The sequence below is a fragment of the Pseudomonas pisciculturae genome, from assembly GCF_015461805.1.
In the GTDB taxonomy this organism is placed as follows: Bacteria; Pseudomonadota; Gammaproteobacteria; order Pseudomonadales; family Pseudomonadaceae; genus Aquipseudomonas; species Aquipseudomonas pisciculturae.
The window spans coordinates 1-112,555 of sequence record NZ_JACVZE010000014.1; the positions used below are offsets into that span (position 1 = coordinate 1).

General features: G+C 59.5%; 90 protein-coding genes and 6 pseudogenes. 64 read left to right on the top strand and 32 right to left on the bottom strand.

The features are described from left to right. The 18 genes from ICY20_RS27190 to ICY20_RS27275 form a co-directional block, all read left to right on the top strand. A partial coding sequence (locus ICY20_RS27190; RefSeq protein ID WP_194939123.1) for a hypothetical protein occupies positions 1–1,867 on the top strand: 1,867 nt, incomplete at its 5' end. 130 nt (positions 1,868–1,997) lie between these two features. After that, entirely contained in the window at positions 1,998–3,011 is a 1,014-nt protein-coding gene (locus tag ICY20_RS27195) for an alpha/beta fold hydrolase (protein ID WP_194939124.1), read from the top strand. A gap of 25 nt (positions 3,012–3,036) precedes the next feature. Next, positions 3,037–3,990 carry a D-2-hydroxyacid dehydrogenase family protein gene (locus ICY20_RS27200; RefSeq protein ID WP_194939125.1) on the top strand — a complete coding sequence of 318 codons (954 nt, stop codon included), beginning with the start codon at positions 3,037–3,039 and terminating at the stop codon, positions 3,988–3,990. Between the two features lie 493 nt (positions 3,991–4,483). Then, positions 4,484–6,037, top strand: a complete 1,554-nt coding sequence (gene glgA, locus ICY20_RS27205; RefSeq protein WP_159961154.1) for a glycogen synthase GlgA — start codon at positions 4,484–4,486, stop codon at positions 6,035–6,037. Positions 6,038–6,056: 19 nt separating this feature from the next. After that, positions 6,057–7,802 carry a malto-oligosyltrehalose trehalohydrolase gene (treZ, locus tag ICY20_RS27210; RefSeq protein WP_194939126.1) on the top strand — a complete coding sequence of 582 codons (1,746 nt, stop codon included), beginning with the start codon at positions 6,057–6,059 and terminating at the stop codon, positions 7,800–7,802. After that, positions 7,799–9,883, top strand: coding sequence for a 4-alpha-glucanotransferase (malQ, locus tag ICY20_RS27215; protein ID WP_194939127.1), 2,085 nt, complete (start codon positions 7,799–7,801; stop codon positions 9,881–9,883). Before treZ ends, malQ begins: the two co-directional genes overlap by 4 nt. Further along, entirely contained in the window at positions 9,880–12,615 is a 2,736-nt protein-coding gene (locus tag ICY20_RS27220; protein ID WP_194939128.1) for a malto-oligosyltrehalose synthase, read from the top strand. Before malQ ends, ICY20_RS27220 begins: the two co-directional genes overlap by 4 nt. A gap of 24 nt (positions 12,616–12,639) precedes the next feature. After that, positions 12,640–12,912, top strand: coding sequence for a DUF2934 domain-containing protein (locus ICY20_RS27225; protein WP_159961146.1), 273 nt, complete (start codon positions 12,640–12,642; stop codon positions 12,910–12,912). 130 nt (positions 12,913–13,042) lie between these two features. Then, positions 13,043–15,202, top strand: a complete 2,160-nt coding sequence (gene glgX / locus ICY20_RS27230; RefSeq protein ID WP_159961144.1) for a glycogen debranching protein GlgX — start codon at positions 13,043–13,045, stop codon at positions 15,200–15,202. Position 15,203: 1 nt separating this feature from the next. Continuing rightward, positions 15,204–16,202: an acyl-CoA dehydrogenase family protein gene (locus ICY20_RS27235; RefSeq protein WP_194939129.1), complete on the top strand. Its 999-nt coding sequence runs from the start codon at positions 15,204–15,206 to the stop codon at positions 16,200–16,202. Further along, positions 16,199–16,957 carry a PIG-L deacetylase family protein gene (locus ICY20_RS27240; RefSeq protein WP_159961140.1) on the top strand — a complete coding sequence of 253 codons (759 nt, stop codon included), beginning with the start codon at positions 16,199–16,201 and terminating at the stop codon, positions 16,955–16,957. Before ICY20_RS27235 ends, ICY20_RS27240 begins: the two co-directional genes overlap by 4 nt. Next, positions 16,954–17,553 carry an SAM-dependent methyltransferase gene (locus tag ICY20_RS27245; protein WP_159961138.1) on the top strand — a complete coding sequence of 200 codons (600 nt, stop codon included), beginning with the start codon at positions 16,954–16,956 and terminating at the stop codon, positions 17,551–17,553. Before ICY20_RS27240 ends, ICY20_RS27245 begins: the two co-directional genes overlap by 4 nt. After that, positions 17,550–18,209: a glycosyltransferase gene (locus ICY20_RS27250; RefSeq protein ID WP_159961136.1), complete on the top strand. Its 660-nt coding sequence runs from the start codon at positions 17,550–17,552 to the stop codon at positions 18,207–18,209. Before ICY20_RS27245 ends, ICY20_RS27250 begins: the two co-directional genes overlap by 4 nt. A 180-nt stretch (positions 18,210–18,389) precedes the next feature. Beyond that, complete coding sequence (locus tag ICY20_RS27255; protein ID WP_159961134.1) at positions 18,390–19,151, top strand: PIG-L deacetylase family protein; 762 nt, start codon at positions 18,390–18,392, stop codon at positions 19,149–19,151. 247 nt (positions 19,152–19,398) lie between these two features. Beyond that, positions 19,399–21,957: an autotransporter family protein gene (locus ICY20_RS27260; protein ID WP_194939130.1), complete on the top strand. Its 2,559-nt coding sequence runs from the start codon at positions 19,399–19,401 to the stop codon at positions 21,955–21,957. A gap of 213 nt (positions 21,958–22,170) precedes the next feature. Next, positions 22,171–24,333 (top strand): TonB-dependent siderophore receptor, encoded by a 2,163-nt coding sequence (locus ICY20_RS27265; RefSeq protein ID WP_159961130.1) that lies wholly within the window; start codon positions 22,171–22,173, stop codon positions 24,331–24,333. 176 nt (positions 24,334–24,509) lie between these two features. Continuing rightward, the gene (locus ICY20_RS28325) at positions 24,510–26,003 is read left to right on the top strand and encodes a methyl-accepting chemotaxis protein (protein ID WP_159961128.1); all 1,494 of its coding nucleotides are present in this window, start codon (positions 24,510–24,512) and stop codon (positions 26,001–26,003) included. A 73-nt stretch (positions 26,004–26,076) separates the two neighbouring features. Continuing rightward, positions 26,077–26,667, top strand: a complete 591-nt coding sequence (locus ICY20_RS27275) for a hypothetical protein (RefSeq protein ID WP_159961126.1) — start codon at positions 26,077–26,079, stop codon at positions 26,665–26,667. A gap of 82 nt (positions 26,668–26,749) precedes the next feature. Here the strand turns inward: ICY20_RS27275 and arsH are convergent, their stop codons facing one another. From arsH to ICY20_RS27305, 6 genes are all read right to left on the bottom strand, one after another. Further along, positions 26,750–27,445, bottom strand: a complete 696-nt coding sequence (gene arsH / locus ICY20_RS27280; protein ID WP_159961124.1) for an arsenical resistance protein ArsH — start codon at positions 27,443–27,445, stop codon at positions 26,750–26,752. A 9-nt stretch (positions 27,446–27,454) separates the two neighbouring features. Beyond that, complete coding sequence (locus ICY20_RS27285) at positions 27,455–27,925, bottom strand: arsenate reductase ArsC (protein ID WP_194939131.1); 471 nt, start codon at positions 27,923–27,925, stop codon at positions 27,455–27,457. A 38-nt stretch (positions 27,926–27,963) separates the two neighbouring features. Further along, positions 27,964–28,311, bottom strand: a complete 348-nt coding sequence (locus ICY20_RS27290; RefSeq protein WP_159961114.1) for a metalloregulator ArsR/SmtB family transcription factor — start codon at positions 28,309–28,311, stop codon at positions 27,964–27,966. A 397-nt stretch (positions 28,312–28,708) separates the two neighbouring features. Further along, on the bottom strand, positions 28,709–31,114 hold the full coding sequence (locus ICY20_RS27295; RefSeq protein WP_194939132.1) for a TonB-dependent siderophore receptor: 2,406 nt from the start codon (positions 31,112–31,114) through the stop codon (positions 28,709–28,711). A gap of 76 nt (positions 31,115–31,190) precedes the next feature. Further along, positions 31,191–32,126, bottom strand: coding sequence for a FecR family protein (locus tag ICY20_RS27300; protein ID WP_194939133.1), 936 nt, complete (start codon positions 32,124–32,126; stop codon positions 31,191–31,193). 5 nt (positions 32,127–32,131) lie between these two features. Then, positions 32,132–32,638: an RNA polymerase sigma factor gene (locus ICY20_RS27305; protein ID WP_159961111.1), complete on the bottom strand. Its 507-nt coding sequence runs from the start codon at positions 32,636–32,638 to the stop codon at positions 32,132–32,134. Positions 32,639–32,805: 167 nt separating this feature from the next. Here ICY20_RS27305 and ICY20_RS27310 point away from each other — a divergent pair. From ICY20_RS27310 to ICY20_RS27320, 3 genes and pseudogenes are all read left to right on the top strand, one after another. After that, positions 32,806–33,174, top strand: a pseudogene (locus tag ICY20_RS27310) (LysE family translocator); the annotation flags it as partial. A 139-nt stretch (positions 33,175–33,313) separates the two neighbouring features. Beyond that, a complete protein-coding gene (locus ICY20_RS27315) occupies positions 33,314–33,769 on the top strand; it encodes a hypothetical protein (protein WP_194939134.1) in 456 nt (151 codons plus the stop codon). Positions 33,770–33,871: 102 nt separating this feature from the next. Continuing rightward, positions 33,872–34,183, top strand: a complete 312-nt coding sequence (locus ICY20_RS27320; protein WP_194939135.1) for a hypothetical protein — start codon at positions 33,872–33,874, stop codon at positions 34,181–34,183. Positions 34,184–34,368: 185 nt separating this feature from the next. Here ICY20_RS27320 and ICY20_RS27325 read toward each other — a convergent pair whose 3' ends face one another. Beyond that, complete coding sequence (locus ICY20_RS27325) at positions 34,369–34,611, bottom strand: hypothetical protein (RefSeq protein ID WP_194939136.1); 243 nt, start codon at positions 34,609–34,611, stop codon at positions 34,369–34,371. A gap of 739 nt (positions 34,612–35,350) precedes the next feature. On the opposite strand from ICY20_RS27325, the gene ICY20_RS27330 reads away from it, so the two are divergent. Beyond that, entirely contained in the window at positions 35,351–36,049 is a 699-nt protein-coding gene (locus tag ICY20_RS27330) for a hypothetical protein (RefSeq protein WP_194939137.1), read from the top strand. 695 nt (positions 36,050–36,744) lie between these two features. Then, positions 36,745–36,960, top strand: coding sequence for a hypothetical protein (locus ICY20_RS27340; protein ID WP_194939139.1), 216 nt, complete (start codon positions 36,745–36,747; stop codon positions 36,958–36,960). Between the two features lie 153 nt (positions 36,961–37,113). On the opposite strand, the gene ICY20_RS27345 is transcribed toward ICY20_RS27340, so the two are convergent. After that, the gene (locus ICY20_RS27345; protein ID WP_194939140.1) at positions 37,114–38,688 is read right to left on the bottom strand and encodes a YecA family protein; all 1,575 of its coding nucleotides are present in this window, start codon (positions 38,686–38,688) and stop codon (positions 37,114–37,116) included. Between the two features lie 473 nt (positions 38,689–39,161). Between ICY20_RS27345 and ICY20_RS27350 the strand changes: the two genes are divergently transcribed. Then, positions 39,162–39,956, top strand: a complete 795-nt coding sequence (locus tag ICY20_RS27350) for a DUF6602 domain-containing protein (RefSeq protein ID WP_194939141.1) — start codon at positions 39,162–39,164, stop codon at positions 39,954–39,956. Positions 39,957–40,015: 59 nt separating this feature from the next. Then, positions 40,016–40,816: a DUF6602 domain-containing protein gene (locus ICY20_RS27355; protein ID WP_194939142.1), complete on the top strand. Its 801-nt coding sequence runs from the start codon at positions 40,016–40,018 to the stop codon at positions 40,814–40,816. A gap of 19 nt (positions 40,817–40,835) precedes the next feature. Here the strand turns inward: ICY20_RS27355 and umuC are convergent, their stop codons facing one another. Further along, positions 40,836–42,113: a translesion error-prone DNA polymerase V subunit UmuC gene (gene umuC / locus ICY20_RS27360; protein ID WP_194939143.1), complete on the bottom strand. Its 1,278-nt coding sequence runs from the start codon at positions 42,111–42,113 to the stop codon at positions 40,836–40,838. After that, positions 42,106–42,531, bottom strand: coding sequence for a LexA family protein (locus ICY20_RS27365; RefSeq protein WP_044286813.1), 426 nt, complete (start codon positions 42,529–42,531; stop codon positions 42,106–42,108). Before ICY20_RS27365 ends, umuC begins: the two co-directional genes overlap by 8 nt. A gap of 101 nt (positions 42,532–42,632) precedes the next feature. Here ICY20_RS27365 and ICY20_RS27370 point away from each other — a divergent pair, with 101 nt between their 5' ends. Continuing rightward, complete coding sequence (locus ICY20_RS27370) at positions 42,633–43,328, top strand: SOS response-associated peptidase family protein (RefSeq protein WP_194939144.1); 696 nt, start codon at positions 42,633–42,635, stop codon at positions 43,326–43,328. 847 nt (positions 43,329–44,175) lie between these two features. Here ICY20_RS27370 and ICY20_RS27375 read toward each other — a convergent pair. From ICY20_RS27375 to ICY20_RS27380, 3 genes and pseudogenes are all read right to left on the bottom strand, one after another. Then, complete coding sequence (locus ICY20_RS27375) at positions 44,176–44,913, bottom strand: DNA adenine methylase (protein ID WP_194939182.1); 738 nt, start codon at positions 44,911–44,913, stop codon at positions 44,176–44,178. A gap of 2 nt (positions 44,914–44,915) precedes the next feature. Next, positions 44,916–45,092, bottom strand: a pseudogene (locus tag ICY20_RS28230) (phage tail sheath family protein); the annotation flags it as partial. Continuing rightward, positions 45,091–46,200, bottom strand: a pseudogene (locus ICY20_RS27380) (toprim domain-containing protein); the annotation flags it as partial. The pseudogenes ICY20_RS28230 and ICY20_RS27380, both read right to left, overlap by 2 nt. Between ICY20_RS27380 and ICY20_RS27385 the strand changes: the two are divergent. The 7 genes and pseudogenes from ICY20_RS27385 to ICY20_RS27415 form a co-directional block, all read left to right on the top strand. Next, a pseudogene (locus ICY20_RS27385) lies at positions 46,198–46,338 on the top strand (LysE family translocator); the annotation flags it as partial. The pseudogenes ICY20_RS27380 and ICY20_RS27385 sit on opposite strands and share 3 nt — an antisense overlap. A gap of 103 nt (positions 46,339–46,441) precedes the next feature. Further along, positions 46,442–46,957, top strand: coding sequence for a sigma-70 family RNA polymerase sigma factor (locus ICY20_RS27390; RefSeq protein WP_194939145.1), 516 nt, complete (start codon positions 46,442–46,444; stop codon positions 46,955–46,957). Continuing rightward, complete coding sequence (locus ICY20_RS27395; RefSeq protein WP_194939146.1) at positions 46,954–47,934, top strand: FecR family protein; 981 nt, start codon at positions 46,954–46,956, stop codon at positions 47,932–47,934. The genes ICY20_RS27390 and ICY20_RS27395 overlap by 4 nt, the downstream gene beginning before the upstream one ends. Before the next feature lie 97 nt (positions 47,935–48,031). Next, positions 48,032–50,494 carry a TonB-dependent siderophore receptor gene (locus tag ICY20_RS27400; protein ID WP_194939147.1) on the top strand — a complete coding sequence of 821 codons (2,463 nt, stop codon included), beginning with the start codon at positions 48,032–48,034 and terminating at the stop codon, positions 50,492–50,494. 365 nt (positions 50,495–50,859) lie between these two features. After that, positions 50,860–51,750 (top strand): 4-hydroxy-tetrahydrodipicolinate synthase, encoded by an 891-nt coding sequence (gene dapA / locus ICY20_RS27405; RefSeq protein WP_194939148.1) that lies wholly within the window; start codon positions 50,860–50,862, stop codon positions 51,748–51,750. Positions 51,751–51,953: 203 nt separating this feature from the next. Then, complete coding sequence (locus ICY20_RS27410; protein ID WP_159961102.1) at positions 51,954–53,330, top strand: pyridoxal-phosphate dependent enzyme; 1,377 nt, start codon at positions 51,954–51,956, stop codon at positions 53,328–53,330. Next, a complete protein-coding gene (locus ICY20_RS27415; RefSeq protein WP_194939149.1) occupies positions 53,327–54,493 on the top strand; it encodes a cystathionine gamma-synthase in 1,167 nt (388 codons plus the stop codon). Before ICY20_RS27410 ends, ICY20_RS27415 begins: the two co-directional genes overlap by 4 nt. 290 nt (positions 54,494–54,783) lie before the next feature. Here the strand turns inward: ICY20_RS27415 and ICY20_RS27420 are convergent, their stop codons facing one another. Then, a complete protein-coding gene (locus tag ICY20_RS27420; protein WP_159961100.1) occupies positions 54,784–56,985 on the bottom strand; it encodes an OsmC domain/YcaO domain-containing protein in 2,202 nt (733 codons plus the stop codon). Positions 56,986–57,147: 162 nt separating this feature from the next. On the opposite strand from ICY20_RS27420, the pseudogene ICY20_RS28570 reads away from it, so the two are divergent. The 3 genes and pseudogenes from ICY20_RS28570 to ICY20_RS27430 all read left to right on the top strand — a co-directional run. Continuing rightward, positions 57,148–57,420: pseudogene (locus ICY20_RS28570) on the top strand (PAS domain-containing protein); the annotation flags it as partial. Between the two features lie 270 nt (positions 57,421–57,690). After that, the gene (locus ICY20_RS27425; RefSeq protein ID WP_456107234.1) at positions 57,691–58,713 is read left to right on the top strand and encodes a methyl-accepting chemotaxis protein; all 1,023 of its coding nucleotides are present in this window, start codon (positions 57,691–57,693) and stop codon (positions 58,711–58,713) included. A 305-nt stretch (positions 58,714–59,018) separates the two neighbouring features. After that, positions 59,019–59,531 carry a hypothetical protein gene (locus tag ICY20_RS27430; protein WP_194939151.1) on the top strand — a complete coding sequence of 171 codons (513 nt, stop codon included), beginning with the start codon at positions 59,019–59,021 and terminating at the stop codon, positions 59,529–59,531. 77 nt (positions 59,532–59,608) lie between these two features. Here the strand turns inward: ICY20_RS27430 and ICY20_RS27435 are convergent, their stop codons facing one another. After that, positions 59,609–61,015, bottom strand: a complete 1,407-nt coding sequence (locus ICY20_RS27435) for an XAC2610-related protein (RefSeq protein WP_194939152.1) — start codon at positions 61,013–61,015, stop codon at positions 59,609–59,611. A 130-nt stretch (positions 61,016–61,145) separates the two neighbouring features. Here ICY20_RS27435 and ICY20_RS27440 point away from each other — a divergent pair, with 130 nt between their 5' ends. Both ICY20_RS27440 and ICY20_RS27445 read left to right on the top strand, forming a co-directional pair. Further along, a complete protein-coding gene (locus ICY20_RS27440; protein WP_194939153.1) occupies positions 61,146–62,708 on the top strand; it encodes a hypothetical protein in 1,563 nt (520 codons plus the stop codon). Between the two features lie 181 nt (positions 62,709–62,889). Beyond that, positions 62,890–63,459, top strand: a complete 570-nt coding sequence (locus ICY20_RS27445; RefSeq protein WP_194939154.1) for a cysteine hydrolase family protein — start codon at positions 62,890–62,892, stop codon at positions 63,457–63,459. Here the strand turns inward: ICY20_RS27445 and ICY20_RS27450 are convergent. Further along, complete coding sequence (locus ICY20_RS27450; protein ID WP_194939155.1) at positions 63,441–63,890, bottom strand: HIT family protein; 450 nt, start codon at positions 63,888–63,890, stop codon at positions 63,441–63,443. The genes ICY20_RS27445 and ICY20_RS27450 overlap by 19 nt on opposite strands. Positions 63,891–64,111: 221 nt before the next feature. Here ICY20_RS27450 and ICY20_RS27455 point away from each other — a divergent pair, with 221 nt between their 5' ends. Continuing rightward, on the top strand, positions 64,112–64,768 hold the full coding sequence (locus ICY20_RS27455; RefSeq protein ID WP_194939156.1) for an aspartate/glutamate racemase family protein: 657 nt from the start codon (positions 64,112–64,114) through the stop codon (positions 64,766–64,768). Here ICY20_RS27455 and ICY20_RS27460 read toward each other — a convergent pair. Then, positions 64,725–65,396 carry a glutathione S-transferase gene (locus ICY20_RS27460; protein ID WP_194939157.1) on the bottom strand — a complete coding sequence of 224 codons (672 nt, stop codon included), beginning with the start codon at positions 65,394–65,396 and terminating at the stop codon, positions 64,725–64,727. The two genes, ICY20_RS27455 and ICY20_RS27460, sit on opposite strands and share 44 nt — an antisense overlap. A gap of 140 nt (positions 65,397–65,536) precedes the next feature. Here ICY20_RS27460 and ICY20_RS27465 point away from each other — a divergent pair, with 140 nt between their 5' ends. Further along, positions 65,537–66,106, top strand: a complete 570-nt coding sequence (locus ICY20_RS27465; RefSeq protein ID WP_194939158.1) for a TetR/AcrR family transcriptional regulator — start codon at positions 65,537–65,539, stop codon at positions 66,104–66,106. On the opposite strand, the gene nirD is transcribed toward ICY20_RS27465, so the two are convergent. Together nirD and nirB are read right to left on the bottom strand one after the other, a co-directional pair. Further along, positions 66,092–66,433, bottom strand: coding sequence for a nitrite reductase small subunit NirD (gene nirD / locus ICY20_RS27470; RefSeq protein ID WP_159961085.1), 342 nt, complete (start codon positions 66,431–66,433; stop codon positions 66,092–66,094). The two genes, ICY20_RS27465 and nirD, sit on opposite strands and share 15 nt — an antisense overlap. Next, complete coding sequence (gene nirB, locus ICY20_RS27475; protein WP_194939159.1) at positions 66,433–68,973, bottom strand: nitrite reductase large subunit NirB; 2,541 nt, start codon at positions 68,971–68,973, stop codon at positions 66,433–66,435. Before nirB ends, nirD begins: the two co-directional genes overlap by 1 nt. Before the next feature lie 543 nt (positions 68,974–69,516). Here nirB and ICY20_RS27480 point away from each other — a divergent pair. From ICY20_RS27480 to ICY20_RS28535, 3 genes and pseudogenes are all read left to right on the top strand, one after another. Further along, complete coding sequence (locus ICY20_RS27480; RefSeq protein WP_194939160.1) at positions 69,517–73,254, top strand: bifunctional nitrate reductase/sulfite reductase flavoprotein subunit alpha; 3,738 nt, start codon at positions 69,517–69,519, stop codon at positions 73,252–73,254. Between the two features lie 218 nt (positions 73,255–73,472). After that, a pseudogene (locus ICY20_RS28530) lies at positions 73,473–74,429 on the top strand (cache domain-containing protein); the annotation flags it as partial. A gap of 198 nt (positions 74,430–74,627) precedes the next feature. Continuing rightward, positions 74,628–75,332, top strand: a complete 705-nt coding sequence (locus ICY20_RS28535; RefSeq protein WP_437182539.1) for a methyl-accepting chemotaxis protein — start codon at positions 74,628–74,630, stop codon at positions 75,330–75,332. A gap of 137 nt (positions 75,333–75,469) precedes the next feature. Here ICY20_RS28535 and ICY20_RS27490 read toward each other — a convergent pair whose 3' ends face one another. After that, the gene (locus tag ICY20_RS27490; RefSeq protein WP_159961077.1) at positions 75,470–76,498 is read right to left on the bottom strand and encodes an apurinic/apyrimidinic endonuclease family protein; all 1,029 of its coding nucleotides are present in this window, start codon (positions 76,496–76,498) and stop codon (positions 75,470–75,472) included. 174 nt (positions 76,499–76,672) lie between these two features. On the opposite strand from ICY20_RS27490, the gene ICY20_RS27495 reads away from it, so the two are divergent. Together ICY20_RS27495 and ICY20_RS27500 are read left to right on the top strand one after the other, a co-directional pair. Next, positions 76,673–77,086 (top strand): DUF2231 domain-containing protein, encoded by a 414-nt coding sequence (locus ICY20_RS27495; RefSeq protein WP_159961075.1) that lies wholly within the window; start codon positions 76,673–76,675, stop codon positions 77,084–77,086. Beyond that, entirely contained in the window at positions 77,083–78,375 is a 1,293-nt protein-coding gene (locus tag ICY20_RS27500) for a PQQ-dependent sugar dehydrogenase (protein WP_194939162.1), read from the top strand. The genes ICY20_RS27495 and ICY20_RS27500 overlap by 4 nt, the downstream gene beginning before the upstream one ends. Positions 78,376–78,556: 181 nt before the next feature. Here ICY20_RS27500 and ICY20_RS27505 read toward each other — a convergent pair whose 3' ends face one another. After that, positions 78,557–79,960, bottom strand: a complete 1,404-nt coding sequence (locus tag ICY20_RS27505; protein WP_159961071.1) for an MFS transporter — start codon at positions 79,958–79,960, stop codon at positions 78,557–78,559. Positions 79,961–80,251: 291 nt separating this feature from the next. On the opposite strand from ICY20_RS27505, the gene proP reads away from it, so the two are divergent. Then, positions 80,252–81,754: a glycine betaine/L-proline transporter ProP gene (gene proP, locus ICY20_RS27510; protein ID WP_159961069.1), complete on the top strand. Its 1,503-nt coding sequence runs from the start codon at positions 80,252–80,254 to the stop codon at positions 81,752–81,754. Between the two features lie 131 nt (positions 81,755–81,885). After that, entirely contained in the window at positions 81,886–84,468 is a 2,583-nt protein-coding gene (locus ICY20_RS27515; protein WP_194939163.1) for a bifunctional diguanylate cyclase/phosphodiesterase, read from the top strand. On the opposite strand, the gene ICY20_RS27520 is transcribed toward ICY20_RS27515, so the two are convergent. After that, complete coding sequence (locus ICY20_RS27520) at positions 84,461–85,282, bottom strand: AraC family transcriptional regulator (RefSeq protein ID WP_159961164.1); 822 nt, start codon at positions 85,280–85,282, stop codon at positions 84,461–84,463. The two genes, ICY20_RS27515 and ICY20_RS27520, sit on opposite strands and share 8 nt — an antisense overlap. A gap of 97 nt (positions 85,283–85,379) precedes the next feature. Here ICY20_RS27520 and ICY20_RS27525 point away from each other — a divergent pair, with 97 nt between their 5' ends. The 3 genes from ICY20_RS27525 to ICY20_RS27535 all read left to right on the top strand — a co-directional run bounded on the left by ICY20_RS27525 (position 85,380) and on the right by ICY20_RS27535 (position 89,132). Beyond that, positions 85,380–86,591, top strand: a complete 1,212-nt coding sequence (locus ICY20_RS27525; RefSeq protein WP_159961065.1) for an MFS transporter — start codon at positions 85,380–85,382, stop codon at positions 86,589–86,591. A gap of 156 nt (positions 86,592–86,747) precedes the next feature. Beyond that, positions 86,748–87,878 (top strand): sensor histidine kinase, encoded by a 1,131-nt coding sequence (locus ICY20_RS27530; protein ID WP_159961063.1) that lies wholly within the window; start codon positions 86,748–86,750, stop codon positions 87,876–87,878. 87 nt (positions 87,879–87,965) lie between these two features. Continuing rightward, positions 87,966–89,132, top strand: a complete 1,167-nt coding sequence (locus tag ICY20_RS27535; protein WP_159961061.1) for a GGDEF domain-containing protein — start codon at positions 87,966–87,968, stop codon at positions 89,130–89,132. On the opposite strand, the gene iolG is transcribed toward ICY20_RS27535, so the two are convergent. Both iolG and ICY20_RS27545 read right to left on the bottom strand, forming a co-directional pair. Next, positions 89,129–90,133 (bottom strand): inositol 2-dehydrogenase, encoded by a 1,005-nt coding sequence (gene iolG, locus ICY20_RS27540; RefSeq protein WP_194939164.1) that lies wholly within the window; start codon positions 90,131–90,133, stop codon positions 89,129–89,131. The genes ICY20_RS27535 and iolG overlap by 4 nt on opposite strands. A 36-nt stretch (positions 90,134–90,169) precedes the next feature. Continuing rightward, positions 90,170–91,195 (bottom strand): LacI family DNA-binding transcriptional regulator, encoded by a 1,026-nt coding sequence (locus ICY20_RS27545; protein ID WP_194939165.1) that lies wholly within the window; start codon positions 91,193–91,195, stop codon positions 90,170–90,172. A 123-nt stretch (positions 91,196–91,318) separates the two neighbouring features. Between ICY20_RS27545 and ICY20_RS27550 the strand changes: the two genes are divergently transcribed. The 3 genes from ICY20_RS27550 to ICY20_RS27560 are packed head-to-tail and all read left to right on the top strand — an operon-like array spanning position 91,319 to position 94,263. Continuing rightward, a complete protein-coding gene (locus ICY20_RS27550) occupies positions 91,319–92,164 on the top strand; it encodes an SDR family oxidoreductase (protein ID WP_194939166.1) in 846 nt (281 codons plus the stop codon). Beyond that, on the top strand, positions 92,164–93,297 hold the full coding sequence (locus tag ICY20_RS27555; RefSeq protein ID WP_194939167.1) for a phytanoyl-CoA dioxygenase family protein: 1,134 nt from the start codon (positions 92,164–92,166) through the stop codon (positions 93,295–93,297). Before ICY20_RS27550 ends, ICY20_RS27555 begins: the two co-directional genes overlap by 1 nt. Before the next feature lie 42 nt (positions 93,298–93,339). Continuing rightward, positions 93,340–94,263: a sugar ABC transporter substrate-binding protein gene (locus ICY20_RS27560; protein ID WP_194939168.1), complete on the top strand. Its 924-nt coding sequence runs from the start codon at positions 93,340–93,342 to the stop codon at positions 94,261–94,263. 34 nt (positions 94,264–94,297) lie between these two features. On the opposite strand, the gene ICY20_RS27565 is transcribed toward ICY20_RS27560, so the two are convergent. Both ICY20_RS27565 and ICY20_RS27570 read right to left on the bottom strand, forming a co-directional pair. Beyond that, positions 94,298–94,717 carry an MAPEG family protein gene (locus ICY20_RS27565; protein ID WP_194939169.1) on the bottom strand — a complete coding sequence of 140 codons (420 nt, stop codon included), beginning with the start codon at positions 94,715–94,717 and terminating at the stop codon, positions 94,298–94,300. Next, complete coding sequence (locus tag ICY20_RS27570; protein WP_194939170.1) at positions 94,710–95,015, bottom strand: DUF2834 domain-containing protein; 306 nt, start codon at positions 95,013–95,015, stop codon at positions 94,710–94,712. The genes ICY20_RS27565 and ICY20_RS27570 overlap by 8 nt, the downstream gene beginning before the upstream one ends. A gap of 82 nt (positions 95,016–95,097) precedes the next feature. Between ICY20_RS27570 and ICY20_RS27575 the strand changes: the two genes are divergently transcribed. Both ICY20_RS27575 and ICY20_RS27580 read left to right on the top strand, forming a co-directional pair. Then, entirely contained in the window at positions 95,098–95,886 is a 789-nt protein-coding gene (locus ICY20_RS27575; RefSeq protein WP_194939171.1) for a helix-turn-helix domain-containing protein, read from the top strand. Positions 95,887–95,940: 54 nt separating this feature from the next. Beyond that, a complete protein-coding gene (locus ICY20_RS27580; RefSeq protein ID WP_194939172.1) occupies positions 95,941–97,635 on the top strand; it encodes an amidase in 1,695 nt (564 codons plus the stop codon). A 186-nt stretch (positions 97,636–97,821) separates the two neighbouring features. Here ICY20_RS27580 and ICY20_RS27585 read toward each other — a convergent pair whose 3' ends face one another. Both ICY20_RS27585 and ICY20_RS28235 read right to left on the bottom strand, forming a co-directional pair. Continuing rightward, positions 97,822–98,559, bottom strand: coding sequence for a CPBP family intramembrane glutamic endopeptidase (locus ICY20_RS27585; RefSeq protein ID WP_159961162.1), 738 nt, complete (start codon positions 98,557–98,559; stop codon positions 97,822–97,824). A gap of 7 nt (positions 98,560–98,566) precedes the next feature. Beyond that, complete coding sequence (locus ICY20_RS28235) at positions 98,567–98,785, bottom strand: DUF6434 domain-containing protein (RefSeq protein WP_228758622.1); 219 nt, start codon at positions 98,783–98,785, stop codon at positions 98,567–98,569. Positions 98,786–99,020: 235 nt separating this feature from the next. On the opposite strand from ICY20_RS28235, the gene ICY20_RS27590 reads away from it, so the two are divergent. Further along, complete coding sequence (locus ICY20_RS27590; RefSeq protein WP_194939173.1) at positions 99,021–99,452, top strand: nuclear transport factor 2 family protein; 432 nt, start codon at positions 99,021–99,023, stop codon at positions 99,450–99,452. Positions 99,453–99,459: 7 nt separating this feature from the next. On the opposite strand, the gene ICY20_RS27595 is transcribed toward ICY20_RS27590, so the two are convergent. After that, the gene (locus ICY20_RS27595; protein WP_194939174.1) at positions 99,460–100,785 is read right to left on the bottom strand and encodes an aminotransferase-like domain-containing protein; all 1,326 of its coding nucleotides are present in this window, start codon (positions 100,783–100,785) and stop codon (positions 99,460–99,462) included. An 89-nt stretch (positions 100,786–100,874) separates the two neighbouring features. Between ICY20_RS27595 and ICY20_RS27600 the strand changes: the two genes are divergently transcribed. Then, entirely contained in the window at positions 100,875–101,765 is an 891-nt protein-coding gene (locus ICY20_RS27600; RefSeq protein WP_194939175.1) for a DMT family transporter, read from the top strand. Here ICY20_RS27600 and ICY20_RS27605 read toward each other — a convergent pair. Next, positions 101,762–102,328: a YceI family protein gene (locus ICY20_RS27605; protein WP_194939176.1), complete on the bottom strand. Its 567-nt coding sequence runs from the start codon at positions 102,326–102,328 to the stop codon at positions 101,762–101,764. The two genes, ICY20_RS27600 and ICY20_RS27605, sit on opposite strands and share 4 nt — an antisense overlap. Before the next feature lie 100 nt (positions 102,329–102,428). Between ICY20_RS27605 and ICY20_RS27610 the strand changes: the two genes are divergently transcribed. From ICY20_RS27610 to ICY20_RS27630, 5 genes are all read left to right on the top strand, one after another. Continuing rightward, complete coding sequence (locus ICY20_RS27610; protein WP_159961040.1) at positions 102,429–102,923, top strand: PaaI family thioesterase; 495 nt, start codon at positions 102,429–102,431, stop codon at positions 102,921–102,923. 44 nt (positions 102,924–102,967) lie between these two features. Next, entirely contained in the window at positions 102,968–103,855 is an 888-nt protein-coding gene (gene yghX / locus ICY20_RS27615) for a YghX family hydrolase (RefSeq protein ID WP_194939177.1), read from the top strand. A gap of 214 nt (positions 103,856–104,069) precedes the next feature. Beyond that, complete coding sequence (locus tag ICY20_RS27620; protein WP_194939178.1) at positions 104,070–104,402, top strand: hypothetical protein; 333 nt, start codon at positions 104,070–104,072, stop codon at positions 104,400–104,402. Next, positions 104,389–105,534 carry a class C beta-lactamase gene (gene ampC, locus ICY20_RS27625; RefSeq protein ID WP_194939179.1) on the top strand — a complete coding sequence of 382 codons (1,146 nt, stop codon included), beginning with the start codon at positions 104,389–104,391 and terminating at the stop codon, positions 105,532–105,534. The genes ICY20_RS27620 and ampC overlap by 14 nt, the downstream gene beginning before the upstream one ends. A 45-nt stretch (positions 105,535–105,579) precedes the next feature. Further along, positions 105,580–106,779, top strand: coding sequence for an MFS transporter (locus tag ICY20_RS27630; RefSeq protein ID WP_194939180.1), 1,200 nt, complete (start codon positions 105,580–105,582; stop codon positions 106,777–106,779). Here ICY20_RS27630 and miaE read toward each other — a convergent pair. Beyond that, positions 106,735–107,337 (bottom strand): tRNA-(ms[2]io[6]A)-hydroxylase, encoded by a 603-nt coding sequence (miaE, locus tag ICY20_RS27635; RefSeq protein WP_159961034.1) that lies wholly within the window; start codon positions 107,335–107,337, stop codon positions 106,735–106,737. The genes ICY20_RS27630 and miaE overlap by 45 nt on opposite strands. Positions 107,338–107,486: 149 nt before the next feature. Here miaE and ICY20_RS27640 point away from each other — a divergent pair, with 149 nt between their 5' ends. After that, the gene (locus ICY20_RS27640; protein ID WP_159961032.1) at positions 107,487–108,350 is read left to right on the top strand and encodes a universal stress protein; all 864 of its coding nucleotides are present in this window, start codon (positions 107,487–107,489) and stop codon (positions 108,348–108,350) included. A 134-nt stretch (positions 108,351–108,484) separates the two neighbouring features. Here ICY20_RS27640 and ICY20_RS27645 read toward each other — a convergent pair whose 3' ends face one another. Then, positions 108,485–108,955 carry a DUF1289 domain-containing protein gene (locus ICY20_RS27645; protein ID WP_194939181.1) on the bottom strand — a complete coding sequence of 157 codons (471 nt, stop codon included), beginning with the start codon at positions 108,953–108,955 and terminating at the stop codon, positions 108,485–108,487. Positions 108,956–109,352: 397 nt separating this feature from the next. On the opposite strand from ICY20_RS27645, the gene acnB reads away from it, so the two are divergent. Further along, positions 109,353–111,962 carry a bifunctional aconitate hydratase 2/2-methylisocitrate dehydratase gene (gene acnB, locus ICY20_RS27650; protein WP_159961160.1) on the top strand — a complete coding sequence of 870 codons (2,610 nt, stop codon included), beginning with the start codon at positions 109,353–109,355 and terminating at the stop codon, positions 111,960–111,962. Positions 111,963–112,555: the final 593 nt, after the last annotated feature.

Sequence of the window (112,555 nt, forward strand, 5' to 3'; positions counted from 1 at the left end):
GCATAATCTATTTTTGTCGGTCATTGGCGAGGTTATCCGCTGGCCAGCGCCTTGGGTGGTGGAGCAAGTGGGCGGCATTCTCGACCCGGACCTTACGGCGATTACCGTGCAGTTTCCTGCGCAGGCCATGTGGCGTCCTGAGGATCAGATCCAAGTCAACCTGTTGTACAGCGACGCCAGCAACACCATCGAATACAAAGCCAGTGCACGGTTTGACAGCCTCCCCAACAACAACGGTACGTTATCGTTTGTGCTGACGGACGCCAATATCAAGCGGTTTGACGGGCTGCGCCTGGAGGTGTTCTACGTGCTGCTGCGCAACGGGCAGGAATCACTGCGCGAAAGCTACCAAGTGGGCGAACCCAAACGTGACATGCCGGCGCCGCAGATCGAGAAGGAAAACGGCGGCCAACTGGACCCGGGCGATGTGCCGGGTGGCGCCGAGGTGCTTGCCCCGTTCACCGGCACCTTGGTTGGCGACCGGATGACGCTGTTTTGGAGTGGGCCGCTGGCCAGCACCCAGGTAGAAAAAGATGTGGTGCAAAGTGGCGCCCAGACCAAGTTTGTGGTGGCGCACGCCTTCATCGCGGCCAATCTGGGCCACGAGGTACTTGCCTGGTACATCCTTCAACGCGGCACAGAAAGGCCACGTTACTCTGAAATCACGCCCGTGCTGATCGCCGAGGGCTTGGCAGACCTGCCGCCACCGGACTTGATCCAAGCGGTCATTACCGGCCCAGGCACGGCGACGCTGGTCCCACTGGATGCCCTGAATGGCAGCAAATTACGGGTCAGTTATGCCGGGATGCGTAACGACGACGAGATCAAAGCCTACGTGAGCGGCACGCCGGGTGACGGCTCGCCTGACATCCCCAGCAAGTGGGGCGATGCGGCCACGCAGTGGGTAGAGTTTGATGTTTCCAGGGAGACGGTTGCGGCCAACATTGGCAATGCCAACCAGGCAGTGACGTTTAAGTACGTCGTCACGCGTGCTGGCAAACCGAAGGATTCGCAAGTGCTGACGGTGACGGTATTGCCGATACCGCAGGATGAGTTGAATAAAACGATTATCCGCATCAACGAGGCGGACCCGCATACCCAGATATTGGATCTGACGAAAGTCACCGAGGGGGCGACGTCATATGTGGGTACCTGGCCGTTTATTACCGCGCCATGGCCTGTTTGGCTTCGGCTCATGGGCAAGAAAAATGGGGTGGATTATGCGCATACGCTCTATGACGGCAGTGCAGGGGCTTACGTCAATGCGGGCTGGGTCGCCAATGGTTACTTTGAATACCCCGTGCCTTACGAATACTTGAAAGAGCTGGATCATGGCTCAGAGTTGAGCATGGAGTTCAAGGCGGCGTTTAGTGGGAGTACGGTTGAGGCGGATGCAATTCTATTTCCAGTAACGTTTTATTCGATTGCCAATCAACCCAAGGTATCAATCACTTGGGACTTTAATGACAACACATTCCAAGGATGGCTTCCTCAAGGCGGTTATGCAGTGGACAACGACCTGAACGTCGCTGGCGGAGTAGTTAGGGCATTTACCAATGGGGGGCGAGAGTTTTATGGCCCGGTGATGATTTGCCCTGTTCAGGTCGTAGCAGGCCGTACTTACGACTTTGGTTTTTCTGCGCGTGCTCGTGGCCCAGGCACCAACTCATCAATTCTTGCACTGATCATCAACGGAGTACCGATTGGCAACTATGTTGACACCAGAAATGAGTTTGCGTGGAAATACGGCTCCGGCGTATTCACCGCCACAGCCACACAAGGAGTAATACTGGGAATATATAGCTATGTAAGCAGCGGCGCGGGTAATGACTTCGACATTGATGACATTTGGATGAAAGAGCGCTGAACCAAACGCTCGCTTTATGGCTAAGAATGAAATATGCAGGGGATAGGTGTTTTTTATCTGCCCTACCCCGTTTAATCCCCTGTTAATCTACCCGACACAGCATCCTGGCACTGCCTTAGGAGCCTTGCCAATGCGACTAACCCGCTCATTCTGGGCCTCGAACCTGCTGCTCATCTGCGCCCTTCCTGTATTCGCCGCGACCGAAAGCCCTACCTACGGCCCGGAACTGCAGGGTTTTCAATATCCCTACCCCGTTGAACATTTTCAGTTCCAATCCCAGGGCAAATCCCTGCAAATGGGCTACATGGACGTCCCAGCCAAGGGCAAGGCCAACGGCCGCAGCGTCGTCTTGATGCACGGCAAAAACTTCTGCGGCGCCACTTGGGAAGGCTCGATCAAGGCCCTGAGTGAGGCGGGCTACCGTGTGATAGCCCCGGATCAGATTGGTTTCTGTTCATCCAGCAAGCCCGATCACTATCAATACAGCTTTCAGCAACTGGCACTGAACACCCACCAACTGCTGGAAAAACTCGGCGTTCAAAAGGCCACCCTCCTCGGCCACTCCACCGGCGGCATGCTCGCCACACGTTACGCACTGATGTACCCCGATCAAACCGAGCAGCTTGCCCTGGTCAACCCCATTGGCCTCGAAGACTGGAAGGCACTGGGCGTGCCGTCCCTCAGCGTCGACCAGTGGTATCAACGCGAGCTGAAGGTCAGCGCCGAGGGTATTCGCAAGTACCAACTCAACACCTATTACGTCGGGCGTTGGAAGCCCGAGTACGAGCGCTGGGTAGATATGTATGCAGGCCTGAGCAACGGCCCAGGGCATACGCTGGTGGCATGGAACTCGGCGTTGATTTACGACATGATCTTCACCCAGCCGGTGTACTACGAGTTCAAAGACTTGCAGATGCCCACGCTCCTGCTGATCGGCACGTCCGATAATACCGCCATCGGCAAGGATGTCGCACCGCCAGCGGTCAAGGCAAAGCTCGGTAACTATGCCGTGCTGGGCAAGCAAGTGGCCAAGCTGATCCCCCATGCCACCCTGGTGGAGTTCCCAGGTTTGGGGCACGCACCACAAATGGAAGAACCGGCCCAGTTCCATAAAGCGCTGTTGCAGGGTTTGAACGCCCTTTAATCCAACCTTTTCGAGGCACTCGTGCATGTCGGTACAGATCGCAATCATTGATGATTGGCAGAATGTCGCCAGTGGTGTGGTGGATTGGTCGGCCCTTGAGGCAGTGGGCAGCGTGCATTTTCTGCACGACTACCCGGCCGATACTGCCGTGATGATCGAGCGATTGCGGGGGTTCGAGGTGATCTGCGTGATGCGCGAACGCTCCACCTTCGACAAAGCCCTGCTGCAAGGCCTGCCCAAGCTTAAATTGCTGGTGACCGGCGGCATGCGCAACGCCGCTATCGATATTGCCGCCGCCAAGGCACTAGGCATCACTGTGTGCGGCACCGACAGCTATAAACACGCGGCGCCGGAGTTGACCTGGGCGCTGATCATGGCCTCAACCCGTAACCTGCTGGCCGAAGCCAATTCGCTGCGCGCCGGCGGGTGGCAGGTTGGTCTGGGAGGGGATCTGTACGGCAAGACGCTGGGAATCCTTGGCCTGGGCAGCATCGGCCAGAAGGTCGCGCAATTCGCTCAGGTGTTCGGCATGCGTGTAATTGCCTGGAGTGAAAACCTCACGCCGGAACGCGCAGCGCAATGCGGCGTGACTTGGGTCAGCAAACAGGCGCTGTTTGAACAGGCCGACATTCTGACCGTGCACCTGGTACTCAGCGAACGCAGCCGTGGCTTGGTGGATGCCCAGGCGCTGAGTTGGATGAAACCGAGCGCGCGCTTGGTCAATACCGCCCGTGGGCCGATTGTGGATGAGCAGGCGTTGGTGGCTGCACTGGAAAGTGGCGCCCTCGCAGGGGCTGCACTGGATGTGTTCGCCGAAGAGCCATTGCCGGTGGATCACCCCCTGCGCCGCTTGCCCAATGTGCTGGCCACGCCCCATGTGGGGTATGTGAGTGAGCAGAATTACCGGCAGTTTTATCAGCAGATGATCGAAGACATCCAAGACTGGGCCAAAGGCGTACCCATCAGAGTGCTTGGCTGACGCACCATGCGGGAGCACGCGCACCCTTGTGGCGAGGGAGCTTGCTCCCGTTGGGCTGCGCAGCAGACCCAATGTCAACCAAGAGCGGGGCCGCTGCGCGCCCCAACGGGAGCAAGCTCCCTCGCCACAAAAAGCCGACTTTCAAACGCTGTTTTGAAAGCTGCATAAGGTTACAAGTTTTTTGTCCTACAAAATCCTCTCACAAACCCTACAGGCTCTAGGATCTGTCCTAGACTCATGACCGATGGGTCCGATCGAAAACAAAAACCCCGCAAAAAATCGAAACTTTCCAACTCTGCCGTAGGTCCAGTTTTAAGGTAAGGCGATTCATTGGCGTTCACCGCTGATGCCGTCTATCCAATCTTTTTTTGACATTCGTGCAACTGGCATACGCCTTGCCAGTTTGTACAGTGCTTGTGCGCCTGGCCGCAGGATGCGGTCATCGGAGCTAGTGGCAGCGGGCCATTAGCCGACCAACATGTGGGAGAGAACTATGATCAGTGCCGCTGTAGATATTCAGGGAGAGCGTGTCAGTCAGGCGGTAGGGGGACCTTCATTGGTCGACCTGCCCAACACTGTGCGGCCGATCGTGAGTCAGAATCCCAATCGCAAGAAAGTCCTGTTTGTGACCTCCGAGTTTGCCGACCTGGTGAAAACCGGCGGCCTGGGGGATGTGTCTGCCGCCCTGCCCCGCGCCATGGCGCACCTGCATGATGTTCGCGTGTTGATCCCCGGCTATCCGCAAGTGATGGAAAGCGACAACCCGATCCATATTGTCGGCGAACTGGGTGGCCACGCTGCGCTGCCGCCGTGCAAGATCGGGCGTATGGACCTCAAGGACGGCCTGGTCATCTATGTGTTGATCTGCCCCGAGCTCTACGAGCGTGAAGGTACGCCCTACGGCGCCAACAATGGCCGCGACTGGCCAGACAACCATATTCGCTTCGCCCGCCTGGGCTTGGCCGCCGCCGACATGGCCGCCAACCTGGCGCAGATTCACTGGTGCCCAGACCTAGTGCACGCCCATGACTGGCCCGCTGGCTTGGCCCCGGCCTATATGCACTGGCGTGGGTCACGTACCCCAACCCTGTTCACCATCCATAACCTGGCCTATCAGGGCGTGGTCAGCCTGGCTTCGACGCCGGAGCTGGGCATCCCGCCCCATGCCCTGCAACAGGAAGGCATGGAGTTCTACGGGAAGATGTCGTTCCTCAAGGCCGGCATGGCGTATTCCAGCCACATCACGACGGTGAGCGCCACCTACGCCCAGGAAATCACCACCCCGGAATTTGGCTGCGGTCTCGATGGCTTCCTCGCCAGCAAGACCCAGCAAGGTTTGCTCAGCGGTATTCCCAACGGTATCGATGAAAGCTGGGAAACCTCTACCGACACCCACCTGACTCACAACTTCAATATTGGCGACTGGGAAGGCAAGGCCATCAACGCCGCCCATGTACGTGAGTTGTTTGGCCTGCATGACTCCACAGGCCCGCTGTTCGCCGTGGTCTCGCGCTTGGTCTATCAGAAAGGCCTGGACCTTACCGAAGCTGTTGCCAGCTTTATCGTCGAAAATGGCGGGCAAATTGCGATTATCGGCCGTGGCGAGCCGGAAGAAGAACAAGCCATGCGTGAGCTGGCCCTGCGCTTTCCCGGCCAGGTCGGTGTACGCATCGGCTTCAATGAAACCGACGCCCGCCGCATGTTTGCCGGTAGCGACTTTTTGCTGATGCCTTCGCGCTACGAGCCGTGCGGCCTGAGCCAGATGTACGCGCAGCGCTTTGGCTCCTTACCGGTGGCACGCAATACCGGCGGTTTGGCAGACACCATCGAAAACGGCGTCACCGGCTTTCTGTTCAATGAATCCACGGTGCAAAGCTATGAAGAAGCCGTCAGCCGCGCCTTCAAGGTCTTCGCCTACCCAGGCCTGCTCAACGCCATGCGTTGCCGCGCCATGACCCAGCCTTTCAACTGGTGCCAGGCGGTAGAACCCTACGCCGAGCTGTATGAACAGTTGGTAGTGAAAGCCCAGGGGAAATCCGCTAAATAATCAAGGGAGGTCTCTATAGATGCCGTTACGGACTCTGGAAACCTGGCCCCACGGCGCAATCATGCTGGACGCGCAACACACGCGTTTTGCCTTGTGGGCGCCAGACGCGTTTTATGTCAGCGTTGAATTGGAAACCGGCAAGTCCGTCGCCATGCTGCCCCAGGCAGAAGGCTGGTTTGAAACCGAAATAGCGTGCCCGGCGGGCACGCGCTACCGCTTCAACATCGACGGGGAAAAAGATGTGCCAGACCCCGCGTCCCGGGCCCAAGCCTCGGACGTACATGGCTGGAGCCAGGTAGTCGACCCGCTCGCCTATCAGTGGCGGCACAGCCAGTGGCAAGGCCGCCCTTGGCACGAGGCGGTGATTTACGAAGTGCACGTCGGCGCGCTGGGCGGCTATGCCGGGGTGGAAAAACACCTGCCGCGCCTGGCCGAACTGGGCGTAACCGCCATTGAATTGATGCCGCTGGCGCAGTTCCCCGGCGAACGAAACTGGGGCTACGACGGCGTGTTGCCCTACGCGCCCCAAGCCTCCTACGGCACCCCCGAACAACTCAAACACCTGATCGACAGTGCCCACGAACACGGCCTGGCGGTGATGCTCGACGTGGTCTACAACCACTTCGGCCCCGACGGCAACTACCTTGGCCAATACGCCCAAGGCTTTTTTCGCGAAGACGTGCACACGCCCTGGGGCGCGGGCATCGACTTCGACCGCCGCGAAGTGCGGGACTTCTTTCTCGATAACGCCCTGATGTGGTTGCTCGAATACCGCTTCGACGGCCTGCGCCTCGACGCCGTGCACGCCATCGACAACCCCGGGTTCCTGAAGGAATTGGCCCAACGCGTTCGCCAGCAAACAGACATCGGCCGTCACGTATGGCTGGTACTGGAGAACGAGTTCAACCAGGCCAACCTGCTGGAGCACGATTTTGATGCCCAGTGGAATGACGACGGCCACAACGCCCTGCACGTGCTGCTCACTGGCGAGACGGATGCCTATTACAGTGACTTCGCCACTGACACCACCGCCAAACTTGCCCGTTGCCTGAGCGAAGGCTTTATCTACCAGGGCGACACTACCCGCCATGGGCATACCCGCGGCGAGCCTAGCGCACACCTGCCGCCCAGCGCCTTTGTGTTGTTTTTGCAGAACCACGACCAAATCGGCAATCGCGCCCTGGGCGAACGCTTGCACCAACTGTGCTCACCCCAGGCACTCAAGGCCGCCACAGTATTGTTACTGATGTCGCCCATGATCCCGCTGATGTTCATGGGCGATGAAGTCAACGCCTGCGAGCCGTTTTTGTTCTTCACCGACCATCACGGCGAACTGGCGCAAGCGGTACGCGAAGGCCGGCGCAGTGAATTCGCTGACTTTGCCGCCTTCCACGATCCCGAGCGACGTGAACGCATCCCCGATCCGAATGCCCTGCCCACCTTCCAACAATCGGCGCCGTCGTTTGCCGACAACGAACACACTCAGCTATATCGCCAACTTTTGAGCCTGCGCCACCGCCACATCGTGCCGCATTTGCCTGCCAGCATGGCACTGGGCGCGCAGGTGCTGGCCGATGCAGCCGTGACGGCCCGATGGCGCTTGGGCGACGGCAGCCTATTGCAGATCGACCTCAACCTGAGCGGCGTTGCGCTGGACCATCCTGCGGCCGAGCATCTGTTATTCGAAACGCCTGCCAACCAGGGCACCCAGCTGCCGCCCTACAGCGCACGCGTTACCCTATCCCCTGTTGGAGAGCACCCTTGAGCGATGCGAACCTGGAAATCCTCGCCAGCCGAGCCGGGCTGGCCGTCGATTGGATCGACGCAAACGGCCGCCCGCAACGCGTAACACCTGACGCCCTGCGCGCCGTCCTCAAAGGCTTGGGCCACCCCGCTGACAGCGACGCCGAGATCGACGCCAGCCTGCGCGAGCTGGAACACGTGCAACTGGATAAACAACTGCCGCCCCTGCTCACCATCGACAGCGGCGAGGGCCTTGACCTGGCCCGCTATTTCGAACCCGACACCCAATGCCGGGTCAGCCTCGAAAGCGGCGAAACCCTGGAGCTGCGGTTGGACGGCGACGGCGTACTGCCCGGCGTGATTGCCTTGGGTTATCACCAGGTGCATATCAACGACCAGACCTTCACCCTGGCCGTGGCCCCCACCCACTGCTACAGCGTGGCCGAAGCGGTCGACAGCCAACCCGCCCGCGCCTGGGGCCTCAGCGCGCAACTCTATGCGCTGCGCCGCCTGGGCGATGGCGGCTTCGGCGATACCCTGGCCTTGGAGCATCTGGTGCGCGCGGCGGCCGAACGCGGTGCCGATGCCCTGGCGATCAGCCCCATGCACGCCATGTTCAGCGCCGACACTGGGCGCTACAGCCCGTACTCGCCGTCCAGCCGGCTGTTTCTCAATAGCCTGTATGCCTCCCCCGGTTGCATCCTCGGCGAACGCGAAGTGCGCAACGTCATCGAGGCCATCGGGCTGACCGATGAGTTGCGCGCCCTAGAGCAAAACACCCTGATTGACTGGCCCGCCGCTGCCGACGCCAAGCAACGCCTGCTGCGCGCCTTGTATGAAGATTTCCGCCACGGCCAGCACCCGTTGCATGCCGACTTCCTCAGCTTCCGCCAAGCCGGTGGTGAAGCGCTGGAAAACCACTGCCGCTTCGAAGCCGTGCAAACGCTGCGCGCCGGCGCTGGCGAGGATCTCGACTGGCGCCACTGGCCTGAAGAATGGCGCTCACCCCAGGGCCCGGCACTCACCCGGTTTGCCGAAGAACACGCCGACGAAATCGGCTACTTTGCCTTCAGCCAATGGCTGATCGCCCGCTGCCTTGCGCGTGCGCAACAAGCCGCCCAAGGCAGCGGCATGGGCGTCGGCCTGATCGCCGACCTGGCCGTGGGCGCCGATGGCGGCGGCAGCCAGGCCTGGAGCCGTCAGGATGAATTGCTCGCCGACCTCACCGTGGGCGCACCACCGGACATTCTCAACCGCGCTGGTCAAGGCTGGGGCATCTCCGCGTTTTCGCCCGAAGGCCTCAAGCGCAATGGCTTTCGCGCCTTTATCGAAATGCTGCGGGCTAACTTCGCCCATGCCGGCGGCTTGCGTATCGACCATGTGATGGGGCTGCAACGCCTGTGGGTGATCCCCATGGACGCCTCGCCCCGTGAAGGCGCGTACCTGTATTACCCGGTGGACGACCTGCTGCGCCTGCTCGCGTTGGAGTCCCACCGTCACCAAGCCATCGTCCTCGGTGAAGACTTGGGCACGGTGCCTGATGGCCTTCGGGAAAAACTGATTGGCCGCTCGATCCTCGGCATGCGCGTGCTGTTGTTCGAGCAAAACCACGAGGGCCAATTCAAGCCGATTCTCGACTGGCCGGACAACGCCTTGGCCACCACCAGCACTCATGACCTGCCGACCCTCAACGGGTGGTGGCACAGCCGCGATATCGAATGGAATATCCAGCTCGGCCTGATCGACGCCCCCACCGTGGAGCAATGGAGCGAACACCGCCTACGTGAACGCCAGGCCTTGCGCCAGGCGCTGAGCCAGGACCCACAGAATTTCGTCGATGAGATCCGCAATGACACTGACCATATGATCGACGCCAGCGTACGTTACCTGGGCCATACCCGTGCACCGTTGGTGCTGCTGCCGTTGGAAGACGCCCTGGGCGTCGAAGAACAAGCCAACTTGCCGGGCACCACCGACACCCATCCCAACTGGCGGCGACGCCTGCCGGGTGAAGCCTCGGCCCTGCTCGATAACGACAGTGCCGCGCGCCGCCTGGAACTGCTGGCCGTTGCCCGTAATCAAGCCTATGAGCGTGACCGATGAAGGCCCTGCCACTGCGCGCCACCCAGCGCCTGCAATTCCATAAGGGCTTTACCCTGGATGATGCGGTGCCACTGGTGCCGTACTTCGCCAAACTCGGTATCAGCCACCTCTATGCTTCGCCCCTGCTCAGCGCCCGCGCCGGCTCCATGCATGGCTATGACGTGGTCGACCCCACTCGCGTCAACCCGGAGCTGGGCGGCGAGCCCGCGTTGCGGCGCCTTGTCGCTGCCCTGCGTGAACACGACATGGGCCTGATCCTGGATATCGTCTCCAACCATATGGCTGTAGGCGGCGCCGATAACCCCTGGTGGTTGGACCTGCTGGAGTGGGGCCGCTTGAGCCCCTACAGCGAATTCTTCGATATCCAGTGGCATTCACCCGACCCGTTGCTCAAGGGTCAATTGCTGATGCCGTTCCTCGGCAGCGACTACGGCGAAGCGTTGCAGACCGGCACCGTGGCGCTGCGTTTTGATGCTGTGCACGGCGAGTTTTATGTCGAGCACTACGAACACCGTTTTCCGATTTGCCCTAAGGACTACGCAGCGATTCTGGGCCACGACGAATTGCTCAAGCCTCTGTCAGAACGCTTCAGCGCCCTCGCCTATCAAGACGACGCCTATCACGAAGCGGCGTGGCTCAAACAAGCACTGGCCGAGCGGGCTACCGACAGCAACGTGCTACACGCCATCGAACGGCAAGTGGCGGCGTTTGACTTCGACCGCCTACATCAGCTGCTGGAACAACAGGCTTACCGCCTAGCCAGCTGGCGCACCGCCGCGGACGACATCAACTGGCGGCGATTCTTCGACGTCAACGAACTGGGTGGCCTGCGGGTAGAGCGCACAGCGGTGTTCGAGGCCACCCACGGCAAGATTTTCGAACTGATTAGCGAAGGCTTGGTGGACGGCCTGCGCATCGACCATATCGACGGGCTGGCCGACCCACGCGGCTATTGCCGCAAACTGCGGCGCCGGGTGGACTCACTGGCGCCGGATCGTCACTTGCCGATCTTTGTCGAGAAGATCCTCGGTGAAGGCGAAACCTTGCGCGAGGACTGGCAGGTCGACGGCACCACCGGCTATGAATTCATGAACCAGCTGTCGCTGCTGCAACATCACCCGGACGGTTTCGAACCACTGGCCGAGTTGTGGACACGTCATAGCGAACGCCCCTCGGCTTTTATGGAAGAAGCCCGGCTGGCCCGCCAGCAGATCCTCAATGGTTCCCTCGGCGGCGACTTTGAAAGCGTGGCCCAGGCCCTGCTGCAAGTGGCCCGCGACAATGTGATGACGCGTGACTTGACCCTGGGTGCAATCCGCCGCGCCTTGCAGGAATTGATCGTGCACTTCCCGGTGTATCGCACCTATATCAGTGCGCGCGGGCGCAGCGAGGCCGACGACAAGCTCTTCGAGCACGCCATGGAGGGCGCGCGCAGCACCCTCGGCGAAGGCGATTGGCCGGTGCTCGACCATCTGGCCACTTGGCTGGGCGGCGAGCCCTGGCGTCATCGCCCGGTGGGCCGTGAGCGCAAGATCCTCAAGCATGCTTGCGTGCGCTTCCAGCAACTGACCTCGCCCGCCGCCGCGAAGGCCGTGGAAGATACGGCGTTCTATCGCTCGGCAGTGCTGCTGTCACGTAACGATGTAGGCTTCAGCACCGAGCAGTTCAGCGCGCCATTGGCCGATTTTCATGCGGTCAATCAACAGCGCTTGCAGAGCTTCCCGGACAACCTGCTGGCCACCGCCACCCACGACCACAAACGCGGCGAAGATACCCGTGCCCGACTGGCGGTACTCAGTGAGTGCGCGCCATGGTTTGTGGAACAGGTGGAGCACTGGCGCACCCTCGCTGCGCCGCTACGAAGCGAAAGCAGCCCCTCGGCCGGTGATGAGCTGATCCTGTATCAAGTGCTGCTGGGCAGTTGGCCGCTGGACCAGGCTGACGACTTTGCCGGCTACCAACAGCGGCTATGGCAGTGGCAACAAAAAGCCCTGCGTGAAGCCAAGCTGCAAAGCAGTTGGAGCGCGCCCAACGAGGCCTATGAGCAAGGCGTCAAGGCATTCCTGTCGCGCCTGTTGCTCAGCGACGAAGGCCTCGCCCTGCGCACGGCCATCGGCAGTGCCGCCCAAGCCATCGCACCCGCGGGAGCACTCAATGGCCTGGCGCAATCCTTGCTTCGCATGACCGTGCCGGGTGTGCCAGACCTGTACCAGGGCGATGAGTTCTGGGACTTTAGCCTGGTGGACCCGGACAACCGTCGGCCGGTGGATTTCAACGCTCGGCAACAGGCGCTGGATACCCCGCCTGATATTGGCGAACTGCTGTTCAACTGGCGAGACGGGCGTATCAAGCAAGCGTTGATCGCTCAGGTACTGGGCTTGCGCAAGGCCCATCCTGAACTGCTGCGCAGTGGTGCTTACACGCCGCTGGACGTGGTGGGCAAACACGCTGAGCGGGTGGTCGCATTCGCTCGCGAACACCAGGGCAAATACCTGCTGGTGGTGGTGCCACGCTGGCCTCATCACTTGCTTGAAAACGGTGTTCACCCTCAGATCAATGCGCAGATTTGGGGCGATACACGGGTGAAATTACCGTTCACCGTGCCAACACAAAACTGGAAGGGACTTTTTCATACGGGCGCAGTCACACCAAACAAGGAGCTGTTGGTCAGCACTGCCCTGGGGGATTTCCCGGTCAATGTCTTTATCAATCCTGATGATCAAGAAAGCTGAAAATTTTCTGTGAGGAGCATTGCGATGAGTACTGAAGACAAACGCGTACGCGAGTTAGCGCATCAGATCTGGGAGTCTGAGGGTAAACCCCACGGGGAAGATGCGCGGCATTGGGAGATGGCGCGCAAACTGGCAGAAGCCGAAGCGCTGACGCCAAGCAAGCCTAAAGCTGCCACCAAGCCGAAGACGACTGCACCCAAGCCTGCAGCCAAAGCCAAACCACCGGCCCCGACTGCGAGCAAGCCGACCCCGCCGGCCGCCAAGAAGCCGCCAGCGCCAAAAAAGCCAAAGCCTTAATCGGTCTAGCCTTTCAAGCCTCCTTTCGGCGCTGCCGGAAGGGGCTTATTTCATTACTCATATCGTCAGCTGAAATTTCGTCAGCACGGCCGCATTCGGCCTGAAAAAAGACTCTTGCAGGAGCAACACCATGAGCAAACCCGAAAAAAACCCACCGACGCCGAGCAACGAGCCGTCGCGGATTCGTGAAGGTTTGCCCTTCCCCCTTGGCGCGACCTGGGATGGCCTGGGCGTCAACTTTGCACTGTTTTCCGCCAACGCCACCAAGGTGGAGTTGTGCCTGTTCGACGATGCCGGCGAAGTGGAGCTGGAACGCATCGAACTGCCTGAATACACCGATGAGACCTTCCACGGTTATCTGCCCGACGCCCACCCAGGGCTGATCTACGGCTACCGTGTGTACGGCGCTTACGACCCGGCCAACGGGCATCGCTTCAACCACAACAAATTGCTGATCGACCCCTATGCCAAGCAACTGGTGGGCGAGCTCAAATGGTCCGAAGCACTGTTCGGCTACACCATCGGCCACCCCGATGATGACCTCAGCTTCGACGAACGCGACAGCGCGCCCTTCGTGCCCAAATGCAAAGTGATCGACCCGGCGCACACCTGGGGTAATGACCAGCCAGTGCGAGTGCCGTGGGACCGTACGATCATTTATGAAACCCACTTGCGTGGCATCAGCATGCGTCACCCCTCGGTGGCGGAGTCGGTGCGCGGCACCTGCGCCGGCTTGATGGAAGACGATGTGCTCAAGCACATTCGCCAGTTGGGTATTTCATCGGTCGAGCTGCTCCCGGTACACGCCTTCGTCAACGACCAGCACCTGCTGGAAAAAGGCATGACGAACTATTGGGGCTATAACAGCATCGCGTTTTTCGCCCCCGACCCACGCTATTTGGCCAGCGGCAAGATTGCCGAATTCAAAGAGATGGTTGCGCACCTGCATGAGCAGAAGCTCGAAGTGATCCTCGACGTGGTTTACAACCACACAGCCGAGGGCAACGAGCGCGGCCCTACCCTGTCGATGCGCGGTATCGACAATGCCTCGTACTATCGGTTGATGCCGGACGACAAGCGTTTCTACATCAACGATTCCGGCACCGGCAACACCCTCGACCTGAGTCACCCGTGCGTGCTGCAAATGGTCACCGACTCACTGCGCTATTGGGCGACCGAGATGCATGTCGACGGCTTTCGCTTCGACCTGGCAACTATCCTCGGCCGCTACCGTGAAGGGTTTGATGAGCGCCACAGCTTCCTCGTCGCCTGTCGTCAGGACCCGGTATTGCGCCAACTTAAATTGATTGCCGAGCCGTGGGACTGCGGCCCGGGCGGTTATCAGGTGGGCAACTTTCCGCCGGGCTGGGTGGAGTGGAACGACCGTTTCCGCGACACCGTGCGGGCGTTCTGGAAAGGCGACGACGGCCAACTGGCAGACTTCGCCGCGCGCATGACCGCCTCTGGCGAGATGTTCAACCACCGTGGCCGGCGGCCTTACAGCTCGGTCAATTTCATCACCGCCCACGACGGCTTCACCCTGCACGACCTGGTGTCGTACAACGACAAACACAACGAAGCCAACGACGAAAACAACCAGGACGGCAGCAACAACAACCTGTCGTGGAACCATGGCGTCGAAGGCCCTACCGACGACCCTGAAATCAACGCGTTGCGCCTGCGCCAGATGCGCAATTTCTTCGCCACCCTGCTACTGGCCCAGGGCACGCCGATGCTCGTGGCGGGCGATGAGTTTGCCCGCACCCAGCACGGTAACAACAACGCCTATTGCCAAGACAGCGAGATTGGCTGGGTCAACTGGGATTTGGACGAAGACGGCAAGGCGCTGCTCAAGTTTGTAAAACGCTTGATCAAGCTACGCTTGGCGTATCCGATCCTGCGCCGTGGTCGTTTCCTGGTGGGCGATTACAACGAAGACATCGGTGTTAAAGACGTCACCTGGCTGGCGCCCGGTGGCGAAGAAATGACCACTGAGCAATGGCAAGACAGCCATGGCCGCTGCCTGGGCATGCTGATGGATGGCCGCGCTCAGGAAACCGGGATTCGCCGCGCAGGCGCCGATGCGACCTTGCTGTTGGTGGTGAATGCTCACCATGACATGGTCAACTTCCGCCTGCCGCCTGTGCCACAAGGTGAGTTCTGGACCTGCATGCTCGATACCAACTCCCCCGCGATACGCGGCCAGGAGCGCTTTGATTTCGAACACGAATACGCAGTGACTGGCCGCTCGTTGCTGTTGTTTGAATTGCAGCGCGACGACGAGGTGTGAAATGGCATTGCATGGATTCCTTCAAGGCAACCGGGAGTATGCGGACACGCAAGCCCTGGGCAACGCCCTGAAGGCACTTCAGGAAGAAGGCCTGGACCAACTGCCCCTTCCCGGCAGCGGCCAGACGCTGGAGCGGTTCAGCCGCCTGGCGCAGGTCGCGGGTCATGACTTGCGGCTGTGCAAGCTGTTTGAAGGGCACACCGATGCCTTGGCGATCATTGCCCAACTCAACAGCCCGTTGCCGCCCGTGGCGAGTACGTGGGGCATGTGGGCAGCCGAACCCCCCAACGCCAAAGTACGTGTGCGCCTTGACGGGCACAGGCTGAGGGTGGATGGGCGCAAGGCCTGGTGCTCCGGCGCGGCCGTGGTCAGTCACGGGTTGCTGACCGCGTGGGACGAAGAGGACCGCCAGCAACTGGTCGCGGTGCAGATGCATACGCCCGGCGTAACCGTCACCGAGGAGGGTTGGAATGCGGTTGGAATGGCCGCCACGGGCAGCGTCGAGGTCTTGTTTGAGGGGGCCACAGGGCTGGCCGTCGGCGGCCCGGGTGATTACTTGTCACGCCCCGGTTTCTGGCAAGGCGGCATCGGCATTGCCGCCTGTTGGTATGGCGGCGCGCAACGCTTGGGCGAAGTGCTGCGCCTGCAATGCGCCAAGCGCCCCGAGCCGCATGCGCTGGCTCATTTAGGCGCTGTCGACAGTGCGTTGAACAGCGCTGCCTGCGTACTGCGCGCCAGCGCAGCACAGGTTGACCGCGAGCCCTTCGCCGATGCCCGGCAAATCGCCCAGCAAGCCCGTGCGTGCATTGAGGACACGGTGGAGCAAGTGATCCGCCACGTCGGCCGTGCCGTAGGTGCAGGGCCGTATTGCAAAGACCCCCATTTTGCGCAACTGATGGCTGACTTACCGGTTTATATGCGCCAAAGCCATGCCGAGCGCGACCTGGCCGGCCTTGGCGAGCAGGTCGCAGGCGAACCCACAGGGAGGTGGGCGTTATGAGAACCAACCCGATTGTGGGTCAAGGCACGCCTTTGCATCACTGGCAGTCTTCGAGCCGGCTGGCTGAATTGGCCCACGTCAGCGTTGCAGAATTGGTGCCTGACGGGCACCGCGCGGTGATCATCGCGCCGCACCCTGACGATGAAGTGCTCGGTTGCGGCGGCTTGCTACAAGGCCTGGCGGCGCTGGACCGGCCGATTCAGTTGATTTCTGTCACCGATGGCAGCGCCAGTCACCCCGGCTCCCGGCGTTGGCCCGTCGAACGCTTGAGCGTGGTGCGCCCGCAGGAATCGGCTCAGGCACTGCATCGCCTCGGTTTGCCCCTGCACAGTTTGAAATGGCTACGCGCAGGGTTTGCCGACAGCAAAGTGGCGGCGCGGGAAGCAGAGCTCACCGAGTTTATCCAGCGCTACCTCAAACCCACCGATGTGGTGTTCACGACTTGGCGCGAGGACGGCCATTGCGACCACGAAGCCGTCGGCCGCGCCAGTGCCAACGCCGCCACAGCGGTGGGCGCTACCTTGTATGAGGTGCCCGTGTGGACCTGGCACTGGGCAACCGCCGAAAACAGCCAGGTGCCGTGGCACCGCGCGCGCAAGATCCCTCTGAGCTGCACCGCCATTGCGCGTAAACGCCATGCCATCCACGCGTTTGCCAGCCAACTGGAGGGTGACCCGCAGATCGGCTTGCCGCCGGTGTTGGCGCCTTATGTCGTCGAGCGTCTGCTGCTGCCGTTTGAAGTGGTGTTCGTATGAGTGTGGCCACGCCGTACTTCGACCAGCTGTTTGCTGGTAATGACGACCCTTGGGCTTTTCGCCAACGCTGGTATGAACGGCGCAAACGCGCGCTGACCCTGGCACTGCTGACCCGCCCGCGTTACGCCTCGGTCTTCGAGCCCGGCTGTGCCAATGGTGAGTTGAGCGCTGAGTTGGCACCGCGTTGTGATCAACTGCTGTGCTGTGACACGGCAAGCGCTGCGGTCTCACTGGCGAAAACCCGTTTGCTGGGATTTGCCCATGCCCAGGTGCAGCAATCGCGATTGCCGGAGCAATGGCCGGCAGGACCTTTTGATCTGATCGTATTGAGCGAGCTGTGTTACTACCTGGACGCCGATGACCTGCACCATTTGATCGACCGCGCCCTCGCCTCCTTGAACAAAGACGGCCAGCTGCTGGCCTGCCATTGGCGCCCCGCCATCGAGGGCTGCCCGCAGACCGGCGAACAGGTGCACGCCCTGTTACAACAGCGACTGAATATGCCCTTGATGGCCAGCCATCACGAAGCTGATTTTCTTCTCGACCTGTGGAGCCGCGACGGTACCTCGGTCGCCACCCTGGAGGGCTTGCGATGATCGGCATTCTGATTCCGGCACACAATGAAGAGGCGTATCTGGGCGACTGCCTGGAAGCGGCCATGATCGCTGCCAAGCACCCCGGCCTGTCGGGCGAACCCGTGCACATCCTGGTGGTGCTCGACAGTTGCTGCGATGGCAGTGCCGCAATTGCCAATACGTTCGGCGTACAGTCTTTGGAAGTACAGGCGCGCAATGTGGGGCATGTACGGGGCGTCGGCGCCCGACACCTGCTCAATCAAGGTGCGCGCTGGATCTCTTGCACCGACGCCGACAGCCGCGTCGCCCCCGACTGGCTGGTGGCGCAGCTTGCATTAGGCACGGACGCGGTCTGCGGGACGGTAACGGTGGATGCCTGGAGTGAAGGGTTCGACGCAGCCGCGCAGATTCGCTATCACCAGGCGTATCAGGCGCAGGACGGGCATCGGCATGTCCATGGGGCCAATCTTGGCATGAGTGCCGGGGCTTATGTGCAGGCCGGCGGTTTTGAACCGTTGGCGTGCCATGAGGATGTGCAATTGGTACGCAACCTGGAGCGCTGCGGAGCTTCCATCGCCTGGAGTCACACCCCGCAGGTGATCACCAGCGCCCGCCTGGACTGTCGCGCCCAGGGCGGCTTCGGTGATTACCTCAAAGGCCTGATGCAGGCCACCTGAAAAAATCCACATGACACGATGTGAAAGCGCCGAATCCTTGACTATGCTGATCTCGCCTTGCCGGTAATCCAGGGTTGGAATGCCGCGCAATCACCACGGTGTAATCATTGGTGAGCAAACGAGAGTGTCGTCCCATCATCGGGATACGACCCAGCATCAACTGACAAGGATCTGTCACCCATGAAACCTGCCTCCCTGGGCGAAGGCCGTCGCGGCCCTGCGCAAGTCTGGAACAGCGCGCCACAATTGGCGCACGTTCCCATCATCACGCCACGGTCACTGGTGCCACCCGGCGCACGCGTGGTGGTGATTGCCCCGCACCCTGGCGATGAAGTACTCGCCTGTGGTGGTTTGCTGCAATTGCTCAGTAGCCTCGAACACCCGTTGCAACTGATCTCCGTCACCGACGGCAGCGCCAGCCACCCCGGCTCCAATGTGTGGCCCGCCAGCCGCTTGAGTGTAATCAGGCCCCAGGAAAGCGCCGAAGCATTACGACGCCTAGGCATGCCGTTGCATAGCCTGAAGTGGATTCGGGGAGGTTTTTGTGACAATGCCCTGGCCGCTCGAGAGCAACTGCTGAGCCAATTTATCGCGCGTTACCTACAGCCTGGGGACGTGGTCTTCACCACTTGGCGCAACGATGGCAACGACGACCACGACGCCGTCGGCCGCGCCAGCGCCAATGCGTGCAACCTGGTGGGCGCACGCCTCTATGAACTGCCGATCTGGGCGTGGCACTGGCCGGTTCGCGAAGGTTCGATCATTCCGTGGCAACGCGCGCGCAAGGTCCGGCTAGACAGCTGGAGCGTCGCACGCAAGTTGCACGCAACCCACGCGTATGCCAGCCAACTGGTCGGTGACCCTGAGATCGGCCTGCCACCGATGCTGGCGCAGGTACTGTTGGAGCGCATGCGCGATCCCTATGAGATCGTGTTTGCCTAAGCGCACACTCGTTCATACCTGTTATTTCTGACAGTAGCGGCGTGGTCCATCTGCGACTAAGGTGCAAAGCACCTGCACCTGTTGATGTGCAGTCGAGAAAGCCATGCCAACCCTTTGCATTGGCCGATGTTTTGCGAAATAGGTAACCCGTAGTCCCTGATCCGTATCGTGCATAACGTTGTCATGGTCTGGTCCGCGCATGCCTTTGCAAGCGCTGGACGATATCCCCCTTGCTTGAGGACGGATCATGCGCACACGGATAAAACGCTCTCTTCTCCTGAGTATCCCTTGCTCATTGGCCGCGGTGATTTTGCCGGCCATCAGCCAAGGCGCCTGCGTCATCGCCCCCACCGCCGGGGACGATACGTATACCTGCGATAGCGGCATCGCCGCGGGGTTCACAGATACCAGCGGCAACAACACGCTGAATATGAGTGCCACCGGCACCATTGCGGGGAGCGTCACGTTTGGTGCAGGGATCGATATTGTGACCATCCTGGACCCCACCAGCACAGGCATGCAGATCAATGGTTCTCTGAATCAGGGTGACGGAAACAACATCTTTCAGATGAACAACGGCACGATTACCGGCGCGCTGATTCAGGGGGCCGGCGCCGATATCGCGCAGATCAGTGGCGGCACGATTGGCTCGACGTCTCAGGGTGACGGTGTTGACAGCTTCAGCATGAGCGGCGGCACCATCCTCGGTGATGTCGACCAAGGTGACGGACTGGACGAGTTCGTCATGAATGCGGGAACCATTGTTGGCGCATTTTTATCGGGTGATCGCGCGACCATGACGGGGGGCAGCATCGGCCGGGTCAATATGCTGCTCGATGACAATTTCTTCGATATGAAAGGGGGCACCATCATCGGCAACCTTGTAACCGGTTTTGGCAACGACGAGATTCGGGTGTCGGGTAAAAGTTATATAGGCGGCAATATCAGTGTCAGCGGCGGTACCGACCTCGTGCACATCACCGGTGGCACCGTGAACGGGCAGATTCTCATGAGCGCAGGAGCCGACCGGCTTGAGTGGATCGGTGGTGGGCAGGTCAATAACTTTATCTTGATGGGGGCCGATGATGACACCGCACTCCTGCAGAATCTGACCGATACCCAGGTTGCGTCTACCCCCTTGATCGATGGGGGAGTCGGCGTCGATACCTTGACCTTTGATAACAGCCAACTCGGCACACCCGAAAAGTATACGAGCTGGGAAGTCGTGAACCTGGACAACAACGCACAGTTCAAGCTTGGCGGCACGTTCACTCTTGGCGATACCGGTACAGGCACCGGCACCATGAACCTCAATGGCTCCAGCTCGCTGCTGGTTGACACCGGCGTGATCACCGCCTTCGATGCCGCCCAGTTAGCGACACTGAACAACCGCGGCACGATCGACATGACCACCGGCAGCAAGGTCGCCACCAATACCCTGACCGTCAATGGCAACTACAACGGCACAGGTGGCGTATTCGCCCTGCAAAGCATATTAGGTACCGACGGCTCGGCCAGCGATAGGTTAATCGTCAGTCAGGGCACCATCACTGGCACCACGAGCCTGCGCGTCACCAACCTTGGCGGCGTGGGCGCAGCGACGTTGCAAGACGGGATTCAAGTTGTACAGGCTATCAATGGCGCCACCAGCAGCGCCAACGCCTTCACCTTGTCTGGGCCTGTTTCGGCCGGCGCGTTCAACTACTACCTGTTTAAAGGTGGCGTCAGCGCAGGCACCGCCGAGAACTACTACCTGCGCTCCACCGTGCCTATCGACAACCCCGTTATTATCGTGCCCCTGCCGGAACCCGTACCCGGCACACCGCCATTGCCCGATAAGCCGGGTACCCCGATCTACCGTGAGGAAGTGCCGCTCTATGCAGCGCTGTTCCCGGCAGCCCAGCAAATCGTGCAGGCCATGCTGGGCACCTACCACGAACGCATGGGAGACCAGAGCCAACAGCAACAAACCGGCGCGTTCCCTGCGGGTTGGGGGCGCGTGTATGGCAGCAGCAATCGGCAAAGCTTTGCCGGGACGGTGAGCCCTACCCTGAACAGCTCGCTCACCGCGTTTCAAGTCGGCACTGACGTCTTTGCAAACACGCTGGACAACGGCCTCACACAACGCGCCGGGTTCTTCGTTGGCCACAGCCGCTTGACGGGCGACATCAAGGGGTTCAATAACGGCTGGGAGAACAAACGGGCCGGCAGCACCAAGCTGCGCGGGGACAGCCTGGGTATTTACTGGACACTGATCAACCCCAGTCACGCCTACCTGGACCTGGTGCTGATGGGTACGCGTTTTGACGGTAAGAACGAATCGGATCGGGGTGTGAAGATGAAGACGCGCGGGCACAACGTAGCCGCGTCCGCGGAAGTCGGTTGGCCATTACCGTTGACCCAAAACTGGGCGATCGAGCCCCAGGCTCAGGTGATCGTCAGCAAGTCCAAGCTGGACAAGCAAAACGATGGTGTCTCCGACGTGTCCTATCGCGCCGATACCAACATCACCACCCGCCTTGGCGTGCGCCTGCGCGGCGACTATCAACTCAATGGCATGCCACTGCGCCCCTACGCACGGGCCAATGTCTGGCATGACCGTGGCGGGCAAAATACGGTGACCTTTGCCGATACCACTGACATCGTGACCGAGCAGAAATCCACCCGGCTGGCGGTAAGCCTGGGCGCCGATCTCGAGTTGTCGCAAGGCATCAGCGTGTACGGCGAAGTGGGCACCAGCCGCAATCTGGACAGCAACACATTCAACGGTCGTCAGGGCACGCTGGGGTTAAGAATGACGTTCTGATGTGGGCGCTGTGTGCAACCGGGGCCTGATCGCTAACGATTACGGCCCTTTCCAACCAGATATGGCCAAAGGCAACTACCGGCATTGTGAAAATTTCGTTAACTCATTCTCCCTAAACGCTTTTTTGCCCGGAAATGTTCTGGCACACTAACGCGAACAATTATCAACATCTTTATTATTCGCTAGGGACGGCGTTCGGGGAGAGTCAGTTCCATGTCTGTGCAACAACCTGGCAGCAAAGGGTTTTCACCTAATTTAATGGCGTTGGCTATCTGCATCGCAACGTCACAAGCGGCCTTCGCTGCCGACGCTGAACCGCCTGCGACCACGCTTGAGCTCGGCGCCACACAAATCTCCGGCCAGCAATTGAGTGAAACCACCGAGGGCACGCAGTCCTACACCACCGGCACGATGGCAACCGCTACCAAGCTGCCGCTTACGCTGCGTGAAACTCCGCAGGCTGTCACCGTTATTACGCGCCAGCGCATGGACGACCAGGCCATGACCAGCATCAACGATGTGGTGCGCGCCACGCCCGGTCTGTTCCTGAACTACTCCAACGGCCCTGGCCGGCAGGCCTACACCTCGCGCGGCTTCGACATCGACAACCTGATGTATGACGGCATTCCAAGCGGTTATAACGGTGTATCGGTGGGGGCCCAGCCAAACCTGGCGATGTTTGATCGCGTTGAAGTGGTGCGCGGTGCGACTGGCCTTGTGACGGGCTCCGGCAACCCTTCGGCCGCCATCAACATGATCCGCAAGCGACCACTGGACGAACAAAAAGTCACCCTCACCGGCGCCGCCGGCAGCTGGGACGACTACCGAGGCGAGCTCGATGCGTCCAGCCCGCTCAATGACAGCGGCACCTGGCGCGGCCGGGTGGTCACCTCTTACCGAGACGCCAACAGCTTTGTCGATAACGCCGAGGAATATCACGGTCTGTTCTACGCCGTGACCGAAGCTGACCTGAGCGACGACACCACCCTGACCCTCGGTTTCTCGAACCAAAAGGACAAGACCAACTACTTCTGGGGCTCTTCGCTGACCGGCCTGGACGGCCATCACCTCAACCTGCCGCGCTCCTACAACCCAGGCACCGACTGGGAGAACAAAGATCAAGAGATCAACACCGTTTTCGCCGAACTGCGCCAGCGCCTGGCCAATGATTGGACGCTGCAATTCAACGCCAACTACGCGCAGCAGAACGCATTGTTTTCGGGCTCGTACCAGTCGCGCTGGGACAACAGCACACTGACCCGCACCGTTTACCAGGCCGCCTATGATGAAGACCAGGCCGGCTTCGACGCCTTCGCCAGCGGCCCCTTCGAAGCGTTCGGGCGCACCCACGAACTGGTGGTGGGTGCCAGCAAACGCATCTACGACATGACCAGCCAGGATTACAGCCCCTACAACAAACCAGACTGGCCCATCACGGCGGGCAAACCGGACTTCGTGCACACCACCGACGGCCGTGAAGTCACCACCCAGGACGGTATCTACGTCACCACGCGCCTGAGCCTCGCCGACCCGTTGAAGCTGATCCTCGGCGGGCGCCTGGACTGGTATGACTACGATAATCGCGATGGCGACGGCGACTACAAGGTCACCCGCAACCTCACCCGCTACGCCGGCTTGATCTACGAGCTGGATGACCACCATTCAGTCTACGTCAGCTACAGCGACATCTTCACCCCCCAGAGCGCCAAGGGTACTTCAGGCACTCCGGTCAAGCCGATCGTGGGCAAGAACTATGAGGTGGGCGTCAAAGGTGAATACCTCGGTGGCGCGCTGAACGCGAGCGTGGCGCTGTTTCGCACCGACCAGGAAAACCGTGCGGTAGAAATACCCAAAGTGCCCACCTGCCCGCAAGAGACCTGCTATGAAGCCTCTGGCGAGATCCGCAGCCAAGGTATCGACTTCGAACTGCAAGGCGCCTTGACCGATAACTGGCAGGTCGGCGGTGGTTTCACCTACGCACGTACCCACCTGATCAAAGACGAAGCCAACCCGCAGCTCGTCAATAAGCAGTTCGACACCGACACCCCCGAGCGCCTGTTCAAAGTCACCACCAGCTATCATTTCCAGGGCGCGTTGGAAAAACTGCGAGTGGGCGGCAACCTTTCCTGGCAGAGCCGCATGTACAACGACCTTGCACTGGCTGACGGCAGCACCTACCGCCTCAAGCAAGGCGCGTATGCAGTCACCGACCTGATGGCCGGGTATAAGGTCAATGACCATCTCGACCTGCAGGTCAACGCCAATAACGTCTTCGACCGCCGCTACTACTCCTCGATTTCAAACTCCATCCAATATGGTGGGGACACCTACGGCAACCCCCGCAACATGATGCTGACAGCCAAGTACAGCTTCTGAACAACGCTATAAGAGCGGCTACCTGCCTCGGGTAGCCGCGTCTAAAGTTCCCCCTCCCCCCTGCCGATAAACGTTGGCATCGCTGAATATCAAACACCTGCTTTACTCCACCCCGGCGCGCCATGGTGGCACGCCGCATGCTTTGTTCCTGGCTCGACCCTACGGAGTAAAAGTGAATGCCCCTGCGCACCCGTTTCCTGGAGCACTACCGCAAGGCCGACCGCATCATGCTGGCGTTGATCTGGCTGATGTTTGGGTTTTCCGTGGGCCTGGCGTTCTGGCACGACACCTTGCTGCAAGCGGTGATCGTCGGTGGCGGCACCAGTGTGGTGCTGACGGTGCTCTACCGCGCTCTCGGTGGTACACGATTGATGCGTTGCGCACTGGGCGCCGGCCTGATGGTGATGGCCGCGCTGCACATCAACCAGGCCCAGGGGGTGATTGAATCGCACTTCGGCATCTTCGCGTTGCTGGCGGTGCTGACGTTCTACCGTGACTGGCTGCCGATTTTGGTGGCCGCGCTTACCATCGCCGTGCATCACTTGGTGTTTCATGCCTTACAGCATCAAGGTTTCCCGGTGTTCGTGATGGACCATCACGGTGGCTGGGGCATGGTGTTCGTACACGCCTTTTACGTGGTGATGGAGACTGTCGCCCTGCTCTACCTTGCCGTGCACAGTCAGGCCGATGCAGTCGAAAGCCAGGAAATGCTCGAAAAAATGCTCGCCGTAACCTCCCAATTCACTGTGGAAACCGCCCAAGGTGAAGGCAAGGTGCATGTGTCCCTCGCCAAGCGTTTCGACCACTTCCTGCAACAGATCACCCACCTGATCGACGGCGTCGCCCGCGACTCCCACGGTCTGGGCCAACTTGGCCAGGCACTGGCCAGCGCCAGCGGCACCCTGGAAAAAGGCGCCCGGCATCAGTTGGCAGAAATTACCGAGATGAGTGGCTCGATGCAGCGCATGGAGCACGCCATGGGCAACATTGCTGTGCACGTCGAACAAGCGGTCGAGCACGCAGGCAAGGCCAGCCAACAAATCGTACGCGGCCAGGAAAGCGTTGGCCGCGCCCAAGATGAGATCACCCAGCTGTCCACACGCCTCAGCGGCACCCACGAAACCGTTGAAGGCTTGGCACTAAAGGCCGAGCAAATCGGCTCGGTACTCGAAGTGATCAGCAGCATCGCCAGCCAGACCAACCTCCTTGCCCTCAACGCCGCCATCGAAGCCGCCCGCGCCGGCGAACAAGGCCGCGGTTTCGCAGTAGTCGCCGACGAAGTCCGCAGCCTGGCCCAACGCACCGCCGTCTCCACCCAGGAAATCAAAACCATCATCGAAGGCTTGCAGCACGGCAGCCGCGAAGCCGTGCAAGCCATGCACGACAGCCGTCAGGGGGTGGAACGCTGCGTGCAAGACAGCCAGTTGGCAGTGCAGATGCTACGGGCCGTGGGTGATGACATTGCCCAGATTGACGAGTTGAATGGGCGGATTGTGAGCACCACACGTGAACAGACCTCGGCGAATCTGGAAATTGTGGGGCGGTTGCAATCGGTGCAAAGCATTGCGCAAAACACCGCTGATGATGTGGAGACGCTGGCGCGCAGCAGTGAGCAGTTGCCGCCGATTGCGGTGCGGTTGGATGCGTTGGGCAGACGGTTTCATCAGTGACGAGTACGCTCGTGTATCATCGCGGGCCTTAAGACCCGCTTAGCCACTCTCCATCAAGGAATAGATCAGCCTCATGCCATGGAAATCCACTAAAGCCGTCCTCGCTGCAGCCGCCCTCTCCACGCTGCTGGCCGGCTGCACCACCGGCCGCTATGACGGCACCCGTGCACCAGACCCAACCAAAGCCATCATTGTCGGTTCCATTGTCGAAGGCTACCTGACTCAACCCCATGGCCTGATGGTGCATATCCGCAAAGTCGGCGAGCGCTACACCACCGTGCCGTTGGCCACACTGGGCGCCGAAGACGATCAACCGTCGCCCAACCGGCTGGGCAACCTGTTCATGTACGAAGTGCCTGCAGGCAGTTATGAGATTTACCAGTGGAACTACCGGTTTTATCGCGGTGAAACGCAACCCCGGCCGGTCCCGATCATCTTCAGCGTAAAGGCGGGTGAAACCGCGTATATCGGCGATTTCTCTGCCAATTCGCTGACCTTCTGCCTGTCCAATGTCAACGGTGGCGACACCACTGTTGCGGAGTTGAAGCGCAAGTATCCGGTGCTTGAAGGCCGTGAAGTGGTAAACCTGACTGCGCGAACGGCGTTCGAGCCCTGGCCCGATTCAGATGCCGAGGACAACGGTCGCGGGCTCTGCAAAATCTGACGCAATTGGATCACTGTGCAGCGCACCTGCGGGTTTTCAACACGCAGGTGTCACCGCTGACGATCGTAAGGCGGATGTCGGCTCAGATCGAACGCTGATTGACCCGCATCATCAGTTGCTCAGCCGACTCCTTGCGCTCTGAATAACGGTCCACCAGCCCCTCCTGGTGACCGCGCAGCAACAGCGTGAACTTCACCAACTCTTCCATCACATCAACGACCCGGTCGTAGAACGGCGATGCTTTCATTCGCCCGGCGTCGTCGAACTCCATATAGGCTTTTGGCACAGAGGATTGGTTGGGGATGGTGAACATGCGCATCCAGCGCCCCAATACCCGCAGCTGATTGACCACGTTAAAAGACTGCGAGCCGCCGCACACCTGCATCACTGCCAGGGTCTTGCCCTGGGTCGGGCGAACGGCGCCCAGTTCCAGCGGCACCCAGTCGATCTGCGCCTTGAACACGGCTGACATTGCACCGTGGCGCTCGGGTGAGCACCACACTTGGCCCTCAGACCACAGCATCAGGTCGCGCAGTTCCTGCACTTTGGGATGATCGACCGGGGCGTCGTCAGGCAATGGCAAACCGCAGGGGTTGAAGGTCCGCGTCTCGGCACCGAAGTGTTCCAGCAGGCGCGCGGCCTCTTCCACCAGCAGACGGCTAAAGGAACGCTCACGGGTCGAGCCGTAGAGCAAGAGGATGCGCGGTTTGTGCGCGCCCGGTGCCGGCGGTTGTACATCGGCGAACAGGGTTAGATCCAGATTGGGAAGATCGGGCATGAAGCCTCCTTAGAGCGCTGCAATTTGATCGAGCTCGGCTTGGAGCGCATCGCGACTGAGCCTGTCAAACGCCAGCGCGAGGAAGGCCTCGCAGCGTTTTTCAATGCGCGCCAATGTAGCGTTAAAGGCTGCGTCGATAGCCGCTTCGTCACCCGTCACGTCCGAAGGGTCCTCCAGCCCCCAATGGGTTTTCAGCGCTGGGCCAAAGTACACCGGGCAGCTTTCGCCGGCGGCCTTGTCGCAGACGGTGATAACGATATCCGGCGGGTTGCCTTCAAACGCGTCGTTGCCCTTGCTGTACAAGCCTTCAATTGAAATGCCGGCCTGCTGCAAGGTGAACAGGCTGCGTGGCAGTACCTGGCCCTTGGGAAAACTTCCGGAACTCACCGCCTCGAAGCCTTGCGGCGCCAGGTGATTGAAAACCGCTTCTGAAAGAATGCTGCGGCAACTATTGGCCGTACACATAAACAAGATTCGCATGGGGGTGCTCCTGCCGCGCTCGGGCGGGTGTCAGAGGGTTAGCAGCAACTGGCTTCACGTACGGGCCGACCCTCCATGTTGCGCAGGCGCACGGCGTTTTGCTGGAGCCAGTCGGTATTGGCTTTCGACGTCACCCGCAGGATTTCGTGTACCCAGCCCGGCAGGTCCGGGTTAAGACGGTAATAAACCCACTGGCCCTGGCGTCTATCCAGCAGCAAACCACTGCTGCGCAGTTGCGCCAGATGGCGGCTGATCTTCGGCTGACTGTCGTCCAGCGCGCACATCAACTCGCAGACACACAGCTCACCCTGATCGGCAATCAGCAGGGTGGCGCGTGTGCGGGTTTCGTCGGCCAGACTCTTGAATACTTCAGGGGGCGTGATCATGGGCGGTCCTAACATTTCGAAATACGAATATACGGATATCCATATGTACTAGGCAAATGGTTATTTTATGAGGCGGCTGCAAAGGAGGCGGTACTGGCAATAGAGATGCAGTGCCTGAACCACAGCTTTCGCAGGCAAGCCAGCTCCCACACTTGATCGCGTTTCAAAGGGATGTACGCGGTGCAAATGTGGGAGCTGTCGAGCTTTAGCGAGGCTGCGAAGGCGGCAGTACTGGCATATAGAGATGCAGTGCCTGAACCACAGCTTTCGCAGACAAGCCAGCTCCCACCTTTGACTGCATTCCAAAGGGGGAGCGCGATCAACTGTGGGAGCTGTCGAGCTTAGGCGAGGCTGCGAAGGCGGTGGTACGGTCAGTAGAGATGTGGTGCCTGAGCCATCAGAAGCTGTACTTGGCCGTCAGCTTCATATTCTGCGGGTCACCATAGATGTCGTACGGGCTATAACCGCCATTGGCCACGCTGCTGTAGTACGTACGGTCAAACAGGTTGTTGACGTTGAGCTGCAGGTCCAGTTGTTCGGTGGCTTTGTAGCCCGCCACCAGGCCTACCACCGTGTACGAGCCCTGTTGGTTTTTCCAGGCTGTGGCGCCGGTGCCCCCTGAGGTGCGAATGCGGCTCTGCTGGTAGATATCACCGCCAATGCGCCAGCGCTCCAGTTCACCGGGCAAGGTGTAAATGGTGGACAGCTTGAACAGTTGACGCGGTTTAGCGCGGTCGAAGTCCTGACCCTCCCGCGAGGCAGTGGCGTCGCTCACGTATTTCGTCTGGGTGTAGGTGTAGCCGGCGGACAATTGCAAGTTGTCGGTCACGGCGCCCTGGATTTCCATGTCAACGCCTTTACTGCGCACCAGGCCTGCCGCTTCGTAGCACGCACTGGTGGGGCCTGAGCCGCAACCTTTGAAGTCAGGCAGGTCCTGGGCGCGGTTCTTCTGGTCGATTTGGAAAACCGCCATGCTGGCGTTCAGCGCGCCGCCAAAATATTCGCCCTTGATGCCGACTTCATAGTTCTCACCCACGATCGGGATGATCGCTTTCCCATCCAGGCCTTTGCTGCTCTGCGGCTTGAAGATATCGGTGTAGCTCACATAGACCGAGTGATTGTCGTCCAGGTCATAGACCAGCCCGGCATAACGCGTCAGGTTGCGCGTGACCTTGTAGTTGCCCTCACTGTCTGCGCTGTCTTTGAATTCGTACCAGTCCAGGCGCCCACCGAGAATCAGCGAGAGCGGCTCGGTCAAACGCAGGCGGGTGCTGGCGTAGAAACTGTCCTGAGTGGTGTTCTCGGGAAGGCCGTTGGCGCCCCTGACGTAGTCGGGCTCGGCGTGATTACGAGGGTCCCACTCGAAGGGGTTGATGCCCGTATCGATGAACGCGCTCCAGGCCTTGCCGGAACGGTATTCCAACTCACGCCGGCTAACGCCCACGGTCAGGTCATGCTCCTGGCCCAGCATCTGGAACGGGCCGCTGAGCGCCAGGTCGTAGCCGGTCTCTTTCTGCTCCATGGCTTCGGTCCACAGGTAGTGGCGGTTGTAGTCCCAGATCGAAGAGGCCAATACGTCGGTGTCGGTGGTTGACTGCATCGCGGCCAGACGCAGCTTCCAGTCGTTGGCCAAGCCTTGCTCAAGGGTCGCGAAATAGCCCGTGGTGCGATTGTCGGAGTACTCCCAGTCATGCCCCAGGAAGGTGTCTCGCGGCAGATTCAGGTGACCCCCGCCACGCGCCATGGGCAAGCCGCCCCAGATGTAGTTGGTATAGCTCTTCTGGCGGTAGCCACCGAGTGTCAGGGTGGTGCTGTCGCTCAAGTCGGCATCGACCACGCCGTAGAACAGGTCGGCATCACTCTCCACTGAGTCGCGGAAGCTTTTCGAGTCTTGCCGCGAGATCACCGTGCGGGCGCGCAGTGTGCCGGCTTCGTTGACGGGGCCGCCGACGTCCAGCGTGCTGCTGTAATTGTCCCAACTGCCGGCGCTGCCGGTCAGCGTGGCCTGGAATTTGTCGGTCGGGCGCTTGCGCACCAGGTTGATCGCGCCAGCGGGGTTGCCCGCGCCCTGAGTCAGCCCGGCAGCGCCGCGCACGATCTCGACCCGATCGTACATCGCCAGGTTGGCCTCGCCGCTGGGCAGGTAAGTCAGGAAGCTGGTGGGAAACCCGTCATACAGGATGTTGTCGATGTCGAAGCCGCGGGCACTGAACGTCGGCCGCCCTGCCCCGCCAGAGTTATTCAGAAAAATCCCCGGCGCACTTTTGGCGACATCACTGATGGTGGTCATGGCCTTGTCGTCCATGCGCTTGCGCGTCACCACGCTGACCGATTGCGGCGTCTCGCGCAGCGTCAGGGGCAGCTTGGTGGCGGTCTGCATGGAGCCGGTGGTGTACGAGCCGGTGTTCTCGGTGGTTTCACCAATCTGCTGCCCCACGATGGCGGTTGCCCCCAATTGCAGGGTGCCGCTCGACTCGGGGGCTTTTTCCAGCATCACGCTGTTGCCACCGGTAGACCGCCAAATCAGGCCGCTACCAGCCAATACTTCAGCCAGTGCAGCCTCTGGCTCCTTGGAACCGGTGACACCGGGGCTGCTCTTACCCACCACCAACGTGCCATCGAATATCACCTGTAAACCACTTTGTGCGGCTAACCGGTTGAGCGCGCTCGCCAAGGGCTGGGGGGCGATATCAAACGCATGTGGATCGGCGACGGCCAGGCCGGATATCAGCCCGCACAGCATGGCAAGCGGGGCGACAGACAAAGATTTGAGACGCAAACCTTTGGGCAGTGGATGGTGCATCGGTGCTCTCCCTAATACGAAGCATTATCGTTCTAGGAAGGGAAGACGGGCGAGACGCCAACACCCGTAAAAATAATTACGTCTTGGGTGAGATCACCAACAGGTAGTCGGTGTAGCGCTCGATCTTGAGGGGGAAAACTTTCTCCAGCGTCGCCAGGCCCTCGTCCAAATGATCGAGTTGGAAGGTACCGCTGACCTTGAGTTCGGCCAGTTTCGTATCCCTGACCATCAAGATGCCCGGTCGATAGCGCTCGACCTCCTCAAGCACCTGCGCCAGCGGTGTCAGCTCAAATACCAGACGACCCTGCTCCCACGCTAACAGCTTGTCGACGTCCACAGCCCTCTTCTCGCCCAGGCCGTCGGCACGCCCGGCAACGGTTTCGCCAGCGCCGAGTGTGACCTGGCCCGCGCCGTCTGCGACGGCCACACGCCCGCGACGCACCGTGACATCGGCCTGCTCGCCCACGCGGCGCACCGCGTAGATCGTGCCCAGCGCGGTCGCGTTCAAAGCACCCGCCTGCACACTGAACGGGCGTTTTGGGTCTGGCATAACCTCGAACAACGCTTCGCCCTTGCGCAGGGTAATTCGCCGGCCATCGGCGGTGAGATTCACATCGACGGCACTGTTGGCATTCAACGTGACGCGCGAACCGTCCGCCAACACGACCTGTCGACGCTCTCCGGTACCGGTGTGATAGTCGGCATCCAACGCCATGCGCTGCACCGCCGCCACGCCAAGCCCGAGCACCAACGACGCGGCGATGCCCATGGCCCAGTTTCGACGCGAAGAGCGCCTTTTTACGGTAAAGGGCTCAGACAGGTGCGCACTCAAACACCAGACACGCCGCGCCTCGACAAATGCCTGCTGATGCTCCGGCGCCTGCTCGCACCAGGCCCGCGCGGCGGCCACGTCAGCGGGCAGCACCGAGCCCGAAGTAAGGCGAATCACCCAAGCCTGGGCGCTGCGCTGAACCTCGGTAACGGACTGTGTTGTAGGGGATTGATCGTGCATACCGACTATCGTTGCAGGCATTGGCTGAGAAAGTCGAGTGCAACTGCCAGTTGTTTTTCCACCGTACTGATCGATACCTGCAACTGCACGGCCACCTCTTTATGGGGAAGATTACGCAGGCGACACAGCATGAATATCTGCTGGCATTGGGCTGGCAGCCGTTGCACCGCGTAGGCCATGGCAGCGAGATCCTGCTGCGCGACCACCACATCGAACAACGCCGGGCTCTCGCCGGTTACCTCGTAGAGGTAGCCAATGCCTTCATCAAGCTGCTCTCGGGTCTGCCTGCTGCGCGCATGATCAATTGCCAGGTTTCGGGCAATTTTAAAGATGAAACCGCGCAGATTGAGCACGGGTTTACGCGGCGGCTGCCGGAGCAGGCGCAGGTAGGTTTCCTGAGTCAGATCGGCAGCCGTCTCAGGGTTACGCAACTGACGATGAAGAAACGAGCGCAACTCGCTGGCATGGGCGCGAAAGGCCAGCTCAAGCTCATCGGTGGTCATGCTCGACATGGGTGCAGATCACACAGCGGAAAGCCGTGCACTCTAATGATAACGTTTCGTATTTACAATGTTTTTGTCGATAGTCCTTTTGAAGGCGTTCCAACCCAACACGCACGTTGTCCAACCTACCCCGTTTCACATATCTTCAGCCCTTCACCTGCGCATACGGAGCCGCCATGGACCTCACCACCCTCGCCCTCTTCCTCCCCGCCTGCTTCGCACTGAACATGGCGCCGGGCCCCAACAACCTGCTGTCTGTCAGCAACGCCACACGCTACGGCTACCGCACTTCGTGCCTGGCGGGCATTGGGCGCCTGCTCGCCTTCGCCGGCATGATCGCCCTCGCCGCTGCGGGGTTGGCGGTGGTGCTGCAAACGTCGGAGTTGTTGTTCTACGGGATCAAGATTCTGGGGGCGGCGTATCTGTTTTATCTGGCGTATCAGTTGTGGCGGGCTGATCCGCAGGCGCAGGTTGAATCGTCGGGGGCCAAGGTCGGGTTGTGGGGGTTGGCGCGTCAGGAGTTTTTGGTGGCGGCGGGCAAGCCTAATGATGGTAAATATAAAACCTTCTGTCCGTCCGCCATCAGCCAAAAGGAGCCGCTCATGAGCCTCCTAAACTTCAAAGATGCTAACCTCGCTTAGGCCAAGCTGACTCAAACGGCCTGAGAAATCCCGAGAACTGAAAATGGAAGAAACGCTCTCTTCAATATTTATGCGAACTAATGGAAAGCCCATAAATTCCAATGGGAAAACCGTCGTGGCGATCGTGGAGATCGAGATCACGAAGCCCAGAACCGTCTTTTCAATTCGCCGATTGAGCGCTACTGACAATCGAGTGCAAGGGCTAGCATTGAAGGCGGTAAGTGGACAGATCGTCGTCGACGACTCTGGCAATGGCTACCCCGAGATAGTGTTGTGGTCTGATACCAGTCCTGATGATGTGGTGATAGAAGTGCTTTCCAAATCTGGAAGTACTTTGAAAATCTGGAACGTATGGAGAAGCACTTTTGGCATGAATGCTTGGGTTGGCAACGCAGGAATTTACGTCTGCAGACCCGATGGCAAGATGACACTGGCGTGTAGCGACGGTGTTGGTGATGTCGACTTCTGCGATTATGTGGTTGCTTTAGAGGAACGATAATGCCGGTAGTTGTATCCGTTACGAGTCGACCGAGCATCGAGGAATCAAGTTGGGCTCAAGTACCTTCGACGCTGCACGACCGCAAGTGAGAGGTATCTGACCATGGACGTTCAAGAACTCGAAGAAAGCAACATCCTGTCCGTCTCATTGGACCAAGCCCACCATATTTTTGAAATGATCGTCAGCCTGCTCGACGATACCCGCTGCAGGCTGATTGCCTGGAACGACGACGGCACCAAATTGACTGTCCGATTTGGCGCACTCAACCTGTGCCACCGCACGGAACTCGGAGAGCTGGAAGGCATAAGCTTTGTAAACAATGTGCTGAGCCTAGAGGGTGACTTCGGGGATATTGAGATCGAGGCTGAGAATGTGGCAGTGGAAAGGCTGAAGAGCGTTCTCAGCCCGAAATGAGCGGCGGTTCCGGGGCTGACGTTGGAGTGAGTCGTAAGCGGCCTTAGCGGACATGGAGCAATCAAGCTAGGTTCAGGCAAGCCCGGCGATGGATAATATAAAACCCTCTGAAATGTAGCCACCCCATAACAAACGTCGCACAGCACACCTCCCTTTTGTGGATTACATGCTGGCTGACCAACGCTTTAGGGGGGCAAACTGGATTGCCGCCGCGATCTTGTCGCCAGCGCTCGGTGTCGATCAACACCAACCTCTTCGATAGCAATAAACAGCACCTTGACGGTCGCAGAGGGCAAAGCGAGAGAGGCTTCCACCCCATCCACAAAACCTTTTGCGCGCTCTTGCGCCATTGCCAAGACATGCACGGCTCCAGCCTTGCGGAGGCGTGCTAGGTAATTAGCGAGTTGGGTGCGGATTAGATCGGGCATGGTGACCCCATTGCGCGAAATACGACGCTCATTCTTTCACCAACTATTGGTGAGGTGAGGGATAACGCCAAGAAGGCGTTTCCTAATCGAATTAGCGGTCACTGCGTAAAACCAACCCCGTGGGTGTTGGTCTACTAGCGCAGGGAGGGACTGATTTCAACCGGCCCACAAAACATCCCCCGCACTGGCTTCAAGTGCAGGGGCCTTTTGAGCATCAGCGAAGTTATTGGTAACGCGGCGGGCTACTCGATCAGGGTGGCAATTAATACTCAATTGCGCTGGCCGAGCTGCAGGTCGACCGCACTCAAACGCCTATGCTCGTCCCAGTCAATCAAGCCTTCCTCGAACAGCGCCTAAACATACCCACGCGCCCAAAGCACGAGCACATCCACACTCCATGCGAATCGCCGGCTGTATCTTGGCAATCTTATACAGGGCGCGATACGGCGTGGCAGGCTGGTTCAGTTCAGGAGTGGTGGGGGTTCCCCTCAGATCGAGTGTTGTAGAAACTGCTCAGCACATAGTTTATTTTAGGTGTCGCAAAAAAAACCATAGGGAAAACCCTATGCCCTTACTACATCGTTATGAATCACTACTGCTTACAAAACGTATGCCTATCTCCTCCGCCCCCCCCTTAAGGTTTTGAATGCATGACGACTAATTCACGTGCCGATTCATGATCTGGGAATTCCTTGAAATCTGGTATCCTTGTCGACCAATTTCAAACTGACTGGCAGACATGGACCTTTTTATAATCGTTTTCTTAATTAGCTTTTTATTTTTTCAGATACTTGGATTTGTCACTTTCAAGCGCGAGATCCTATGGCTCTCTAGTGATTATGTGTGGCTTGGGTTAGCAGCTATTTCGCTATTTTTCTACGCTCAGAAAGCTGAGCAAGATAACGCTAAGAGAGTGTTACCAAACTACAATACACACCTTAGCCATATGCGCCAAATGACAAAATCCGATATTTTTTTCTACATAGGCCATCTCGACATAATGTATGAATATGGCCTAGGAAACGGAGTCAAGAACAACGATGAATATCGTTCTGATATTTTGTTATTGCAGCGCCGCATTAAAGCACTCATTGAACCAATGCAGTCCAAAGACTGGCCCGACAGAATGGAGCAGTTCTTTGACTGCGCCGAGATTTCAGCAAAATTAGTGAGCGAAACGACGCGCCTCACGGCAGCAACATTATGCGAAAAGTTTGAGTTGGTACATAAATCAAGAGAGAATAGGAATGCGATGGCTAAAACCGCTAAAGGCGGGATAGCTTCAGCCTTAGAAATTCATATTTACCCAATTTTTTTCGCTTTAGCACTGGCCATTCGACTTGGCCGTACTACAGCAGACGTCCGTAGAAAGCAGCCAGCAAAATCGCCTCCAGTTATCATAAACCCAAATGATGGAGCCGACACCTCTGAAGTATAACTTTTAAAGTTTACATTATTAGGGTTATAGCCGAAGGTCTCTTCATGATTATCGAATCAATTTCGATTCCGAAGGATCTTGTTATTGGTGTCACTTAATCAAACGGTATCCTTGCACGATGATCCGAGTCTTCGTGCAAGGATGTGAGGCCCAATTAGATCTTTTTGCCATCCTCATGCCGACAATGTAAGTCGCGTTAACTACATCTAGCTTCAACAATTTTACACGTCTGTGGCGTGCCTCCACTCTGGCCTGCAAATTTGTAGCAGGCGTTCATCGCATCTGTTCTGGCCTGCCCCATTGTAGGAGCCCACGCAGATCCTCCATGGCCTTTTGTAGGCATGGCTTTCGCGTAACATCTATTAGGACCCTCTGCGTTAAAGCTCTCTGTTTGTGATGATTTATTTACCTGGCTACAACCCCCTATCAACAACGTTAGCATCACAAAGACCAAGCTGCCTCGGTTACGCGTGAAATTCGACATATCGAATCCTCGGAAATACCACCGGTATAAGATGGGACTCTGTGGTGGCAATGTGATGTTAGCACCCCTTTGCCAAATATCAATTAATCGCTCAAGTAAATTTATTTCGACTTCGACCGGCAAATATCGAGTACTAGAAAGGTCCGAGTACCGGCACCATTTACAAAGTTTGACCTAAACTATTTTGGCACCGAACCAACGGAGTGAACCTATGAGACGTGAATATTCGTTGTGCGATGTGCTTGACAAGATGCACGAGAACCAGTCGGCACTGGAAGCTGCGATCATGGAGCTCAGACTTTCCATTGAGGCACAAGGATATGAGGAGACAGGGCGCAATGCTCGGGGGGCGCTCGATACCATAGGTGAGAATGCAGGGCACATCAAACAGGGTTTAGCTCGCTTGCGTGCAACAGGCTGCACCTAGATAGCTTCAGGAACCACTCAGTGAAGCCTAACGATGAGCAATACAAGTCTTCTAAAGGTTACAGTCTGCCAATAGCGGCCTGCTGAGTAGTTAACAGTGAAAACGGCCGTTAGGCGTATGATCTCACACACCCTCTTTACAGGATAATGCGGCTTAAGACTGTGGCGTCGTCGCATCCCGAATCATCCACTCCGCCATGCGCACACAGTATTGCATCGCCAGATCTGCCTGAGACAGCGCGGCCATTTCGCTTATGTCCGAAGCAGCCTTCATATGTTCCAACAGCTTTGCCTTCGGAGTGTCCCTGGCGCTCTCCCAAAAGAAATTAAAATAGTCCATTGCAGTTCTCAACGGTTTACGACCAGCATTACGGTCGACTACTCCGAAGAAGGTCGATGGATGTTGTTTGTATGCCTCCAGTTCAGCGTTCGTCATGGTTATCATGCACATGAAGCGCTCCCCATTGACACCAAGGAAGGTGCAAAATGCTTGCTTCTGCTCCGGCATGACAACGCCACCCTCCAGGACGGCCTCTACGTCCACACCACCCGGCCCTGGAACCGTATACCTGAAACCGATCTGGAGTCTGTCTGATGGCTGGTTGCTGGCGAAAACATCCGCCTCACCGATGAAGGACACAGGAATCGTCCGATGTTTCTCCATGGACTCGATCAGCTCGAATACCGGCAAATGACGGTGCCGCGTCTGCACCTGTTCTATCAAGCTCTTGAAGGCCGGCTGCATGTCATTCACTCGAAACCCCCACAGTAGAAAGCTGAAGGGCAGATTGGTCGCGTCAAGGTGATGCTCTTCGAGAGTGAGTGTTGCGATTACATACGCCGGGGGCAGCGCTCTTCCAACCCGGTCCTCCGTATAGCATTTCAGCAGTCGTTTTGTTTCTGCCAGAGCTATGGGGAGCTTTTCGAACTGGTGAAGTTCGAGTCGACCGTCGTTCGTGTCTATAAAGACAATCCGAGGGTGCTCAGCATGCTTCGTCAACGCACTGTGCAGAAGCTTATTGACCTTAAGCCTGGTGCCTTCGCGTCGCTTGGCCTCAACGGAGAACTTAGCGCCAGTGGCGACATGAGTGGCGACAAACTCCACGTGCGTAGAGCGACGGTCCGTTTCATCTTCCAATTCGAGGGTGAACCCAGCCCGCAAAAGCGACGCAGCAACTCGCACCTCATACATCGCCCCAGTAAATCCGCGAGGACTTCTGATCCTATCAATGAGAAGAGGCTCGACGCCCACCGCATGCTGCAGCGCGTACAAGTCATATGCGAAGCGTATGTAAGCCGATAACGCTCCCGTCGCAGGTAATCTAGATTCTTCATAGTTAATCTCACGCACAGCCGCCTGCTCGCATGCACGCAGGAACCAAACCACGATGCGATGCTGATCGTCCTTCGGCTTGCGGATCTCTTCCTGCCACCAGTCATCGCCAAGGACGATCCTGGGATAGTCGCGCAAGAAATCGTGAAACGTCCTCCAATTCTTCGAAGTGTGAAGCTGGCGACCGACGGCGACAATGCGATGCCCATTTACTTGCGTGGAAATGATGGCTCTGCCCAGCCCTTGCTGCTCCCGACGCTGAAACTCTCGCGCTTCATGTCTTGTACCAGCGGCCACCCGCTCAGCCTCATGTAGATCCAGCGAGCCGTGACACTTTTTGAACTTCTTGCCACTGTTACAGGGACACGGGGCGTTTCTACCGGTCGTATGGTGCACGTGCTCACTCCTGCCGGAGATAGGGAAATCGAGAATACCCAGCGGGTCAATGACTGACAATCATGCCCTACAGTGAAAACCAACTTACGCTGCTACACAGACCTACTGGGCTGATCCCGTAGGTCTGCAGTGGGTCAAAAGCGCTCATCTCGCAAGTGAGGAATCACGCTAGGCTCCGGCAAGCCTAATGATGGGCAATATAAATATAATCACGGACTATTAATCGAACCAAAGCACACCCGGGAATTTTTCGGGGCGCCACCAACCTGTCAGCTATCAACTGTGATGGAGGACAGGCTGAATTTTCAGCAATGAACCCTAGTACTACCGCACGCAAAAAACGCATCTTCTTTCATCAAAAGATGTACGACCTCATCACCTAACGAGTTTTTCTCTTTCCTTCAGACCGTCTGTGATGACATTCTGCCTGTATCGGCAATCCACTCGAAGGACAGAGAATGCTATTCAGTCACATGACCGCAGTCGAAGAAAGGATCCTAGCCAGCTCCAAAATAAGTGCAAATAGTGGTCATAGTTTGCACAAAGGCACCCCGCGCGAGGCTTTTATTAAAGAGTTTCTTGAAGCTCATCTTCCCTCAACAGTCGCAATCGGCACCGGGGAAATCATTGACTCTTCCTCCAGCCCAAATGGATCTAGAAACCAATTTGATATAGTCATTTATCGGAAAGGCTTCCCTAAGTTAGATCTCGGTGGAGGAATCAGTGCATTCCTTGTTGAATCCGTTATAGCCACGATAGAAGTAAAATCCACACTTGATGAGCAAGGACTTGAGCAAGCGATAAAAGCAGCACGCAACGCAAAAAAACTACGACCTCATGTTTTTAATTTTATACAGATAGGTTACAAGCTTCCCGCAATAGTAAATTTTGTCGTTGCATATGCTGGACCAGCAAGAGTCGAAACCGCATACAACTGGATAAACAACATACACGAATCACTAAAAATAACCTCTCCGCAAGTTAAATTCCCAGAACGCTATGACACTCCCTCTCCGTCTATTGACGGAGTATTTATTCTTAAAAAGGGTTTTTTGCACTTCGACAACATACCCGACTCAATGACTCCTTCAGATCTCAGGGCCTCCCACCCGCATTCAAACTGGGTATTAACTGAGTCAGAGAGCGGCACTCTCCTATATTTATTTTTCTTATTGAGCAACATATGCATACATAGTGCTAGCCTCGCAATAAATGCTGAGAAATACCTATCAAACATCCCTCAAAGTGGATTCAAACTATTACGCTAATGCAGAAACTATAAACTCCCGACCATTTGGGAAAAAATTATATTTAAACGGAGCAATCGATGAAGAACACGAAGCATTTTGACTACATTACTAATCGAATCACCGCAGCCAAACGCAACGCAGATAGCTTAGCATCAGGTATAGGACACCATGGTATAGCAGGAGAAATACGTGAGATAGCTGTCAAAGAATGTATTGAACCGTTCTTAACACAAAGTTATCAATGTGGAACCGGAAAAGTTATTGACTCTTTCCAAAAACTCTCCGACCAACTCGACTTGATAATTTATCATAAAAAAGTTGTACCTCCGATACTGGTTGGCAGAGACCTTGGACTGTACCCTATCGAGTGCGTACGATACGTCTTTGAAATAAAAACAACTCTTAATGCCAACGAGATAAGAGACAGCAACAAAAAATTCAGATCCATCTCAATGCTTACATCTTTCCCAAAACAAGAAGAGAATGGCTCAATAACAAGCGGGCCTCGTCCGACCACGGTTCTTTTAGCTTTCAATTCGGATATAGCCGGCTCCGAAATCGAACGCTATCAAAAACACACAGATGATGATTATCCTCCATGCACTGTGCTTTGTGTGCTTGGAAAGGGATATTGGTTCTTTCATGGTCCATCTAAGAGTTGGTGTGGACTCGAAACGACCCGCGAGTACCCGCCTTTTTTCGAGTTCAGCATGTTCATAACGGGCTTAATGAACACCTTATCTTCAGAGGAAACTTCGATTAGGCCATTCAGCCCAGGAGTATACATAAATATCGATGACATCTTACTCCAACCACTATCTAGCCCTCCTGAAAGCACTGGTACTGTAGAAGATAACTGCACAGATACGAAAGATTAATCCCCCACAGCGTACATCGCTAACTGCATTGCACCACCCAAAGCTGATCAAGCTTGGTTGTATAACTCTGACTCATCATCTTCCGACGCATCTCCCAGTCAGGATCCACAGGCACGCTGGCCGAGCGCAGCGTACCCCTGCCCCATCGTCCATTGACCTGGTCAAGCACCTTCATCACGCGAGTCGCCTCCACCGGCTGTGACATGGCAAACAAATCATCGGTGTACTCTCCTGGCTGGCAAAGGTTTAGCAACATCACCTCAGCCTTGCTGTACTTAAAACCTGGCCGAAATATCCGATCAAGCGCACCCACCGCAGCTTGAGTAAGCAGCCGCACGTCGTCGGTGGGGTACGGCATATCCACCACCACCCCATTCGCATACTTCGGCTCCTCCGGGTTGAACATGCCAGTGCGGATGCACACACGCACCTTCTTGCACAGCGAGTTCTGAGCACGCAGCTTCTCAGAGGCCCGCATCATGTAAGTGGCCACCGCCTCTTTGATTGGCGGCAGCTCCGTCAGCCTCTTGCCGAACATGCGGCTGCAGCAGATCTCCTGCTTTGGCGGATCCGGCTCATCCAGCTCCAGGCAAGGCGTGCCACCCAACTCCCTGGCCGTCTTCTCGATCACAATGCTGAACTTCTTACGGAGTGTCCACGGATCCGCCTTAGCCAAATCCATTGCCGACTTGATACCCATGGCATCAAGATGGAGTTTCATCTTGCGGCCAACACCCCACACCTCCGCCACGTCCGTATTACGCAGCACCCAGTCACGCTTAACCGAATCGGTGATGTTGACTACCCCACCGGTTTGCGCCTGCAGGCGCTTCGCCGTGTGGTTTGCCAGCTTCGCTAAGGTCTTGGTATGAGCGATCCCGACACCAACAGGAATGCCAGTACAGCGAAGCACTCGTGCACGAATATCCCGGCCTAAAGCATCCAGCCCTCCGATACCAGTCAGATCAGCAAACGCCTCGTCGATGCTATACACCTCAACCGCCGGCACCATCGCCTCTATCAAACTCATCACGCGCTCGCTCATGTCCCCGTACAGCGCATAATTAGAGGAGAACGGGACAATGCCGTGCTGCTTGAGCTTGTGCTTGATCTGAAAATACGGCTCACCCATTTTGATAAAGGGCTTGGCGTCATAGCTACGGGCGATGACGCAACCGTCGTTGTTGCTCAGCACCACAATGGGCACCTTCGCCAGATCGGGCCGGAATACCCGCTCGCAACTGGCGTAGAAACTGTTGCAGTCAATCAGGGCAAAGGTCGGTTCTGGCTTAGACATGGCTGCGCACTGTACTGGTGATCACGCCCCAAATCGACAGTTCGTCGCCTTCGAGGACGTAGCGTGCCGGGAACTTGGGGTTTTCGGAAAGCAGCACCACCTCCCGGCCACGCTTACACAAGCGCTTACACACGGGCTCATTGTTCAACAGTGCCACCACCACATGCCCGTGTATCGGCTCAATGGCACGATCTACCACGGCGAGGTCTCCATCGAAGATCCCAACGCCTTGCATGCTTTCACCAGTGATAGCTACCAGGTACACATGCGGCGCACGGATGTTCAAAACTTCATCGAGCGAAATGTGCTGCTCGATGTGATCCGCTGCCGGCGACGGGAAGCCGGCCGGAACCTGGAACGAGCACAACGGCAGCTTCGCGCCGACTTCAGCGATGGGACCTAAAATGGTAAAGCTCATGGCGGCGCCTTTCACATATACTGTACGAATGTACAGTTAACTTTGTAGGACGCTTGCGGTCAATTTTTCTGTGGGAAATTTCGACAAATGGAGGGCGGCGTATGTGCGGGCGATTTGTGCAGTACGAAGGGATGGCGATCTATATAGAGGAGCTGAATCCTCAGATCGAACTGTTCAGCGGTTTCGACGCGCAGCCGATTGATCGCTACAACGTCGCGCCGTCGACGCGAGTACAGGTGCTACACGTAGCGGAAAATGGGCTGTACATCGATGCTGTCAAATGGGGCTGGGCGCCGTTTTGGGCCAAGGGTAAACGCCCGGATCCGATTAACGCACGCGTCGAGACCGTGACCACGGGGAAGTTTTTCAAGCAGCTTTGGCCGAATGGCCGAGCGCTGGTTCCGAGTGAGGGTTGGTACGAATGGGTGGTAGACCCTGACGATCCAAAGAAGAAACAGCCGTACTTCATTCGCCTGAAGAGTCAAAAACCGATGTTCTTTGGGGCACTCGCCCAGGTACATCGCAGCCTTGAACCTGACGAGCGCGACGGGTTCGTGATCATCACAGCCGCTGGCGATCAGGGGATGGTGGATATACATGACCGAAAGCCATTGGTGCTTTCGCCTGGCTACGCCCGGGAATGGCTTGACCCAAACCTTAGCCCCGAACGTGCTGAAGAAATCGCGCGTGAATGCTGTCAACCAGTAGGCGATTTTGAGTGGTATCCCGTGGGTAAAGCTGTAGGAAATGTGAGAAATCAGGGGCCAGACCTGATTCTCCCAGAGGATGAAAACTAAGCAGCCTTTCCTAATTAGCAGTGCGAGCAGCATTGTGAATTTTAGCCGCTAAAATCGCGACACCCTTGAGTACTACATTGAAGTATCAACATTTTTAGCAGGTCTAACTTTAGCTAAACATCTTCTCCAGCACATCGCTCCGTTATTCCGTTATTCCGTCATTTCGTCATTTCGTCATTTCGTCATTTCGCTATTTCGCTATTTCGCTAAAACGCTAAAACGCTAAAACGCTAAAACGTAAAAACGTAAAAACGCTGTACCGCTACAGCGTTATGGCGTTATGGCGTTATGGCGTTACGGCGTTATAGCGCTACACCACTACTACGCTACTACGTATTAGCAGTGATCCGAGCAGCCCACCCCCCACGAGTTGCAAGCCCTCAGCCCCACAAGCCGCATCGGTCGCAGCGACCAAGAGAATCAGGTGATCAGAGAGAAAAAAACGTCCAACCCCAGCAGGCCCGGCAAGTTACCAAGTAGGCAAATAAAAATACCCACACGGTATTGACTTAAAAGCCGAAGCCGACTTAGTCTAAAAAGGACTTACCGAGCAGCACAACTTTCGACAGAAATCTGAGCATGGCAATATTTGTTGTGCACACCTGCGCCTCAGAAATATAAAAGCGCACGTAGCCTGATGGAAAGCTTCACACCCTTAGACAATAAAACTTGCACCCTGAACATCAGACCCAACAGGGTCTGAATTCATTACAGAGATAATTACATGAAGTTATTCGCCTTAGCTCTCGCCATTGCAAACGCATATGCAGCTCTGCGCAAAGTATGGGATTTACTGAAGCCCTAAAAGACCACGTAAGTCGGGTAAAGGACGACCCCTTCCGCAAGCCTAAAACAGAGAACCCAAAGGATCTGGCTGCCAGTTCATGATCACCAGTTCCCCGCTCACCTCAGCCCTCCCCTGTCTTTGGTTGGCCGTGGTGTAGCGAATGTCCAGGGTCTCGAAATGAAAGCCATCAAACGCCCGCCGAATGTCCGGGTGATCGTTGATGCTGACCATCACCTTACCCTTACAGCGCCGCATGAAATCAGCCATTCGCTCATAATTTTCAAAGGGGAAATCCACGCCATAGCCCGCCGTCTGCCAGTAAGGCGGGTCCATGTAGTGAAAGGTGTGGGCACGGTCGTAACGCTCGGCGCAGTCCAACCAGGGAAGGTTCTCAACGTAGGTGCCCGACAACCGCTGCCAAGCTGCAGACAGGTTCTCCTCGATCCGCAGAAGATTGATTGCCGGGCCAGTAGTCGCGGTACCAAACGTCTGCCCCGTCACCTTGCCGGCAAAGGCATGGTGCTGCAGGTAGAAAAACCGGGCGGCGCGCTGGATGTCGGTGAGGGTTTCGGGACGGGTCATCTTCTGCCACTCGAACACCTGCCGAGAACTGAGCGCCCATTTGAACTGGCGCACGAACTCTTCCAGATGGTTTTGCACGACGCGATACAACGTAACCAGGTCGCCGTTGATATCGTTGAGGACTTCAACCGGCGCGGCCTGGGGGCGCATGAAGTAGAGCGCGGCACCGCCGGCAAAGACTTCGACGTAGCATTCGTGGGGTGGGAAGAGCGGGATTCCATTGCGTCTTCGTCGGTGGTGTTAGGGCCATCGATGATTGCCATCGCGCGCAACTTGTCGCTCAAGCCTACCAATGCGGTTGCGACGGCCAGGGTCGCCGTGTGCTTGGGCGCGGCCAGCAAACGCGGCTGCGCGTTAAAGCGGCTCTTGCCATCGAGCAGCGCCTGCATGCCGGTACTCGCGCACCGGGTGAAAGGCGTGGTCGTGTGCAACGACGCTGACCGCCTCGATCACATGGGAATCTTTCACGCGGAGGTTGTATTGCTGGGCGAGCCATTTCATCACGCGCATGTCATCGATGTCGGCCCAATCGCCGGCACCGCCACCGAAGGGCGCAGACCGCAGCTTGACGATCTTGGAGCTGAACACGCTGTAACCGATAACACCGGCCCAGCGCTCGTCGTTGCCCAGAATCAGCTCAACGTTTTGCATATGCGCGATCAGGGAGCCGTTTTCGGTACGGGCAAGTTGGTCTTTCCAACCACCAGCTGCAGGAGGCTTGACCACCGCCAGCACCTGGCGGCGGACGGCCTCCAAACCCTCGGCGACGTGCAGGTCGTTGAAGTCGGTCCACTTGATCTCGCGCTCACCGGAGAACACCGGGGCAACCACCTGACCGCCGACAACCAGCGCGGCGTTGGCGGCTTTCTCTTCGCCTGGGTTCCAGGCATCACCGTTGGGGCGCTTGGTCTTCCAGTCGTCGTCGCGGCAGATAATCAGCGGGCAACCGGGGAAGCGTTCGCGCATCGCCTTGGAGACTGGCAGCAGGTTGCCCGCGTCGAAGGCGATGGCAACAGTGAGAGACGTCGCCATGTGCAGGCTTGCGCCCGTGGCATAGCCTTCACACACCAGCACCGGCTCGCCGGGTTCGGGGTGTGGGCCGATAAGGTGGAAGGCGCCCTCTTTCGACATGCCGTAGGGCCAGTAGGCCTTGTCGCGCCCGGTGTCCTCTTGCTTCGCGGGGAAGATCACCTGCAAGCCGACGATCTGGTCGCGGACGTTGCACATGGGCACTAAAAAAGCGCCGGTACGGGGCGCATAGCGAACCTTGAAGCCGACGATCTGCTTTCGATCCAGGTAGGCGCTCTTGCCCTTTTCGGGCATGCGCTTGAATAGACCCGCAGCACGGTTGGCCGCTCGACGTGATGCGTTGGCCGCGATCTCTGCGGCCCTGCGCTTGGCGTCTTCCTGACGAGCGCGCATGACTTCACGCTCTTCGGGGCTCATGCGCCCGGCCTTGACCTTGATCTTTTGGGTATCGCCGGAGCGCCAGTCACCGAAGCTATCAGCGCCTACGCCTTTATGGGCCTGCATATGCGTCGCTGGTTTGCCGAGCCACGGGGCAAGCGGGTGTTCAATCGTTGCTGCGCGGGCTTGCTCTCAGCTGCGGCGACGGTGTTATTGATGGCGCGCCGAGCGTGAATAAAGCATGGGTATAAACACAGTCTCTACTTGCTGATGACCACTGATCAGCACTAAGATGCGATGAATTCTCAAATGCACTTTGTTCTTGCAGAGGCTTTCAGTGCCGTCGTCATCCCTCCCTCCAGCCCAGCACGCTGATATTCATACCCTGTATATCGATCATCACGCTTGGCTGCTGGGCTGGTTACGCAAACGACTGCGCCATGGCGACAATGCGGCCGACCTGGCCCATGACACCTTCGTGCACATTCTTGGCAAGCCTGACCGGTTGCAGGAGTTGCGCCAGCCACGTGCCTGGTTGAGTACCGTGGCACATGGGTTACTGGTTGATCGTGTTCGTCGGCAGCGGGTTGAAAGGGCGTACCTGGAGGCCATTGCACATCTGCCCCAGGCTGAGGTGCCGTCGCCGGAGTCGCAACTGATGTTGTTGCAGACCCTGGACCGTGTGGATGCATTGCTCGACGGCCTGCGCCCGAAGGTGCGCTTGGCCTTTCTGCTGTCGCGGCTTGAGGGCCTGAGCTACAAAGACATCGCCATACGCCTGGACGTCAGCCTCGCCTCGGTGGAGAAATACATGGCCAGCGCCATTCGCCATTGCTACCTGGCTCAACAATGAGCACGCGAACGCTACCAGAGCTGCCTGATACCGTACTCGACCAAGCCATCGGCTGGCTGGTGAAGCTGGAGTCCAACGGCTCGAACCCTCAGGTGCTGGAAGCCTGCCTGCACTGGCGCCAAGCCGATGCACTGCACGAGGTAGCGTGGCAAGCGCTGCAAACCAGCGATGCCACGTTCCAAGGCTTGGCGGCGCTGCCAGGCAGCGTGGCGCGCGATAGCCTGGAGCGACTGCACAGCGCACGTTACACCCGACGCCAAACGCTTAAGCTGCTCGCCATGGGTCTACTTGCCACGGGTGTCACCGGCTGGTCGCTGCGTGAAAGCACGTGGGTACCTTGGGGCGTGGATTACGCCACGGGTGTGGGCGAGCGTCGTCAATTCCTGCTCAATGATGGCACTCGCCTGCAACTCAATACCGCCAGTGTGGTGGACGTCCAATTCAACACCCGGCGCCGCCTGATAACCCTGCGTCACGGCGAAGTTTTTATCGATACCGGTAAGGACAGCGCCGCGCCTGGCGGGCGCCGTAGTTTTTGGGTCAGCACCCGGCATGCGCAGTTACAGGCCATTGGCACCGCGTTTGCGGTGCGCGATGAACCGCAGGGCACGCGCGTGCGAGTGGAGGACGGCGTAGTCGCCATTCACGGGAAAAGCGAACCGATACGGGTTGCCGCTGGCGAGGAATACCTGATCGATATCACCGGCAGCCAGCGTGTCGAGGCCAGCAGCCTCAATGCCAGCGCATGGACACGTGGGCAATTGGTGGCCAAACGCATGACGCTGGGCAACATCACCGCTGAGCTGGCGCGGTATCGCCATGGGTGGTTGCGCTGTGACCCTTCCATTGCACAATTGGAAGTGTCCGGCGTGTTCCAACTCGATGACATCGATCAAGCCCTGAGTGCCCTGAGCGACTCATTGCCGGTTCGCGTCGAGCGCTTCACCCCGCTATGGACGCGTATCGTCGCCCGCTGAACCTGATGAGAAAATTTCGCAAAAAAATTTACGGGTTTTCCCGAGCCCTTCGACAGACAGGACATCCCCCCTGTTATTCGAAAGGAGCTCGTCGTTCATGTCCTCTGTTTTGACCCCCTCTCGGCCTCTACCTCGCAGCGTCCTCGCGCTGACCCTCCACAGCCTTTTGCTCGGTGGCGTGATCGGCCTGCCGCTGGCCAGTTTTGCCGCACAGGCAGAGCAGTCTGGTAACCGCCAATACAACCTGGCCGCCGGGGCGCTCGAAGAGTCGCTCAACGACTTCGCCCAGGTTGCCGGTATCTCCCTGCCCTTCGACCCGGCGCTGGTACAGGGCAAACGCGCTCCGGCATTGCGCGGTGAGTATGGCGTACATGAAGGCCTCAGCCGCCTGTTGGCCGACAGTGGACTGAGCGCTATACGCACGGCCAGCGGCAACTACCTGCTGGTTGAGCGCACTGGCGACACCAGCGCGCTTGAGCTGGGCGCCACCACCATCAGTGGTGCAGACCTTGGCGCGGTCACCGAAAACAGTGGTTCCTACACGACCGGGGCCATGCAGGCAGCCACCAAGCTGCCCCTGACGCTGCGCGAAACCCCACAATCGGTGACGGTGATTACGCGCCAGCGCATGGACGACCAGGCGATGCGCAGCCTCGACGATGTGGTCCAGGCCACTCCGGGTTTGCGCCTGGCGGCGGCGCGTCCGGCCAACAGCGAGTTCTTCGCCCGTGGCTTCCCTATCACCAACATCATGTTCGACGGCCTACCCACCACCTATAACGCCGACTGGGTAGCCACCGCCGATCTGGCGCCTTACGACCGTGTCGAGGTGGTGCGCGGTGCCACCGGCATGATGCAAGGCGCCGGCAACCCCTCAGCTGCCATCAACATGGTGCGCAAACGCCCCACCCGGGAGTTCCAAGCGAGCATCACCGGCAGCGCTGGCAGTTGGGACAATTACCGCAGCGAACTGGACGTCTCCGGCCCAGTCAACGACAGCGGTAGCGTGCGCGGGCGTTTTGTTGGCGCCTATCACGACAAGGATAGCTACCAGGACTACGCCGGGCGTGAACGCGGCGTGTTCTACGCCGTCACCGAGTTTGATTTGACTGACAGCACCACCCTGACCGTGGGTGCGTCAGACCAGAACGACAATAACAACATCAACTGGGGCGGCTTACCGGTAAACCCGGACGGCAGCCACATGGGGTTGAGTCGGGCCAAGTCATTCGGCTACAGCTGGTCGCACCAGGACGTCGAGAACAAGACGGTATTCGTCGAGCTGGACCAGCGTTTCGACAACGACTGGCGCCTGCACCTGGGGGCTTCGAAGAACTGGTCTGACTTTAAATTGGGCGGCGCCGTTCTGGAACGTAACAACGATGCAACCTACCGTCAGCGGGTGTTCAATCAGACCCGCGACTACGACCAGTCAACCTATGACGCCTTCGCCAGCGGGCCGTTCTCTTTGCTGGGGCGCCAGCATGAACTGGTGGTGGGTGCCAGCAAGCGTCAACTCAAGACCGAAGCCGTCGGTGGCACCGCCTTCATCAACAATATCGACATCAACACGCTCAATCCAAATACGCCAAGGCCGTTCGTTCCAGATATTTACGCCATCAACGACAAGGTCGATCAGGAGGGCCTGTACGTCACCACGCGCTGGAACCTCGCTGACCCGCTGAAGGTAATTGTGGGCGCGCGGCTGGACTGGTACGACTCGACCTCGATCTACGACCAGACCAACGACCAGTACTACACCTCGGGGAAAACCAAGGAAGTGCGCCACGTCACGAAGTACGCCGGCGTGATCTATGATTTGGACGACAACTACTCGGTCTACGCCAGCTACACCGATATCTTCCAGCCCCAGGACGAGAAAGACGGCGAAGGCGCAGGCATCAAGCCGATCACGGGCGAAAACTATGAAGTGGGCATCAAGGGCGAGTACTTTGGCGGCGCGCTGAATGCCAGCGTTTCGTTGTTCCAGATCGACCAGCTCAACCGTGCTGCAGAAGTCGCTGACAGCAGCCAGTGCAGGTTTATCGCCGTCGGCAGCTACGCCTGTTATGAGGCCGCTGGCAAAGTCCGCAGCCAGGGTATCGAACTGGAGATCAACGGGGCATTGACGCCAAACTGGCAGGTAGGCGCCGGCTACACCTTCGCCCAGGCCAAGTACCAAAAAGATGCCGACAAGAACAAGGAAGGCACCCTGTTCGACACCGACGTGCCTCGGCATATGTTCAAGGCCAACACAACTTACCGCCTGCAAGGCGACCTGAACAAATTGCGTATCGGCGCGAACCTCTACAGCCAGAGCAGCACGTACAACAAGGGCAGTAACGCATTCGGCAACTTCCATATCGAACAGCAAGCCTATGCGCTAGTAGGGTTGATGGCTGGCTACCAGGTCAACAAACACTTGGACACCCAACTCAATCTCAACAACGTGTTCGACAAGAAGTACTACCAGGGCATCGCCAGTAACTCCACGTGGAGTCCTTACGATGTGTACGGTGACCCGCGCAACGTTACCGTTACCGCGAAGTACAGTTTCTGACGCAGCACCTGGGCACACCTTCAAGGCGATCACGATGACCAAAATCGTTATCGCCGCGATTCGAGCGGCTTTGAGGGTGCTTGACACGCTCGCTGACATCCCCTGAAGATAGGGACCTCATTCAGGGTGTGACAATTCATGTCTGCTACGTCGCTGCTTAACCTTTTCGCCATTGGCTCCGTTGCCAAGGCGCAAAGCTGCGTTGCGCACGCCCTCAAATCGAAGAAACAGTCGCTCATGTGACCGGGGCGCGCTGTCCCGTCAGATGAGCTGACAGGACATTGAGCGCGACGGTCTCCCCCCTTGCACAATTCCCCCTGCCCTCCTGACGGTGACTCAAGCGGTCAATCATCAGGAGAAAGTGCATGTCAGCGTTTCAAGGTATCTGGGTTCCCGTGGTCACACCGTTCAATGACGGTGCCATCGACTTTATCGGCCTGCATCGACTGGTCAGCCACCTGCTGGAAAAGCACGTGGCCGGGATCATGGTGTGCACCACCACCGGGGAGGCAGCGTCGCTGAGTCGCCAGGAACAACTGGCGGTACTGGATGCCGTGTTGCAGTGGGTGCCGGCCCATCGCGTGGTGATGGGGTTGGCGGGCAACAACCAGATTGAGCTGTTGCAGTTCCAGGCTCAAATTCTGAAACGCCCGGTGGCGGGCTTATTGGTGCCCGCGCCGAGTTATATCCGCCCTTCCCAGGCGGGTCTTGAAGCGTTCTTTCGCACGGTGGCCGATGCATCCAGTGTGCCGATTATTTTGTATGACATTCCCTACCGCACGGGCGCGACGTTCGATCAGGCGACGTTGCTGAGTATCGTCGCCCATCAGCGCATCAACGCAGTCAAGGATTGTGGCGGCAACCTGGGCAATACATTGGCGTTAGTGGCCAGTGGTGAAGTGGATGTGTTGTGTGGGGAGGATATTCAGATCTTCAATGCCCTGTGCCTGGGCGCCATTGGGGCGATTGCGGCATCGGCCCATGTGCACACCGAGCAGTTCGTGGCGCTGTACCAACAGGTGCGCGATAACCAGCTGGCTGAGGCCCGAGCGACGTTTTTTGGCTTGTTACCGTTGATCAACACGATGTTTGTAGAGCCCAACCCGGCCCCGGTTAAAGCCGCCCTGGCGATGCAAGGCTTGATCAACAGCGATTTGCGTGCCCCCATGCAATCGGCGAGTGCGGCAGTGCTGGGCCGGTTGCGCAGTGTGCTGGGGTCTCTATCGCCAGTACCGCCGCCTTCGCAGCCTCGCTAAAGCTCGACAGCTCCCACAGTGGACCGGGCACATCCGGTCAACTGTGGCTTGCTTGCGATAGCCGTGGGCCAGGCACTCCACCCGTGCCCATGCGCCAAAAAAAGACATTCAACGGCCCCTTCAGTTGCGACCTTCCCGATACGGGCCTATGTTGCAAACCATGCTTTGCTGTTCGCTGTCCCCCCTCTTTCAAAGGTGACGACATGCCCACACTGCCCAGTCCCGCCGTGCTAGAACTGATCGGCAACACCCCGCTGGTTCGCGTCAGCCGCTTCGATACCGGCCTCTGCACGCTGTTTCTAAAGCTTGAATCCCAAAACCCCGGCGGCTCCATCAAGGACCGCATTGGCCTGGCCATGATCGACGCCGCCGAACGCGATGGCCGCCTGCGACCGGGCGGCACCATTATCGAAGCCACTGCCGGCAATACCGGCCTGGGCCTGGCGCTGGTCGGCCGGGCCAAAGGGTACCGTGTGGTGTTGGTAGTGCCCGACAAAATGTCTACGGAAAAAGTGCTGCACCTCAAGGCCATGGGCGCCGAAGTGCATATCACCCGCTCCGATGTGGGCAAGGGGCACCCCGAGTATTACCAGGACGTCGCAGCACGGCTTGCCAAAGACATTCCCGATTCATTCTTCGCCGACCAATTCAATAACCCGGCCAACCCCCTGGCCCACGAAACCAGCACCGCGCCGGAGATCTGGGCGCAAACCCAACACGATCTGGACGCCATCGTGGTAGGCGTCGGCTCGGCCGGCACGCTCACTGGTCTCACCCGTTTCTTTAAGCGCGTGCAACCTGAGCTCGCCATGGTATTGGCCGACCCCGTAGGCTCGGTGATGGCCGAATACAGCCGCAGCGGTCGTCTTGAAACCCCCGGTTCATGGGCGGTGGAAGGCATCGGCGAGGACTTCGTGCCGTCCATTGCCGACCTCTCCAGCGTGCGTCACGCCTATTCCATCAGCGATGAAGAAAGCTTCGACCACGCCCGCCAATTGCTGCGCGCCGAGGGCATCCTGGGTGGCTCGTCCACCGGCACCCTGCTCGCCGCTGCCCTGCGCTACTGCCGCGAGCAAACCGAGCCCAAGCGCGTGGTCACCTTTGTGTGCGACACCGGTACGCGCTACCTCTCAAAGGTCTACAACGACCAATGGATGAAAGACGCAGGCCTGCTGCACTACACACACTACGGCGACCTGCGTGACCTGATCGCCCGCCGCTTCGAAGACGGCCGCGTGATCAGCGTCAGCCCCGACGACACCTTGCTCACTGCCTTTCAACGCATGCGCCTGGCGGATGTCTCCCAATTGCCTGTGCTGGTGAACGGTCGCGACCTGGTCGGCGTGATTGACGAATCCGACATCCTGCTGGGTCTGCACCACGACGCGGCCGACTTCAACATGATCGTCGCCAGCGCCATGACCGACACCCTGCAAACCCTTGACCCCAGCGCCAGCCTCGCCGAACTGCAGGCCGAGCTTGATCGCGGCCTGGTCGCCATCATTGCCGACGCCTCAGGTTTCCATGGCCTGATCACCCGCGTCGATCTGCTCAACCACCTGCGGAGATCCCTTGCATGAGCCAGCCCGATAAAGCCGCGTTTGCCACCCGCGTGATCCATGCCGGGCAAGCACCCGACCCGACCACAGGAGCGCTGATGCCGCCGATCTACGCCAACTCCACCTACCTGCAAGACAGCCCCGGCGTGCACAAGGGCTTTGACTATGGCCGCTCCCATAACCCGACGCGCTTTGCGTTGGAACGTTGCGTGGCCGACCTCGAAGGCGGCAGCCAGGCATTTGCGTTTGCCTCCGGGCTGGCGGCGATCTCGACGGTGCTGGAATTGTTGGACGCCGGCGCGCATATCGTCTCGGGCAACGACCTGTACGGCGGCACCTTCCGCCTGTTCGACAAAGTGCGCCAACGCAGCGCCGGGCACCGTTTCAGTTTTGTGGATTTAAGCGACCTTGCAGCGTTTGAAGCCAGCTTGCAGGACGACACGCGTATGGTCTGGGTCGAAACCCCGAGTAATCCCCTGTTGAGCCTCACCGACCTCAGCGCCATCGCCCAACTCTGCAGGGCTCGCGCAATTATCTGCGTGGCTGACAACACCTTTGCCAGCCCTTGGATTCAGCGCCCGCTTGAGTTGGGTTTTGATGTGGTGGTGCACTCCACCACCAAATACCTCAATGGCCACTCGGATGTAATCGGCGGCATCGCCATCGTCGGCGATAACCCGGCGTTGGCTGAACGCCTGGGCTTTCTGCAAAATTCCGTCGGTGCCATTGCAGGGCCGTTCGATGCGTTTCTCACCCTGCGCGGCGTGAAAACCTTGGCCCTGCGCATGGAGCGTCATTGCAGTAACGCCCTGGCCCTGGCCACCTGGCTGGAACAACAGCCGCAAGTGGCGCGGGTCTACTACCCAGGCCTTGCGTCGCACCCACAACACGAGCTGGCCCAACGGCAAATGCGTGGGTTTGGTGGGATGATTTCGATTGACCTCAACACCGACCTGGCCGGCGCCACGCGTTTCCTGGAAAACGTCAGGATTTTTGCCCTGGCCGAAAGCCTGGGCGGCGTGGAAAGCCTGATCGAACACCCCGCGATCATGACCCACGCCAGCATCCCGGCCGCCACGCGGGCGCAGTTGGGGATTGGCGATGGGTTGGTGCGGCTGTCGGTAGGCGTCGAGGATGTGGAGGATTTACGCGCGGACCTGGCCCGTGCCCTCGCAAAAATCTAAAGGCACAGAACGCAAATCCCCCAAACAATGGCAATCCAATGAGGGAGGGGGCTTGCTCCCGATGGCAGTGTGTCAGTCACCTAATCCAGTGACTGGTCCACCGCATCGGGGGCAAGCCCCCTCCCACAGGGATTGCTGGTGTACTCAGTATTCAGGCTCGACGCAGAGCCAAATGTGGGAGGGAGCTTGCTCCCGATGGCGGTGTGTCAGTCACCTAATCCAGTGACTGGTCCACCGCCATCGGGAGCAAGCCCCCTCCCACATTTTGACCTCAACCGGTCAGGTAGATATCACCTGGCTGAGGTGAGATTCGCCCGAGCCGAGTGCAGCTTCTTGTAGCTCTCAATCAACCGCTGATGCCGCTCCAGCCCTTCGAGCTTCATGCTGGTCGGCGTCAAGCCATAGAAGCGCACATCACCGCTCACCGAACCGACCACCGCGTCCATCCGATCATTGCCAAACATGCGACGGAAGTTCGCCTCGTAATCAGCCAGCTCCAGGTCGTCGTCCAGTTCCATCTCCAGCACCGCGTTCATCGCCTGGTAAAACAGGCCGCGTTCGGCGGTGTTGTCGTTGTACTGCAGGAACATCTCCACGCACTCCTTGGCCTCTTCATATTGCTGCAAGGCCAGGAAAATCAGCAGCTTCAATTCCAGGATGGTGAGTTGCCCCCACGCGGTATTGTCATCAAACTCGATGCCGATCAGGGTGGTGATGTCGGTGTAGTCGTCCAGCTCGCTTTCGATCAAGCGCTCGACCAGGGCCTGTAGCTCTTCTTCGTTGAGGCTGTGCAGGTTGAGGATGTCAGCCCGGAAAAACAGCGCCTTATTGGTGTTGTCCCAGATCAGGTCGTCCACCGGGTAGATTTCCGAGTAGTCCGGCACCAGGATGCGGCACGCGGTTGCGCCGAGGTGTTCGTACACCGCCATATACGACTCTTTGCCCATGCCTTCCAGAATGCCGAACAGGGTCGCAGCTTCCTGGGCATTGGAGTCTTCACCCTCACCCGAGAAGTCCCACTCGACAAATTCATAGTCAGACTGCGCACTGAAAAAGCGCCACGACACCACGCCGCTCGAATCAATAAAGTGCTCGACGAAGTTGTTCGGCTCGGTCACCGCCTGCCCTTCAAAGGTCGGCTGCGGCAAGTCGTTCAAACCCTCGAAGCTGCGGCCTTGCAGCAATTCAGTCAGGCTGCGCTCCAGAGCCACTTCCAGGCTTGGGTGGGCGCCGAACGAGGCGAATACGCCACCGGTGCGTGGGTTCATCAGGGTCACGCACATTACCGGGAATTCACCGCCCAGCGACGCGTCTTTGACCAGCACTGGGAAGCCCTGGGCTTCCAGGCCTTCAATACCGGCCACAATGCTTGGGTACTTGGCCAGTACCTCGGCCGGTACGTCCGGCAAGGCAAATTCACCTTCGATGATTTCGCGCTTCACCGCCCGCTCAAAAATCTCCGACAAGCACTGCACCTGGGCTTCGGCCAGCGTATTGCCGGCGCTCATGCCGTTGCTCAGGTAGAGGTTTTCGATCAGGTTGGACGGGAAGTACACCACCTCGCCATCGGACTGACGCACAAACGGCAGCGAGACAATGCCGCGTTCTTCATTACCGGAGTTGGTATCGAACAGGTGCGAACCACGCAGCTCGCCCTCGCGGTTGTAGACTTTGAGGCAGTAGGCGTCGAGGATCTCGCTCGGCAGCTCATCATTGGCGCCCGGCTGGAACCAGCGCTCGTCCGGGTAATGAACGAACGGCGCGTTGGCCAGTTCCTCACCCCAAAACTGATCGTTATAGAAAAAGTTGCAGTTGAGCCGCTCGATAAACTCGCCCAACGCCGACGCCAGGGCGCCTTCCTTGGTCGCGCCCTTGCCGTTGGTAAAGCACATCGGCGAATGGGCATCGCGGATATGCAGCGACCACACGTTGGGCACGATATTGCGCCACGAGGCGATCTCGATTTTCATCCCCAGCCCGGCGAGGATGCCGGACATGTTGGCGATGGTCTGCTCCAGAGGCAGATCCTTGCCGGCGATGTAGGTGCCGCCCTCGGAGGTCGAATTAGGCATCAACAGTGCCTGGGCGTCCGCATCCAGATTTTCAACTTCTTCGATAACGAACTCAGGGCCGGCCTGTACCACTTTCTTGACCGTGCAACGGTCGATGGAACGCAAAATACCCTGGCGGTCTTTATCGGAAATATCCGCTGGCAACTCCACCTGAATCTTGAAGATCTGGTTGTAGCGGTTTTCCGGGTCGACAATGTTGTTCTGGGACAGACGAATATTGTCGGTGGGGATATTGCGCGTCTGGCAATACAACTTCACGAAGTACGCCGCACACAACGCCGACGAAGCCAGGAAGTAATCGAACGGCCCCGGTGCCGAACCGTCGCCCTTGTAGCGAATCGGCTGGTCGGCAATCACCGTGAAGTCGTCGAACTTGGCTTCAAGTCGAAGGTTGTCGAGAAAGTTGACCTTGATTTCCATGCGGGCACACCAGAATAACGGCTAAACAAAAATGGCCGCCATTATGGGGGTTTTCAGCGGGAAGTTTCAGGCTTTTGACCAATGGCTGGCGAAATATCAAATGTGCATTAATCTTTTCGAAGTTGAGGCCGATTGGCTAAGTGCAACCAGGGAGTAGTCGGAATGCGCAACAACCAGCCAGTGACACAGCGCGAGATTTCCCTCGCGTCTCAACAGAAACTTATCTCGGCCACCGATGTTCGGGGTGTAATCACCTACTGCAACGACGCCTTTGTCGAAATCAGCGGTTTTAACCGCGCAGATCTGATCGGCGCGCCGCAAAATATCGTGCGTCACCCCGACGTTCCTCCAGCTGTATTCGCGCACATGTGGAGCGCACTCAAGCAAGGCCTGCCCTGGATGGGCATCGTCAAGAACCGCTCAAAAAATGGCGACCACTATTGGGTCAACGCCTACGTCACGCCGATTTTCGACGGCAGCAAAGTAGTGGGCTTCGAGTCGGTGCGGGTCAAGCCCACTGCCGATGAAATCCGCCGCGCCCAGGCGCTCTATCAACGCATCAGCAGTGGCAAGCCCGGCGTGCCGCGCCAGGATGCATGGCTGCCGACCCTGTTGAGTTGCGTGCCGTATGCCGCGACCGCTATCGCCGGCAGCCTCGCCGGGCTGTACCTCAGTGCTCCAGTCGCCCTCGCGGTCGCCGTAGCGGTGGCCATTCCAGTGGGCGTGCTGTGCTCGCGCTGGCGCCAAAGCAGTACCTTGCGCCTGTTGGAAGGTGTCGAGCCATCGACGTCAGACGCATTGATCGCCCAGATGTACAGCGACGCAAGCGGCCCCCAGGCACGTTTGGAAACCGCGTTCCTCAGCCAGACCGCACGCCTGAAAACCTGCCTGACCCGCTTGCAGGACAGCGCCGAACAACTCAGCGCCCTCGCAGGGCAGTCCGACCAGTTGGCCACCGCCAGCGCCAAAGGCCTGGACCGCCAGCGTGTAGAGACCGAGCAAGTCTCGGCCGCCGTCAACCAAATGGCCGCCACCACTCAGGAAGTCGCCAGCCACGTACAACGCACCGCCGACGCCACCCAACAAGCCAATGCCCTGACCGGGCGCGGCCGCGATGTGGCGCGCGACACCCGTGAGGCCATCGAGCGACTGTCTGCCGTGGTGGGTGAAACCGGCGTCACCGTGGCGCAATTGGCCCGTGACAGCGACGAGATCGGCAGCGTGGTCGACGTGATCAAAGGCATCGCCGACCAGACCAACCTGCTGGCCCTCAACGCCGCCATCGAAGCCGCCCGTGCCGGCGAGCAAGGCCGCGGCTTTGCCGTGGTAGCCGACGAGGTGCGCCAACTGGCCCAGCGCACCTCCCAGTCCACCACCCAGATTCACGCCCTTATCACCAAGCTGCAAGCCTCCTCCAACAATGCCGTGCACAGCATGGAGCACGGCCAACGCCAAGCTCAGGAAGGCGTGGCGTGGGTGCTGGAAGCCGACCAGGCCCTGGTGGGTATCAGCGAAGCGGTGTCCCACATCACCGACATGACCACCCAGATCGCCGCCGCTACCGAGGAACAAAGCGCGGTCGCCGAGGAGATCAGCCGCAACATCACCACCATTGCCGAGCTGGCGGACCAGACTTCGGTGCAGGCCCATCAATCCACGGACTTGAGCAAAGAGCTGACCAACACCGCAGCCACGCAATATGCGTTGGTTGAACGGTTCAACCGCTGATCAGCGGCCACTTCGCGCCCGTCATTGAGTGTGACGGGCGCGCTATTTTTTCGACGAATCCAACAGCATGATCTAACCTTGCCAGGCGCCTCGACGGCTCACGCCGCTGCCGCTGAATTCATGGATGTAGAGAAGGACACGCCGCTCCGCAAACGGGTCACCGTCACCAGTCGTAGCACAGGCCGTTGTGTGCAAGGCGCAACCTGCATTAATCCCGCGACAGTCCCCCTGTATTCCCCTTCCGCTTTATGGCTTTGGCTCGGGCGAGTGTGCGTCACGACTCTCTCTTTTCAAGGAATACACCTATGAGCGATACATCAGCGCCTGCCTCTGACGACCAACCCTTTGTGCCCGACGGCAAGCCCCTCACCTCCCGCAGCGGTAGCCAGGCGTTCCCGGAGGGCGAATGGTTCAACCTCCAACTGGACTATGTAAACGACAAGGGCCAAAGCGTCACCAGTTATGCCTACTTCGTTGGCACCAACGCCACATGGAGCTTCTGGGACTACATCAGCGCCACCGCATCCAACGGCCCCAAAGCCAAGTTCAAAAAAGACGCCAACGATGGCAACTTCGCGGTGCTCAAGCTTCAGGACGACAACTACCTGTCGTGCCGGGCAAACCCGAGGCGGTGGGTCTACCGCTCCTCGGCCTATCCGCTGGGTTGGCAGATTGTCGATGGGAAGTTGTACACCAACTATCACGACGGCCCGGTAGGCAGCGTCCATCAGTGGGTGGCCGTACCGGATGCGTTCTATTTGAAGGTGGACGGCGGTGACACGTTGACCAACTGCAAATGGGTCAAGGCCGATAACTGATCGCTGGGTGATCAGCGGGGCCGCCGGTTTTCAAGGTGGCCCTTCTTATTGGCAGCGACCGTTACAGCGTGGCCCCATCAAGGCTGTTTGCGATACATCCCCGTGAAATACTCCAGATTATCCGGCGCCGAGTTGTGCTCGATCACCGCAAAGTGCTTCACCAGTTGGATGTGATACGGCCCGTTGCCCTTGGGTGCCAGCGGCTCGCGCACGATGATCAGGTTTTCGGTTTCCATGGGTACGGTGTGCTTCGCGGTCACGAGTTGTTTGCCGGTCTTGGTGTCTTTGAGCGTCACGGTGAACTCGGCCACTTCCCTGCCCTCGTGATCCCGTTCGGGAAGAATCCTCACGTCAAGGTCGCCATCACGGCCGAGGAAGTCATCGCGCATCTGGTAATGGCCATCGCGCTGGTCGCGGGGGACTTCATCGTACTTGTCGTACTCCGGCTCACGCTCGGCCGCGTGCAGCACAATCGGCAACTCAGGGTTATCGCCTTTGGCGCCACTGACCCAGGTGCCGGTGTAGGCGTAGGGCTCCGTGGTTTCGCGGGTGATGCGCCAGATGCCGGTCCGGTGACCATCGTCGGCGTATTCGTGCAGGTAGACGAAGGGTTTGTCGTCGTAGTCGCTGCGGTCGCCCACCAGCTTGATCGGCTTGCCGCTGCCACTTTTGGTGTAGCGCAACTCGCCAATCAGTACCGCGCCCTGCTGCTGGTACCAGAGCTCAACCGGGAGCTTGCTGTCGAGGGTGCCGGCGAGCATCTGCGGGTCTTCGTTGACCGGGCCTTCCAGGCGTGGCGTCTCCTGCCATTGGCCGTTTTTCCACTCTCCGGTGGTGCGCAGCATGTAGCCGCTGGGCATGCTGGAGTTTTCGCCGAACTCGGTCGGTGGCACCTCTTCCTGTGTATACGAGCCCAGTCGTACCAACTGGCCATCGCGCATTTGCCATTGCGACGAACGCGTCCAGCAACAGCCACGGTCGGTTTGCGAATGGATCACACCGTCCTTGGGGCTGACCGAAAACATCGCGCCGCTGGTTTCATTGGCCAGCTCGGTCAGCGCGGCGTTGAGCACCCATTGCGGTTTCTGCGGGTCTTGCAGGTACACATCGTAGTTGGATTGAAAGCCGGCATCAGGACCATCGCCATTGCGGATCGCCAGGTCCATGCGGCCATCACGATCGATATCGGCGAAGTACAGCACGCCGCTCTCGCCCACCAGGCGCCAGTCCAGCGTCTTGCCATTGTGATCCAAAGGCACTGGGGCGGCCGGGGTCTGCAATTGCTGAAGGATGTCGAGGGTGGTTTTATCGCGCACGGTGATCAGCGCACGGGCTTGTTGGCCCAGGTCTTGCGGCGCGTCCGGGAACAGCACTTCGACCAGGAACTGGCCGCTGGGGTCATTGACCGAGAAAGAGCGGGGTTCGGCGCTAACCTGGGTGGCCAGGGAAAGAGACAGGAGCACACCGCGGACGAGCGAACGCATTCAAAGCATCCTTGCTGAAATTGGGGGCGGCAGTTTACACAGTCTTTCGAACAAAACACTGTCTCGCCGAATACCGGGCTGATATGTTGCGCGCCTTGTCTCGCTGCCCCCTCAAGGACTCCCGCGCATCATGGAAGACGCCGCCGTAACCACGCCCGCTCGCAGCTACCCCGCTCGCAACTACATTATTCGTCACTGGCGCGGTGAGCTTTCGCTGGCCCGATCCTTCTGGGTCAACGAAGTGCTGCTCAGCCTGGTCTTCCTGCTTGCCATGGCGCCCCTGTATTTCTTGCTGCTACGTCACCCGCCTAGCCCTCGGGGCTTGCTGATCATGGCCGTGCTCTTCTTGAGCTTCACGTTGGCCGTCGCTACCTGGCAATGCGTGGGGGTTTGGCGGTCGGCGTCGCGGCACAAGCAGCGTGGCGGTAAACATGTTTGGGTGCACCTTGTGCGTGTGCTGGTGATTGTCGGGTTCATCGACGTGGGCTACTCCATGCTGGAGCTCGCCCCGGCACTCAAGTCAGCCATGCTACTGGCGATCAACCCCACGACACTGGCGCCATTTCAGATCACTGTGCTCAGTGAAACCGAACTTGAATTCAACGGTGGCTTTGCGCCCGGCAGCCTCGCTGCGCTCGAACAGGCACTGACCGACAACCCCACGGTCGACACCCTGCACCTCAATAGCGGCGGCGGCCTGTTTGGCGAAGCACGGGCAATCGGCATGCTCATCGAAGAAAAAGGCCTCATCACCTACACCAACGCTGATTGCCTGAGTGCCTGCACCCTGGCGTTCATGGCCGGTAAGGAACGCCTGCTGGGCGAGAGTGGCCGGTTGGGCTTTCATGCGGCGGCGCTGTTTGGCTCGACGCATAAATCCTCGGACCTGCTTAACCAATACCGCGATGCGTTGCAGCGTCACGGTGCGTCCAAGGCGTTTGTCGACAAGGTGCTGGATACGGGTAGCGACGACATGTGGTACCCGGACACCCCCGAACTCAAGCGCAACCACGTCATCACCGACACCGTGGAGGCGCAGTACTTTACCGACGCACGCCTGGCGCGTCTCAAGGACCCAGGGCGCCTTGATACTTACCTGCGCAGTCACATGCACTTGAACATGCTTGCCGACCTTGCACCCGCCCAGTACGAGCGTGAAAAAGCCCAGGCACGGCAAGCCTTGAACGACCCGTTGACCTTTGCGCAGTTTAGAACGAGGGTGCAAACACGTGACGTCGAGTTGATACAGGACGCGTTGCGCAAAGCGCCAAGCCCTTCCGTGCTGGAGTTCTGGCGAGCCGAGAGCGCACTGGTACAGGCGTTTCATGACAGCAGCGCGCAGGATTGTGCTGCGTATCTGGCAGCGATCTACCCCAAGGGTTACCAGCTCAAGCAACCGCTGCCACCCGCGGTCATTACCCGAGTGAAAGACGCCCGTAGGCAGGTTATCCAAACTGCAAGCCAGGAGTTCCAGGAGCGCGCGCCCTCATCCCAGGGCAAAGCGGATCTGGAAGCGGTGCTCAGTGGCGCACCACCCGACACTTACGCGATCTACGCCTCCCCAAGCAAGCACAACGCCGACCCTGAGAAACTCTGCAAAACCTATCAGGACCTTTACCAACGGTTGCTCGCGTTGCCCGATGAAACGCGGGCGGCGGGTGCATTGCGTGAACTGCCGGGTTACAAACCATGAAGCCTCTGCCAGCAGTGCCGCCGCCTTCGCAGCCTCGCTAAAGCTCGACAGCTCCCACAGGTGACCGCATTCAGCCTTTGGAATGCAGTCACCTGTGGGAGCAAGCCCGCTTCCCACATAGAATGTCGGTGCGCATGAAAACCCTGCTATGTTTCAGCCCTCTCCAGCCAAGGGATATGCCATGGGCGCGCTAGCCATAAACGCTGCACTGCTGATCATCGACATGCAGCAAGGTATGAACCAGCCCACGTTGGGGCCGCGCAACAACCCTGACGCCGAGGTGCACATACAGCGCCTGCTGAACGCATGGCGCCAGGCCGAGCGGCCCATCGTGCACATCCGACACATCTCCCGCACCCCCGGCTCGGTATTCTGGCCCGGGCAACCCGGTTGTGAATTCCAGCCTGCCTTAGCCCCACTGCCCCATGAACATGTGGTGGAGAAAAACGTCCCGGATGCCTTCACGGCCACGGGGCTGGAGCGCTGGCTGCATGCGCGCTCGATCAGGCAACTGGTGGTCGCCGGGGTGATCACCAACAATTCCGTCGAGGCTACCGCACGCTCCGGCGGCAACCTCGGTTTTGACGTGAGCGTGGTTGCGGATGCCTGCTATACGTTTGACCAAACCGATTTGTCGGGTCGGCTGTGGCCGGCGCAAGACGTGCATGCACTGTCGCTAAGTAACCTTGCGATGGACTATGCCAGGGTTGTGCAGGCCAATGACGTTTTGGCTCAACTCACAGCCGGTTGATCCTTGCTTAACAAGTGCGCGATCTTTCGACGCAACGCCCCATGCACGTCTTCGGCGTACGGCACGGCGTTTTTCCAGTCATAAAACCAGGCGGGCATTCGGCGTTTGTCGTCGGGCTCAGAGGCGTAGCGCGGGAAGATATGGCAATGCAGCTCCGGCTCTGAGTTGCCAAGAATCTCGTAATTCATACGCAGCGCATCGGTGGCTTGCAGCACCGCGTCGCCCATTCGGGCCATATCCAGCAGATACATGGCACGGGCTTCAGGGGCCAGGTCGTTAAGGCTGGCGACCACCGGGTCAGGCAGCAGCAGGCAGTAACCGGGCAAAAATTGCACATCCCCCATCACGGCCCAGCCTGAGGGCATGCGGCAGATAACCTTGTCATTGGCGCCATTGCGGGCCAGTGCTACGCGTTCCGTGATTAACGCCATGGGGTCTCCTTGATGGGCGTAAAGTGCAGACGGGATAATAAGCCGTACTCGATCAAAAGTGTGTGAGCGGGCAAGCCCTAATGCCAGTCAGTTAAGAGGTTGAATAGATAAAAAGTGACCTGTGGCGAGGGAGCAAGCTCCCTCGCCACAGGTACAGTGTTCACTCTTAGCTGGCTGGCATTAGGGCTTGCCTATCCTTTTTTCAATTTTGGACATCGCCCATGCGCATTGCCTGCCTTCATACCGCCGCCAGCAACATCGCCGTCTTTGACGTGGCAGCCACCGCACTCGGCATCAGCCCAGGCGTACTGCACCACGACGTGCGCGCTGATCTTCTGGAGGCAGCGGAACACGCCGGCCAGTTGACCGCTGACATCGCCGAGGCAACCGCATCGGCACTGCTTGCCCTCGCCGAACACGCCGACGTTGTTGTGCTCACCTGCTCGACCTTAGGCCCAGTGGTTGAAACTATCCGGGCCCCTCAGGCCCCGATACTGCGCACCGATGAAGCCCTGGCCGCCACCGCGCTCAAGGCCGGTGGCGACATCGTGGTGCTGTGCGCAGTGCAAACGACCATTGAACCCACCTCACGGCTGTTCCACAGCGCCGATGTGCGATTGGTTCCAGGTGCCTGGAACCTGTTCAAGACGGGTGACCTTGACGGCTACCTGGCGACCATCGCCAGTGCCGCCGACCAGGCCTACGCCGAGGGCGCTTCGGTGGTTGTATTGGCCCAAGCCTCGATGAGCGGCGCCGCCCGGCGCGTCACCGCCGGCCCGCCGCCGCTTACCAGCGCAACAGCCGGGTTGGCGGCAGCGCTGGCGGCTATTGCCGTCAGCGCGATTGAGCCACCATCGCCCGCCACGCCTGCACGCTAGGTCGCTCGTTTACCCCGGCCAGCCATGCACGCAGCGCTTCGCACTCTTCAGGCACCGGCAGGTCGACCAGGTCGGCAAAAATCAACCCGCCCAACACCGCGATGTCGGCCATTGAAAACCTATCGCCGGCGACAAAAGGCCGCGTTTGCAGGACTCCATCGAAATAACGCATGCCCCTGACGGCCTTCTCCTTCATGCGCATGCCCCACTCGGCATTCTGATAAAGCTCCACCTCTGGCCCAAGCCCGGGTGTGGCGTGATGGAAATACACGCTCACCGCATCCATCAATTCAATTTCTGCACGCTTGGTCATCATATGGATCAGCCCTTGCTCGGTCGGCGTGTTGCCCGTGAGCATCGGGTTGCCGTCCAAGGTGTCCAGGTATTGGGTGATGGCTGTGCATTCAGCGATCAAGGTGCCGTCTTGTAGTTCCAGTACCGGCAACGTGCCGGAGTAATTGAGGGCCAAAAAACCAGGCTGTTTGTGCTCACCCGTCCATAGGTTGACGGACACGAACTCGATACTGGGTAACAAGCCTTTCTCGGCCAGCGCAATGCGCACACGTGCGGGATAAGGGCCGTTGTACCAGTCGTAGATTTTCAGGGAATGTTGAGATTGGAACGTCATGGAATATCCGCCTACCTGTCAAATGGTAGGCAAAGATTGCGAGCTTTGCGGCGCACTGTCAATCAATACCTACCAGTTGGCAGGTAAAAGCCGATAAGCGTAGAATCCGCCCCATCCCCCACCTACCGAGAAGCCAGCACGTGAGCGAAAACGCACGGGAAGCCATCCTGCAAGCCGCCAAGGTCGCGGCGCAACATTACGGTTACAGCGGCATCAACTTTCGCAGCATTGGCGAAACCGTGGGCATCAAGAACGCAAGTATCTACTACCACTTCCCGAGCAAAGCCGAGCTCGGCGCAGCGGTAGCCAGGCGTTATTGGCAAGATGCGGCCACTGTTCTCGAAGCAATCAGCAGCGACACGCCGGACCCGCTCACTTGCCTGCAGCGTTACCCAAGCGTCTTTCGACAATCACTGATAGACGACAACCGCCTTTGCCTCGCCAGCTTCATGGCTGCCGAGTACCAGGACCTGCCCGAAGAGGTGAAGCAAGAGATACTGACCTTCGCCGACCTCAACGTGGCCTGGCTCACAACCCGTCTCACTGAGTTGGGCACCGTCAAAGACTGCGAACGCCGCGCCCGCGCCATCTACACCGCGATTGCCGGCGCGCAGTTGATTGCCCGCACGCGCGCCGACATCAGCTTGTACGACGAACTGGTTCAGAGTTACCGGGACGCGGGCCTTATTCCCACCTCAGCCGATGTCTAACTCCACCACCCCACCCTGAAGCCGCACCGGCCATACCTTGAGCCGCTGGTGCGGCGCCTCCAAACATTGCCCGTCGTGCAGACGGTAATGCTGTTTGTAGATCGGCGCCGCCACCACCAGGTCGCCCTTGATACTGCCGATCAAACCGCGACCAATCACATTGGCGCCAGATTCCGGGTCGTGGTTGTCGATGGCATACAGCGCCTGCTCCTGCGCCCCCGGCAGGTAGAACAGCGCCACTTGCGCGCCGTCCAGCCACACCACCACGCCGGAATTGATGACCAGGTCTCGCTCATTGCACACGGTTTTCCAAGTGGGCTGGCTCATCAGGCAATCTCCTCGGCGACAGCAATCAGGTTGAGTTCGGTGCCCATGACCGGCCGACGCTGGCCGCGCTCCTGCACAAAATGGATGTCTGGATCAGGGCGTTTGTCATTCACAAAGGTACGGAAGCGCTTGAGCTTTTCCGGGTCTTTGAGGGCATTGGCCCATTCACATTCGTAACGGTCTACCACTAACTGCATCTGCGCTTCCAACTCGGCACCCAGGCCCAGGCTGTCGTGCAGGATCACGTCCTTGAGAAAGTCCAACCCACCCTCAAGGCTTTCGCGCCATACCGAGGTGCGTTGCAATTTGTCGGCGGTGCGGATGTAGAACATCAGGAAGCGGTCGATGTACTGGATCAGCGTGGCGTCATCCAGGTCGGTGGCAAACAGTTCGGCGTGGCGTGGGCGCATGCCGCCGTTGCCGGCGATGTAGAGGTTCCAGCCCTTCTCGGTGGCGATGACGCCCACGTCCTTGCTCTGCGCTTCGGCGCATTCGCGGGTGCAGCCAGACACAGCGAATTTGAGCTTGTGCGGCGAGCGCAGGCCCTTGTAGCGGTCTTCTATCAGCAGCGCCATTTTCACGCTGTCTTGCACACCGTAGCGGCACCAGGTGCTACCCACGCAGGACTTCACCGTGCGCGTGGATTTACCGTACGCATGCCCGGTTTCAAACCCGGCCGCGATCAGTTCGCCCCAGATTTCAGGCAACTCATGCAATTGCGCGCCAAACAGGTCGATACGCTGGCCGCCGGTGATCTTGGTGTACAGGTCATATTTCTTCGCCACTTCACCGATCACGATGAGTTTGTCGGCCGTGATCTCACCGCCTGGGATGCGCGGCACCACCGAGTAGGTGCCGTTCTTCTGCATGTTGGCCATGAAGGTATCGTTGGTGTCCTGTAACGGCACCAGGGACGCGTCCATGATCGGCTGGTTCCAGCACGACGCCAGGATCGAGCCCACCGCCGGCTTGCACACATCGCAGCCGGTGTGGCCCCGGCCATGCTTGGCCAGCAGTTCATCAAACGTTGTCATGCCTTCCACGCGCACCAGCGCATAGAGCTCCTGGCGGGTATAGGCGAAGTGTTCGCACAGGCTTTTGTCCACGCTGACGCCACGGGCGATCAGCTCATGTTCAAACACCTGCTTAAGCAAACCGGCACAACCACCGCAACCGGTGCAAGCCTTGGTCTGGGTCTTGAGCAAACCGAGATCGCTGCAACCGCCGTCGATGGCCGAGCAGATCGCGCCTTTGGTGACGTTGTGGCACGAGCATACAGTGGCGGATTCTGGCAAAGCGCCAGGGCCCAGCGTGGGCGCACCCGAGGACGAAGGCAGGATCAGACCAGCAGGCTGCGAGGGCAATGCGATGCTGTTCTGCATGTATTGCAGCAAGGTGTCGTAATAGCTGTTATCACCCACCAGCACTGCGCCGATCACGTGCTTGCCGGATGCGTCCACCACCAACCGGCGGTAGCTGGCACTGGCTTCGTCGATAAATTGATAGCTGCGTGCGCCGGGCGTATGGGCGTGGGCATCGCCGATGGAACCTACATCCACACCCAGCAGTTTGAGCTTGGTAGACATATCGGCGCCAACAAACGGCTCGGCGGTCTGCTCACATAACAACGCGGCCACACCTCGGGCCATCTGGTAACCCGGCGCGACCAGGCCGAACAGGCTGCCATTCCAGGAGGCGCACTCGCCAATCGCATAGATGTTCGGGTCGCAGCTTTTGCATTCGTCGTTGATCACCACGCCACCACGCGGGCCGATCTCCAGGCCGGCCTGACGGGCCAGGGCATCCTGTGCGCGGATACCGGCGGAGAACACGATCAGGTCGGTTTCGAGAAACTCGTCGTTGGCAAAGTTCATGCGGTAGCGATACTGCTCGCCTGCGCTGATGGATTGGGTGGCGCGGGACAAATGCACACCCACCCCCAGCCGCTCGATCTGCGCTTTAAGCGCCAAGCCGCCGAAATCATCCAACTGCACCGGCATCAAGCGCGGTGCGAACTCCACCACATGGGCTTCAAGACCAAGGCTTTTCAACGCATTGGCGGCTTCCAGCCCCAACAGGCCACCACCCACCACCACACCACGCCGCGCATTGGCAGCGGCGGCACGAATGGCATCCAGATCTTCGAGGGTGCGATACACCAGCCGCGAATCGCCTTCGGCGCCTTCAATCGGCGGCACGAACGGGTAAGACCCGGTGGCTAGCACGAGCTTGTCATAGGCCACGCAACCGTCAGCGGTGATCACTTCACAGCGGAAACGGTCGATTTCCAGCACCGGCACACCCAGGTGCAGGGTCACGCCGGGCGTCTGGTACAGCGACGCGTCAGACAGCGCCAGCGACTCGGCATCGCGGCCGGTGAAGTACTCCGACAAGTGCACCCGGTCATAGGCGCGCATCGGCTCCTCGCTGAACACGTGCAGCCGGTAGTGCTCCAACGCACCGCGCTCGATCAACTGTGCCACGCAGTGGTGGCCGACCATGCCATTGCCGACGACGATCAGGGTTTTGAGGCTGTTCATAGTTAGCTCCCGACGAAGCTCATCACGGTTTTAAAAAAAGCAAAAAAAAACGCCTGAAACCTTGCGGTTCCAGGCGTCTTTGCCTGTTCTTATGCGGTCTTGCCGCTTATGCCCTAGACCGGTTTTGGCCTGTCGATCGTCGTTGACCGAGGTGGGATGCAAAGGACACTTGCAGGCGGCGTGCCAACGGCTGCAGGTGCCCGTAGCGGTGGATCAGAGCCTTACCAAACCTGCTTGGACACCCCGAGCTACGCCTCCCACTGGTGCGCCGCGCCTCATAAATGTGCACAACCACCCTGTGGCGAGGGAGCTTGCTCCCGCTGGGGTGCGCAGCGCCCCCAAAGCCGGCGACTGCTGCGCAGCCGAGCGGGAGCAAGCTCCCTCGCCACAAAGAATCTGTTTGCAGCAGTTCTGGCGCGTGACTTGCTAGGGACTCAACCATCAGCAGTCAACGCAGACTGCCCTCTCACGACAAAGGCGCCGTGCGATCCCCGTTTTTTACGGAGGGTCGCAAGGCGCCTTTTTTTGTTTACAGGATGACGGATGGCAAGCCAAAACGTACGCAGCGTGTGTCCTTATTGTGGTGTGGGCTGCGGCATCATCATGCAGGTCGAACACAACAAAGTGGTCAAGGTGATCGGCGACAAGGCCCACCCCACCAACCTCGGGCGGCTGTGCACCAAGGGCACCACGTGCGGGCAGGCCATCGCAGACTCCGGCCGCATGGAGAGCGCCTATGTGCGCCAAGCCCGCGACCACGACCCGGTGCGCGTGGCCATGGGCAGCGCCATCAGCGAGACCGCCGCACGCTTGCGGCAGATCCTCGACACCCACGGGCCGCAGGCGCTGTCTTTCTATGTGTCGGGCCAAATGTCCCTGGAGGCCCAGTACCTGGCCAACAAACTCGCCAAGGGTTTTATCCGCACGCCCCATATCGAATCCAACTCGCGCCTGTGCATGGCCAGCGCCAGCAGCGGCTACAAATTGTCGCTGGGCTCGGATGGGCCGCCCGGCTCTTACGAGGACTTCGACCGCGCCGACCTGTTCTTCGTGATCGGCGCGAACATGGCCGACTGTCACCCTATCCTGTTCCTGCGCATGATGGACCGGGTCAAGGCCGGGGCGAAGCTGATCGTGGTCGACCCGCGTCGCAGCGCCACGGCCGACAAAGCCGACCTGTTCCTGCCCATCAAGCCCGGCACCGACCTCGCGCTGCTCAACGGCCTGCTGCACCTGCTGGTGAAAAACGGCCACACCGACCCGGCGTTTATTGCCGCGTTCACCGAAGGCTGGGAGGTCATGCCCGGCTTCCTTGAAGACTACCCACCGCACACCGTCTGCGAATTGACCGGCCTGGCCGAAGCCGACATCCGCAAGGCCGCCGACTGGATCGGCCAGGCCGCCGAGTGGATGAGCTGCTGGACCATGGGCCTCAACCAAAGTACCCATGGCACCTGGAACACCAACGCGCTGTGCAATCTGCACCTGGCCACCGGGGCAATCTGCCGCCCCGGCAGCGGGCCCTTTTCCCTCACCGGTCAACCCAATGCCATGGGCGGTCGCGAGATGGGCTATATGGGCCCAGGCCTGCCAGGGCAACGTTCGGTACTGGTGGAGGCCGACCGCGATTTTATTGAAGATCTGTGGCAACTGCCGCCCGATAGCCTGCCCCGCCAGGCGGGCGACGGCACCGTGGCGATGTTCGAGCAAATGGCCGCCGGGCAGATCAAGGCCTGCTGGATCATCTGCACCAACCCAGTGGCCAGCGTACCCAACCGCCGCACCGTCATCGAAGGCTTACAGGTCGCGGAGTTGGTGATCACCCAGGACGCCTTTCTCGACACCGAGACCAACCGCTACGCCGACATCCTGCTGCCCGGCGCCCTGTGGGCCGAAGCCGAAGGGGTGATGATCAACTCCGAGCGCAACCTGACCTTGATGCAAAAAGCCGTCGATGCGCCTGGTGAGACGTTGCCGGATTGGCAGATCATTGCGCGGGTGGCCTGCGAGATGGGCTTTGCCGACGCCTTCACCTACACCTGCGCCGCCGAGGTATTCGAAGAAATCAAACGCGCCTGCAACCCCAGGACCGGCTACGACATACGCGGCGCCAGCTACGCACGCCTGCGCGACAAACCACTGCAATGGCCCTGCGCGTCAGGCGACGCACCGGACCGCAACCCGATCCGTTACCTGGCTGAAGGCACGCTCACCTTCCCGACGGACTCCGGCAAAGGGCACTTCCTCCCCCGCCCCCATCTGTCGCCAGCGGAAATGCCCGATGAAGCCTTCCCCTTCGTGCTCAATACCGGTCGCCTGCAACACCAATGGCACACCCTGACCAAAACCGGCAAGGTAGCCACCCTCAACAAACTCAACCCCGGCCCGTTCGTTGAACTGCACCCCGAAGACGCCGCCAACCTGGGCATCAAGGACAAAGACGCGGTAGAAATACGCTCCCAACGCGGCCGCGCCGTGCTGCCCGCGGTGGTCACCGACCGCGTGCGCCCCGGCGACTGTTTTGCGCCGTTTCACTGGAACGATGTATTCGGTGAACACCTGGCGATCAACGCGGTGACCAACGATGCCGTGGACCCGATTTCCTTGCAGCCCGAATTCAAGTTTTGTGCGGTTGCCTTGAGCCGAGTTGATTTGATCGACCACCGGTTTCTGGATCTACAGCCCGCCGAACCCGTGATCACTGACGCACCCGCCCCCACCCTCACCTTGCTGTGGGCCTCGCAGACCGGCAACGCCGAAGCGCTGGCCGAGGGGTTTGCCAAGCGCCTGCGCGATGCCGGCATTGAAGTGGAGTCGAGCGCGATGGCGGACTTCCCCATGAGCAAGCTGAGTAGTCGGCAAACCCTGGCCCTGATCAGCAGCACCTTTGGCGACGGCGACCCGCCGGACAATGGCGAAAGCTTTTGGCGCAGCCTCAGCCATGCCGATACGTGCCTGGAGTCTGTGAACTACGCGGTGCTGGCGCTGGGCGATCCGAACTACGACCAGTTCTGCAACCACGGCAAACAACTTGACCAGCGTCTGTTGGCGTTGGGCGCCAGACGCGTGCTGGAGCGTGTCGATTGCGACACCGAGTTCGAAGAGCGCGCCGACGCGTGGCTCACGCAGCTGCAACAAATCCTTGCCCCGACAAAGCCCCTTGCGCCCGCCAAGCCGCCAGGCAAAACCAAGTTGGAAGGTTGTTCACTGGTACTCAACCGCAGGCTCAACCCCCACAGCGCCCACAAGGATACGCGTCAGTTTGCCCTGGACCTTGGCGGCTCCGAGCTGACCTACGAAGCCGGTGATGCACTGGGGGTGATGCCGCGCAACTGCCCTGAACTGGTCAGCGAACTGCTCGACCTTACACGCCTGGGCGGTGCAACCTGCGTGACCATCGACACCTTTGGTGAAGTACCGCTGCAACAGGCATTGACCCAGCACTTCGAAATCGCCCGGCCCAGCCAAGACACCCTGATGTTTATCGCCGAGCGCAGCCGTAATTGCGACCTTAAACACTTGCTGGAACCTGAGCGCAAAGCCGACTTGAAGAACTGGCTCTGGGGCCGCCAACTGGCGGATGTGCTACAGCAATACCCCATCGACTGTTCGGCGCAAGAACTGCTCGGCACCCTCAAACGCCTGCAACCACGCCTGTATTCGATTGCATCCAGCGCCAAGGCCCACCCGCAGCACGTGCACTTGACCGTGTCTGCCGTGCGCTACGGCAAGCGCAAAGGTGTGTCCTCGACCTTCCTGGCCGACCGCGCCGGCGACAGCGACGTGCCGCTGTTCGTGCAGCCCTCCAAACACTTTCGCACACCCACCGACGGCGACGTGCCGATGATCATGATCGGCCCCGGCACCGGTGTCGCGCCGTTCCGAGGTTTCTTGCAGGAGCGCCGCGCGCAAGGTCATCAGGGGCGTAACTGGCTGTTCTTCGGCGAACAACACGCCAACACTGACTTTTACTACCAGGACGAACTGCAAGGCATGCAACACGACGGCCTGCTAACGCACTTGAGCCTGGCGTTCTCCCGCGACCAAGCCGAGAAAATCTATGTGCAGGACCGCATCCGCGAACACGGCGCCGAGCTGTGGCGCTGGTTGCAAAACGGTGCGCAGCTGTATATCTGCGGCGATGCCAGCCGTATGGCTAAAGATGTCGACCAGGCCCTGCGTGACATCGCGCAAAGCCACGGCGGGCTTGGGGTTGAGGGCGCCGAGGCGTATTGGCGAGAACTGAGCGAGCAAAAGCGCTATCTGCGTGATGTGTACTGATTGGATACAGAACAATCACCTATTTGTATTGTGTACAAAAAACCCTAAAGATTTATCGATGCCGGGCCGAAACAACAGTGATAGCAGATCGCCAAGCCTCAGGCGGTCTGGCCGCCCTCTAGCTGATGGTCGTCTCGATGAAAATAAAAAATAAGCTTGTATTGGCTTTTGTCTCTGTCGCGTTTATCCCGGTAAGCCTGGTGGCGGTGATCTCCGTCATGAACACACGGACCCAGGCGGTGGACCAGTTCATCGACGGCAGCACGCGGGAGATTCGTCAGATCGATGGCAATATCCGCCAGTTCTTTGATGGAACCTTGCAGAACGTCGATCAACTGGCAGCCGATCCTGTATACACTTCAATTGACAGCCTCAAAGACTACCAACCTGCCAACGCCGCCAGCCAACCGATGCCGGCGCAGGCACAACGGGTCATCGAGCACTTCTCACGTTACGGCGCGACCCACCCCGCTGCCGCGATCCTGTCCATCGGCCTCGAAGACGGCACCTACGCCAAATGGCCCGATGACCCGCAACTGTCCAAATACGACCCGCGCACCCGCCCCTGGTACAAAGCTGCCATGGCCAGCCCCGGCAAGACCGTGCGCACCCCGGCGTATTACTACGACAAAGACGATGTGGCTTTGGTGGGTACTGCCCGGGCACTGCTGGATAACACCGGCAAGCCCAAGGGCGTGTTTGTGGTCAGCGTATCGCTCAAAAACCTCACCGAACTGCTCAAGAGCATCAAGCTGGGAGAAAGCGGCTACGTGATGTTGATCGAGGACGGCGTGGTACTGGTCGACCCGCGTGACGCCGGCCACAACTTCAAACCCCTCAAAGACCTCGGCGAGCCCTACGCGCACCTGGCCAACACGGCTCAAGGCTCGACTGACGTGGTGATCAATGGCGTGCGCTACATGGCCAATATCTGGACCTCGCCCGGCCTGGGCTGGCGTTATGTGGGGCTGATTGAATACAACGAGGTGATGGCCGAAGCCACGCGCATGACTTACCTGACCAGTGCGATTGTCGCGGTGCTGGTGTTGATCTTCGGGCTGATCGCCGCCGCGTTTTCCAAAGTGATCGTCAAGCCCATTGGCCAGGTCAGCACCGGTTTGCAATCGATCGCTCAGGGTGAAGGCGATCTGCGCCATGAGCTTAAGGTGCAAGGCAAGGATGAAACCGCCGAGCTGGCCGGTTGGTTCAACAAGTTCCTCGCGGCGATTCGCCAACTGATCCAGCATATCGGCGCTGCATCGACCAATTTGCAGAACGCCTCGAAGGTCAACAGCGAAGTGGCGCATAACATGAACGAAGCCGCCGGGCGTCAGCGTGAGGCGGTGGAGTTGGTGTCTACCGCGTTCAACGAAATGGTCGCCACGGCCAACGAGGTGGCGCGCTCGTGCAGCGGCGCCGCCGAATCCGCCGAGAACGGCCACCGGCGTGTGGCTGAAGGCAAGCAGCAGATTGAAGTCACCACCGATAACGTCAACCGCCTGGGCCGTCGCCTGACAGAGTCGTCCCAGGCCATGGTCGAACTGGAGGCCGGTAGCCGCAGTATCAACCAGATCCTCGGCACCATCCGCGCAATTGCCGAACAGACCAACCTGCTGGCCCTCAACGCCGCCATCGAAGCCGCCCGCGCAGGCGATCAAGGCCGTGGTTTTGCAGTGGTAGCCGACGAAGTGCGCGCCCTGGCCAAGCGCACGTCCGACTCCACCGGCGAAATCGAACAACTGCTCGGCACCCTGGAAAACAAGACCCAGGAAGTCACGCAAAAAATGGGCAGCTGCCTGGACCTGTCACGGGCCAGCGTGTCATCCATCGAAAGCGCACGGGACAGCTTTGAAGGTATCCAACTGTCGGTGAACGAGATCCGCGACCAGAACCTGCAAATCTCCGCCGCCGCCGAGGAGCAGCACAGCGTGGCCGAAGAGATCAACCGGCATATCCAACAGATCTACGACGAAGCGCGACTGGTGGAAAGCCTGGCCAACTCGGCACAGGACGACTCGGGGCGATTGTCGAACCTGTCAGATGAGTTGAATGGGTTGGTGGGGCGGTTCAAGTCCTGATCAAACCTGACCGCTTGAAATGCGGTCAAAGGTGGGAGGGGGCTTGCCCCCGATTGCGGAGTGTCAGGCGCTAGAAGAATTTGGATAGCGGTGTAGATACCCGTGCTGCGATGACGGTGTATGAGGCCCCCTTGCTGCTAACTCGAGCGCCGCTTCAAATGCTCATAAAACGCCAGCGCGGCGACGTTCTTGTCCTTGGCTTCGAGCATGATGTCAAAGCGATCGAAAAACTGCAGCGCGTAATCGTTGGTCCAACGGTTCCACATCTGTGCGCTGTGGGCGTACAGGTCGCGCTTGGAGATCACCTGCAACAGAGGTTCCATTTCCAGCTTGTGCTCGGCGTCGAAGCCCAGTTCCTGCAAGACTTCCTGCGGCTGGGAGTAGTGCATGGTCGGCCGCACGCCGCGCCAGCTGTCAATCACGCGCGCGACCCGTTCTGAGTGAGGGTCGATGTAGTCGTTTTCGTTGATCCAGCAATGGTGAATATCCAGCACCACTGGCGCCAGGTCGGCGACTTGCAGGCAGTGGTCCAGGCCGTAGGTCTTCTCGTCGTTCTCGAACGTGATGCAGTTGCGCGCCACTTCGGAAAGCCTCGCCCATACCGCACGGGTACCCTCCACTCCCAGGCGCCCGGCGATGTGCACGTTGCACTTAAGATCCTGGAACTGCCGGCCGTAGCCCATCATGCGGATCATGTCGGCATGGTATTCAAATTCTGCCAGGCTGTTTTCCACCACACCGGGGTTTTCTGAACCGAGCACGCAATATTGGCCGGGGTGGAACGATAGGCGGATATCCGACGCTCGCGCCAACTCGCCAATCGCGGCAAAACCTTCCTCCAGTTGCCGCACGATGGCCGGGTCGGTGTAGAAGGCAGCGACCTTGGGGTGGCTGTAGAACGGCAGCAAGTCGCTGCTCAGGCGCAACATCCGCAAGGTCGCCGGCAGCGTGGCGACATAGGCCAGCAAGCGCAACTGCGCCGCGAGGTTATGGGTGACCACCTCGACCAGCTTGTCGCGGGCCACTTGCGGCGTGACCCCGTCCATCCAGCGCAACGTGGTGGTACGCGGGTTGAACGGGCCTTCGATCAACTTCAGCGCACTGGCCGAAAGCAGGCGTTCGGGATGCTTGTATTGGCATGCGAAGCCGATGCGAGGGTGGGTCATGGGAGCGCCTGGCGAGGAGAAGTTGAGCAATGATACGGCGTTAGTCCCGGCGCCTCCCAGCGGGTTCATAATATTTCGACACGAAATACCCTGAACTATCTGACGAACACAGGGCTCCCTTGCAATGCGTTGCCCCATCCCTGGGGCGTTGTACTACAAGGAGCCGCCGCCCTCATGACTACCCTACCCCTCTATCGACCCGGCCCAGGGCCGCTGCATGCGACCTTGCTCGCCGGCACCGTGCCGTTGTTTCTCGGCGCGTTGCTCAGCGACATTGCCTATACCCAGACCTACCAGATTCAGTGGGCCAACTTCGCCTCCTGGCTGATCGCCGGGGCGTTGGTGTTCGGTGGGTTCGCGTTTTTGTTCGCGCTGGTCAATCTGTTTCGCACCGGGCTCAGGGCCGGCCGGCCCGCACGCTATGTGCTGCTGCTGTTGGCCGCCTGGGTATTGGGCCTGGTCAACGCGTTCCAGCATGCCAAGGACGCCTACGCCTCGATGCCTACCGGCCTGGTGTTGTCGGCCATCGTGTTGGTGCTGACACTGGCAGCCACCTGGACCGGCTTGCGTAGCGGAGGTGTCAAATGAAAACATCTTACGCATTGAGTTTGTTAAGCGCGGCACTGCTGCTGACTGCCTGCGGTGGTGAGGGCGACAAGACCCAGGCCCGCGGCCCCGACCCCAAGCTGCCGGCGCAACAAAGCAGCCTGCTGCCTAGCATGAAAATCGCCGAACCCGCGCCTTGGGGCGATCAGAAACCCAAGGTTCCTGAAGGCTATAGCGTTACCGCGATCGCCACTGACCTGGCCATCCCACGCCAAACCCTGGTGCTGCCCAACGGTGACATCCTGATCGCTGAAGGCCGTGGCGGCAGTGCGGCCAAACTCAAGCCCAAGGACGTGATTGCCAGCCTGATCAAGGCCGAGGGCAACACCAAGGTCAAAGGCGGCAACCGTCTGACGTTGTTGCGCGACGCCGACGGGGACGGCACCTATGAACTGAAGACGGTATTTGCCGACAACCTCAACGCGCCCTACGGCCTGGCCTTCGCCAACAACAAGCTCTACGTGGCCAACCAAGACGCATTGGTGAGCTTCGACTACGCCGACGGCCAGACCAAGGCCAGCGGCCCGCCGTCCAAAGTCACCGACTTACCGGCGCAGATCAATCATCACTGGACCAAATCCCTGGCGGTGAGTGCCGATGGCAGCCAGCTCTATGTGGGGATCGGCTCCAACAGCAACGTCACCGAACGCGGCATGGAAGTGGAGATCGACCGCGCCATGGTCTGGCAGATCGATGCCGCCACCGGTGCGCACAAGCCCTACGCCACGGGCTTGCGCAACCCGACCGCGCTGACCATCCAACCCGACACCGGGCAACTGTGGACGGTGGTCAACGAGCGTGACGAACTCGGCCCCGACCTGGTGCCGGACTACCTCACCTCGGTACGTGAAGGCGCCTTCTACGGCTGGCCCTACAGCTATTGGGGCCAGAACGTCGACCCGCGCGCTCAACCGCAAAACCCGGCCAAGGTCGCCGCTGCTATCAAGCCGGATTACAGCCTGGGCTCACACGTGGCAGCGCTGGGAGTGGACTTTTCGATCCCGCAGATGGGCGACCGATTTGCCGATGGTGTCTTTGTAGGCGAACACGGCAGTTGGAACCGCGACAACCCGGTGGGCTACAAGGTGATCTTCGTGCCATTCAGCAATGGCAAGCCGTCCGGTGAGCCTATCGACTTCGCCACGGGCTTTCGCGGCGATGATGGCAAAACCCGTGGGCGGCCGGTGGGGGTGACGGTGGACCCCAAAGGTGCGCTGATTATTGCTGATGATTTGGCCAATACGGTGTGGCGGGTGACGCGTAACCAGTAACCTAGAACGTTGCGTTGTGCGCAGTCCAAATGTGGGAGGGGGCTTGCCCCCGATGAGGGAGTGTCAGTTTACATACCTGTAACTGACACTCCGCCATCGGGGGCAAGTCGAACCGTCGCACCGCCCCTCCCACATCTGGTCCTGTGTAAACCAGACATCGGGTGAGTAGCCCAGCGAGCTGTTACAAATCCGTGATTTCCTTGTGACGCGGCACCAGCGTCTTCATCACGCTCCACGCCACCAGATACGCCAGCGCACAGATCGCAAACATGATCATGTAACCGGTGTGGATATCATTGACGGACTTGTAGTAGTCAAACACCCACCCACCAATCTTGGTCATCACCACACCACCCAGGCCTCCAGCCATGCCGCCAATACCCACTACGGACGCCACGGTTTTCTGCGGAAACATGTCGGACACCGTGGTGAAGATATTGCACGACCACGCCTGGTGCGCCGAGGCGCCCACGCCGATCAGCAGTACCGGCACCCAGAAGCTGATATAGCCCAACGGCTGCGCCAACAACACCACCAGCGGGAACAAGGCGATCACCAGCATGGCCTTCATTCGCCCGTCATACGGTGCATCACCGCGCGCCATGAAATAGCTGGGGAACCAGCCCCCACCGATACTGCCCACCATGGTCATGCTGTACAGCACCGCCAGCGGCATCACGATGTCGGCGCCTTTCATGCTGTACTGCGCCGACAGGTAGGTAGGCAGCCAGAACAGGAAGAACCACCACACGCCGTCGGTCATGAACTTGCCGAAGGCAAAGGCCCACGTCTGGCGATAGGTGAGCAACTTGAACCACGAGACTTTCTTCTGCACCGCAGCCGCTGGTGCCGGGGTGAACGGTTGTACGGGGGAGTCACTGCGGATATAGGCCAGCTCTTCGGCCGACAGGCGCTTTTGCTGATCGGGTTTTTCGTAGATGGCCGCCCACACTGCGACCCACACGAAGCCGAGCATGCCGATCACCATAAAGGCCGCTTCCCAGCCCCACATCCCCGCAATCAATGGCACGCAAATCGGCGCCAGGATCGCGCCAACGTTGGCCCCGGAGTTGAAAATGCCAGTGGCCAGGGAGCGTTCTTTCTTGGGGAAGTATTCGGCAGTGGCCTTGATCGCAATCGGGAAGTTACCCGCCTCGCCAATCGCCAATACCGCACGCGACAACATAAAGCCGGCAATCGACACCGGAATCACCGCCAGGCCAACCGCCGTGCTGACCGCCGCGATGCCCTCGCCCATCTGCACCGAGAACGCATGCATGATCGCGCCAGTAGACCAGATCCCAATAGCCACCACGTAGGCCGCCTTGGTGCCGATCTTGTCGACAAAGCGCCCGGCGAACAGCATGGAAATGGCGTAGACGAACTGGAACACAGCCGCGATGTTGGCGTAGTCGGTGTTGCTCCAGCCAAATTGCGTGGACAGCTGCGGCGCCAGCAGGCTCAGCACCTGGCGGTCGAGGTAGTTGACGGTGGTGGCGAAGAACAGCATCGCGCAGATGGTCCAGCGATAGTTGCCTACCGCCTGGCCAACGCGATGGGCGTTGATGGGCTCGTTCAAGTTCATGGCATCACTTTTTATTTTTGTTAGGTAGGACATATGTAACGTCATATGTCGTCGTACAACTGTGGCTTTTATATCTAGGTGGCAGAACCGTGTCAATCTGAAATATAGGGTTTTCAGGCATACACCGAACATAGTTGTAGGACGACAATAGCCACACACTGAAAATGTTGCCGTCCGCCGGAAAAAATCGAAATTAGCGGTGAATTATTTCGTGTCAGCTTGTATCTGAACTGACAGAGCGGTGCCATCGCGGCGATGGCACCTCCCCTGTTCAGCTTTAGAGTAGTCCCCATGAAATCTCGCAAGAAACGCGTCAACCCCATCGGAATCAATGACATCACCATTGTTGACGACGCCAAGATGCGCAAGGCGATCACCGCCGCCGCACTGGGCAATGCCATGGAATGGTTCGACTTCGGCGTCTACGGGTTTGTCGCCTATGTACTGGGCAAGGTGTTCTTCCCCGACGCCTCCCCCAGCGTACAAATGATCGCCGCGCTGGCAACCTTCTCGGTGCCCTTCCTGATTCGCCCTTTGGGCGGCCTGTTCTTCGGCGCATTGGGGGATAAATACGGGCGACAAAAAGTCCTCGCGGCCACCATCGTGATCATGTCCCTGAGCACCTTTGCCATCGGCCTGATCCCCGGTTATGCGTCGATTGGCATCTGGGCGCCGATCCTGTTGCTGCTGTGCAAAATGGCCCAAGGCTTCTCGGTAGGCGGTGAATACACCGGCGCCTCAATCTTCGTCGCCGAATACGCACCAGACCGCAAACGCGGGTTCCTCGGCAGTTGGCTGGACTTCGGCTCCATCGCCGGTTTTGTGCTCGGTGCGGGCGTGGTGGTGCTGATCTCCAGCGTATTGGGTGAAGCCGATTTTGAAGCGTGGGGCTGGCGCCTGCCGTTTTTTCTCGCCCTGCCACTGGGCATCATCGGCCTGTACCTGCGTCACGCGCTGGAGGAAACCCCGGCGTTCCAACAACATGTCGACAAGCTCGAACAAGGCGACCGTGAAGGCCTGAGCCACGGCCCCAAAGTGTCGTTCAAAGAAATCGCCACCAAACACTGGCGCAGCCTGTTGACCTGTATCGGTATCGTCGCAGCCACCAACGTGACGTATTACATGTTGCTCACCTACATGCCGAGCTACCTTTCGCACAACCTGCATTACAAAGAAAACAGCGGTGTACTGATCATCATCGCGATCATGGTCGGCATGCTGTTTGTGCAGCCATTTATTGGTTTTGTCAGCGACAAGATCGGCCGCAAGCCCTTCATCATCGCTGGCAGCATCGGCCTGCTGGTGCTGTCGATCCCGGCGTTCATGCTGATCACCAGCGGCAAGATCGGCCTGATCTTCGCGGGCTTGCTGATCCTCGCCGTGGTGCTGAACTTCTTTATCGGCGTGATGGCGTCAACACTGCCGGCGATGTTCCCCACCCACCTGCGCTACAGCGCATTGGCCAGTGCCTTCAACGTCTCGGTGCTGATCGCCGGTGTTACCCCGACCGCCGTTGCCTGGCTGGTGGAAAGCACCAACGACCTGTTTATGCCCGCCTACTACCTGATGGTGTTTGCCGTGGTCGGCCTGATCACGGGCCTGACCATGAAAGAAACCGCCAACAAACCTCTGCGCGGCGCAGCACCAGCTGCTTCGGACATGGAAGAAGCCAAGGAATTGCTGCAAGAGCATCACGACAATATCGAGCAGAAAATCGAAGACATCGACGCCGAAATTGCCGAGTTGGAAGCCAAGCGCCAAAACCTGGTGCAGCAGCACCCGCGCATCAATTAAGCCCTGACTAACGGCGTGGCGACTCACGTCGCCACGCCGTTAGTCAGTTCGTGCCCAGGGTGCACTCATCGTTACGCCGCGGCGGCCGATAAACGTAGATAGTCTCTTGCAGCTTCGCCCTGCGGTAATCCATGCCAAATACTCCTGCTCCGATCGTGTGCCCCCTCTCCAACCGCACCAGCCTGTCACTGGCACGTGCGTCGCTGTTCAAGTTCGTGGCCTTGCTGGCGGGTGTATTTGTGCTCACCAGTTATTCGCTGGTGTACCTGGCCAACGACCTGGACCGCACCGAAGACGTCGAGAGCGCGTTCTACACGCGCAAAGCCGTGCAATCTTTGGAAAAATCCCTGCGTCTGACGGTCAAGGACTACGCGTTCTGGAGCGACGCCTACCGGCACTTGCACCTGACGGTCGATCAGGATTGGGCCTTCGTGCGCCAAAATGTTGGGCCTACGCTGTATGACGACTTCGGCTTTCAGGGCCTGTTCGTGGTCGATTCACTCAACCGCACCGTTTACTCAGTCATCGAGGGCGAACTCAAACCGGTACAACTGAGCACCTGGCTCGGCCAGCCGATCGACGCCATCATCGAGCAGGCACGCGCCGGTGCCGCCAGCGAAAGCCCCGTCACGCAATTCATTAACGTGCGCGGCAGCCCGGCCTTGATCGCTGCGGCGGCCATCACACCCGGCACCGACCCAACCGTCACCTCCGACAACCGCCCTGCTTCCGTGCTGATGTTTATCGACATCCTGGACAACGCCAAGCTGGCAGCGATCGGTAACGAATTCGGCTTGGATAACCTGCACATCGATAACCCAGAAGAGCCCGACAATCATCAAGTCGTTCCGTTGGGTGAGAATGGCACCGCCGGCCACCTGCACTGGCAACCGGAACGGCCCGGCCTGCGCCTGCTGAGCCTGGGCTTGCCGATGATCGGCCTGACGGCCCTGCTGGTGGCGCTGATGACTTGGGTGATTTTGCGTCGCACCACGGCCAGCGCCGTCGCCCTCGACAGCAGTTACGCGTCGTTGCAAACCAGTCAAAGCGCATTGGCCACCAGCGAGGCGCGCTTTCGCGATGTGGTCGAAGCCAGTTCAGACTGGGTGTGGGAGATCAATGACGCGGGCCTTTTCACCTACTTGTCCGAGCGTTTTGAAAACGTCACCGGGCTCGCCCGGCAAACCTGGATTGGCGCCGAAATCAACGCGCTGCTGCACACCGAAACCGGCCTGTTGTCTGACTGGCTCGCCACCCCCAGCCGCCGCCAGGACCTCAGCGTGCTGTGCCGCTACGTGGATGCCGGCGAGCATGAACGCATCACGCGACTGTCGGCCCGGGCCATGCCAAACGGCGGTTTTCGCGGCACCGCCACCGATGTCACCGAAGAAGTCGAAGCACGCCGGCGCATCGAGTTTTTGTCCCGCCATGACGCCCTGACCGGTCTGCCCAACCGCACGCGCCTGAAGGAGTTTCTTGACGGCAGGCTCAAGGCCGCACCCACCGCCGCCCACCCGTTGGTGATGCTCAGCCTGGACCTGGACCGCTTCAAACCGGTGAATGACTTGCTAGGGCACGCCGCCGGCGATCGCGTGCTGCATGAGGTGTCGAACCGCCTATCAGCCTGCGTGCGCCATGGCGATCTGGTCGCGCGGGTCGGCGGCGATGAGTTCGTCTTGATCCTCACCGACGTGGGCTCCCAGGCTGAAGTCGAAGCCCTGTGCCGCCGCGTGATCGACTCGATCGAGTCGGCGATTACCATCGATGAACAAGAAGTGTTTGTCAGCGCCAGCATCGGCATCGCCATGGCCCCCACCGATGCCTGCGAAGCGCCGGAACTGCTGCGTTACGCCGATATCGCGCTGTACGAGGCCAAAGCCGCGGGGCGCAATACCTGGCGGTTTTATGCCATTGACATGAACGCCCGCATCATCGAGCGCCGCAGCCTGGAAAGCGACTTGCGTTACGGCATCAAGCACGGCGAGTTGCGCCTGCACTTTCAACCGCGCTACCGCATTGCCGATGGGCAGATGGTGGGCGCTGAAGCCCTGGTGCGCTGGCATCACCCCAAGCGTGGGTTGATCGCGCCGGACACCTTCATCCCGATTGCCGAAGAGTCGGGCCTGATTCTCGCACTCAGCGACTGGGTACTCAGCACTGCCTGCGCGTGCGCGGCCAGTTGGCCGGGCAACCTGTTTGTGTCGGTGAACCTGTCTTCTTGCGAGTTCAAGCGCGGCAACCTGGTGGAGCGCGTCAGCCAAACACTGGCAAGATCGGGCATTGCGCCACACCGCGTAGAGCTGGAGATCACCGAAAGCGTCATGCTCGAAGATGCCGACGGTGCCCTTGAGATTATGCAGACGCTCAAGGCACTCGGGGTGCGCATTGCCATGGACGATTTCGGCACGGGTTATTCGTCCCTCAGCTACCTGCGCTCGTTTCCCTTTGATGGGTTGAAAATCGACCGCAGTTTTTTGAGCCGTCTAGTAGAAAGCGATGACGACAAAGCGATCATTCAGGCCATTGTGGGGCTAGGTCGCGCCCTGGCCCTCACTGTCACCGCAGAAGGCATCGAAACCGCCGAGCACCTCACGCTGCTCAAGGCCGTGGCCTGCGATGAAGGCCAAGGGTTTTACCTCAGCCGGCCGCTGGACCTGGCCACGTTCAATGCCTTGCTTGAAAGCGAGCCCAACGTGCTGGCCCGCCTCAGCTGAAAAACTGACTCGGCGTCTTGCCAAACTGTTTCTTGAACATGCTGGTAAAGGCGCTGGGGCTTTCGTAGCCCAGCTCCAGGGCCACGTCGATGATCTTGTGCCCCACCGCAATGCGCTCAAGTGCCAGCAACAAGCGAGCTTGTTGGCGCCATTGGCCGAACGTCATGCCGGTTTCCTTGCGAAACAGGCGCTGGATGGTTTTCTGGTCCAGGTCCAGGCGTTCGCTCCAATCGGCTACGGTGGAGGCATCCCCAGGCTCTTGCTGCAACGCGTTGCAAATACGGGTTACGCGAGGGTCGGCAGGTTGCGGCAGCGACAGCGGCAACGCCGGCAGCATCGCCAATTCGTCGAGGATCAGGTGCATGATCCGCGCATCACGCGAGTCTTCGGCGTACGGCGGTTTCAAGCTCACCGACGCCTTGATCAACTCGCTCAGCAAGGGCGAGATGCTGACCGTCTTCGGTTCGCAGGGCATATTCGGGAAGCGATCCGGGCGCACAAACACGCTGCGCATTTTCAACGTGCCGACACAGCGCAGCGAATGCACTTGCCCGCAGGGCATCCAAATGCCGCGATTGGGTGGCACGGTCCATTGGTTGAGCGCCGAGTACACCACCATCACGCCTTCGATGGCGTAGAGCAGTTGATGCTTCTCATGGCTGTGGTCGGGGATCACCCAGTTTTCGGGATAATCGGTGGCCGAACTGATCACTGCCCAGTCGCCTTCGTTGATCTCCTGCAGAAATTTATCCAGTGATTTGATAGTTTCGCCCTTTTTGCGATGATTACTGCCCGAATTTCGCGAGACAGGCATTTGCTGCAAATCTAGCATGAACGCCGAATCATTTTGAAATAGATGGCGGGCTCAAGTACTCGCCCTCTTTGTTTGCTGCCTTGTATGGAATGCCTGCATGTCGACCCTCACCGCGTCACCCGCTGCTGCAACCAGTACGCCCCAAACAAGCCCTTTGGTCATGCGCGTCCTCGGCGCCTGCGCCTTGGCGCATCTGATCAATGACCTGATCCAGGCCGTGCTGCCGTCGATCTACCCGATGCTCAAGGCTAACTACGGGCTGAGTTTTGCCCAGGTGGGCCTGATTACCCTGACGTTCCAACTGACCGCATCGCTGCTACAACCGTGGATCGGCTACCACACCGACCGCCATCCCAAGCCGTGGCTGCTGCCGGCGGGCATGGTGTGCACCTTGATCGGCATTCTGATGCTGGCGTTTGTCGGCAGCTTCCCGATGATTCTGTTGGCGGCCGGTTTGGTGGGCGTGGGCTCCTCGACCTTCCACCCGGAAACGTCCCGTGTGGCTCGCCTGGCCTCCGGCGGTCGCTTTGGCCTGGCGCAATCGACCTTCCAGGTTGGCGGCAACACTGGCAGCGCCTTCGGCCCGTTACTCGCGGCGGCGATCATCATTCCCTACGGCCAGGGCCATATTGCGTGGTTCGGCCTGTTTGCGGTGTTCGCGATCATGGTGCTCTACGGCCTGAGCCGCTGGTACCGCAACCACCTCAACCTGTTCAAGCTCAAGCAAGGCAGCAAGGCAACCCACGGTTTGTCCAAAGGCCGCGTGACCTTTGCCCTGGTGGTGCTGGCAGTATTGGTGTTTTCCAAGTACTTCTACATGACCAGCCTGACCAGCTATTTCACCTTTTACCTGATTGAAAAATTCCACCTGTCGGTGGCCAGCTCGCAGATGTACCTGTTCCTGTTCCTCGGCGCTGTGGCCGTCGGCACCTTCGCGGGTGGTCCGATTGGCGACAGGATCGGGCGCAAGAAAGTCATTTGGTTCTCCATCCTGGGGGCTGCGCCCTTCACCCTGGCCCTGCCCTACACAGACCTGTTCTGGACGGCGGTGTTGAGCGTGCTGATCGGGTTCATCCTCTCGTCGGCGTTCTCGGCCATTGTGGTATTTGCCCAGGAGCTGGTGCCGGGCAATGTGGGCATGATCGCCGGGATTTTCTTCGGCCTGATGTTCGGCTTTGGCGGGATTGGCGCGGCGTTGCTGGGTTTGCTCGCCGATAGCCACGGTATCGAGTACGTGTACCAGCTGTGTTCGTTCTTGCCGTTGGTGGGCATCCTGACGATATTGCTGCCGTCGACCAAGGGCGTCTGACTGCACTCCCCCGATGGGAACGGGCTTGCTCGTTCCCCGCTTTTAAAGCTCATTAGTTGCGCCTGTTCGGCGTGTGACACACCAATCCATGCTTAAATCCTTGTTTGGCAGCCTCGCGAGCGTCTTGCTCGCCGCCCCTCAAGGACTTACCCCGTCATGCGCCTGCCAGATTTCATCCTCCACAACCTCGAGCCGATCCTGCAGGCCTGGGAAGATTTCGCTCGCACGATCCAGACCCCCGGCGCCGACTTGGACCGCGAGGGGCTACGCGACCATGCGGAACAGATGCTGCGCGCCATTGTGCTTGACCTGCGCACGACCCAGACCGCGCAGGAACAAATTGACAAGGCTCAGGGGCTGGCACCGCAGCATAACGACGAGACGCCCGCCGAAACCCACGCGGTGACTCGCTTGATGGCCGGGTTTTCGATTGACCAGATGGTCTCGGAATACCGCGCACTGCGCGCCAGTGTGCTCAGCCAGTGGCTGGTTCAGATCAAACACGGCACGCCGCTGGAGGTGGACGACATGAATCGCTTCCACGAGGCCATCGATCAAGCCCTGGCTGAGTCGATCGCCAGTTACTCGCGCGCGGTCGAAGCCTCGCGCAATGTGTTCCTGGGCATCCTAGGGCACGATCTTCGCACGCCCCTGGGCGCGATTTTGCTGGGCGCCGACATGCTTAGGCGGTCTGACAACGTGGGCGAGCGCGGCACGCGGGTGGCCACGCAGATCTACACCAGCGTCCAGCGCGCCAGCAAAATCGTCGGCGACCTGCTCGACTTGACGCGCTGCCAGATGGGCCCGGGCATTCCAGTGAAACGCGTTGCCGTTGACCTGGCGCCGATCTGCGAGCGTATCGTCGAAGAAATCCAGGCCTTTCACCCTGAGGCAACCATCATCTTCGGAGCCAAGAGCCCGGCCCGTGGCCTCTTTGACAGCTCGCGCATGGAACAAGTGTTTTCCAACATCATCAGCAATGCCGTGCACCACGGCGCTGCCCAGTCCCCGATCCAGGTCGAACTGTCGGCAACCGCTGAGGCATTGGTGTTCACCGTGCACAATCACGGTGAGCCCATCGCGGCCGACGTGCTGCCTTTTATCTTCAACCCCATGGGGCGTTTTTCCCAGCGCTCGGTGATCGAGCATGGCCCAACCGCGGGCCTGGGCCTGGGCTTGTTTATTGCCTCGGAGATCGTGTCATCGCATCAAGGCTTGATCGAAGTCGAGTCTGCTGAGAAGACCGGCACAGTGTTCCGCGTGAGCGTGCCGTTGGTCACCGCATAAAGGCAAAGATAGCCGTTCGCCAGTAAGGCTCCGAAAACCCCTCGCGAACGCTTACAATCGCGGTTTTCAACGCATACCTGGCAGCACATGACGCTCGACCCTCCTACGATTCTGGCCCTCACCGTGGCCCTGGCCGCTGCTGCGGCCCTGTACCTGGCTATTGAATGGCGCAGCGTGCGCGAACCATCGCTGCTCTTTTGGAGCGCAGGCTTTGCCACGATCACCCTTGGCTCAACCCTGGCCCTGCTGCGCGTCAACGGTTTTATGATGATCGGCATCTGGTTTGCCAATGGCTTGCTGGTGACCGCCCACTTTCTGTTTTTGCTCGGCGTCGCCCGGTTTACCCAGGTGCGTGTGTCGTGGCTGTGGTCCCTGATGGTGGCGATCTGGTTTGGCATGCTGATGCTGCCGGTGGATCAGTCATGGTCCAAAGTGATGATGAGCGTGCAATCGCTGCTGGTGGCGCTGCCCACACTGCGGGCGAGCTTGCTGCTGCGGCCCCATGGCAAATCCTTGAGCATCGGCGCGGTGCAGTTGCGCTATGTGTTGCTGTTCCACGGTTCGTTCTATGTGGCCAAGGCGCTGTCGGTGATGATCCCCGGCACCTTGATCGACCTTGCGTCGTTCAAGGGCGAGATCATCCAGATTTCCCTGGTGGAGGGCGCGATGGCGATCATGCTGATCGCCCTGTCGATGACCGGCTCCGAACGCTACCGCCGCGAGCAACAAATCGCCCGCCTCGCCGCCCGCGACCCGCTCACCGCCCTCTACAACCGCCGCGCCCTGGACCTGCGCGCACCGCGCCTGCTGGCCCAAGTGTCACCGGCACAGCCGGGCGCACTGTTGCTGATCGATATCGACAACTTCAAGTTGGTTAACGACTTGTACGGCCACACCGCTGGCGACCGGCTGTTGATCGCCCTGAGCGAGATGATCCGCGCTGTGGTGCCCCGTGGCGCGCTGGCGGCACGCCTGGGGGGTGACGAGTTTGTGATCCTGCTCAACGGCGCCTCGACTGAACGGATCGTCGAACTGGGCAGCAGCCTGCGCGAGCAATTTTCTCAACTCGCCGCGCACACTTTTGCGACCCCGGCGCCGGTAACGTTGAGCATCGGCGCCAATCTGTTCGACCAGCCGCCAGCGAGCCTCACGGCCTTGATCGAGCAAGGCGACACCACGCTGTACGAAACCAAACGTGGTGGGCGCGACAGCATTCGGTTGGTGGACCGCACCGGGGCCAGCACCTACGGCTAAACGTCGTAATCGACCGCCACACTGCGCCCGGTCTTCACCGACTCCAACGCACAATCCGCCAGATGCAAGGCATACAGCCCATCGCGCACGCTGGTGGGCAGCGGCAGGCCGTTGTTCAGCGCATCAATGAATTGGGTGAGCTCATTGCGATAGGCATCGGCATAGCGCTCCAGGAAGAAGTGCTGCAACGGCTCCAGCGCTTCGGTGTGCGCGGCGCTCCAGTGTCGCAAGGTGCTGGGGCGATGGTTGTCGGTCAGCAATACACCAGTGGCACCGGACACTTCCACTCGCTGGTCATAGCCGTAGACCGCCTGGCGACAGCAGTTGATATGGCACTGTTTGCCGGACGCCGTGCGCAGCAACACCATCACGCTGTCGTAGTCGTCGATCTCGGCCAGGCTGGGGTCTACCAAGCGGCTGGCAATCGCGCTGACTTCCACCGGCTCTTCGCCGAGCAGGTGGCGGGCGGTGTCGAAGTCGTGGATGGTCATGTCGCGCAGAATGCCGCCGGAGTGCTTGAGGTAATCACGCGGTGCCAGGCCGGGGTCGCGGCTGGTGATGATGACCTGGCGCACGGCGCCAATCTGCCCGGCATCAAGCGCCTCGCGCAGGCGCAGCATGTCGGGGTCGAAGCGGCGGTTGAAACCGAGCATCACTTGGCCGCCTTGGCGCTCTACCGCTTGGGCGGCGCTGCGGGCCTTGGCGATGTCGAGGTCGATGGGCTTTTCACACAACACCGCCTTGCCGGCCGCCACGGCCGCCAACAGCAGGTCGATGTGGGTGTCGGTGGGTGTGCCGATCACCACGGCATCGATGTCGCTGCGCGTCAGCACGGCGGCGCAATCGTAGGCCGCCTCACACCCCAACTGGGTACTCAGCGCATCGACACCTTCGCGCCAAGGGTCGGCTACCAGCACCAGCGTGGCGTTGGGGTGAGCGGCGACGTTGGCGGCGTGGATCTTGGCGATGCGCCCGGCACCTAGAACGGCAATTCGTAGCATGGTGAAAACTCCTGGTGTTGTTATTGGGGGGGAGATTCAGTCCGGCAGGTTGAAGGGCGTCACGATCTGCACCTGCGACGGCGCAATCGGCCCGGTCTTCCACAGCCGGTGGTATTGCAGGATGTGCAGGAATACGTGGCGTGCATCGATTTGCAGGTTGTGATCGATGATCGCGGCGACTTTTTCTTCGCGCAGCAACTGGCGATTTTCTTCATCGAGGTCGTGACCGACAAACGCCTCCAAAGGGCGGTCGAGGGCGGCGAAGGCATCGACGATTGCACGGTTGCCGCCGCCAACGCTGTACACCGCCTTGAGCTCGGGATGTTGTTTCAGCGCCTGGGTGACGCGTTCGAAGGTGCGGTCGTACACCCCGTAGCCACCGCTGATATCCAGCACCCGCAAGTGCGGCGCTCGCCCACGCAGCCAGGCGCGAAAGCCCATCTCGCGTTCTTCTTCGCCACGGAACAGCTCGCTGCCGATCACCACTGCCACGTCCTGGGGTTGGGCGGGCAACCAGCGCGACATCAGGTAGGCGGCGGTCTGGCCGGCGGTGCGGTTGTCCATGCCGACGTAGCCGATGCGCTCGCTTTGCGGCAGGTCTGTCACCAGGGTCACCACCGGGATGCCCGCTGCAATCAATTGCTTGACGGCCTGGTTGACGGCCGGCTCGTCAGCCGCCTTGAGCACCACGCCCTGGCTGCCGGTATCAAGGCAGCGCAGCAACTGATCGTGCATGGCCTGGGGCTCGATTTCTTCGAACAAGTGAAAGCGTGGGGCGATGCGGAACGGCGCCAAGCTGGCCAACTGCGCAATGATCGCCGCTTGCACCGCCGCGCTGAAGCGTTTGGGCGTGTGCATGATCACGTCGACATGAAAGGTGCGCCCCACCGCCAGGCCGTTTTTCTCCTGGGACTCCAATTCATCCAGCGCCTGCTCGATGCGCCGCCGGGTCTGCGCATGCACGCTGCCACGCTGGTGCAGCACACGGTCAACCGTGGCTTTGCTCACCCCGGCCTGGGTGGCGAGTTGTTTGATCGAGAAGTTTTTTGCGCGTTCGAGCATGCCATTCGCCTGAGGTGTTTTTGAGGTTTTATTTGGGCGTTACTGAGGTTTTGCAATGCTAGTCTCAGTTTTGCCCGGCGTCGAGCCGGGCGATGAACAACAACAAGAATTCAGGAGAACTGCATGCCTCATTCCAATCTCGCCACCCCATTCAGCGGCCAATACTTTGTCGTCACCGGCAGCACCCAGGGCCTGGGCGCGGCTGTGGCCCATACCCTGGCGCAGCGTGGCGCGGCCGGGCTGATCATCTGCGGGCGTCGCCGCGCCCAGGGCGAAGAGCAGGTGCGGCAATTGGCGCAGTTGGACTGCCAGGCTTTTTTTGTCGAGGCCGACCTGGAAAAGGTCGAGGATTGCCGGGCGATCATCGACGCCGCGCGCACTCACTTTGGCACCTTGCACGGGCTGGTGAACTGCGCAGGAATGTCGGATCGCGGCACGATCCTCGACACCACGCCGGAGCTGTTCGAGCGCCTGTTTGCGGTAAACGTGCGGGCACCGTTCTTTCTCATGCAAGAGGCGTTGAAGCTGATGATCAGCAAAGGCGTGGAGGGCGCAGTGGTGAATATCCAGAGCGTCACCGGGCATGGCGGTCAGTCATTTCTGAGCGCTTATGCGGCGTCCAAGGGCGCGCTGGCGATCCTTACCAAGAACGTGGCATTCAGTGCGTTGCGCAACCGCATTCGTGTCAACGGCTTGAATATCGGCTGGATGGACACGCCCCACGAAGATGATATCCAGCGCCAGTACCACGGCGCCCAGGACGGCTGGCTGCAAACAGCCGAGGCCGCACAACCGTTCGGGCGCCTGCTCAAGCCTGAAGAAGTGGCACGCAGCGTGGCGTTTTTACTGTCCAGCGAGTCGGGGATGATGACCGGCTCGGTGATCGACCTGGAGCAAGGCGTGGTCGGCTGCACCGACGGCGGCAGCCCCCAACCGCACCAGGCGCTGAGCCTGCCGGGAGGTGTGTGATGTCGGCGTTCGTCACCAGCGCCGCCGTGCAACTGGCGGACTTCAGCAGGATTTGCACACAGCAGGCCAGTGCCGAGCAATACCCGTTATGTGCCCAGGTAATCAGCAATGTGGTGATCTACGACGCGCACAACCTTCGCAACAGTGACCGCCTGGAGGTGATGAACGAACTGCACCGCCTGTTTCGCGATGGGCCAGGCGTGATGGTGGTGCGCCGGGCTTATGAAGACCTTGAGGTGGTGGACCGCCACAGCCAGGTGTTCAACGAGATTTTTGCCAATGAGGCAGCGCAAGGCGTGGCCGCCGACCACTTTGCCAAGGCGGGCAGTAACGGGCGTATCTGGAATTCATTGCAAAAGGCCGCGCTGCAATCGCCTGAGTCGTTTGTCGAGTACTACGCCAACCCGCTGCTGGGGCTGATTGCCGAATCGTGGCTGGGGCCAAGCTACCAGATGACCGCCCAAGTGAATGTGGTGCACCCCGGTGGCCAGGCGCAGCAGCCGCACCGCGACTATCACTTGGGCTTCCAAACCGATGACGTGGTGGAGCGCTTCCCCCTGCCCTTGCATGTGCTGTCCCAGTACCTGACATTGCAGGGCGCGGTGGCCCACTCGGATATGCCGCTGGAAACCGGCCCCACCCAGTTGCTGCCGTTTTCCCAGCAATATGCCCTGGGTTACCTGGCCTGGCGGCGCCCCGAGTTTATCGAGTACTTCCAGCAACACGCGGTGCAACTGGCGCTGAACAAGGGCGACTTGCTGTTCTTCAACCCGGCGCTGTTCCACGCCGCCGGCACCAACCGCACGCCAGACCGCCAGCGCATGGCCAACCTGCTGCAAATCTCTTCGGCGTTCGGCAAACCCATGGAAGCCCTGGACCGCGACCGCATGATGCTGGCGGTGTACCCGGCCCTGTTGGCCAACACTGCGCTGGACGCACGCGCCGTGGACGCCGTAATCGGCTGTACGGCAGACGGCTACTCCTTCCCCACCAACCTCGACACCGACCCGCCCTTGAAGGGGCTGGCGCCGCAAACCGGCCAGCAACTGATGGCGCAGGCCCTCGACGAACGCTGGTCATTGCCAGACTTTGCCGCGGCTGTCGAGCAGATGCGGGCCAAACGCCACGCGTGAACCACCCTGCTTTAACAACAACAAAAATAACGGAGCAAAACCATGAAGAAGCAACTCCTTGCTGCACTCTTTACCCTTGCTGTGACGCCGTGGGCGCTGGCCGATATTCGTATCGGCGTGAGCATCGCCCAGGTCGACGATGTATTCCTCGCGCAGATGCGTGACTACATGTCTGCCCACGCCAAGGAACTGCCCGGCGTGACCCTGCAATTTGAAGATGCCCAGGGCGATGTGGTGCGCCAGCTTAACCAGGTGCAGAACTTCACCGCCCAGGGCATGGACGCGATCATCGTCAACGCCGTGGACACCGCCGCTACGGCGAAAATGACCGTCAATGCCCAGCAGGCAAAGATCCCGCTGGTGTACGTCAACCGTCGTCCTGAGTTCAAGGAGGTGCCGGCCGGCGTGGGGTATGTGGGCTCCGACGAGATCAAGGCCGGTGAAATCCAGATGCGCTACCTGGCCGAGCAAATGGGCGGCAAGGGCAACCTGGCGATCATGCTTGGGCTGCTCTCCAACAACGCCACCCATAACCGCACCCTGGGCGTGAAGAATGTGCTCAAGGACTACCCCAACATCAAGATCGTCGAGGAACAGAGTGCAGAGTGGCAACGCAGCAAGGCCATTGACCTGATGAACAACTGGATTGTGTCCGGTACCAAGATCGACGCGGTGGCGGCGAATGCGGATGAAATGGCCATCGGCGCCGCCATGGCGATCAGTCAGGCGGGGATGCAGCCGGGCAAGGACATCCTGGTGGCCGGCAGCGACGGTGGCGCGGCGGGGTTGGATGCGGTGAAAAAGGGGCTGTTGTTGGTGACGGCCTATCAGGACAACAAGGGGCAAGCGGTAGGCTCGGTGGACTTGGCGGTGAAGATGGTCAAGAAGGAACCGTATACCGCTGAACTGACCATTCCCTACCAGCAGATCACCAAGGCGAACTATCAGGCATTCCTCAATCCGTAACGTTGCTCTGTAGTGAGCGGGCTTGCCCCGCTCACTACAATCGGTACGCAAGCGTGGCGCCCAACCCCAGCAGGCATATCACACCCGCTCCATAGGCAATGGTGCGCCAGGGCTGCCACCCCATGAGATACGCCAGGGTATGCACCACCCGCGCCAGGGTAAAAACGCCGAATAACCAAACGGTCGTAGCGCTGTAACCCTGCAAGGCCACACACAACCCGCCCAGTACAAAAAACAGCGGGATATTTTCCAGGTCATTGGCCCACGCCTTCGCGGCCTTCACGACTTGCGGCAGCTCCTCTGAGCGCGCGGCCCGATGGAAGAACGCCGCATCTTCGCGATTGGTAAACGCCTTGGCGCGAATGCGGAAGAATCCCTGATAACAGGAGATCGCCAACATCTTCAGGCACAGCACCAACACGCACGCCGCATAAAAGGCCAACAGATCATTCATCCCGAAATCCCTTCACGACGATATAAAGCAGTGGCCCTGCCGAGACAAACACCGCCGTCAACAAGAAATACGGCAGCAGCGAAGCCAGCGACCGCCCTCGCCGCCGCGCATCCCGGTACATCCACACACAGGCCAGCGCCGCCATCAGGTACAGGTCGATCACCACTTGCGCCGTGTCCGGCCGTGACATCAATTGCTTTCCAAAGGCCAACAACGACTGCTCAGCGGTGAGCATCGTAAACAGGGTGTACAACGAAAATCCCAGCAGGCCGGCCAGGGCGAAATAGGGTCTGTGCATGGTGGCTTCCTTAGCGTGATGAAGCCTCAGGTTAGTGATAAGGTTCTGGCCCTCGCAATGACCTCGCAGGTTATGAAAACGCATGGACACCCCTTCTACTGCCGGCGAACAGCTGCGCCAACTGCGCCGAAACGCCAGGCTGAGCCAACTCGACCTGGCCTTGATCGCCGGTGTTTCCCAGCGTCACCTCAGTTACCTCGAAACCGGCCGCGCCAAGCCGAGCGCGGGCACGTTGCATAATCTGCTGAATGCGCTGGAGACCCCACTGGAGCAGCGCAACGGTGTGTTCCTGGCGGCCGGGTTTGCCCCGCGCTACACCGCGACCCCGCTCGCTGCACCAGCCATGACAGCGATTCGCGAGGCCGTCGACCATGTGCTGCACGCCAATAACCCTGCACCGGCGATTCTGCTCGACAGCCAGTGGGACGTGCTGGCGGCCAATGCCAGCACCGGGCTGTTGTTTGGGCTGCTGGGTATCCAGCCGGATGCGGCCAAGGGCGTGAATCTGCTGACGACCCTGTTGCAACCTGGCGGGCTGGGCGACCACTTGGTCAATGGCGAAGAGATCCGCACCCTGGCGTGGCAACGGGCAACCCGTGAAGCGCTGGGCAACCCTGCATTGGCCGCATTGCTGGCCGGATTGCCTGCATCGACCCGCACTGACCACCCTGAAACACTGCCTGCGTTGGTGATGACTCGCCTGCGCTCTAACCGGGGCGAGCTGAATTTTTTGTCCACCTTCACCACTTTTGGCATGCCTCAAGACATCACCCTCACCTCACTGCGCATCGAGCATCTGATTCCCGCAGACACCCACACGTGGCAAGTGATGCGCGGTGCCTACGCCGACTATGCGGCGCTGGTTTTGTGAAATATCTGTACGTAGACTGCCGCCATACCCCCACCTGAAGGCGGCGAAAAAAACGTGATGCAAGTTACCGAAGTCTCCATTGCCCAATTGCGCGCTGCGCTTGAGTGCGGCCAAACCACGGCCGTTGAATTGGTCCAGGCGTATCTGGCACGGATCGAGGCCTATGACGGCGCGTTGAATGCTGTTGTCGTGCGCAACCTTGAAGCCCTCAAAGAAGCCGAGGCCTCCGATGCACGCCGGGCCAAGGGCACAACCCTTGGGCCACTGGATGGCATTCCCTACACCGCCAAAGACAGCTACCTGGTCAAGGGCCTGACCGCGGCATCCGGCAGCCCGGCGTTTGCCAAGCTGGTCGCCCAGCGCGACGCCTTTACCATCGAGCGCCTGCGGGCCGGTGGCGCGATCTGCCTGGGCAAGACCAATATGCCGCCGATGGCTAATGGCGGGATGCAGCGCGGTGTCTATGGCCGGGCAGAAAGCCCGTACAACGCAGCGTACTTGACCGCACCGTTTGCCTCTGGCTCCTCCAACGGCGCCGGCACGGCCACTGCGGCGAGCTTCGCGGCGTTCGGGCTGGCGGAAGAAACCTGGTCGAGCGGGCGTGGCCCGGCGTCCAACAATGGCCTATGCGCCTACACCCCGTCCCGCGGGGTTATTTCGGTGCGCGGCAACTGGCCGCTCACGCCCACCATGGACGTGGTGGTGCCTTACGCACGCACCATGGCCGACCTGCTGGAAGTACTCGACGTGGTGGTGGCCGAAGACCCGGACACCCGTGGCGACCTGTGGCGCCTGCAACCCTGGGTGCCGATCCCCAGCGTCGCATCAGTGCGCCCAGCGTCCTACGCTGAATTGGCGGTGAGCAGCGAAGCCCTCGCGGGCAAGCGTTTTGGCGTACCGCGCATGTACATCAACGCCGACGCCGACGCCGGCACCAGCGAAAAACCCGGCATCGGTGGCCCCACCGGGCAAAAAATCAACACCCGCACCAGTGTGATCGACCTGTGGCAAGACGCACGCCGAGCCCTGGAAGCCGCTGGCGCCGAGGTGATCGAGGTGGACTTCCCGCTGGTCTCCAACTGCGAAGGCGACCGCCCCGGCGCACCGACGGTGTTTACCCGTGGGCTGGTGTCCAAGGAGTTCCTGCACGACGAATTGTGGGAATTGTCGGCGTGGGCCTTCGACGACTTCTTGCGCGCCAACAACGACCCAAGCCTCAACCGCCTGGCGGATGTGGATGGGCCGAAGATCTTCCCCCACGACCCTGGCACCCTGCCCAACCGTGAAGACGACCTGGCCGCGGGAATGGACGAATACGTGCGCATGGCCGAGCGCGGCATTACGCCGTGGAACGAGATCAGCACCGTACCCGACGGCCTGCGCGGCCTGGAGCGCACCCGCCGCCTGGACCTGGAAGACTGGATGGACGCACTGGGGCTCGACGCCGTGCTATTCCCCACCGTCGCCGACGTAGGCCCGGCGGATGCCGACGTAAACGAAGCCTCGGCGGACATCGCCTGGAGCAATGGCATTTGGGTGGCCAACGGCAACCTCGCCATCCGCCACCTGGGCGTACCAACGGTGACCGTGCCGATGGGCGTGATGGCCGATATCGGCATGCCCGTGGGGTTGACGTTTGCGGGGCGCGCCTATGATGATTCGGCGTTGCTGAAGTTTGCTGCGGCCTATGAAGCCACCGGCAGCAAACGCCAGATACCATCACGCACACCTGCGTTGCCAGCAGAATAAACACGGTAAAAATGTGGGAGCGGGCTTGCTCGCGAATGCGGTGAATCAGTCGACAAATATACTGACTGAACCACCGCATTCGCGAGCAAGCCCGCTCCCACACTTTTTGGCTGCATTTCAAACCAAGCATCGGCTAAATGCCGTCCCCCTTGTGGGAGCTGGCTTGTCTGCGATGGCTGTTTCAAGTCATGTGATAAAGGGCACGGCGATCAGCAGGATGGCCGAACCATGAGCTATCGTCGCGGGTAATACGCCATAGCGCATACGCACCAACGCGCAGGCCAAGCCTTCGATCAGGGTAAAGCCCAGAATCGGCCAGCCCAGTTGGGTAACACTTAACGCCAGGAAGCTGTGGCAGGCTGCAAACGCCACACCACTGATCAGCGCCGCGCGCAAAGGCGTGACGTGTTGCTCCAGATACCCCTGCAAAAAACCTCGAAACAGCACCTCCTCCAGCGCATTGGCACCGTAGGCCAACACCACCATGCCCGGCAGCCACACCCAGTAGCCGGGAATCGCCGCCGCTTCGATGCCTTGGTACAACCGCAATGGCACGCCAATCAGGCAGCCCACTGCCAGCCCCACCATCAGGCCCACAGCACGGTTGCCCTTGGCCCACTGGATCAATCGCGCCAGCTCCGGCGCCGCGCGAACGAGCCCTGCAATCAGTAGTAGTGACAAGCCTCCCAGTGCGGCCAGTACGAAGGTATTGGCCGTGAAAGCTATTTGCACCTCGCTGCCCAACGCCCACATTCCCAGCGGCGTCATCACATCGCGCATCAGCACAAACGCCGCGAGCAGCACGAAAATACGCAGGGCCAGCAGCGATTTTGGGGTAAGCGCGAACCACAGACCAAACAACAGCACGCCCGGCACCAGGTGGATGCCGTAGTCGATCAGCACCCCCAAGCCTTGGTTGATCATCGACGCGTCAATCGTGTGCGGCTCCATTGCGGCGCTGCCACTCATCCACCACATCGCCCAGAGTCTTGGGGACATCGTTGCGAATCCAGGCCATGAATGGCCGGTCGAACTTAAACCCCGGGCCACAGCACGCAAGCATGAAGCGACGTACATTCTGGGTGTTCTTATAGTTCGAGGTAACGGGTGTGGCGCGGGTGATGGGGTCGCTATGCCAGTCAAAGTCCATTTTGTCGCTCAGCTCTTTACTCATTCGCCAGCAGCATAGCGACGTGCCATTTGCACAGGAAGCGCGGCATTAAGTCGAACGAAGTGATGGGATGTCGTATCAGCTAAAAGAACCTATCAAGACTAATCTTTTCAGGATATTTCAAATTTAACTTTCCTTCACCACTGAACCTATTGCATTGTTGTACGACGACTACAGCTGTCGTGCATACCCCTACAACAATAAGGAAACACCCATGCCCAACGTTAAAGTGTTGATCGGTTTTCTGTGCCTGCTCAGCGGCTACGTCGCCGCCGCGCCAGCCCCCGCCGAAAAAGAGGTCGCCCAAGCGGTCGATCAGCTGACCCAAGCCATGCTGCACCTGGACCTCAAGCAACTGCATGCCTTGACGTCCGACAAACTCACCTACGGCCACTCCAGCGGCAAAGTGCAGAACAAGGCCCAGTTCATCGCCGACCTCGAAACCCATACCAGCGCCTTCAAGACTCTGGAAATGCAAAACCAGACCATCACCCTGAACGGCGACACGGCGCTGGTGCGCAACCACTTCCATGCCCTGGCCGTGAACAGCGGCGTCGAAGTGCCCACCGATATCGACAACTTCCAGGTCTGGCAACACCAGAAAGGCAAGTGGCTGCTGATCGGCCGTCAGGCTTACAAGTACTGAGGCAGGCTTACCACACCAAAACCTGGCGGACCTTGACCAAGGCCTCGCGCAGCGCGGGCATCTGCACCGACCCCAACGCCAGGCGCAAGGCGTGGGGCACATGGGCCGAGACGGCAAACGGCTCGGCGGTGGAGACCCAGACATGCTCGCGCTGCAACGTCATCGCGACCTGATCGGCGCGCACGTCCTCGGCCAGGGGCAGCCACAGGAAATAGGACGAGGGGTGACTGATGCAGGCCATCCCGCTCAACACCTGTGCCGCCAATGCTTGTCGGGCCTGGGCGTCCTGGCGTTTTTGCGCTTCCAGCCGGGCCACGGTGCCGTCCTTGATCCACGCCACCGCGATGGCACTCATCACCCCTGGCACGTTCCAGGTGGTGGCCATGATGGTGCGCTCCAACTGACCCATCCATGCCAAAGGCGCTGCGACAAACCCCACCCGCAAGCCAGTCGCGACACTTTTCGACAGCCCGCCGACATACACCGTGCGTTCCGGCGCCAGGCTGGCCACGGGCGGCGGTGCGTCTTGCACCAAAAACGCGTAGGCCGCGTCTTCGATAATCATCAGATTGTGCTGACGGGCAATGCCCACCAGCTGTTCACGCTGCGCCTGGCTCATCACCCAACCCAATGGGTTATGCAGGGTCGGCATGCAGTAGACCGCACGCACCGGGCGCTTGCGACACAGGTTTTGCAGGTAGTCCAGATCAGGTCCATCTGCCGTCACCGGGATCGCGACCACCTCCAGATGCAGCGTCTCGGCGAGCACCTTGAAGCCCGAGTACGTCAGCGCATCCACCGCAATCACATCCCCCGGCTTGAGCAACGCCATCATCGTCACCGCGAGCCCGTGCTGGGCGCCGCTGACCACCAATACCTGCTCAGCCGTCACCGTCAGCCCGCGGCTCAGCAAGTGACGCGCCATCACCGCGCGCTCATGCACACGGCCTGCATGGGGCTGGTAACGCAACAATGACTCCAGATCGCCGGACAGCGCCAGTTGCCGTAACGCGGTACGCAACAGCTCTGCCTGGCCCGGTAGCGAGGGGTAGTTAAAGTTGAGGTCGAGCATGCCCGTCGCCAGGGTCATCTGCCCACTGCCCTGCCCCGGCGGCAGCGAGATCTCGCGCACAAAGGTGCCGCGCCCGACCTCTGCGCTGACCAGGCCCATGACCTCCAGTTCACTGTACACCCGGCTGGCCGTGACCAGCGCCAGGCCATGCTCGGCGGCTAATTGGCGGTGAGTCGGCAGACGTGTGCCGGGGGGCATCTGGCCGCTGCGGATGGCTTGGGCAAAGGTATCGACCAACGACTTGTAACGGGCCCGGGGCATAGGCGATGTATCCATGACAATTTTTTGATTGTCTCAATCTTCAACTCTAGGATGAGCACAACGCAATCTTTCTTTTCGGACGCCTCTTCATGGAACGTACCTCGCGGCTCAACACCCTGGGCAGCAACACCCAAGGTTGGATCAACGGCTTTATCGGCGTGGTGATTTTCAGCGGCTCATTGCCCGCCACGCGCCTGGCTGTCATGGAATTCGACCCGGTGTTTCTCACCATGGCCCGCGCCGCCATTGCCGCCCTGCTGGGGGTGCTTGTGCTGAGGCTGTTCAAGGAAAAACGCCCTGCGCGCAACCAGTGGGCGCCCCTGGCAGTGGTGTCACTGGGCGTGGTGATTGGCTTTCCCCTGCTCACCGCGCTGGCACTGCAATACGTGACGTCGGCGCACTCCATCGTGTTTATCGGCCTGCTCCCTTTAGCCACGGCGGTATTCGGCGTACTGCGCGGCGGCGAGCGCCCGCGCCCAGTGTTCTGGCTGTTTTCGATACTGGGCAGTGTGCTGGTGATGGGCTATGCCTTCGCCCAAGGCTTGAGCGCGGCCCCCGCCGGGGACTTGCTGATGTTGCTGGCAGTGTTGGTGTGCGGCCTGGGTTATGCCGAAGGCGCCACTTTGTCCCGTAGCCTTGGCGGCTGGCAGGTGATTTGCTGGGCGTTGGTGATATCGCTGCCGGTGGTGGCGCCGTTGAGCCTGATCCTTGCGCCCGCAAGCTTTGGCGGCATCAGCTTGCCGGCCTGGCTGAGCCTGGGCTATGTGGCGCTGTTCAGTATGCTGATCGGGTTTGTGTTTTGGTATCGCGGCCTGGCCCAAGGTGGCATCGCCGCCGTTGGCCAACTGCAGCTGCTGCAACCGTTCTTTGGCCTGGCGCTGGCGGCGGGCCTGCTGCATGAGCAGGTCAGCCTGGGCATGGTGCTGGTGACGGTCGCGGTGATCGGCTGCGTGGCCGGCTCGAAGAAGTTTGCCGCTTAACGCTGGGGCGCGACCATCTTGAACTTGATGTTGATGTCGTTGGACACCACGCTGTTACCCGCCCATTCGCCTTCGCCGATCTTGAAGTCACCGCGTTTGAGAATGAACTCACCGTCAAAAATACCGATACCGTCCTGCTCTTTGAGCAGAACGTCCACGGACACAGGACGCGTTATGCCCTTGATGGTCAACTGGCCGTCGATCTTGTAACGATTGCCCCCCAGCGCCGCGACAGTGGTGGATTCATAGGTGCCCACCGGATAGGTCCCCGTGTCGAACCACGAAGCGCGCTGCAGCTCATCATTGGCGTCAGGGCTGCCAGCGTCGATGCTGGCCAGCTGAATCTTAAGCAGCGCATGCCCCGCTTCCGGGCGTTGCGTATCGAAGGCCAAGCTGCCTTCGAACTGACTGAAAGTGCCATACACGCGCTGACCCAACTGTTTATAGGTAAAGCTGATCTGGCTGGCCGTGGGGTTCACGTCCCGATATTCCTGCGCCTGCGCACTGGCGCAACACGCAAGCATCAATACCAATGCAGCGGTCCGAGACATTTGACGTTTCATGCAACGCTCCGCAAAAAGAGGTTGGGACCTAGCCACGATTTCCCATTGTGCCGCTGCCCTGTTAAACAGAGTAGTCGCCCAAGAACAACAAGGACTCTGCATGTACACCCCCTCTCTTCAGGACACCACCGCACCAGAAGGTATTTGCTACGGCTGCGGCGCCAGCAACCCTCACGGCCTGCACATCAAGAGCCGATGGGACACCGATGGCGTGCACCTGATCGCCGAGCACGCCCCCGAGGCCCAGTACACCGGCTGGCCCGACCTGGTCTACGGTGGCCTGATCGCTATGCTGGTGGACTGTCATTCCAACTGGACTGCCATGGCTTACCACTACCGCGCCGAACAACGTGAGCCCGGCAGCCTGCCGCGTATAGACTGCGTGACCGGCAACCTGGGCATAAAGTTTATCAAACCCACACCCATGGGCGTCACCCTGACCTTGCGCGCTCGTGTCGAAGGTGACGTAGGGCGCAAAAGCCGCGTGGTCTGCGAGGTGTACGCCGGGGACGTGCTCACGGCCGTCGGCGACTCGATCTTCGTGCGCGTCGACACCGGCCAATTGGCCGCCGCCGCACATGGCCGCCGGGGCTGATCCTGGTCTACATTGACTGCCACCGCTAATCGAGGATTGCACCGATGACTCGTCTCACCGCGAAAGACTTTGCCCCCGAACTGCTGGAACTCTACGACGGCTATGCCCACGGCAAGATCAACCGCCGCGAATTTCTCGACCGTGCCGCGCTGTTCACCTTTGGCGGCCTCACCGCCTCGGCCCTGCTGGCGGCCTTGAGCCCCAACTACGCGCTGGCCGAGCAGGTTAAATTCACCGACCCGGACATCATCGCCGACTACATCACTTATCCGTCGCCCAAGGGCAACGGCACGGTGCGCGGCTATCTGGTACGCCCGGCCAAGGCCGCAGGCAAACTGCCCGCCGTGGTGGTGGTGCACGAAAACCGTGGCCTCAACCCATATATCGAAGACGTCGCCCGACGCCTGGCAAAAGCCGGCTTTATCGCGCTGGCGCCCGATGGCCTGACCTCGGTGGGCGGCTACCCCGGCAACGATGAAAAAGGCGTGGCGCTGCAACAGACCGTCGACCCCACCAAACTGATGAACGACTTTTTTGCCGCCATCGAATGGCTGATGCACCACGACAGCAGCACCGGCAAGGTCGGCATCACCGGTTTCTGCTATGGCGGTGGCGTGACCAATGCGGCGGCCGTGGCCTACCCGGAACTGGGCGCGGCCGTGTCGTTCTATGGGCGCCAGCCCGAGGCCAAGGATGTGCCGCGCATCAAGGCGCCGATCATGTTGCATTTTGGCGAGTTGGACACGCGAATCAATGAGGGCTGGCCGCCGTATGAAAAAGCGTTGAAGGCGGCAGGAACGACCTACGAGGCGTTTATCTACAAGGGTGCCAACCACGGTTTCCACAATGACTCGACGCCGAGATACGACGAGGCGGCGGCGAATCTGGCGTGGGAACGCACCCTGGGATGGTTTCGCAAATATTTGGCCTAATGCCCGTCAGTCAAGGACAAACACGACTTGTGGCGAGGGAGCTTGCTCCCGCTGGGCGGCGAAGCGGCCCCTGCACTTTGTTTAAAGAGCCTGGGACTGTTGCGCAGTCCAACGGGAGCAAGCTCCCTCGCCACAGGTCGAATTAAGACGCGTCTTATTGCCTACACCGCCGACGGTGGCATTATTCAACGCTGAAACTGAGGAGCCCTTGAACGTGCCCAACGTAAGCTGCAGCAAGACCGGCGAAAACCTGGTTTGGCTGGACTTTGGACTAAAAATCACCAGCGTTCCTTCTGGCAAACTGAGCGCTGAGGAGCTGGACCTTTACCAGTTCTTCTTCGATAGCGACCTGGTGTGGAAAGTTGACCATTTAGATGCCTACGACCAATGTTGGCTATGCGTACAACATGACGAATCTCGCTATCAATTGCTCACACCACTAGAGGGAACATACCGCACGGTTCCCTGTGACCCGGCCTACCCGGTACACGTGGATCTTGGGCGCCAACACACAACTTCTACAGAGGCCGTTAATGACGGGTTTTAACGTACGAAGCATCCTGGCTTCAACATTTTTGATCAGTGCCAGCACTTGCATGGCCGCCACCGACTTGCACAAGGTGATGGACGACAGCGTCAAGCCACTGATGCAACAACAAGGCATCGCCGGCCTCTCGATAGCGGTGGTGAACCAGGGCAAGGTGGAATATTTCAACTATGGCGTCGCCAACAAAGACACCCGGCAGCCCGTCACCCAGAGCACGCTCTTCGAGATCGGCTCACTGAGCAAAACCTTTACCGCCACGCTTGGCGGTTACGCACAGGCGCGCGGCGCGCTGAAGCTGTCGGACACGGCCAGCGAGCATCTTGCCGGGCTCAAGGGCAGCGCTCTTGACCATATAAGCTTGCTGCAACTGGCCACTTACACACCGGGTGGCCTGCCGCTGCAATTCCCGCAGGCCGCCGACAGCGCCGAGACCATGCTCGACTACTTCCAGCACTGGAAACCCGCCTACCCGCCCGGCACACAGCGGCTGTACTCCAACCCGAGCATCGGCCTGTTCGGCTACCTCACCGCCCAAAGCCTTGGCCAGCCGTTCAACGTCGCCATGGAGCACACCCTGCTGCCCAAGTTGGGTTTGAAGAATACGTTCGTCAGCGTGCCTGCCGACCAGCTAAATCGCTACGCCCAAGGTTATGACAAGGACCAGAACCCCGTCCGCGTCAGCCCAGGTGCACTGGACAGTGAAGCCTACGGCATCAAGACCAGCACCGAGGACCTGGCGCGTTACGTGATGCTCAACATGCGCCCTCAAACCCTTGAGAAACCGCTGCAACAGGCCATCGCCACCACCCATGCCGGTTACTACAGCGTGAACGGCATGACCCAGGGCCTGGGCTGGGAGTCCTACCCCTACCCCATCACGCTGCAAGCCCTGACTGAGGGCAATTCCACGCCGATGGCGATGGAGCCGCACACAGTGAAATGGCTGAATCCGGCCCAGCAGCAAACGACCAACAGGCTGTACAACAAAACCGGTTCGACCGGTGGTTTTGGTGCGTATGTGGCGTATGTGCCGAGCAAGGATATTGGGGTGGTGATTCTGGCGAACAAAAACTACCCAAATGCCGAACGGGTGAAGCTGGCCCATGGGATTTTGAGCGCGCTGAAACCGTAAACTCCATCCTGGCCATGATCGATCAACGCACCTACAGGGAGTTGTATGCGTAAGGATTACCTGGCGTTCTTTATATCGCTGTTCCTGTCACGGCTGGCGGATCAGGTCCTGCTGTTTATCGTGCCGTTGATCGTGTTCCAGACCACCCAAAGTGTGTCCTTGGCTGGCTTGGCGTTTTTCGTCGAGTCACTGCCGCGCTTTCTGGCCTTTCCAGTGTGTGGGGCGCTGTGTGACAAGTACCCTCCCGTGCGCATCCTGCATATCAGCCAGGTTTACCGTGCATTGGCTTGCGTGATTGCGATTGGGCTGTACGGCGTATTCGACGGCATCTATTGGCTCGTGATGCTTTCGGCGTTGTGCGGGGTGTTGACCACCCAGGGCGTCATGGCCCGCGAAGTGTTGATGCCCCACGTGTTCCAGCAGTACAGCTACGCCAAGACCCTCTCTTACTCGCAGATCGCCGATCAGAGCGGGCTGGTGCTGGGGCCTTTGGTGGCGGCGTTGATGCTCGAAGTCTGGGCGTGGCCATGGGTGGTGCTGGGGGTAGCCGCGCTGTTTGTGCTGGCCGACCTGGCCATGGGTGTGTGGCAACGCACCAACACAGTGAGCCTGGAGGTATTTGAACAACATCGGGATATTTGGCTGCAACCGCTGCGCATCGCGTTCGGGCACATTGGCAACCTGGCCGGCTTGAAGCGGCTGATCGCGCTGACGGTGGGGGTTAACCTGATCATTGGCGTCACGCTGGCCACTTGCGCCGCCATGGTCACTGGGCAATTCGCCGCGGGCAAGGACGCCTACGCGCTGCTGCAAGCGGCAGGGGCACTGGTGACCATCGTGATTCTGTTTTATCTGGCCCGCGCAACGTTACCGCTGAAGGTGCTGGGTGGGTTGTCCTACGGGCTGATCGCAGTCGGCGCACTGATCATGGCGATCAGCCCCAATCTGTGGGTTTACTCGCTGGGCTTTCTACTGGTGATCGGCTTCGACAAAATGTACAGCGTGTACATGCGCAGCGTACGCCAGAAGGTCATACCGGTGCAGGACTTCGGCAAGACCGTGGGTGTAATCACCTTGCTCAATAACCTGCCACAACCGCTGGCAGGCCTGGTGATTGCCGTATTGGCCGCACCGTTGGGCACGCAGACGGTGATCCTGTTGCTGACCGGTATCACCGCGCTGATCGGCGTGGCCGTGGCCTCAGGCTGGCACGCCACTGTGAAAGCGGAACTCGACGTCGGGTGATTCGATCAGCTCCTGCTCGGCCGCCCTCACCCGTTCGATCACCTGTGCCACGTCCTTGGCATCGCCATACTGGTAGGCCAGTTTCAGGTAACCCTGGAAGTGCCGGGCCTCGCTTTTAAGCAGGCCGAAGTAAAACTTGCCGAGCTCTTCGTCCAAATGCGGCACCAGCGCTTCGAAACGCTCGCAACTACGGGCTTCGATAAACGCGCCCACCACCAGGGTGTCCACCAGCTTGACCGGCTCATGGGTGCGCACCACTTTGCGCAAACCCGAGGCGTAACGCCCGGCGTTCAACTGACGCAGCTCGACCTTGCGCTTTTTCATCAGGCGCATGACTTGTTCGTGGTGCACCAGCTCTTCACGGGCCAGGCGCGACATCATATTGATCAGGTCGACATGGCTGTAATACTTGGCGATCAGGCTCAAGGCGGTACTGGCGGCTTTGAATTCGCAGTTCTTGTGGTCGATCAGCAGGGTTTCCTGATCGGCCAGCGCGGCCTGGACCCAGGCATCAGGGGTGCGGCAACCGAGGAATTCGTGGATTTCTGGCAGGTTCATCGGGCTCACGGGCAAAAGGATCACAAAAGGGCGCCGATTATACCGACCACGCCGCAGACCACCAGTCACCCGCCTTGATGTGTATCAACATGCCGTCTGGCGGGCAGCAACTATAGTTGTTCCAAGCCCCTTTTCTGGAGAACCCGACCATGCAAGCCATCCGCAGCATCCTGGTGGTCATCGAGCCCGAGCATTCGGAAAGCCTGGCCCTCAAGCGCGCCAAGCTGATCGCCGGGGTCACCGGCGCGCATTTGCATTTGCTGGTGTGCGACAAAAAGCACGAACACTCGGCGCTGTTGGCGCTGCTCAAGGCGGGCTTGCAGGAAGATGGCTACAGCGTGACCACCGAACAGGCGTGGAATGACAGCCTGCATGAAACCATCATCGACGTGCAGCAGGCCGAAGGCTGTGGGCTGGTGATCAAGCAACATTTCCCGGACAGCCCGCTGAAAAAGGCACTGCTTACCCCCGCAGACTGGAAATTGCTGCGCTACTGCCCGACGGCGGTGCTGCTCGTGAAGACCTCTACACCCTGGGCCGGCCGGGTGATCCTGGCGGCCATTGACGTGGGCAACAGCGACGGCGAGCACCGCTCACTGCACAACGCCATCATTGACCATGGCTTCGACATCGCCAGCTTGGCCAAGGCGCAACTGCACGTGATCAGCGCTCATCCGTCGCCGATGCTGTCGGCGGCGGACCCGACCTTTCAGCTCAAGGAAACCATCGCGGCGCGTTATCGGGAGCAGTGCCGGGCGTTCCAGGCTGAGTTCGATGTGGACGACAAGCACCTGCATATCGAGGAGGGGCCGGCGGATGTGTTGATCCCGCACCTGGTACATAAATTGGAAGCGGCAGTGACCATTATCGGCACCGTGGGGCGTACCGGGATTTCCGGGGCGTTGATCGGTAATACGGCGGAGGTGGTGTTGGATGCGGTGGCGAGTGATGTGCTGGTGCTAAAGCCTGAAACACTGATGGCGCAGCTGGAAGAGCTGGCGAGCAAGCCTTGACGCTATCGCCTGAACGATAAAGATCAAAATGTGGGAGGGGGCTTGCCCCCGATGGCGGTGTGTCAGCTAAACATTTGGTGGCTGGCACTCCGCTATCGGGGGCAAGCCCCCTCCCACATTTGTTTTGTGTTGTGTCAGTTGGAGAATACGTCCCGCAGAAACCCCGGCGCGATATAGCGCTGGTAATGCGCCTCGGACAGGATAAAAAACTCACGATCAATGGCATCGCGTAAATCCGGCAACGCCCACTCACGAAACTCCGGCAACAACACCATGCCATACGCCTCCAGGTTGGAAATCACCCGTGCGCCCCGGGCAATCAACTGGTACGCCCAGCAGTACTCCGACTGGTGTGGCACGAAGCGAATCTTGCGCTGCTCCAACTGGCCCCGCAGCATCTTGGGGTCGAAAACCTCCACTTTACCGGCCATCACCTGCACCAATAGCTGCTCAAGCCGCAGCCAGACCGCACGTTTTTCTTCTTCGTTGTAACCGTTCCACTGGATCACTTCGTGGTGGAAGCGCTTGCAGCCACGGCACACGAGATCGCCGTAGACCGTGGAGCACAGGCCTACGCAGGGGGTCTTGATGGTTTGGTTGGGCATGGGTAACGACACGCAAATCAGCGAAACAATGCGCCATGTTAGCCCTTTGTCTAACCTTGATCACCCTGCAAACTTGCCAAGGCAACTTACCTTTAGAAATTTTTTGCCGTAGAATCATCCGGCCTTGTAAGGCGCCAATAATCCGCTGGAAGCTGTTTTCAAAGCGTCACGAGCACAGTCGTTCCTTCAGAACGGTGTTGGCGATGGTCAATGACTCGGTAGGTCAATGCCCTCGCCAACCCTCATCAGCTCCGTTCTGCAGGCGTAAAACTTTGAAAGCAGCTTCTGTGAGGAATGCCGGCAGCGCTGGCTTTGCGGCCCAAAAAGCCCCCGAGCGCATGCGTGCCGTTCATTTCTGGATGAGCGTCCCGTGGGACCACTGATGAGGGTAATAACTGTGCTTGAAGCCTACCGCAAACATATCGAAGAGCGTGCAGCCCTGGGTATTGTTCCCCAGCCGCTTAACGCCGAACAAACCGCAGGCCTGGTCGAGCTGCTGAAAAATCCTCCGGCTGGCGAAGAAGAATTTCTCGTTGACCTGATCACCAACCGTATTCCACCAGGCGTTGACGAAGCTGCCTACGTCAAGGCCGGTTTCCTGTCTGCCCTGGCCAAGGGCGAAGCCACTTCCCCCCTGATCAGCAAAAAACGCGCTGTTGAACTGCTTGGCACCATGCAAGGCGGCTACAACATCGTGACCCTGGTCGAGCTGCTGGACGACGCCGAGCTGGCACCTGTTGCCGCCGCCCAACTCAAGCACACCCTGCTGATGTTCGATGCGTTCCACGACGTGGCTGAAAAAGCCAAGAACGGCAACGAACACGCCAAAGCGGTCGTCCAATCCTGGGCTGACGGCGAGTGGTTCAAGAACCGCCCTACCCTGGCCGACAAGATCAGCCTGCGCGTATTCAAGGTCACTGGCGAAACCAACACCGACGACCTCTCCCCTGCGCCTGATGCCTGGTCCCGTCCTGACATCCCGCTGCACGCCCTGGCCATGCTGAAAATGGCTCGCGAAGGCATCGTGCCGGACGAGCAAGGCAAGACCGGCCCGATGAAGCAGATCGAAGAGATGCGCGGCCAAGGCTTCCCGATCGCCTACGTGGGTGACGTGGTTGGTACCGGTTCGTCCCGTAAGTCGGCGACCAACTCCGTACTGTGGTTCTTCGGCGACGACGTTCCATACGTGCCGAACAAGCGCGCTGGCGGCTTCTGCTTCGGCAGCAAGATCGCTCCAATCTTCTACAACACCATGGAAGATGCCGGCGCACTGCCTATCGAATTCGACGTCACCAACATGAATATGGGCGACGTGATCGACCTGTACCCGCATGCTGGCAAAGTCTGCAAACACGATTCCGACGAAGTCATCACCACCTTCGAAATGAAGACCCCGGTGCTGTTGGACGAAGTTCGCGCTGGCGGCCGTATCCCGCTGATCATCGGCCGTGGCCTGACCGACAAGGCCCGTGCTGAACTGGGCCTGGGCCCTACCGACCTGTTCAAGCTGCCAGAAGCACCTGTCGACACCGGCAAAGGCTTCACCCTGGCACAGAAAATGGTCGGCAAGGCGTGTGGCCTGCCAGAAGGCAAAGGCGTTCGTCCTGGCACCTACTGCGAGCCGAAGATGACCACCGTGGGCTCCCAGGACACCACCGGTCCAATGACCCGTGATGAACTGAAAGACCTGGCGTGCCTGGGCTTCTCGACCGATCTGGTAATGCAGTCCTTCTGCCACACCGCGGCCTATCCAAAGCCGATCGACGTAACCACCCACCACACCCTGCCTGACTTCATCATGACCCGTGGCGGTGTATCGCTGCGTCCAGGCGACGGTATCATCCACAGCTGGCTGAACCGTATGCTGCTGCCGGACACCGTCGGCACCGGTGGTGACTCCCACACCCGTTTCCCGATGGGCATCTCGTTCCCGGCCGGTTCTGGCCTGGTAGCGTTTGCCGCAGCCACTGGTGTAATGCCACTGGACATGCCGGAATCGATCCTGGTGCGCTTCAAAGGCAAGATGAAACCTGGCATCACCCTGCGTGACCTGGTTCATGCCATTCCTTACTACGCGATCCAATCGGGTCTGCTGACCGTAGAGAAGAAAGGCAAGAAGAACGCCTTCTCCGGTCGCATCCTGGAAATCGAAGGCCTGAACGACCTGACGCTGGAACAAGCTTTCGAGCTGTCCGACGCCTCGGCTGAACGTTCGGCTGCCGGTTGCACCATCAAGCTGTCCGAAGCGTCCGTCACCGAGTACCTGAACTCCAACATCACCCTGCTGCGCTGGATGATCGGTGAAGGCTACGGCGATGCGCGCACCCTGGAACGTCGTGCCCAAGCGATGGAAGCCTGGGTTGCCAACCCTGAACTGATGGTTGCCGATGCCGACGCCGAATACGCCGAAGTTATCGAGATCGACCTGGCTGAAATCAACGAGCCTATCCTCTGCGCGCCAAACGACCCGGACGATGCCCGTCTGCTGTCGAGCGTTGCCGGCGAGAAGATCGACGAAGTATTCATCGGTTCGTGCATGACCAACATCGGTCACTTCCGCGCTGCCGGTAAACTGCTGGAACAGGTCAAGGGTCAGCTGCCAACCCGTCTGTGGCTGTCGCCGCCGACCAAGATGGACGCTCACCAACTGACCGAAGAAGGCTACTACGGCATCTACGGCAAGGCTGGCGCACGCATGGAAATGCCGGGTTGCTCGCTGTGCATGGGTAACCAGGCACGTGTAGAGCCGAACTCGACCGTTGTGTCGACGTCGACCCGTAACTTCCCGAACCGTCTGGGTGACGGTGCTAACGTTTACCTGGCCTCGGCTGAGTTGGCGGCAGTTGCTTCCACCCTGGGTCGCTTGCCGACTGTCGAAGAGTACATGGGTTACGCAGCGAAACTGGACACCATGGCCAGTGACGTCTACCGCTACCTGAACTTCGACCAGATCGCCGAGTTCCGCAAAATCGCAGCAAGCGCCAACATCCCGGTGATTCAAGCCTAAGGTGTTGATGCAATAAAAACGCCGCGTATCGCAAGGTACGCGGCGTTTTTTTATGCCTGGTATACAGTCTTCACAACACCATAAACCAAATGTGGGAGGGGGCTTGCCCCCGATAGCAGTGGGTCAGCCAATTAATCTGGCACTGACACACCGCCATCGGGGGCAAGCCCCCTCCCACCTTTTAGCCCTACACAGCCTGAAGGGCCGTGCCAAAGCTCAAGCAATCAGCAAGCTTTGCCTGGAATACGGTATAGCCAACACCACAAACCAATGTGGGAGGGGGCTTGCCCCCGATAGCAGGGTGTCAGCCAATAAATCTGGCACTGACACACCGCCATCGGGAGCAAGCCCCCTCCCACTTTTTTGACCTACACCGCCTGAAAGGCCGCGCCAAAGCTCAAGCAATCAGCATGCTTTGCCTGAAAATACGGTATAGCCAATACCACAAACCAATGTGGGAGGGGGCTTGATCTGGCCTAATGATTTTGGACACTTTAATCGGGCGCTATGATGGCGCCTAAATTTGAGGTGTTTTGGATATGCGCAAATCTTATTCCAGTGAATTCAAACTCAAGGCAGCCAGTATGGTGCTC

Coding starts and splice junctions, on each gene's coding strand:
- ICY20_RS27415 (WP_194939149.1), top strand. CDS start 53,327: ATGAGCCAGCCCGATAAAGCCGCGTTTGCCACCCGCGTGATCCATGCC.
- ICY20_RS27460 (WP_194939157.1), bottom strand. CDS start 65,396: ATGACGTTCCAATCTCAACATTCCCTGAAAATCTACGACTGGTACAAC.
- ICY20_RS27285 (WP_194939131.1), bottom strand. CDS start 27,925: ATGCGAATCTTGTTTATGTGTACGGCCAATAGTTGCCGCAGCATTCTT.
- ICY20_RS27420 (WP_159961100.1), bottom strand. CDS start 56,985: ATGGAAATCAAGGTCAACTTTCTCGACAACCTTCGACTTGAAGCCAAG.
- umuC (WP_194939143.1), bottom strand. CDS start 42,113: ATGTCTAAGCCAGAACCGACCTTTGCCCTGATTGACTGCAACAGTTTC.
- ICY20_RS27445 (WP_194939154.1), top strand. CDS start 62,890: ATGGGCGCGCTAGCCATAAACGCTGCACTGCTGATCATCGACATGCAG.
- ICY20_RS27320 (WP_194939135.1), top strand. CDS start 33,872: ATGGACGTTCAAGAACTCGAAGAAAGCAACATCCTGTCCGTCTCATTG.
- ICY20_RS27495 (WP_159961075.1), top strand. CDS start 76,673: ATGACTACCCTACCCCTCTATCGACCCGGCCCAGGGCCGCTGCATGCG.
- ICY20_RS28325 (WP_159961128.1), top strand. CDS start 24,510: ATGCCCCTGCGCACCCGTTTCCTGGAGCACTACCGCAAGGCCGACCGC.
- ICY20_RS27605 (WP_194939176.1), bottom strand. CDS start 102,328: ATGAAACGTCAAATGTCTCGGACCGCTGCATTGGTATTGATGCTTGCG.
- nirD (WP_159961085.1), bottom strand. CDS start 66,433: ATGAGCCAGCCCACTTGGAAAACCGTGTGCAATGAGCGAGACCTGGTC.
- ICY20_RS27250 (WP_159961136.1), top strand. CDS start 17,550: ATGATCGGCATTCTGATTCCGGCACACAATGAAGAGGCGTATCTGGGC.
- ICY20_RS27305 (WP_159961111.1), bottom strand. CDS start 32,638: ATGTCGAGCATGACCACCGATGAGCTTGAGCTGGCCTTTCGCGCCCAT.
- ICY20_RS27520 (WP_159961164.1), bottom strand. CDS start 85,282: ATGCCTGTCTCGCGAAATTCGGGCAGTAATCATCGCAAAAAGGGCGAA.
- miaE (WP_159961034.1), bottom strand. CDS start 107,337: ATGAACCTGCCAGAAATCCACGAATTCCTCGGTTGCCGCACCCCTGAT.
- ICY20_RS27290 (WP_159961114.1), bottom strand. CDS start 28,311: ATGATCACGCCCCCTGAAGTATTCAAGAGTCTGGCCGACGAAACCCGC.
- ICY20_RS27535 (WP_159961061.1), top strand. CDS start 87,966: ATGACGCTCGACCCTCCTACGATTCTGGCCCTCACCGTGGCCCTGGCC.
- ICY20_RS27565 (WP_194939169.1), bottom strand. CDS start 94,717: ATGAATGATCTGTTGGCCTTTTATGCGGCGTGCGTGTTGGTGCTGTGC.
- ICY20_RS27630 (WP_194939180.1), top strand. CDS start 105,580: ATGCGTAAGGATTACCTGGCGTTCTTTATATCGCTGTTCCTGTCACGG.
- ICY20_RS27195 (WP_194939124.1), top strand. CDS start 1,998: ATGCGACTAACCCGCTCATTCTGGGCCTCGAACCTGCTGCTCATCTGC.
- ICY20_RS27550 (WP_194939166.1), top strand. CDS start 91,319: ATGCCTCATTCCAATCTCGCCACCCCATTCAGCGGCCAATACTTTGTC.
- ICY20_RS28535 (WP_437182539.1), top strand. CDS start 74,628: ATGGTCGCCACGGCCAACGAGGTGGCGCGCTCGTGCAGCGGCGCCGCC.
- nirB (WP_194939159.1), bottom strand. CDS start 68,973: ATGAACAGCCTCAAAACCCTGATCGTCGTCGGCAATGGCATGGTCGGC.
- ICY20_RS27240 (WP_159961140.1), top strand. CDS start 16,199: ATGAGAACCAACCCGATTGTGGGTCAAGGCACGCCTTTGCATCACTGG.
- ICY20_RS27225 (WP_159961146.1), top strand. CDS start 12,640: ATGAGTACTGAAGACAAACGCGTACGCGAGTTAGCGCATCAGATCTGG.
- ICY20_RS27610 (WP_159961040.1), top strand. CDS start 102,429: ATGTACACCCCCTCTCTTCAGGACACCACCGCACCAGAAGGTATTTGC.
- ICY20_RS27315 (WP_194939134.1), top strand. CDS start 33,314: ATGGAAGAAACGCTCTCTTCAATATTTATGCGAACTAATGGAAAGCCC.
- ICY20_RS27350 (WP_194939141.1), top strand. CDS start 39,162: ATGACCGCAGTCGAAGAAAGGATCCTAGCCAGCTCCAAAATAAGTGCA.
- ampC (WP_194939179.1), top strand. CDS start 104,389: ATGACGGGTTTTAACGTACGAAGCATCCTGGCTTCAACATTTTTGATC.
- ICY20_RS27600 (WP_194939175.1), top strand. CDS start 100,875: ATGGAACGTACCTCGCGGCTCAACACCCTGGGCAGCAACACCCAAGGT.
- ICY20_RS27395 (WP_194939146.1), top strand. CDS start 46,954: ATGAGCACGCGAACGCTACCAGAGCTGCCTGATACCGTACTCGACCAA.
- ICY20_RS27245 (WP_159961138.1), top strand. CDS start 16,954: ATGAGTGTGGCCACGCCGTACTTCGACCAGCTGTTTGCTGGTAATGAC.
- ICY20_RS27235 (WP_194939129.1), top strand. CDS start 15,204: ATGGCATTGCATGGATTCCTTCAAGGCAACCGGGAGTATGCGGACACG.
- ICY20_RS27295 (WP_194939132.1), bottom strand. CDS start 31,114: ATGCACCATCCACTGCCCAAAGGTTTGCGTCTCAAATCTTTGTCTGTC.
- ICY20_RS28235 (WP_228758622.1), bottom strand. CDS start 98,785: ATGGACTTTGACTGGCATAGCGACCCCATCACCCGCGCCACACCCGTT.
- dapA (WP_194939148.1), top strand. CDS start 50,860: ATGTCAGCGTTTCAAGGTATCTGGGTTCCCGTGGTCACACCGTTCAAT.
- ICY20_RS27300 (WP_194939133.1), bottom strand. CDS start 32,126: ATGCACGATCAATCCCCTACAACACAGTCCGTTACCGAGGTTCAGCGC.
- glgX (WP_159961144.1), top strand. CDS start 13,043: ATGAGCAAACCCGAAAAAAACCCACCGACGCCGAGCAACGAGCCGTCG.
- ICY20_RS27440 (WP_194939153.1), top strand. CDS start 61,146: ATGGAAGACGCCGCCGTAACCACGCCCGCTCGCAGCTACCCCGCTCGC.
- ICY20_RS27595 (WP_194939174.1), bottom strand. CDS start 100,785: ATGCCCCGGGCCCGTTACAAGTCGTTGGTCGATACCTTTGCCCAAGCC.
- ICY20_RS27260 (WP_194939130.1), top strand. CDS start 19,399: ATGCGCACACGGATAAAACGCTCTCTTCTCCTGAGTATCCCTTGCTCA.
- ICY20_RS27560 (WP_194939168.1), top strand. CDS start 93,340: ATGAAGAAGCAACTCCTTGCTGCACTCTTTACCCTTGCTGTGACGCCG.
- ICY20_RS27275 (WP_159961126.1), top strand. CDS start 26,077: ATGCCATGGAAATCCACTAAAGCCGTCCTCGCTGCAGCCGCCCTCTCC.
- ICY20_RS27640 (WP_159961032.1), top strand. CDS start 107,487: ATGCAAGCCATCCGCAGCATCCTGGTGGTCATCGAGCCCGAGCATTCG.
- ICY20_RS27220 (WP_194939128.1), top strand. CDS start 9,880: ATGAAGGCCCTGCCACTGCGCGCCACCCAGCGCCTGCAATTCCATAAG.
- ICY20_RS27265 (WP_159961130.1), top strand. CDS start 22,171: ATGTCTGTGCAACAACCTGGCAGCAAAGGGTTTTCACCTAATTTAATG.
- ICY20_RS27430 (WP_194939151.1), top strand. CDS start 59,019: ATGAGCGATACATCAGCGCCTGCCTCTGACGACCAACCCTTTGTGCCC.
- ICY20_RS27545 (WP_194939165.1), bottom strand. CDS start 91,195: ATGCTCGAACGCGCAAAAAACTTCTCGATCAAACAACTCGCCACCCAG.
- ICY20_RS27645 (WP_194939181.1), bottom strand. CDS start 108,955: ATGCCCAACCAAACCATCAAGACCCCCTGCGTAGGCCTGTGCTCCACG.
- ICY20_RS27325 (WP_194939136.1), bottom strand. CDS start 34,611: ATGCCCGATCTAATCCGCACCCAACTCGCTAATTACCTAGCACGCCTC.
- ICY20_RS27200 (WP_194939125.1), top strand. CDS start 3,037: ATGTCGGTACAGATCGCAATCATTGATGATTGGCAGAATGTCGCCAGT.
- glgA (WP_159961154.1), top strand. CDS start 4,484: ATGATCAGTGCCGCTGTAGATATTCAGGGAGAGCGTGTCAGTCAGGCG.
- ICY20_RS27530 (WP_159961063.1), top strand. CDS start 86,748: ATGCGCCTGCCAGATTTCATCCTCCACAACCTCGAGCCGATCCTGCAG.
- ICY20_RS27525 (WP_159961065.1), top strand. CDS start 85,380: ATGTCGACCCTCACCGCGTCACCCGCTGCTGCAACCAGTACGCCCCAA.
- ICY20_RS27480 (WP_194939160.1), top strand. CDS start 69,517: ATGGCAAGCCAAAACGTACGCAGCGTGTGTCCTTATTGTGGTGTGGGC.
- ICY20_RS27400 (WP_194939147.1), top strand. CDS start 48,032: ATGTCCTCTGTTTTGACCCCCTCTCGGCCTCTACCTCGCAGCGTCCTC.
- ICY20_RS27575 (WP_194939171.1), top strand. CDS start 95,098: ATGGACACCCCTTCTACTGCCGGCGAACAGCTGCGCCAACTGCGCCGA.
- ICY20_RS27355 (WP_194939142.1), top strand. CDS start 40,016: ATGAAGAACACGAAGCATTTTGACTACATTACTAATCGAATCACCGCA.
- arsH (WP_159961124.1), bottom strand. CDS start 27,445: ATGCCCGATCTTCCCAATCTGGATCTAACCCTGTTCGCCGATGTACAA.
- ICY20_RS27410 (WP_159961102.1), top strand. CDS start 51,954: ATGCCCACACTGCCCAGTCCCGCCGTGCTAGAACTGATCGGCAACACC.
- ICY20_RS27450 (WP_194939155.1), bottom strand. CDS start 63,890: ATGGCGTTAATCACGGAACGCGTAGCACTGGCCCGCAATGGCGCCAAT.
- ICY20_RS27585 (WP_159961162.1), bottom strand. CDS start 98,559: ATGATCAACCAAGGCTTGGGGGTGCTGATCGACTACGGCATCCACCTG.
- ICY20_RS27490 (WP_159961077.1), bottom strand. CDS start 76,498: ATGACCCACCCTCGCATCGGCTTCGCATGCCAATACAAGCATCCCGAA.
- treZ (WP_194939126.1), top strand. CDS start 6,057: ATGCCGTTACGGACTCTGGAAACCTGGCCCCACGGCGCAATCATGCTG.
- ICY20_RS27570 (WP_194939170.1), bottom strand. CDS start 95,015: ATGCACAGACCCTATTTCGCCCTGGCCGGCCTGCTGGGATTTTCGTTG.
- ICY20_RS27590 (WP_194939173.1), top strand. CDS start 99,021: ATGCCCAACGTTAAAGTGTTGATCGGTTTTCTGTGCCTGCTCAGCGGC.
- ICY20_RS27555 (WP_194939167.1), top strand. CDS start 92,164: ATGTCGGCGTTCGTCACCAGCGCCGCCGTGCAACTGGCGGACTTCAGC.
- ICY20_RS27455 (WP_194939156.1), top strand. CDS start 64,112: ATGCGCATTGCCTGCCTTCATACCGCCGCCAGCAACATCGCCGTCTTT.
- ICY20_RS27330 (WP_194939137.1), top strand. CDS start 35,351: ATGGACCTTTTTATAATCGTTTTCTTAATTAGCTTTTTATTTTTTCAG.
- proP (WP_159961069.1), top strand. CDS start 80,252: ATGAAATCTCGCAAGAAACGCGTCAACCCCATCGGAATCAATGACATC.
- ICY20_RS27370 (WP_194939144.1), top strand. CDS start 42,633: ATGTGCGGGCGATTTGTGCAGTACGAAGGGATGGCGATCTATATAGAG.
- ICY20_RS27340 (WP_194939139.1), top strand. CDS start 36,745: ATGAGACGTGAATATTCGTTGTGCGATGTGCTTGACAAGATGCACGAG.
- ICY20_RS27500 (WP_194939162.1), top strand. CDS start 77,083: ATGAAAACATCTTACGCATTGAGTTTGTTAAGCGCGGCACTGCTGCTG.
- iolG (WP_194939164.1), bottom strand. CDS start 90,133: ATGCTACGAATTGCCGTTCTAGGTGCCGGGCGCATCGCCAAGATCCAC.
- ICY20_RS27505 (WP_159961071.1), bottom strand. CDS start 79,960: ATGAACTTGAACGAGCCCATCAACGCCCATCGCGTTGGCCAGGCGGTA.
- ICY20_RS27435 (WP_194939152.1), bottom strand. CDS start 61,015: ATGCGTTCGCTCGTCCGCGGTGTGCTCCTGTCTCTTTCCCTGGCCACC.
- ICY20_RS27255 (WP_159961134.1), top strand. CDS start 18,390: ATGAAACCTGCCTCCCTGGGCGAAGGCCGTCGCGGCCCTGCGCAAGTC.
- yghX (WP_194939177.1), top strand. CDS start 102,968: ATGACTCGTCTCACCGCGAAAGACTTTGCCCCCGAACTGCTGGAACTC.
- ICY20_RS27365 (WP_044286813.1), bottom strand. CDS start 42,531: ATGAGCTTTACCATTTTAGGTCCCATCGCTGAAGTCGGCGCGAAGCTG.
- ICY20_RS27515 (WP_194939163.1), top strand. CDS start 81,886: ATGCCAAATACTCCTGCTCCGATCGTGTGCCCCCTCTCCAACCGCACC.